Raw genomic sequence first — 112,784 nt, forward strand, 5'->3', positions numbered from 1 at the left:
CTTCGAGATCAACCTCGGCCTGGAGACTCTGAGCCTGAGGATCGAGCGCCACGTGGAGAACGCCCAGAAGGTCGCCGAGTTCCTGGAGGCGCACCCGGCCGTGAAGCGGGTCTCCTACCCGGGCCTGGCCTCCAGCCCCTGGTACGAGCAGGCCCAGCGGTACCTGCCGAAGGGCGTGGGAGCGGTGCTCGCCTTCGAGGTCGACGGCGGTGCGCCCGCCGGCCAGGCCGTGGTGGACTCCCTCGAGCTCCACTCGTTGGTGGCCAACGTGGGCGACGTCCGCTCCCTGGCCATCCATCCGGCCTCCACCACCCACCGCCAGCTCACCGAAGACGAGCAGCGCGCCGCCGGCGTCGTGCCCGGCCTGGTGCGCCTGTCGGTGGGCCTGGAGCACATCGACGACATCCTCGCCGACCTCGAGCAGGGGCTGGAGAAAGCGATCACGACCGCGGCTACCGGTCCGCAGAGTGAGAAGGCGGCGGCTCCCGAGCCGCAGCCGGTGGCCTGAGGCTAGCCTGAGAGGCCGATGAGGCCCGTACGAATCCGCCGGTTCATCCCGTCCCGGCAGGCCTGTCCACACCATGAACGACGCAGGAGCTCCGACCCCGATGACCGCCCAGGTGCTGACCTCGACCCTCCGTCCCGACGGCGCGCTCGCCGTCGTCGACGTCGGGGCCTACACCTTCGAGGCCGGAGGTGAGCTGCCGGACGTGCAGCTGGCCTACGAGACCTGGGGCACGCTCAACGCGGCGGGCGACAACGCGATCCTGGTCGCGCACGCCCTGACCGGAGACACCCACGTCGCCGCCACCGAGGCCGACCCGGCCCCGGGCTGGTGGGAGGGCCTGGTGGGGCCGGGACGACCGATCGACACCGACGAGTGGTTCGTGGTCGCCCCGGCCATGGTCGGCGGGTGCTACGGCTCCACCGGGCCCGCCTCTCCGGATCCGGAGGGGCGGCCCTGGGGCTCCCGGTTCCCCTTCACCACCGTCCGCGACGCCGTCCGCCTGGAGGCACGGCTGGCCGATCAGCTGGGGATCCGGCGGTTCCACACGGTGATCGGCGGCTCCATGGGCGGTGCCCGGGCGCTGGAGTGGGCGGCCACCTTCCCGGACCGAGTGGACTCAGTGGCGGTCTTCGCCTGCGGCGCGGCCGCCACCGCCGAGCAGATCGCCTTCGGGCAGGCACAGATCAAGGCCATCGAGAACGACCCGCACTTCGCCGGCGGGGACTACTACGGCGGACCCGTCCCGGAGGAGGGGCTGGGTCTGGCCCGCCGGATCGCACACATCACCTATCGCACCGAGCACGAACTTGAGGTGCGGTTCGGTCGTCAGCCCCAGGGGGAGGAGGACCCCTTCGGCTGGAGCGCCCGACGCCGGGGCCGTTACCAGGTGGAGTCCTACTTGGACCATCAGGCCCGCAAACTGGTGGACCGCTTCGACCCGAACGCCTACATCGTGCTGACCGAGGCTCTGATGAGCCACGACGTCGGCCGCGGGCGCGGGAGCGTCGCCGAGGCGCTGTCCCGCGTCACCGCCACGCCGTTCATCGCCGCCGTGGAGTCAGACCGGCTGTACCTGCCCGAACAGTCCCATGAGCTGGCGGCGCTGCTGCCCGGCGAGCACGAGGTCCACATGATCTCCTCACCCATCGGGCACGACGGCTTCCTCACCAGCCCGGAGCAGCTCTCGGACCAGATGCGAGACACCCTGAGGCTGTGATGGCGCAGAGCGCCGTGCCCGCGCGGAGCGTTCTTCGCATGACAGCAACCATGGAGTAACACCACGGTGACATGGCCTGCTTAGCGTGAACGTCATGAGCGCAGAGACCGTGTGGCAGACGGAAGCACCTCAGAGAGACGACGCGGTCCATGAGATGCCTCCTCTTCGGCGGGCTGTACCGCTGGCGGTTCAGCACTTTCTAGCGATGTTCGTGGGGAACGCCGCACCGCCCCTGATCGTCGCCACCGCGATCGGTATGGCAGCAGGCGAAGTCACTCTGTTGGTCCAGCTGGCGATGATCGTCTCGGGTGCGACGACGCTTCTGCAGACCCTCGGGGTTGGGCCCGTGGGGTCCCGGCTGCCAGTGATGCAGGGGACGAGCTTTGCGTTCTTGGTCGTGGCCATCCCCATAGCTGAGCAGTTCGGGATCGCGGCGGTCTTCGGCGGGGCGTTCATCGCCGGGTTGGTCCAGGTGGTCTTCGGCATGTCCTTACGCTGGCTCACCCCTCTTTTTCCGCCTCTGGTGTGTGGGATCATCATCCTGATCATCGGGCTCAAGCTGATGCCCACGGCCATCGACTATTCCGCTGGGGGTGCGGCCGCACGTGCCGCCGGGGACTTCGGGGCGCTGCACCACTTCGGTGTCGCCGCACTCGTGATCGTGGTGAGCGTGGTCTGTCACCAATTCGGCAGAGGCCTGGTCTCGGTCGCCGCCGTCCTGATCGGACTCCTCAGCGGCTATGCCGCAGCTGCAGTGTTCGGCATGGTGAGCCTGGCCCCCGTGACAGAGGCCAGGTGGTTATTCGCCCCTGCCCCTATGCACTTCGGGCTCGACTTCACCGGTGCCGCGATCATCGCGATTACTGTGCTGGCGCTGGCCAGCTCCGTCGAGTCGATCGGGGACCTGACCGCTGTGGCACGTACCGGGCTGGGACGTTCCCCACGAGCCAGGGAGCTGAGCGGTGGGGTGATGGCTGACGGCGTCGGCACATCTCTCGGCGCAGTCCTCGGAGCGATGCCGAACACCACGTTCAGTCAGAACACCGGGATCATCGCACTGAGCGGCGTCGTCAGCCGGTACGTCGTGGCCTTGGCAGGCGGGCTGCTCGTGCTGGCGGGCTTCGTGCCCAAAGTCGCGGCAGTGTTCAACACCGTGCCGTATGCGGTTCTCGGAGGATCGGTGCTCGTGATGTTCTCGATGGTGGCCTCGGCAGGGATTCAGGTGATGGCCCCCGAGATGATCGATCGGCGATCTCTGCTGATCGTCGCGCTATCGCTCGGGCTCGGGGTCGGGCTCTCCTTCGCCCCGGAGGAGGCTGTTGCAGCGTTCCCAGCAGACGTGGCGTTGCTGCTGACCTCGGGCATCGTCCCCGCGATGCTTGCCGCCGTCATTCTCAACGCTGTGCTGCCCGGACGCCGTCAGCGCCGAAGCGCGGATCGTGACGATCAGAGTTCGCAGGCGCCGGCGTAATGGTCACTCACTCCTCCTCGGCGGCGCCGCTGCCGGGAGGCATCGAGCCGCCGAACAGCGGCTCGAAGGACGGCCGCTTCGCCGTGACCCCGTCCCCGGAGGAGCGTCCGCGCAGTCGGCGCACCACCCAGGGGAACAGGTGGTGGCGGGCCCAGACGACATCGTCGGCCCGAGCCTCCCGCCAGGTGCGCTCCGGCACCGGCCGCGGTTCCAGGGGTTCGAGGTCGTGTTCCACATTGAGGGTGTCCAGCACCATCGCGGCGATGGTGTGGTGCCCCAGTGGGGAGAAGTGCAGGCGGTCCTCGTCCCACATCTGAGGGTGCGCCAACTGCCGCAGGGACCACATGTCCGCCACCAGGGCGTCGTGCCGGGCGGCGACGGTGCGGATGTTCTCGTTGTAGATGGCGACCTTCCCGCGGATCGACCCCACCACAGGGGTCTCACGCACGTCGGGGCCATTGAACAGCACCACCGTGGCACCCGTGGTGGAGAGGATCTGGACCATCGTGTCGAGGATCCGAGCGGTCTCGTCCGGATCGCCGCCGGGACGGATGACGTCATTGCCACCCGCGCACAGGGTGATCAGATCCGGCTGCAGGTCCAGGGCTGGGGCGATCTGATCGTCACGGATCTGTCCGATCAGCTTCCCCCGGACCGCCAGGTTCGCATAGGCGAAGCGCTTCCCGCCCGGGGAAGGGTCCGCTCCGGCAGCCAGCTCCTCGGCCACCCGGTCGGCCCAGCCGCGGTGGTACCCGGGCCGAGACTCGTCGGGATCGCCGATGCCCTCGGTGAAGGAGTCCCCCAGGGCCACGTAGCGCGTCCAGGGGTGTGTCGGAGTGGTCACCACACCAGCGTCCTGGCCGGGGCCGGGGTGCTGGTGGTCTGGTTGCTCGTCTGGTCTCTCGGCTGATCGGTCCACACGTCTTATTGTGCCTGAGGTTACCGGTCGGTTCCATCCTCCCTGAGGCGGACATCAGCCCGGTTGCACCAGCCGAAGGGACCGGAATGAGAAGATGGTCCGGCCGTCCAGCAGAACAGGCGGTCATCGACGTCGCGTACGAGGAGCAGCCCCGCATGAGTCCCACCCAGCCCGAGCCCGTCGTCGTGTGGTCCCGCGAGCCGCAGGACCGCGAAGGCACCCCGCTGGTGGTGATGCTGCACGGCTACGGATCCCACGAGCATGACCTGTTCGGTCTGGTGCCCAGCCTGCCCGAGGAGTTCACCTACGCCTCCCTGCGCGCCCCGGTGCCCATGGGTCACGGCGGCTACACCTGGTTCGACCTCGACCCTGAACGGCTGGCCTACTCCTCGGCCGCGGCGCGCGACGCCGTCGAGGACCTGTGGTCCTGGATCGCCTCGGTGAAGGACCAGCACACCTCGGTGACGCTGCTCGGCTTCTCCATGGGGATGGCGATGGCCACCTCCTTGCTGCGCGCTCGGCCCGAGGAGTTCGCCGCCGTCGTCGGGCTCTCCGGATTCGCCGTCGACCCCGGGGAGAGCCCGGAGATGCAGGACTGGTTCGACGACGCCGCGCTCGCCACCCGTCGGGTGCCGTTCTTCTGGGGCCGGGACCAGGACGACCCGATCATTCCCGAGGAGCACATCGACTACACCCACCGTTGGGCGAACTCGTCGGTGGACCTGACCAAGGTGCTCTACGCCGGCGCCGGCCACGGTGTGGTGCCCCAGGAGATCGCCCATGTGGGCGAGTTCCTCACCTACATGGTGCTGCGGCCTCGGCGTTCGGCCGGACGCGCCTGAGGATCATCTCGACGGCGCCCGCTCGCCTCACTCCGCTGCGGGAGAGATGACGGCGCTGGGAAGCCCCAGCTCCTCGCCGTCGAGCCGCACCACCTGACCTCGGCGCACCTGCCGACCGCGGCGGGTCTCGACCTCATCGTCCACGGTCACCGCGCCGGCGTCGATCACCTCACGGGCCATCACCCCGTGCTCGACCACGCCGGCGAGCTTCAGCAGCTGCCCCAGGCGGATGGACTCGTCACGGATCGGGACCTGCTGCACGTCATCTGCGTTCATGGTGTCAGTGTCTCCCACGGGATGCGGCCGTGGCGAGCTGACCGGGGCCCGGCACCGAGGCGCAGAAGGAGGCCAGGCGGGTCTACAGTGTTGCCCATGAGCGCAGTCGGTCAGTCGCGGCAGTCCTCCGCCGCATGGTTCGGGTTCCTGCTCACCGCCCTCGTCGCCGGGGCGGCGATCCCCAGCCAGGGCCGCATCAACTCGGAGCTGGCCGCAGAGGTCGACGACCCGTTCCTCGCCGCGCTGCTGTCCTTCGGCACCGGCCTGCTCCTGATGCTGGTGATCGCATATCTCACGCCCACCGGACGCCGCACTCTGGGACAGGTCCGGCCAGCCCTCCGGCGCGGTGAGGTCCGCTGGTGGTACCTGCTGGCCGGCTGCATCGGCGGCTACTTCGTGCTCTCCCAGTCGCTGACCATCGGGCTCATCGGGGTCGCGGTCTTCACCGTGGCCGTGGTGACCGGGCAGACCCTCGGCGGGCTGCTGTGGGACCGCATCGGCCTGGGCCCGGCGGGGCGGAAGCGGCTCAACACCGTCCGGGTGCTGGGCGCGCTCCTCACCGTGCTGGCAGTGCTGTGGACGGTCTCACCGCAGCTGGGAGGCCATTCCGGGTCCTGGTCCTGGCTGCTCCTGGTGATCTTCCCGCTGACCGCCGGCTTCACCAACAGCGCCCAACAGGCTCTCAACGGACGCCAGTCGGCGGCCTACGGCAGCCCGATCCCCGCCACGCTCATCAACTTCGTGGCCGGAACGGCAGTGCTCCTGCTGGCCTACCTGGTGAAGGTGCTGGTCAGCGGGGTGGGGGAGACGCTGCCCACCGCTCCCTGGTACTACCTCGGCGGGCCGCTGGGCTGCGTGTTCATCGGGCTCGGGGCCGTGCTGGTCACCCGGGTGGGTGTGCTGCTGGCCGCCATGGGGATGATCGCCGGTCAGCTGATCGGCTCGTTGCTGCTCGACCTCCTCGTCCCCGCCCCGGGAAGCGTGGTCACCCTCTCCACGGTGCTCGGCACGCTGCTGACCCTGGCCGCCGTCGTGATCGCCTCCCTGCCGGACATCCGCCGCACCCGCTGAGCCGATCCTCTGCCCGGTGCTGTGCCCGGTGCTGGGCCCCGGGGCGGCTGACGGGCGGCGGCCGCTGACCTGGCCCTGACTCCGGACGTAGACTCGCCATTCCGCAGTCATTCCTGCGCCCCTGGTCAGACGGGCCCGAGGGGTCGCATCGGACGACGGGCAGCGCAGAGCACCGGGGGAGGTCACGATGGAGCAGGGCATCCACATCATCACCGTCGCCACGCGGGATCTGGGGGCCGCGCGCCGCTTCTACGTGGGCGGGCTGGGCTGGCGGCCGATCTTCGAGGCAGCCGGGGAGATCCAGTTCTACCAGGTGGCGCCCGGGCAGGTCCTCGGGCTCTTCGACGCCGACAGCCTCAGCGAGGACATCGGAGACGGCCGGGACCACAGCACCCCCGGCGGCTTCACCCTGGCCCACAACGTCCACGACGCCGATGCGGTCCACCGCACGGTCGAACGCCTGGAACGTGCCGGGGGCACGGTGCTGAAGCATCCACAGCCGGCGGCGGTGCCAGGCATGCTGCACGCCTATGTGGAGGACCCGGTCGGGGTGGTCTGGGAGATCGCCTACAACCCCGGCTGGCGGGTGGCCGACGACGGCGCCGTCGTCTTCGACTGAGGCCCCCGCGAGCGGACCAGCCCGCACCGTCCGCCCCACCGTCGTCCGTCCCCGTCGTCTGCGTCTTTCCCCTTGGGACTCCGAGGGGACAGACGCAGACGACGGGGACGGACGTGTTGCCGGGTGAATCGGCGGCGCGCGCTCCGGCGCGGTAAGCTTTCCCCCGTCTGTCCCGTCCCCTCCCGACCTGAGGTGTACCGCCCTATGGCCCCCAAGACTGCCCTCGACCATGTGATCACCCTGGCGAAGCGTCGCGGCTTCGTCTTCCAGTCCGGTGAGATCTACGGGGGATCACGGTCGGCCTGGGACTACGGTCCCCTGGGCACGGAGCTGAAGGAGAACATCAAGGCCGAGTGGTGGCAGACCTTCGTGCGTGGCCGCGGCGACATGGTCGGCCTGGACTCCGCCATCATCCTCCCGCAGGCCGTCTGGCACGCCTCCGGGCACGTGAAGACCTTCACCGACCCGCTGGTGGAGTCCCTGCACACCCATAAGCGGTACCGAGCCGACCACCTGCTGGAGGCCTACGAGGCCAAGCACGGTCACCCGCCGGCGAACGGCCTTGCCGACATCAAGGACCCGGAGACCGGCCAGCCCGGCAAGTGGACCGAGCCGCAGCAGTTCTCCGGCCTGATGAAGACCTTCCTGGGTCCGGTCGACAACGAGGAGGGCCTGCACTACATGCGGCCCGAGACCGCCCAGGGCATCTTCGTGAACTTCTCCAACGTGATGACCTCCGCCCGGAAGAAGCCGCCCTTCGGCATCGGCCAGGTCGGCAAGGCCTTCCGCAACGAGATCACCCCCGGCAACTTCATCTTCCGGACTCGCGAGTTCGAGCAGATGGAGATCGAGTACTTCACGCACCCGGACGAGGCCGGCCAGTGGTTCGACCACTGGGTGGAGGCCTGCTACGACTGGTTCGTGGACCTGGGGCTGAACCCGGAGAACCTGCGCAAGTTCGACGTCCCCGAGGACGAGCGGGCCCACTACTCCGCGGCCACCATCGACCTGGAGTACCGCTTCGGCTTCCAGGGCTCCGAGTGGGGCGAGCTGATGGGCATCGCCAACCGCACCGACTACGACCTCAGCTCCCACATCGAGGCCTCCGGCGAGAAGCTGCAGTACTTCGACCCGAAGACCGAGGAGCACTACACCCCGTACGTGATCGAGCCGTCCTTCGGCCTGACCCGCGCGATGATGGCCTTCCTGGTGGACTCCTACCATGAGGAGGAGGCCCCCAACGCGAAGGGCGGCGTGGACACCCGCACCGTGCTGAAGCTCCACCCGCGGCTCGCCCCGGTGAAGGCGGCAGTGCTGCCCCTGTCCAAGAAGCCGGAGCTGGCCGAGCCCGCCCAGCGGCTGGCCGATGAGCTGCGCCGGAACTGGAACGTCGACTACGACGAGGCCGGTGCGATCGGTCGCCGGTACCGCCGTCAGGACGAGATCGGCACCCCGTTCTGCATCACCTTCGACTTCGACAGCCTCGAGGACCAGGCAGTCACCATCCGTGACCGGGACGAGATGACCCAGGAGCGCGTCAGCCTGGACCAGGTGCAGACCTACCTGGCCGGCCGCCTCCTCGGCTGAGCACCACGACGTCGAGCGCGACGACGTCGAGCGCGACGCCCGGCACAGATGCCCGGGACAGACGCCCGGCACCGGCCCAGGGTCCCTGACCCTGCGGCACGGGGCCGGGCGTCGCTCGTTTGCCGTGCCACGGCGGCAGGACTAGACTCGCGTGGCTGATCAACCCTGCGCCACCGCGCAGACGGACGCTTCCGAAGGACAGGCGATGAGCACCACCGAAGACACAGACCGGCTCGCCCTCGAGTCCGGCCTGACCGTCCGGCCCTGGGCCGAGGGCGACGACCTCGCCCTGCTTGAGGTCTGGGGCGACCCGGAGAACGCGATGCACCACCAGGACCGCGCGCTGCTGCGGCCCTCCTCCAACGATCCCTGGTCACGGTGCATCGTCGCCGAGGACCAGGGGGTGCCCGTGGCCGCGGCCACCATCCTGCGCTCCTCGCTGCACCCGGATCGGCTGTCCTTCTACGCGGAGGTCGCCCCGGACCACCGCCGCCGCGGGGTGGCCGCAGAGATGCTGGCGATCCTGGAGGCCGAGGCCAGCAACTGCAGCGCCACCGGTCTGAAGGCCCGCTGCGCCAAGCGTTCCGCCGCCCAGTGCTTCCTCAAGGACAACGGCTTCACCAAGATCCAGACCACCCGCCGAGTGATCGTCCAGCCGGGCGCCCTTCGGCTTCCGGACCTGGAGGGAACCGGCCTGGATCTCCAGGAGATCGCCACCGGGTCGGTGGAGCTGAGCCGTGTGGTGGCCGACCACTACAACGCCGTCCACGACTGGGACCGCGCGGAGATGACCGTGGGCAAGGCCCAGCAGCTGCTCCTCGGCGACGCCACCGGCGCCACGGGCGCAGTGGCCCTGCGGGACGTCTCCGAGGGCGGCGACGGCGCCGTCCTCGCCTTCGCCGTCAGCTACACCCCGGCCCGCACTGAGGACCCCGCCGACGTCCTGGTCGGCTGGAACCCGGAGCTCGACGCCGCCGAGGCGGAGCAGCACATCCGGTCCCTGCTGGCCCTGCTGGCCGCCCGCCACCCGGTGGAGCTGGAGGTGGACGACTCCATGGCCCCGCTGAAGACCGTCACCGACGAGCTCATCGCCTCCGGCGACGCCGAGATCGACTTCGAAGCCTTCATCTACGCCCGCTGACCGCCCGGAGGCCCCGCCTCCGCCGAGCACACCCGGATGCCATGACCGCACAGACCCTTCCCGAGGAGCAGCCGCTCCCTGACGGCCCGACCCCGGCTGGGTCGGGCGACCGACGTGCCCTCCTGCCCCCGCTGCACCTGGGCCCCATCACCGTGGAGACCCCGGTGGTGCTGGCCCCCATGGCAGGGATCACCAACACCGCCTTCCGTCGGCTCTGCCGTGAACATGGCGGCGGGCTCTACGTCAATGAGATGGTCACCGCACGTGCGCTGGTCGAACGGCGGCCCGAGTCGATGCGGATCATCAAGCACGAGCCGGACGAGATCCCCCGCTCGATGCAGCTCTACTCCGTGGACCCAGTGACCACCGGACATGCGGTGCGCATGCTGGTCGAGGAGGACCGCGCCGACCACATCGACCTCAACTTCGGCTGCCCGGTGCCCAAGGTCACCCGCAAGGGCGGCGGCTCGGCCCTGCCCTGGAAGATCCGGCTCTTCGAGTCGATCGTCGCCACTGCCGTGCGGGAGGCCGGGCGGCGCGGCATCCCCGTGACGGTGAAGATGCGCAAGGGCATCGACGAGGACCACCTCACCTTCATCGAAGCTGGCAAGGTCGCGCGCGACTCGGGCGTCGCCGCCGTCGCGCTCCACGGTCGCACCGCGCGCCAGCACTACTCAGGCCAGGCCGACTGGTCCGCGATCGCCGCCCTGCGCGAGTCCCTGCCGGACATCCCGGTGCTGGGCAACGGCGACATCTGGTCCGCCGAGGACGCGGTGCGCATGGTCGAGCAGACCGGCGTCGACGGCGTCGTCGTCGGCCGGGGCTGCCAGGGCAGGCCCTGGCTCTTCGGCGACCTGCAGGCCGCCTTCGAGGGCCGGCCGGACCGGCACCGTCCGGATCTGCCCATGGTGATCTCCACCCTGCTGCGGCACGCCCAGATGCTCATCCCGTACTTCGACGGTGACGAGCGCAAGGCCATGCAGGACATCCGCAAACACGTGGCCTGGTACTTCAAGGGCTATCCGATCGGCGGGGCGCTGCGCTCCCAGCTGGTCACCGTCGAATCCCTGACCCAGCTGGAGGACCTGCTCGGCCAGCTCGACCAGAGCATCGAGTACCCCGGTGCCGACGCCGAGGGGCCCCGCGGCCGGGCCGGTTCGCCGAAGAAGGTCCATCTGCCGGAGGACTGGCTGGCCTCCCAGGAGCTCAACGAGGCCCAGCGTGAGATGATCGCTGCCGCGGAGGTCGACACCTCCGGCGGATGAGTCGTCCGTGCGGGCCACTAGGATGTCGCAGGTGCCCGTTCTGCGTCCTGTCCCACCCTCGCGCCGGATCTCCTGGAGGAGGCTCGCCAGCCCGCTCAGCGTGCTGGCGGTGGCCGTGCTCGCCGTCGCGATGGTCGCACAGTCCCTCGCCACAGTCGTCTCCGGCCGGCTCGCCGAGAATCCCACATTCGACGGGGTGGTGCTGCTCGGCGCCCTGATCGTCGGGGCGGCGGCCGTGCAGGTCAGCGCGCAGGTCGCCTGGGCCCAGGTCATCGACCGCGCGGCCGGGAAGCTGCGTCGGGACCTGCTCGCGGCCGCCTTCGCCCAGCCGCTCAGCGTGCTCAGCGAGCAGGCTGTGGGGGAGGTGCTCGACCGCATCGACGACGACACCAACGCCATCAACACCCTCATGCGGGAGCAGTGGTGGGGCATGATGGCCACCGTCCTCGGCGCCGTTCCGCTGTGGGTCGTCGCGGGGGTGATGTGGTGGCCGGCCTGGATCATCATGCCGGTGCTCGTGGCCGCCACCCTGCTGATGGTCCGCCCGCTCTTCGCGATCATCGCGCAGCGCAAAGTCATCAACGAAAGGGCCTGGACCGACCACGCCGCCGCCTTCGAGGAGGTCGTGGCGGCCCGTGACGACCTGCGCACCAGCGGCGGTCAGGCCTTCGGCATGCGGCGCGTCGCCGGCCTGGCCGCGGGGATCCACCGCACCTTCCGGCACATGGTCGTCAAGGAGGCCGACCTGATCCTGCGCTCGCAGACGGTCCTGCAGGCGATGTTCGCCGGTCTGCTCGTGACAGGCGTCGCGCTGGTCATCACCGGCGGGATGGCGCTGCCCCAGCTGATCACCCTGGTGATGGCCACCACGCTGCTGATCGGACGTGTCGGCGAGCTCATCAATCAGCTGCCCCAGCTGCAGGAGGGGCTCGGCGCGATCACCCGCGTGAAGCAGATGATGCAGGTCGAGCCCGAGCCCGACGGCGGCGCCGCGCTCCCGGCGACCCACGCCCTGGAGTTCCGCGGCCTGCACTTCTCCTACACGGAGGGGTCCTTCGCCCTGCAGGACGTCTCGCTGAGCGTCGACGACGGAGAGACCTTGGTGCTGGTGGGACGCACCGGCTCGGGGAAGTCCACGCTGGCCTCGCTCGTCACCCGCGCCACCGAGCCCCCGCAGGGGACGGTGTTCCTCGGCGGCACCGACGTCAGAGACATCGATCTTCAGCAGCTGCGCCGCGGGATCGGCGTGGTCACGCAGCGCACCGAGCTGCTCTCCGGCACGCTGGCGGAGAACATCACCCTCTTCGCCCCGATCCCCCGGGAGCGGGTCCAGGCAGCCGTGGAGGAGCTGGGCCTCACGGATTGGGTGGCGCGACTGCCTGATGGGCTGGACACCCGCATGGGTGCGGGCGGGGTCACGCTCTCCGCCGGGGAGGAGCAGCTGGTGGCCTTCGCTCGGCTGTTGGTCCGCGAGGTGTCCGTGGTGATCCTCGACGAGGCCACGGCCCGGATGGACCCACTCACCGAGCGCCGAGTCATCCGCGCCTCGGACCGGCTGCTGGCCGGGCGCACCGGGCTGCTCATCGCGCACCGGCTCACCACTGTCGCCCGGGCGGACCGTGTGGCCGTCCTCGATCACGGTCGAGTCATCCAGCAGGGAGCCTACGGTGAGCTCGCTGCCGCGCGGGGACCGTTCCGAGGGCTGCTGGCGGCCTCGAGGGAACACCAGGGCTACATGGATGACGATCCCGGTGATGTCCTCACCGACACCTCGTCCGGAGCCTCCGACGAGGCCACCGGTCCGGTGGCCATCGGGGGCACGCGTCGGAGGACCGATGTGCCGACGACGTCTGACATCGGGGACGGGCCGAGCCTGACCCGTGCCGTGCTCGCCGCCTTCGGCCACCTGCCGCGGTGGGGACTGGTCGGCCTGTCCATGTTCCTGCTCATCGCCCTGTTCTCCCCGCAGGGGCTGGTCACCAACTGGCTGTGGGGGCGCATCGCGGACTCCTTGGCCTCGGGTCATCACGAGGTGTGGGGACTGGTGATCCTTCTGGCGGGAGCCTCCGTGCTGATCATGCCGGGAGTCTTCGCCCTGGGCGTGAATCTCTACCCCCGCTGGTGGGTCTCCTGTCTGTCCCGGCATCGGACGCGGGTCCTGGACGGTCAGCTCGGTGAGCCCCGGCTGGAGACCACGCCGCCGGGTGAGGTCGTGGCCCGCGCCATGGACGGCGACCGCATCCAGGACTACGCGGACCGTTGGGCGGATCTCTGCAATGCGGTGCTGATCGTGCTGCTCTCCGTCCTGCTCTCGGGGAGCTGGGTGGTCGGAGCGGTGCTCGCCAGTGTGCTGATCCTCTCCGCGGCGGCCTCGTGGGCCGGCAGACCTGCGGCGGGGCGCTCTGCCACGCGTGCCGCCGACGCGCGCGTGGAGTTCGGCCGGGTGCTGGTCTCGGCGCTGGACGCCGCACGGACCGTGAAGCTCTCCGCGGCCACCGGGCCGGTGCACCAGCACCTGAACACCGTGGACCGCCGGCGTGTGGACGCCCAGATCAGGGAGCATCGCATCCAGGCCCTCCTGGACGGCGTGCCCGGGCTGGTGATTGCCGTCGGGGTGACCTTCTCCTGGGCCATGTACTTCATCGGCGCCTGGGGGCTGGCCACCACGGTGCTCGCCTCAGGCAGCGTGATGGGTTTCACCTGGTACGGCCTCTGCGCAGGATCAGTCGTGACCAAGGCGCCGGGGGCTCGTGCCTGGCAGGTGGCCACCCAGCGACTGGCCGGCGGGGAGAGCATCTTCCGCCGGGTGGACGGGGTCGACGAACTGACCGGAGACTCCCCTGCCCCTGGGCCCGAGGAGCGGGACGAGCTCCGCAGCCTCAGCCTCGAAGGCTTCTCCGCGGTCCACTCGGACGGCATCATCGGGGTGGAGCAGGTGGACCTCACCGTCGCCCGCGGCGAGCTGATCCTCATCCTCGGGGGCATCGGTTCGGGCAAGTCCAGCCTGCTGCGGAGCCTGGCGGGCCTGGTGCCGCACCGCGGGAGAATCCTCTGGAACGGAGCAGAGGTCACCTCGGACACCTTCCTGAGGCCCCGCCGCGTGGCCTACGTCGCCCAGCTGCCCCGGGTGCTCTCCGGGACGTTCGAGGAGAACATCCGGCTCGATCGTGAGCGGGAGGCTGGCGAGGCCATCCGCATTGCGCAGATGGAGCAGGACATCGCCGAGGCCGGAGGCCTGCACGCCGCCGTCGGGCACCGCGGCGTGCGCCTGTCCGGCGGTCAGGTGCAGCGCCTGGCGACCGCGCGTGCCCTGGCCACCGGCTCCGAGCTGCTGCTCGCGGACGATGTCTCCAGCGCCCTCGACGCGTCCACGGAGATCGAGTTGTGGCAGGCGCTGCGGGACAAGGGCGTTACGGTGATCGGTTCCACCTCCAAGCGCGCGGCGCTGGCTCGGGCGGATCGCGTGGTGATCATCGAGGCCGGTCGGGTCGCTGCCGTCGGCCCGTGGCGTCAGCTCAGCGGCAGGTGGGCTCACCTGGCCGGCTGAGGCGCGCCGGTTCAGGCGTTGGGCGCGACATCGGTGCCGGCGCCACGGCGGCGGATCGCGGGTGTCGCAGCGGGTGCCGGAGCAGGTGCCGTTGCGGAGTCGGTCCGGGCTGCTGACGGGGTCGGCGGCGGTGAGGCGGCAGGACGCGCCGTGTCGGCTCGCGGAGCAGGTGCCGTCGAGCGGTCAGCGGCAGGGGAGGCCGGGGATGCTGTGGAGGCCGGGGAGCCGTCGGCGCCGAGCACGGTGAACCCGGCGTCGCGGATCATCGTCAGGTCGTCGGCGGCGCCCTGGCCCTCGGAGGTGAGATAGTCGCCCAGGAACAGGGAGTTCGCCACCTCCAGGGCGAGGGGCTGCAGGCTGCGCAGGTGCATCTCGCGGCCGGCGGCGATCCGGATCTCCTTGTCCGGGCACATCATGCGGGCGACGGCGAGGATCCGCAGGCAGGCCAGCGGGGTGAGGTTCCACGTTCCTTCCAGCGGGGTGCCGTCGAAGGGCATCAGGAAGTTCACCGGGACGGAGTCCGCGTCGAGATCCCGCAGCGCGGCCAGGGCCTCCACGAGCTGCTCGTCGCTCTCGCCCATGCCCACGATCAGACCGGAACAGGGGGAGAGTCCGGCGTCGACGGCGCGGCCGACGGTGTCCACCCGGTCGTCGTAGGTGTGGGTGCTGCAGATCTCCGGGTAGTGTGAGCGGGCGGTGTTCAGATTGTGGTTGTAGGCGTCGACGCCGCAGCTGCCCAGTCGTTCCGCCTGCCCCTCCTTCAGCAGTCCCAGGCAGGCGCACACCTCGACGTCGGGGTGATCGGACTTCAGCCGGGTGACGATCCGGCCCACCCTGTCGACGTCCCGATCGGTGGGCCCGGTGCCGGAGGCCACCAGACAGACCCGGCGCGCGCCGGCGGCGATCCCGTGCGAGGCCTGGGCCACGGCCTCCTCGGGCTTGAGCCACGTGTACTTGAGGATCTCCGCACCGGTGCCGAGCCGCTGGGAGCAGTAGGTGCAGTCCTCGGGGCACAGGCCCGTCTTGAGGCTGACCAGGTAGTTGACCTTCACCGTGGCGCCGAAGTGCTGCCGGCGGAGTCGAGAGGCGGCGGCCACCAGGCGGAAGGTGGCGTCGTCGGGGGTGTGGAGCAGCTCCAGGCACTCGTGGTCGGTGAGGCGGCCTCCGCCGAGGAGGCGATCAGTCAGGAGCTCCGGTTCTGTCATATGCGGTGCGATGGGAGCTTCAGGGGTCACGTCGTCTCCGTCCTCGATGCGGGCGGGGGCTCCGTCCACAGAGCCCCAGGGGATGCCACCCGGCCCTCCCCAGAGAGATTTGAACACTGTTCAACACGGGTGCAGTAGGAGGCTACCTCATCCGAGGCCGCACGCGTCGGCGGAGCGCCTGAGCCTGGCCCTACCCATGCTGCCCCTGCTCTAAGCTGGAAGGCATGTCTGTGCAGAACGTCGAACGGGTCGAGGCGGGCTATGCCGCCCTGCGTCCGGGCTACCTCCCCGCCGATGAGGCACGGTGGGTTCCGGAGCACGGCAAGTCCGTCTATCGGTCCTCCTTCGAGCGGGATCGGGCCCGCCTGCTGCACTCCTCGGCGCTGCGTCGGCTCGGCGCCAAGACCCAGGTGGTCTCACCCGATGCCGACGACTTCGCACGCACCCGGCTGACCCACTCCCTGGAGGTCGCCCAGGTGGGGCGTGACCTGGGCCGGATGCTGGGCTGCGATCCCGACGTCGTCGATGCCGCCTGCCTGTCGCACGACTTGGGCCACCCACCGTTCGGCCACAACGGGGAGAACGTGCTCAACGAGCTCATGGGGGACGCCGGCGGCTTCGAGGGCAACGCTCAGACGTTGCGGCTGCTGACCCGGCTGGAGACCAAACGGTTCCACCCGGACGGCCGCTCCGCGGGGCTCAACCTGACCCGCGCCTCCCTGGACGCGGCGGTGAAGTACCCGTGGCGTCAGCACGAGGCGCCCCTGAAGCCGGATGGGACGCGCAGCCAGAAGTTCGGCGCCTATGAGGACGACGTCGACGTCTTCCGATGGATCCGCCAGGGGGTGGAGGGGCGACGACAGTCCATGGAGGCCCAGGTGATGGACGCCGCCGATGACATCGCCTACTCCGTCCATGATGTGGAGGACGGCATCTTCTCCGGTCAGTTCCAGCTGCGCTTCCTGGAGGTGCCGCTGCAGCGCAAACGTGTGGTGCAGGTGACCAAGGAGTGGTACCTCCCGCAGATCGAGGAGGATCGGATCGAGGAGGCCTTCGACCGCCTCGCCGCCACCGACGGATGGGTGCGGGAGTCGGACGGCTCACGGCGTTCCCTGGCCGCGCTGAAGAACATGACCAGTGAGCTGATCGGGCGGTTCTGCGGAGCCATCTACTCCGCCACTCGTGCGGCCCACGGGGACCACCCGCTGGTCCGCCACGAGGCGGATCTGGTGGTGCCCGAGGAGACCCTGGTGGAGATCTCCGCCATGAAGGGCCTGGCGGCGGCCTACATCATGACCTCCGAGCAGCAGAAGCCGGTCTACCTGCGGCAGCGCGAGGTGCTCGAAGGGCTGGTGGGCCTGCTCTCCGAGACGGAGGACCGCTACCTGGAGCCCATGTTCAAGCAGGACTGGCGGGATGCCGCCGACGACACGGCCCGCCGACGCGTGATCGTCGACCAGATCGCCTCCCTGACCGACGGGGCCGCCCTGGAGTGGTACTACGCCCTGGTGCAGGGCAAGCCGTTCACCAACCGGCTCTTCGGCTGAGCGGGTCGGTTCAGCGGGCCGCGACCTCCTCCTCGGAGCGCAGCACGCAGAACTGGTTGCCCTGCGGATCGGCGAAGACCACCCAGCCGGACCCCGGCCCGTGGATCCCGCGGTGGTCGGCCACCTCCACCGCGCCCAATGCGCGGACCCTCTCGACCTCCGCGTCGCGTCCGCCGGTCCGCGGACGCAGGTCCAGATGGGCCCGCGGGGTTCGGGAAGCGTCGACCTCGTCGACCTCGAGGAACAGCAGACGGTGCCCGGTGACGGGGTCGACGATCATGCAGTGGTCGTGGCCCGGCTTGTTGGGGTCCCCGGGGATGTCGGTGTAGTCCAGCAGTCGTTTCCACCATTCGGAGAGCGCGTAGGCGTCTGTGCAGGAGAACGTGGTGTGGGAGACGAAACAGGTCATGGAGGCAGGCTAGGGCCCGCACGCGAGCGGGGGAAGGTCGGTAGACTCGGAAGCTGCGCGGGGTGCCGCACATGGCGCCCGCCTATGATGCCCGCACGTCCCCGATACGTCATGGTGGAGACCCGATGGCCGACCAGAACACCCTGACCCTGCTCAGCGCCGAGGAGCTGCGCCGCATGATCCACGACGGCGCCGACCCTGTGCTGATCGACGTGCGCACGCCGGCGGAGCATCGCAGCGCACACCTCCTTGGGTCCCTGCTGGTGCCTGACGAGCTGGTGAGCCGCGAGGCCCAGCGGTTGGCCGACGCGCTCGCCGCCGTCGACCGCCCCGTGGTGCTGCTCTGTCAGGCCGGGCCTCGGTCCCAGCAGGCGCAGCAGGCGCTGAGCGCGGCCGGGCTGACGGACTCTCGGGTTCTCTCCGGCGGACTGAACGCCTACCGGGCAACGGTCGGAGACGACGCCGTCGAGGTCGGCGAGGGCCCCTGGGCGATGGAGCGGCAGGTGCGGATGGCGGCCGGTTCGCTGGTGCTGGCGGGCCTGCTCGGCGGCCGTCTGCTGAGCCCCAAGGCTCGGGTGGTCTCCGGCGCCATCGCCTCAGGGCTCGTCTTCTCGGCGGCCACCAACACCTGCGGGATGGCGAAGGCGCTCGCCCGGATGCCCTGGAACCAGAGTCCGCAGGGGCCGGTCCGGATCGAGGACGTGCTGCAGGAGATCGAGGCGGTCGGCGCTCCTGCCTGACCCGCCTGATCCGCCTGATCGATCGGACCTGGCGGCACTCTTCAGGTGCGCTGGGGAGACCGAGTGATGTCTGCTGTGACGACGTCGTAGGCGGCGAACAGCGTCGCGGAGTCCACGAAGAGGCTCAGCCCCGGTGCACCCGCGCCCATGGCGATGCGCCCGCTGATGGATTCGTCGGCATAGATCGGCCAGCGCGTGCCGTCTGCGGCCGCCGCTCCGAAGGGCGTGATGGTGCCCGGGCGGTACCCCGTGGCCTCCACCGCCTCCTCGGGGGCGGTCATGGACATCTTCTTCATCCCGGCGAGCCGACGCAGCGTCGCCCAGTCCACCTGGCGGTCTCCGGGGATCAGCGCCAGCACATAGGTGTGGTCGCGGGCAGTCTGGGTGACCTTGGCCCTGGCCACCAGGGTCTTGACGATCTGACGTGGTTCGACCCCGATGGTCGCCGCGGCCTCCTCCAGGGACTGTGCCGGTCCGCGGGACACGAGCTCGACGTCCACCCCGTGGGCCTCGGCGTCGGCGAGCAGCCTGTCCACGGAGGTACGCTCGGCTGCGGAGAGCCCGACGGCGGCGTCGAGGGCCGGCAGGCGGGGGCCGGGCTGATCGGTGGTCTTCTCCATGGTCTGATCAACCCGGCCGGACGCGAGGGGATTCCCGGGGTCGAGGGATCAGGCGGCGGCCAGCACCAGAGTTGCGAAGCCCATGTGGCCGTGGTGCCCGCGAAGCCAGGCACGTCGGCCGGCGTCGAGCCTGTCGCGCAGCTCACCGGCCTGCGGGTGGTCCGGGTTCTCCAGCAGCCACAGCTCCTGGTTGCGCGTCATGCCGCATTCGAAGTGGTTCCACTCGTCGTCGGTGGCCTCATGCAGGTCCAGCAGGCGCCAGCCCGCTTCGGCAGCGGCTTCGACGACGTCGGGCAGCAGCTGGCTGTCAGCCGCAGAGGCGCCCTCCCACATGAGGTCGAAGCGGTCCTGGCTGGGCACCTGGGTCCAGTGGTCTACGCCGAAGAGCAGACGGCCGCCGTGGACGGTCAGCGCCCGCAGCCGCTGGAGCGCCTCCGCCGGTGAACCGCCCAGCGCATGCCAGGCCCCGAGGCAGATCACGGCCTCGGTCGGGTCGGTGAGCTCCTCCGTGAGCTCGCCGGCGTCCTGGACGCGCAGCTCCACGCGGCCCTGCACGCCCAGCTGCCGGGCACGTTCCTGCCCGCGGACGATGTCCATCTCCTCAAGGTCCACGCCGATGCCGTGGCTGCCTGGCAGCGCCATCACGGTGCGGAGCAGCTGCTCGGCCCAGCCGCAGCCGACGTCGAGCACGGTGCGCGGCGATACCTCGGTGAGCTCAGCGATGAGCTGCTCGGATCGGGCCACGCTCATGGGGGAGCCGAAGGTCAGGTCCAGCCCGTTGACGGGAGGCGGGGAGGCCCCGACGGCGGGGTCCTGCGGGCTCTGCGTGTCAGTACCAGTCATGAGCGCCGACCCTAGCCTGGCCTGGGGCGACAGGGAACCCTCGGTCTGTCGTGGGATCTGGGCTGCTCGCGCGAGCTGCGCGCCGCCGGGTCCCCGCAGTCCGCCTGTGGAAGGCCCGATCCAGGATTTGCTCGAACTGGCTAGAGTTGACGTGTGGCCGGATTGATCAAGCGTGAAGACATCGACGCCGTGCGCGAGCGTGTCGACCTGCGTGAGGTCGTCGAGCAGTACGTGACCCTCAAGGGAGCCGGCATCGGCTCCTGGAAGGGCCTGTGTCCGTTCCACGACGAGCGCACGCCGAGCTTCCACATCCGCCCGCACGTGGGCACCTACCACTGCTTCGGCTGCGGGGAGTCCGGCGACGTCATCGCCTTCCTGATGGCCATGGAGCACACCTCCTTCCAGGAGACGGTGGAGCGGCTCGCCCATAAGGCCGGCATCACGCTGCGCTATGAGGACGGCGGGACGGGCCCCACCAAGCAGGAGATCGGCCGGCGGCAGCGGCTGCTGGACGCCCACAAGATCGCCGACGAGTTCTTCCAGGCCCAGCTGCAGAGCCCGGAGGCGCAGATCGGGCGTGACTTCCTCACCGGGCGTGGCTTCACCCGGGAGCATGCTGAGCAGTTCAGCGTGGGATTCGCGCCGAAGAGCTGGGACGCGCTGCTGAAGCATCTGCGCTCCAAGGGCTTCCGCGATGACGAGGAGCTGCGCCTCACCGGCTTGTTCTCCGAAGGCAACCGGGGCCTCTACGACCGTTTCCGGGGCCGACTGATCTGGCCCATCCGGGACATGACCGGTAACACCGTGGGGTTCGGCGGGCGTCGGCTCTTCGAGGACGACAAGGGGCCCAAGTACCTGAACTCCCCGGAGACCCAGATCTACAAGAAGTCCCAGGTGCTCTACGGCATCGAGATGGCCAAGCGGAACATCGCCAAGAAGCGCGAGCTGGTCGTCGTGGAGGGCTATACGGATGTCATGGCCTGCCATGTGGCCGGAGTGGACACGGCGGTGGCCACCTGCGGCACCGCCTTCGGGGAGGGGCACGTGAAGATCTCCCGGCGGCTGCTCTCCGACGACGGCGGTGGCGGAGAGGTCATCTTCACCTTCGACGGCGACGAGGCCGGGCAGGCGGCGGCGCTGAAGGCCTTCAAAGAGGACCACATGTTCCTGGCGCGCACCTTCATCGCCGTCGGGCCCGAGGGCATGGACCCCTGCGACGTGCGCCAGCATCGCGGCGACGAAGCGGTGGAGGAGCTCATCCGCTCCCGCCGGCCGCTGTTCGAGTTCGCCATCCGCGCGGGCATGAAGGACTACGACCTCTCCACGGTGGAGGGGCGGGTGGGGGCGCTGCGCTATGCGGCCCCCGTGGTGGCCAGCATCAAAGACTCGGCCCTGCGTCCCGCCTACACCCGCGAGCTGGCGGGGTGGCTCGGCATGGACATGGACGAGGTCTCCCGGGCGGTGAGCCGGTCCCACGGCCAGGCGCCCCAGATGGGCGGGGGACCACGGCGTCGGCAGCAGAGACCCGACGACGGCGGTGGCGAGCGAGAGCGCCGGCCGGATGCGCGTCGGCCGGGCGCGAGTCGGGCCGAGCCGCATCGTACGGCATCCCGACAGCAGGGCCCCCCGGAGGGCGGGCCCGAGACCTCGTGGGACGTACCTGAGGACGTCTACGTGGATGGCCCCCCGCCCGAAGCCTTCGGTCCCGAGGGCCACGGTGGCGCCGTGGCCGGGCAGGGCTCTGAGCCGCAGGGCCAGCACTTCCCCCGCCCGGACACCCGAGACCCGGCGGTCATGATGGAGCGGCAGGCTCTCGAAGTGATCCTGCAGCACCCCACGCGTCTGACCGCGGAGCAGTGGGAGGAGATCTTCACCGTCCGGTTCACCGCGCCGGCCCACGCGGCCGTCCATGCGGGGATCCGCAGTGCGGCCGCCTCCGCCACCGACCCCCGCAACTGGGTCAGCGCGGTCAGCGACGAGGTGCCGCAGCCGCTGCGCTCGCTGGTGGGGGAACTGGCCGTGGCCCAGCTCCCGGCTCGCACCGAGGATGATGTGGAGGTCTACTGCCAGTCGATCCTCAACCGTCTGGTGGAGCTGCAGATCACGCACCAGAAGGCCGACCTGCTGGGCCGGCTCCAGCGGATGGACCCGACGGACGACCCCGAGGAGTACCAGCGGCTGAACCGGGAGGTCATGGAGCTGGAGCGGCGTCGTCGTGCTCTGCGCGCTGAGGAGTGAGGGCTCTGCGCGCTGAGGAGTGAGGGCTCTCGAGGTCGATGTGAGCGAGATGTGAGGGCGGTCTGGCAGAGTCGGATCCGTCCGAGGCAGAGCGGACAGGCGATCGGACTCCCGACTCCGGACGGCGTCTCTGCGGTGGCGCCGACTCTGGGCCCTTCGGGGGAGCCTCCGGTCTCCGCCTCCGCGTCCGGTCGGCGATCACTCCTGTGCGCTGGCCCGACGCCGACGGGCGCTCGGCCGCCACAGGGGTGCGGCGGTCGGGCGCCCGATGAGGGGCCTGGAGGCGTCGTCGACGTCTCGGCATGTGACCAATCCCGTGCTCCAGATCTCATCGAGTCATGCCCTCTTGGTAACGTGGAGGACGTTTCTGCGTGACGACGGGGTCGCGCGGACCTCCACCATGTACCCTTCGCGGAGCCTCTCCGCGGCCAGACAGAGGAGATTCGCATGCCCCATCAGTCCATCGCGCCTGCGCACGCCCGCATCGCCGCCACGCATGAGATCCCCGAGGCCATGCGCCGGGACGTCGGCCTGCTCGGCGAGTTGCTGGGGCAGGTCCTCACCGAGTACGGCTCCGCAGGACTTCTGGAGGACGTCGAGGCGCTGCGCGAGCTGACCATCGCCGCCCTGGAGGACCCCGACGGCGCCGTCCTCGCCCAGGCCGAGGAACTCGTGGCGTCCTTCTCCGCGGACCGCGCCAAGGAGGTCGCCCGGGCCTTCACCTGCTACTTCCTGCTGGCGAACCTCGCCGAGGAGCAGCACCGGATCCGCACGCTGCGTGCTCGCGACGGTGAGATCCCCCTGCAGGACCAGCAGCCGGCGGACTCCGTCGCCGCGGCCTTCGCCCACCTCCGGGACGAGGTCGGCCAGGAGGAGGCGGAGCGGCGCCTGAAGGAGCTGCGCTTCCACCCGGTGCTGACCGCGCACCCCACGGAGGCGCGGCGCAATGCCATCGCCGCCTCCGTGCGCCGCGTCGGCCAGCTGCTGGACGACCGGGACGACCCCCGCATGGGCACCGGCGCTCTGGCCCAGAACCGCCGCGAGCTGCTCGAGGAGATCGACAACATGTGGCGCACCGCCCAGCTGCGGGTCTCCAGCCCGTCTCCGCTGGACGAAGTCCGCACCGCCCTGTCCGTCTTCGACACCTCGTTCTCGAAGGTCTTCACCCAGGCCTACCGCCGGATGGACGACTGGCTGCAGGGTGAGGCCGGCGGCACGGAGGCGCCGAAGGCTCCTGCGTTCATCCGCCTGGGCTCCTGGATCGGCGGGGATCGGGACGGCAACCCCAATGTGACTGCCTCGATCACCCGCGCCGCCGTCGCCCAGGCCGCCGACCGTGTCCTGGGCGACCTGGAGGCCCGGGCCCGCACCGTCGGGCTCGCCCTGACCCTCGACGACCGCTACACCCCGCCCAGCGACGGTCTGACCGCCCTGTGGGGTCGCCAGCGGCAGCTCTCCGAGGAGCTCACCGACCAGGCCGTCCAGCACTCCCCGCGAGAGCCGCACCGTCAGGTGCTGCTCGCGGTCGCCGGGCGGCTGGCCGCCACCCGAGCCCGCGATGCCGACCTGTCCTATGAGTCGCCGCAGGAGCTGGTCGCCGACCTGAAGGTGGTGCAGGATTCTCTGGCAGCCGGTGGGGCCAAGCGTGCGGCCTACGGCGATCTGCAGGAGCTGATCTGGCAGGTGGAGACCTTCGGCTTCCACCTGGCCGAGCTGGAGGTGCGCCAGCACTCCAAGGTGCATTCGCAGACGCTGGCCTGGCTTCAGGACCCGGAGGGAGTCGAGAAGACGGCGGTGCCCGGGGAGGAGGTCATCGAGACCTTCCGGGCGATCGCCTCGGTGCAGCAGCGCTTCGGCGTCGACGCCTGCCGCCGGTACATCGTCTCCTTCACCCAGTCCGCGCAGAACCTCGCCGACGTGTACACCTTGGCGGAGAAGGCCCTGGGTGGAGCGGAGCACGCACCGGTGCTGGACGTCATCCCGCTGTTCGAGACCTACGAGGACCTGCAGAACGCGCCGAGGATCCTTCAGGAGATGCTGCAGAACCCGGCCGTGCAGCGCCGCCTGGAGCAGACCGGGCGTCGCCTGGAGGTCATGCTCGGCTATTCCGACTCCGCCAAGGACGTGGGGCCGGTCGCGGCCACCCTGGCGCTGTACGAGGCGCAGGAGAAGATCGCGGCCTGGGCGGTGGAGAACGGCATCACGCTGACCCAGTTCCACGGCCGCGGTGGGGCGCTGGGCCGCGGCGGTGGCCCTGCCAATCGTGCGATCCTCGCCCAGCCGCCGCATTCGGTGGACCTGCGCTTCAAGGTCACCGAGCAGGGCGAGGTGATCTCCGCCCGCTACGGCAACCCGGAGATCGCGCTGCGCCACATCGAGCAGGTCGCCGCCGCCACGCTGATGGCCTCCGCGCCGTCCACGGAGCGGCGCAACGCGGAGGCCGCCCGTCGCTTCGCGCCGCTGGCCCAGCAGATGGACGCGGTCTCCCGGGAGCGGTTCCACGGCCTGGTCGACGCCGAGGGCTTCGCCCCGTGGTTCGCGCAGGTGACCCCGCAGGACGAGGTCGGCCTGCTGGCCATCGGCTCGCGTCCGGCCAAGCGGGGGCTCTCGGTGGAGTCTCTGGAGGACCTGCGGGCCATCCCGTGGAACTTCGCCTGGGCGCAGGCGCGCATCAACCTCACCGGCTGGTACGGGCTGGGCTCGGCCCTGGAGGCGGTGGGCGACCTGGATCAGCTGCGCTCCGCCTATGCCGACTGGCCGCTGTTCCGGGCGCTGATCGACAACATCGAGATGTCGCTGGCCAAGACGGACCGGCGCATCGCTGAGCGGTACCTGCGGCTCGGCGACCGTCAGGATCTCGCGGAGCTCGTCCTCGAGGAGCTGGATCTGACCACCAAGTGGGTGCTGGCCATCACCGACCAGTCCCGCCTGCTGGAGGACCACCGCGTGCTCGGGCGTGCCGTGGAGCTGCGGAACCCGTATGTGGATGCGCTCTCCCTGCTGCAGCTGCGCGCGCTGCAGGCGCTGCGCACCCAGGACCACGACGGCGTCGACGTCGATGACCCCCGGAACCTTCTGCTCATCACGCTCAAGGGTGTGGCCGCCGGCCTGCAGAACACCGGCTGATCCGCCGGGTCCGTCCGGCCTTCGCCGCCTCGAGCTGCCCCGTGAGCCGCCGTCGAGGGGAGCAGTGCGCGAACCCCCTGTGGCAGACTCGTGCCATCGGCCGCTGCGGTCCGCTCCGGAGCGGCTGGGGAGCGGAGGAGGGGTCGGATGGGACGGATCGGGGCAACGGCTCTCAGGGCATCGGCCCTCGGTGCGGGGGCGGTGCTGGTGCTGAGCGGCTGCGGGATCTCCGACGGCACCGACATCGCCGCGGTGCTGACCGACGAGGACTTCATCGACGGTGAGGTGAACTGCGGGGACGCGTCAGTGGACGTCACCACGGAGTTCACCTGCTTCGTGGACGGCCTGTCGGTCGGGCAGCCGTCCGGCAGCTCGGTGCTGGAGGTGACCTACCTCAGCGATGACGAGATCCTCGTGGAGGGCGTGTCCATCGACCCTGCCGGTCCGGGGGACTCTCTGTACCGCCGTCTGGAGCCCGGCCTGGTGCAGCTGACTGAACCCCCTGGGCCGTCGGCTGAAGCCGACCACCCGGGTGAGGAGGGGACCCTCTTCACCCCAGGGGCACGACTGGTGGTCGAGAGGGTCGGAGAGCTCACCGCCGCGTCGGCGCAGATGCTGGACCAGGGAGATGACGAGGATCGTGCCGTGGCCTCCTTCCCCGCCGTGGGGGAGGAGCTGCTCCTGCTGGAGCTCTTCGCACAGGAGTGGGAGTGGCCGGGAGGTGAGGGTCTGGACGAGCCTGCGGTCCTCTGGCTGGAGGTCGACGGCCGACGCACCCAGGTGCTGACCCTGGACGATGCCGTCGCGACGGTGGGCGGACAGGGCCTGCTGATCTCTGTGCCGGAGGAGGCCCCGGCGGCCCTGGTCCTCGAGTTCGAGGGCCATGATCAGCGCGTCGATGCCCGCACCGGGCGGCGTCAGCTGCCGGAGGACGATCCTGCAGCGGGCTGGTACAGCCTGGACCCGGTGCATCCGCACCAGAGCCTCATCTGGAACCCCGAGGCCATCGCAGGAGAGCAGGATGTGGACGGCCTCGAGGACCGGCTGGTGGTCGATCCGTGGATCACGGAGGCAGGTCTGCACGGCTGGACCCCGGAGCACGGCTGGGCGGACCCGGGGGAGGCCTGGCTGAGCATCGAGATGGGCCTGGGCCTGTACCCGGAGGGCACCGAGTGGGCATTGCGCGCATTCGAGGCCGCCGCCGTCGACCTCGAGCTGCTCCTCACCGTGGACGGCGAGGAGCGCGTCATGCCCCTGGCCGAGGACGTCGAGGACCCGGGGCGTGATGCCTGGACCTCCGAGGTCGTCGTGGCGATCCCTCCGGCCACGGATGAGATCCTGCTCCGCCTCGAGGGTGAGGTGGAGGTCTTCGACCTCGACCGCGACGAGACCGTCGGCTCGGTGGAGGTTCTGACCGAGGACGAGGTGCTCCTGCCGTCACGTGCCGCGGAGAACGGGTGAGTCAGGGACTGCTGGGTGTGGTCGGGAGTAAGATGGGCCCCATGACAGTTACCTCTGGCAACCGTTCCGTGCAGCCGCTCATCGCCCCTGACGCCGACCCGCATCTGTGGTTGGAGGAGGTCACCGGCGACGACGCACTGGCCTGGGTGCGGGCGCGCAACGCCCGCGCCGAGGAGGAGCTGGTCGACGACACCTTCGAGGCTCTGCAGTCCGACATCCGCGAGATCCTCGACGCGAGCGACCGCATCCCCGTGGTGTCCCGCCGCGGAGCGCACCTCTACAACTTCTGGACCGACGCCGAGCACCCGCAGGGTATCTGGCGCCGCACCACCGAAGAGTCCTACCGCACGGACGAGCCCGAGTGGGACGTGTTGATCGACCTCGACGAGCTCTCCGCCGCCGAAGGCGTGACCTGGGTGTGGCACGGCGCCACCGTGCTGCGGCCCCGGCAGGACGGCGAGCCGTGGCGGCACGCTCTGGTCTCGCTGTCCCGGGGCGGCTCGGACGCCGACGTCACCCGAGAGTTCGACCTTGTTGAGCGCCGATTCGTGGATCCCGAGGAGGGCGGATTCGCCAAGCCCGAGGGCAAAGGCTCCGTGAGCTGGATCGACGCGGACACCGTCTACATCAGCACCGATCACGGTGAGGACGCCGTCACCACCTCCGGGTATCCGCGCGCCTGCCGCCGGTGGCGTCGCGGCACGCCCCTTCAGGAGGCTGAGACGGTGGTCTCCGTGGAGCCCGACCATATGGTGGCCGCTGCCGGACACCTCGGCACCCCAGGGTTCGAACGCGACATCGCGGTGCGCGTGCTGGGCTTCTATGACCGGGAGACCCTGCTGATCGACGACGGCGGCCTGCGTCGTGTGGAGGTCCCCACCGATGTGCGGGTCAGCATCCATCGCGATCTCTTCCTGTTCATGCCCCGCACCGAGACGACCCTGCAGGGGCAGACCTTCCCCGGCGGTTCGCTGGTGGTCGCCGACATCGACGACTTCATGGCCGGCCGAGCCGAGCTGACCGCGCTGTTCACCCCGGACGCCTCCACCTCGCTGCAGGACGTCACCGCCACACCGCAGTGCCTGGTGCTGACCGTCATGCAGGACGTGGTGCACCGGCTGGAGGCCCATGTCCGCACCTCGCAGAGCCCCACCGACTGGCGCCGGTCGCCGGTCTTCGAGGACCTGACCGGCACCCTGTCCGTGGCGGCGGTGGACCCGGAGGAGTCCGAGCAGGTCTGGATCACCTCCGAGGACCACCTCAAGCCCACCACTCTGCACCTGGGGGACCTCTCCGGGCTGCTCGACGGCGGGCAGGAGACGCACGAGGCGCTGAAGTCCGCTCCGGAACGCTTCGACGCCTCCGGCCTGACCTCGGTGCAGCGTTTCGCCACCAGCGATGACGGCATGCGGGTGCCCTACTTCCTGATCGGCCCGCAGGAGCTGCTGGCCGAAGGCTCCGGCGCGGCGCCGCGGCCCACGATGCTCTACGGCTACGGCGGCTTCGAGATCTCGATGACCCCGGGCTATCTGGGGGTGGTCGGCAAGACCTGGCTGGAGTCGGGCGGAGTCTACGCGGTGGCCAACATCCGCGGCGGCGGCGAGTACGGCCCGGACTGGCACCGTGCTGCGCTGCGGGAGAACAGGCATCTCGCCTATGAGGACTTCGCCGCCGTCGCGAAGGACCTGGTGGCCACCGGCGTCACCACGGTGCCGCAGCTGGCCTGCCGCGGAGGCTCCAACGGCGGCCTGCTCACCGGGAATATGCTCACGCAGTATCCCGAGCTGTTCGGAGCGGTGGTCATCCAGGTGCCGCTGCTGGACATGAAGCGATTCTCCCATCTGCTGGCCGGAGCCTCCTGGCGCGCCGAGTATGGGGATCCGGACACTGAGGACTGGGAGTTCATCCGGGGCTTCTCTCCCTATCACCTGCTGCAGGAGGGGCGTCGATATCCGGCGGTCCTGCTGACCACCTCCACGCGGGACGACCGGGTCCACCCGGGGCATGCCCGCAAGATGACGGCAGCTCTGGAATCCCTGGGGGCCGATGTGAGGTACTGGGAGAACACTGAGGGAGGACACGGCGGCGCCGCCAGCCCTGAGCAGCAGGCCCGGCTCAACAGCTTCATCTACCGGTTCCTCCAGCAGCAGCTCAGCTGATCCCGCGCCGGAAGCTCTCTCCAGGGCTGCGGGCGGTGCGCCGGGGACGCCGGACGTCCTGGGAATCTGAGTACGGCGTACGGTATGCTGTCCGGGTCCTCCTCACCACCCTGCTGGAGAAAGGAGCACGCATGAGCGTGCCGACAGCGGATCCGGCCGTCGAGACCCGCGGCCTGGTCAAGAGATTCGGCGACAACACCGCCGTGGACGGCGTCGATCTCTCCATCCCCCGTGGGGGCATCTACGGAGTGCTGGGGCCCAACGGCGCCGGCAAGACCACCGTGATCCGGATGCTCGCCACCCTGCTGCGTCCCGACGGCGGCGAAGCCCGCGTGCTGGGTCATGACGTCTTCGCTGAACCCGCGACCATCCGCGAGAAGATCGCCCTGACGGGTCAGTTCGCCTCGCTGGACGAAGACCTCACCGGCATCGAGAACCTCGTGCTGCTGGGCCGTCTGCTCGGGTTCCCCGGCCGGACCGCGCGGCGCCGGGGCCACGAGCTCCTGGAGGCCTTCGGGCTCGCCGAGGCGGCGGGTCGCCAGGTGAAGAAGTACTCCGGCGGCATGCGCCGTCGCCTGGACATCGCGGGCTCCCTGCTGGTCACCCCGGAGCTGATCTTCCTGGACGAGCCCACCACCGGGATCGATCCACGGTCCCGGAACCAGGTCTGGGACATCATCCGGACCCTGGTGGGGGCCGGCACCACTGTGCTGCTGACCACCCAGTACCTGGAGGAGGCGGACCAGCTGGCGGACCGGCTGGCCGTCATCGACCACGGTCAGGTGATCGCCGAAGGCACGCCCGGCCAGCTCAAGGCGCAGGTCGGTTCCGGTGCGCTGACCGTCCGGGTGGTCGAGCCCGCAGACCGGGAGCAGGCGGCGGAGCTGCTGGCTCGCACGATCGAGGCCGAGGTCACCAGGGAGCCTGATCCGACGGCGCTGACCGCGCGGCTCAACGAGCGATCCCGGGCCGCAGCGGCCCTGAGCGCCCTGGAGGAGGCGCACATTGAAGTCGAGACCTTCGCCCTGGGCCAGCCCAGCCTGGACGAGGTCTTCCTGGCGCTGACTGGGCATCGCGCCGAGCACGAAGGCGAAGAGGACGGGGCGGCCGCCGACGAGACCGACGGCGGCCGAGACGACCAGGCGGAGGCGACCATCCGATGAGCATCAACGGGACCACCACGCTGCACGAGTCCGAGCGGATCCGCCACATCCTGGTCAGCCCGGAGGACCGCCCCGCGCGGGCCGGTGCCTTCAGCGCCTCGATGACCTATGGCTGGCGCGCGCTGCTGAAGATCAAGCACGTCCCCGAGCAGCTCTTCGACGTCACGATCTTCCCGATCATGATGACGGTGATGATGACCTACGTGTTCGGCGGGGCCATCGGTGAGGCGATGGCGGGAGGCGACTCGCAGTCCGCCGTCGACGCCTACGTGCAGTTCCTGATCCCCGGGGTCTTCGTGCAGACGTTGGTGATGATCACCATGTACACGGGGCTGACCCTGAATCGGGACATCTCCAAGGGCGTCTTCGACCGCTTCCGCTCCCTGCCCACCTGGCGGCCCGCGCAGCTGGTGGGCGCGCTGCTCGGCGACCAGGTGCGCTACACCATCGCGGGGGTGATCATCCTGGTGGTGGGCGTCATCATGGGCTTCCGCCCCGGCGGTGGGCTGACCGGTGCGGTCGCGGCCTTCGCGCTGCTGCTGGTCTTCAGCTTCTGCCTGTCCTGGGTGTGGACCACGGTGGCGCTGCTGATGCGCACCGAGCAGGCCGCCATGGGGGTGTCCATGTTCATCCTGATGCCGCTGACCTTCGTGTCGAACATCTTTGCGGATCCGCAGACCATGCCGGGCCCCGTGCGGGCCTTCGCGGAGATCAACCCGGTCTCCACCGTGGTCGCCGCGGTCCGGGATCTCATGGACGGCACCTACGACGTCGGCGGCCTGACCATGGTGCTGGTCTACTGTGCGGTGCTGGTGGTGGTCTTCGGGCCGCTGTCCATGCTCATCTACAACCGGAAGAGCTGAGCGGCCCGGGTGTGCCCGGCGCGGCTCATTTGATGAAGCGGATGCTGATCGGATACCGGTAGGGACGCCTGTTGTAGGCGGCGATGGCCGCCATGATCCCGAAGACGATCGCGCAGACCCAGGCGATGAAGATGATCAGCGCGCCGATGAGGATGACGGTCAGGATGCCGCCGACCACATAGGCGATGAACAGCGTGATCTGGAAGTTCAGGGCCTCCTTGCCGTGGTCGTCGATCATCCGGCTGCGCTCGCGGAAGACGAGCCACACCACCAGCGGCACCAGCCAGGACAGGAACACGCCGCCGAGGTGGACGGCCACGCCCCAACCCTGCTCCTCACCGGGGGTGAGCGGCCGCACAGGACCGGCCGGCACCCCGCCGTAGGCGGACTGCTGCGGCTGTCCGGGCCCGGGCTGTCCGGGGTCTGCCGGGTGGGGCTGTCCCGGGGCGTTGTGGGCATCCTGCGGGTCCACGGGCTCAGGGCCCTGCCCAGTCGGGGGCTGTGTCATGGCTCCTCCTCGCATCGTGATGAGCGTCCAGGTGATGCTCAGCTTAGTGCGCGGGCGGCTCAGTGGATACGGTGGTCAGCATGCGAGAGCTGTCTGTGACCGAATCGGTGCCGGAGGACGTCGTCACCCTGGTCCGTGAGGCGCGCCAGGTGGTGGCGCTCAGCGGAGCCGGAATGTCCGCCGAATCCGGGGTGCCCACCTTTCGGGAGGTCCAGCGCGGTCTCTGGGAGCGGTTCTCCGCCGAGGAGCTGGCCACCCCGGACGCCTTCGAGGCGGATCCGGCCCTGGTGTGGACCTGGTACCGCTGGCGGCAGGCACTCATCGCCGCGGTCGAGCCGAACCCCGGGCATCGCGCGCTGGCGGCCTGGCAGCGCCACCTCGCCGACCAGGGCGGTTGGCTGGCGGCGGTCACGCAGAACGTCGACGACCTCCAGGAACGTGCCGGCACGGACGTCCTGGCCCACCTGCATGGCAGCATCACCACCCATCGCTGCGCCGACTGCCAAGAGCCCGTCGAAGTTCCCGCCCCGGCCTACGACGGGTTCACAGTCCCGCCCGAGCCTGAGCAGCCTCCCCGCTGTCCGGCCTGCCAGGAGGGGCTCGCGCGCCCCGACGTCGTCTGGTTCTCGGAGATGCTCCCGGCGGAGGCCTTCGACGCCGCCACCGCCGCCATCCGCGCCAGCGACCTGGTGATCGTGGTAGGCACCTCCGGCATCGTGCAGCCGGCGGCGTCGCTGCCCCTGCTGGGCCTGGAGCGTGGCGTCCCGCTGATCGAGATCAACCCGGAGGAGACCGGGCTGACGGAGGTCATGGACTTCGCGATCCGCGGCCGCTCCGGCGAGGTCCTGCCCCGGCTGCTGGCCGCCGCCGGCATCCCTCTCGACAGAAGGTGACGCGTTGACGCTGTGGGAATCCGTGCTCCTGGGCGTGATCCAGGGGCTGTTCATGTTCATCCCGGTGAGCTCCTCCTCCCACCTGGTGCTGACCCAGCACTGGATGGCGGCGACCGGCTCGCCGCTGCCGTCTCCGGAGACCCCGGAGATGCTCCTGTTCAACCTGGTGGTCCACCTGGGGACGATGGTCTCCGTGGTGGTGGTGATGCATCGTCCTCTGGGGCGCCTGCTCTCCGGAACCCTCCGGGAGCTGCGGTGGTGGGCGCGACGTCGCACCCTGCGCCACATGATCCACCTGAAGCTCATGCTCTTCGGCGTGGTCACCACCGGGGTGACCGGCGTGCTGGGACTGCTGGTCCGCGAATACGGCACCGGAGTGTTCGCCACGCCGTGGGCGGTGTCGCTGATGCTGCTGGTCACCGGGGCGATCCTGTGGTGGACGGATTCGGTGCGTCAGACCTGGCGCGGCGCGGCGCAGATGACCATATGGGTCGCGCTGCTGATCGGCCTGGCCCAGGCCGCCGCACTGTTCCCCGGGCTGAGCCGCTCCGGGCTGACCATCGCCATGGCGCTCGCCCTGGGCATGCACCGCAAGATCGCCGCACAGTACAGCTTCTTCGTGGCCATCCCGACCATCGTCGCCGCCACGGGCGTCCAGTCGCTCAGCCTGCTCGACCATCGGGGCCCGCTCGGGGTGGGCGTCGATGCCTATGTCGTTGCCTTCGTGGTCTCCGCCGTCGTCGGGGCCGGAGCCCTGTGGTTGGTGCTGCGCATGCTCTATCGGGGTCACTTCCGGGTCTTCGCGGTGTACGTGATCCTCCTGGCGATCGTGACCCTCATCCTCCAGCCGGACGATGACGCGCTCGAGCTCGCGGCTGCAGACGACGCGCCGACCGCCGTCGACGAGGAGGTGTCCCCGTGATCTGGCTCTACCTGCTCGCGATCGCGCTGCTGGGCGCCGTCGTCGTGCTGCTGACAGGCCGTGTCGAAGGAGCGGAGCCGCCTGCCGATCTGCCGCCCGGTGACGACGTCACGTCTCTCCTCGCCGCGAGAGAGGGCCGTCCGCTCACCGCCGACGACCTGCGCGGTCTCCGCCTGGACCCGGCGTTGCGCGGATATCGGATGGACCAGGTGGAGGCCCTGCTGGACGCTCTCACCGCCCAGCTGGAGCAGGACTCCAGGGAGAGGGGCGAAGACACACCCGGGTGACAGGCGAAGATGTCGCGCTGATCAGGACGTTCACCGGCCGTCCGGGTGACATTCCTCCCATGTGGGGGATAATGGAGACGGATGTGTCACACATCCGCACAGAGGAACACCAGAAGGGAAGCACTCGATGGCTGCAATGAAACCGCGTACCGGCGACGGTCCTATGGAGGTAGCTCAGGAAGGACGCAGCCTCATCATGCGGGTGCCCATCGACGGTGGTGGTCGCCTGGTGCTGGAGATCAACGAGGAGGAGGCACAGGCCCTCAAGGAGTGCCTGGTCGACGCCGTGGGGGAGTGAACCCCCTGTCCAGGGCCTTCCGGCTCAGCGCTTGACGGCGACGAGCAGCCCGGTCCCGGTGCCGAGCATCGTGGTGACCAGGCGCTCGTCGTCGCGCACTGAGCGTTCCACCGCGCGCCTCCGGCGGGTGGACTCTTCCCGGACCGCGGGACGTGGCAGCCGGTCGTGGTCGAGGGCGTCGTTGACGGCCAGCAGCCCGCCCGGGCGCAGCAGGCGCACCCCCTGCTCCACGAACTCGTCGAGCTCCGGGCTGTCCGCATCCAGGTGCACGAGGCAGTAGCCGCCGCTGGTCAGGCGGGTAAGCACCTCCTCTGCGCGGCCGGTGATCAGGCGGGTGCGGGCCGAGGGCACCCCTGATTCCTTGAACGTGGTCCGCGCCGCCTGCAGATGATCGGCGTCGGGATCGATGCTGGTGAGCACCGCGTCCGGCGCGGCTCCGCGCAGCAGCGACAGTCCGGAGACTCCGACGCCGGTGCCGACCTCCACGAGCCCTCGGGCGCCCATGGCGGCGGCGAGCACCGTCAGGGTGGCGGCCACGCCCTCGCTCACAGGAGTGACGCCGAGGTCCTCTCCCCGACGTCGGGCCGCCTCGAGGATGTGATCCTCAGCATGATGCTGTTCGGCGTACTCCCAGCTGGCGTGCTTGGCCGTCTGGGGACTGTTGAGGGCTTTCATAGATCCTTCCTGCGCTGACCTCGGGCTCTGCGGGAAGCGCCGAAGCGGGCCCGGACTCGGGGCCGGAGCGAGAGTCGCCGCCGGGCTCGTCCCCATCCTATAGAGCCGCGAGCCTTCTCAGGATATTCACAGCGCGCACCCAGACTCTGCTCTCACAATGGTCCCCGATGTCCCCGTCCGCCACGCGCCGTCACCTCAGCGACGACCGGTCAGCCAGGCCCCGAGCCGGCTGGCTGGTGGTGATGTGCCTCATGGTCGCCGTCATGGGGGCCGTCGTGGTGTTCGCCGCGGCATGGGTCCTCGGCGGCCGCGCCGTCTCCGCGCCGGCCTCCGTGGAGGCGCTGGCGCCCGCCGACGGCGGCGTCGGCTCCCCGGCCACGTCGGCCCCGGCCGGCGCCTCCGAGCCGCTGGTCCAGGCCGACGGGACCGCGCAGCTGCCCGGCGCCCTGACCACGACCACCGTCCACGAGCTGCGACTGGAGCACCTGGACGACCTCAAGCCGCTCGGCTGGACCGTGGGGCACCTGGTGGACTTCGGCTTCGGCTTCGAGCCGCAGCGGCTGGAGACCGGGGTGGTCGACGGCGTCCGCACGGTGGAGCTGCAGCTGGCCGACGGAGCGGACCGCATCAGCGTGGCGGAGACCCGCTCGGAGTCAGAGGACGTCGGTCTCACCTCGCTGCGGGAGAAGCTGGCCCCCATCCTGGACGAGGATCTGGTGGAGCACCATCGGGTCACCCTGGGCACGGGGGAGGGCTGCGACCTCTTCGTCTCCCGGGCCGGGGACCGCTGGACTGCGGCGGTGGAGACGGACGACGCGCAGTATGTGATCACCTCGAATCTGGCCGAGTCCTCGGCGGAGCAGGTGGCGGACTGGGTGATGGCCTCCGACCGGGCTCGGGTGCAGATGCTGCCCACCGACCCTTCCGCCAGGGACCGTCTGGCCCGGGGCCTGGACGAGCTGTTCCGATGGAACGACTGAGTTCACGGTAGATTTGGTCTGTGCTTGGTATCAACGGTTACGAGCTCATCATCCTGGTGGTGCTCGCTCTGGTCATCCTCGGCCCGGAACGGCTGCCGCAGTATGCCCAGACGCTCGCTGAATGGGTCCGCAAGGCCCGGGGCATGGCTGAGGATGCCAAGAAGCAGTTCAAGGAGGAGACCGGGACCGACTTCGACGACGTCGACTGGAAGAAGTACGACCCCCGGCAGTACGACCCCCGGCGGATCATCCGCGAGGCGCTGGCTGAGGAGGTCGACACCACCCGGCGCGCCGTGGGGGAGGTGCGGGACGCGGCCCGTCTGGAGCCGCCTCGGCGCCCCCGGAACGGTGCAAGCGGGTCCCGCAGCAGCGGGTCCGGGGGCAGCGGCGCAGGAGCCCGCGGCGCGACGCCAGGAGCCCGCAGCACGACCGGGTCTGGCCGCGACGGCGGAGCCGCCCGCCGTGCCGGCACCGCTGGGGCCGCCCACCACCAGAAGTCCGCAGACCCCCGGGAGGTCTTCGGGGCCGGGAAGGACGCCAAGAGCTCGGGCGCACTGGCGGCCGGGCTGGCCGGTGCCTCCGTCGCCGGAATCACCGGCTCGGCCTCGCTCGACGACGGCGACGGTGCGGGATCGGCCGACACGCCCCCGACGCCGGCGCCCTTCGACGTCGACGCCACCTGAGCCGGGTCCGTCAGCTCACGGTCCGTCACACGGTGGTCCCTCCGCCGGTGCCGGGTCCGCCGGCGCTCCCTCAGGTCGGACTCGAAACCTCTGAGGACACGTCCCTCTGACGCGCCTATCGTGTGGTCCACACCTTCAGCGGAGGGCGTCACACCGCTGGACGAGGCGAGGCCGGGAGGACCACATGGGTGAGGCGACGACGGAACGACGATTCATCAAGTCCCTGGGAAGTCTGGAGACGTTCTTCCTCGGATTCGGTGCGATGATCGGCTTCGGCTGGATCGTGCTGACCGGAGACTGGCTGAACAGCGCCGGCACGTTCGGCGCTGTGACCGCCTTCGTCATCGGCGCGATCATCATGGCACTGGTCGGGCTGGTCTATTCCGAGCTGGTCTCGGCGATGCCCCTGGCCGGCGGGGAGCACAACTACCTGCTGCGAGGCTTCGACCCGCGGTTGGCGCTGCTCGGCTCCTGGGGCATCGTGGGTGGCTACATCACCGTCGTCGCCTTCGAGGCGGTGGCCATCCCTCGTACGGTGGCCTACATCTTCCCGCAGGTGCATCAGATCCCGCTGTGGACGATCGCCGATTCCCAGGTGCACCTGACCTGGGCGCTCATCGGATCCGGCACCGCGGTGCTGCTGACCTGGCTGAACATCCGCGGCATCAAGCCGGCCAGCCTCTTCCAGACCTCGGTGATCATCTTCGTGGTGGTGGTGGCCGTGGTCATGCTGGCCGCCGCGATCTTCGGCGGGGAGCCCTCCCATGCGGAGCCTCTGTTCACCGGGGGCGGGGCCGGCATCATCGCCGTGCTGGTGATGGTGCCCTTCCTCTTCGTCGGCTTCGACGTCATCCCGCAGTCCGCGGAGGAGGTCAACCTTCCGGCCCGGAAGATCGGCCGCCTGGTGGTCGTCTCGGTGCTCGCCGCGGCCGCGTTCTACATCCTGATCGTGCTGACCACCTCGGTGGCGCTGCCGGCCACTGAGATGGGCGATTTCGATCTCGCGACCGCCGACGCCATGGCGGTGCTCATGGGCTCCCAGTTCTGGGGGAACCTGGTGGTGGCCGGAGGCCTCGCGGGTCTGCTGACCTCCTGGAACGCGTTCCTCATCGGCGCCTCCCGGCTCATCTGGGCCATGGCGAACTCGGGCATGCTGCCTGCATGGTTCGCCGTGCTGCACCGCCGCAACGGCACCCCGGTCAACGCGCTGCTGTTCATCGGCGGGATCTCGGTGATCGCCCCGTTCTTCGGTGAGGTGATGCTCGTCTGGCTGGTGGACTCCGGGTCGCCGAGCATCGTGATCACCTACCTGCTGGTCGCCCTGGTGTTCCTGGTGCTGCGCCGCCGCGAGCCGGACATGCCTCGGCCCATGAAGGTCGGCAGCGGCTCGCAGGCCGCAGGGACGGCCGTCGGCGTGGCCGCCGTCGCGTCCTCCGCGCTGATGCTGATCCTCTACCTGCCGGGCATGCCGGCGTTCCTGGAGCCCCAGCCCTGGATCATGTTCGGGCTGTGGTGGCTGCTGGGCATCACCTTCATGCTCCGCCTGCCCGGCGGGGTGACGCCCGGGCCCCGGGCGGAGGAGGACCTGCTGGCCGCCCTCGCCGCCCGGCGTCGTCGCCGCTCCGGCTGAGCGCCGGACGGATCAGATGGCCTTCAGGCTCAGCTTGCCGGCGCTGCGGGCCCTGAGCAGCTGCACCCCCAGCACGGCGATCACCAGGGCCACGCCGATCACGTCGTAGAGGACGTCGGCGGAGAGCATCATCACCGCGCCGACGGCCAGCACGAGGCGCAGATACCAGGCCATGACCACCATGAAGTGGCCCTCCAGCGCGACACCCAGCAGCAGCACCGCCACCAGGGCGGAGGCGACCACCGTCACTCCGGTGAGCAGGTCGACGTCGCGCAGCAGCAGGTCCGGGTTGTAGACGAACATGTAGGGGATCACGAAGCCGGCAGAGGCCAGCTTGAAGGCCGCCCCGCCGGTGGCCATGGGCTTGCCCCCGCTGATGCCCGAGGCGGCGAAGGCCGCCAGCGCCACCGGTGGGGTGATGTTCGCGAACAGGCCGAAGTAGAAGACGAACAGGTGGGCCACCAGGGGCTCCACCCCGAGCGTCGTCAGCGCAGGGGCTGCCATGGTGGCGGTGACGATGTAGGCCGGGATCGAGGGCAGTCCCATGCCGAGGACCAGGCAGGCCAGCATCGTCATCACCAACGTCCAGAACAGCACCCCGCCGGAGAGCTGCACGATCGCCGAGGCCAGCGTCACCCCGAATCCGGAGATCGTCACCACGCCTACGATCACGCCCACCGAGGCGCAGGCCACCGCGACGCCGAGGGCCGACCGGGTGCCGTCCTCCAACGCCTGGAGGACGTCCCGCAGACTCATCCGGCTGGTGCGCCGCAGCATGGCCACGGCGATGGTCACCAGGATGGTCAGGAACGCCGAGTACAGGATGGTGCGCCCGGAGAAGAACAGCATGTAGAGCAGGAACGCCAGCGGGATCAGCAGGTGGCCGCGGTCCTTGAGGACGCCCAGCACATCCGGCAGGTTCTCCTTGGCGATGCCCTGCAGCCCCATCCGGGTGGCCCGCAGGTGGATCTGTGCGATCAGGCTGACGTAGTACAGCAGGGCCGGGACGATGGCCGCCAGGGCCACGGTGGTGTAGGGGACGCCGATGGTCTCGGCCATGATGAAGGCCGCCGCACCCATGATCGGTGGGAGCACCTGGCCGCCGACGGAGGCGCTGGACTCCACAGCCCCGGCGAAGTTGCGGCTGTAGCCGATCTTCTTCATCAGCGGGATGGTGAACGCCCCGGTGGAGACCACGTTGGCGATGGCCGAGCCGTTGATCGAGCCCATGAACCCGGAGGCCAGGGTGGCGACCTTCGCGGGGCCGCCACGGCCCTGTCCGGCGATCGCCAGCGCGAGGTCGTTGAACATCTGGCTCATCCCGGACTTCGCCAGGAAGGCGCCGAAGAGGATGAAGAGGAAGATGTAGGTCGAGGAGACGCCGATGGCGGTGCCGAAGATCCCCTCGGTGGTGGTGTAGAACTGGTCGGCCAGGGTGTTCCAGTCGTAGCCGCGGTGCCGCAGGAGTCCGGGCAGCTCGCGCCCGTAGAGTCCGAAGAGCACGAACAGCAGCGCCAGGATGGGCAGTGCCCAGCCGGTCACGCGGCGGGCGGCCTCCAGCACCAGCACCACCAGCAGGGTGGCCACCACGATGTCACTGGTGGTGAACCGTCCTGCCTGGAGCACGATCTGCTCGTAGTTGCTCCACATGTACCAGGCGGGCACCAGCGAGAGCAGCGCCAGGGCGGCATCCGGGATCCGCCACCACGCGGCCTGGGCCTTCCGGGAGGGCGGGTAGAGCATGAAGACCAGGAACAGGATCAGGCTGACGTGCAGCGACCGGTGGATCAAGGTGGGCGGCGCGCCGAAGTAGGCCGTGTAGAGGTGGTAGACGGCGGTGAAGATCGCCACCGCGCTGATCAGCAGCGCCAGGGGACGCCAGCGGATCTGTCGGACTCGGGACTCGGCGTCGTACTTCGCGGCGGCCTCCGCGGCCTCCTGCTCGCGGGCGCGGCGCTCCTCCTCCGAGTCGGGGATGACCTCCAGGGTGCCGTCCGCGCTGATCGGCAGCTCTGTCGCGTCGGCGGAGGAGTCGTGCCGGACACCGCCCGGTGGACGCTCCGGGCCTGTCGCGCCGTCGTCGGAGGTCTTCTTCTCCCTGATCATGCTGGCCTCAGTTCTACGGGTTCATTGTCGGGAAGCTGCAGGGGGTCGAGGAGGTCGGTGTCCTCCTCGATGCCGATGCGGTAGTCCACCCGGTGCGAGTGGATCCAGCGGATCGCCTCGAAGGGGCGGTCGATCTCGGTGATGACCACCCTGCCGTCCTCCAGGGTGACCACGCCTTCGTCCAGGGGCATGCCGGCGCCGTACTCCTGGAACTCGGTGCGCACCAGCAGCAGCCCGTCGGCCTCGACGCGATAGCTGTCGGTCCACCGGGAGCGCTCGATGGAATGGACCCAGGAGTGGGTGACGACCGCTCCGGTCTCCACCGGCCAGGAGGCGTAGACCTCCTGCGTGCGCTGGTGACGGCAGATGAGCCGACGCTCCGAGCCGCAGGCGGTCAGCGCCGCCAGCACGCTCGGTGCGGCGATGACGACGGCGGCCGCCCCACCGACTCCGGTGAGCAGCCGCCGTCGAGTCATGGCCGGGGCGCGGACGGAGCCCGGTGCGGACCGAGCTCCTCGCGCCGAGCCGAGGTCACTCGTCGTCGCCCTCGTCCTCAGCGTCGTCCTCAGCTGCGTCGTCAGCGTCATCAGCGTCGCCGTCCTCCGCGTCCTCGGCGCCGGTGTCCACACCCTGCTCCTCGAAGTACTGGGCGGCTCCGGGGTGCAGCGGGACGACCAGGCCGTCGGTGGCGGTCTCGAGCGTGATGTTCTCCGCCTCGGCGTGGGAGGCGTGGATGCGGTCGATGTTGTCGAACAGGGCGGCGGTGATGTCGTAGACCGCCTCCTCGCTCAGCTCCGAGGACGCCAGCAGGTGGTTGGTGACGCTGACGGTCTCCACGTCCTCCTCGTCCTGGTAGGTGCCCGCCGGGATGACGCTCTCGCCGAAGAACTCGTACTCGCTGAGCAGGTTCTCCCGGCCTTCCCCGTCGATCGGGACGGTGATGAAGTCCGTGTTGGTGGCGAGCTCGGTCAGCGACGGGTTCGGCAGACCCGAGGTGGCGAAGAGGGCGTCGATGTGTCCGTTGGCCATCTGGTCGGTGGCCTCCGCGTAGGACAGGTAGTCCTCGTTGATGTCGTCATAGGACATGTCGTAGGCGCCCAGGACCATCTGCGCGTTCAGCTCCACGCCCGAGCCGACGTCACCGACGGCCACATTGGCGCCGGCGAGGTCCTCCACCGACTCGATGCCCGCGCCGTCCCGCGCGATGAGCTGCACGGTGTTCGGGTACATCGTCATGATCGCGAGCAGACCATCGCGGGGGTCGTCCTCGAACGGACCGGTGCCCTCGAGGGCCTGCACGGTGGCATCCCCCATGGTGAAGGCGATCTCGGCGTTGCCGTCGGTGAGCAGGTTGATGTTCTCCGCCGAGGCGCCGGTGGCCTGCACAGAGGTGTCGGCGCCGAGCTCGTCCCCGAGCAGGTCCGCCATCGTGGCGCCGATCTGGTAGTACACCCCGGAGGAGCCTCCGGTGGCGATCGTCAGGAAGTCGGCGTCCTGGCTGCCGACGTCCTCGCCGCCCTCGGCCGCGGAGTCGCCGTCGTCGCCGCAGGCGGTGAGCAGCAGGGCGGAGGCCGCCAGGACGGCGCCGGCCGTCCGGGCTCGAGGATAGGTGCGGGTCATGGTGTTCTCCCTCGTGGATCTACGGTGCTGGTGCAGGTGCGCAGCACGACGTCCTGTGATGCACAGCACCATCCTAGGCGAGAGGGGTCACCGGAGCAGGGATGACGAGCCGACGCTGTCGGCGCGGAAGGAGGCGGCGGCTCAGGCCGGGCCGAATGGCAGTCGACGTTCCGTCAGGCTCCGGGGCCGCTGGGCGAGCGCGGAGGCGATGCTGCGCAGCGCCGTGCCGGCGGGGGAGTCGGGTGCGGAGAGGACGGCGGGGGCGCCGTCGTCGCCGGCCTGGCGCAGGCCCGTGTCCAGGGGGACGCTGCCCAGCAGCGGAATCTCTCGCCCCAGCTGGTCGGAGAGCCGGTCGGCGACGATCTGCCCGCCGCCGCTGCCGAACAGGTCCAGGGTGCTGCCGTCCGGCAGCGTCATGGGTCCCATGTTCTCCACGACGCCGGCGACCTTCTGCTCGGTCTGGGTGCTGAGCGCCCCCGCCCGCTCGGCGATGGAGGAGGCGGCGGCCTGCGGGGTGGTCACCACCAGCAGCTCGGAGCCGGGCAGCAGCTGCGCCACAGAGATCGCGATGTCCCCGGTGCCCGGCGGGAGGTCCAGCAGCAGGACGTCCAGGTCGCCGAAGTGCACGTCGGTGAGGAACTGCTCCACGGCGCGGTGGAGCATGGGGCCCCGCCAGGCCACCGCCTGGTTGCCGTCCAGGAACATGCCGATGGAGATGGTCTTCACCCCGTGCGCCACCGGTGGCAGGATCATCTCGTCCAGGCGGGTGGGCCTGTCCGTGATGCCCATCAGGTCCGGCACCGAGAAGCCGTGGATGTCGGCGTCGATCAGCCCGACCTTCAGACCCTGGGCGGCCAGGGCGCAGGCCAGGTTCACCGTCACCGTGGACTTGCCGACCCCGCCTTTGCCCGACGCCACCGCGTAGACCCGGGTGAGGCTCTCCGGTTGGGCGAACCGGTTGATGCGTCCGGACTCGCCGCCGCGCAGCTGCTCCTTGAGCTCGGCGCGCTCCTGCGGGGTCATCACGTCCAGCTCGACGGAGGCCGTGGTCACACCCTCGGCGCGCACCGCGGCGGCGGTGACGTCGTCCACGATGCGGCTGCGCATCGGGCAGCCCTCGATGGTCAGCTTGATGTGGATCCGCGCGGCACCTTCGCCGTCCACGGAGATGTCGCCGACCATGCCCAGCTGGGTGATCGGCAGCCGGATCTCCGGGTCCAGGACCTCGGACAGTCGGGTGCGGATGCGCTCGATGACGGGGGAATCAGACACCCGCCCAGTCTAGGGGCGCGGGCCGGGTCGCGTCAGGCGCGCCCATGGTCCCGGCGGCTCGGGGCGGGCATACTGGGCGACTATGGAGGAGAGCAGGGCGCATCCGTTGCGCGGTGACCAGGAGCAGGCCTTCGAAGAGTCCTGCCGCTCGGCGATCGAGCGCCTCTCCGAGGCGGTGGACCTGGTGCTGATCCACAATGAGCGTGAGGTCCGCGGAGATCAGCCTCGCCGCGTGCTCAACCCCATGATCGTCCTGCTGGCCTTCTCCGCGCTGGAACGTCAGCTCGTGGATCTGCACCACCTGGGCCGGGGCCGGCAGTGGCACGGGCCCGGCACTGCGCGGACCCCGCACGGCCGATCGGTGTTCGCAGCGGAGGGCGACGATGGCTGGCGCGCGATCCTGGCGGGTCTGACACGGTCGAGGCTGCCGGAGGAGCTGCGGGTGAAGGTCTTCTCCGGGTGGCGAGGTCGGTCACCGCAGGGCCCGAGGCTTGTCACGGGTGCTCTGGGTGCCGACGGTTCGCCCGGTGACCTGGATGAGGAGCTGCGGCGGTGGCGCACCACGCGCAACGGGATCGCCCACCATTGCCTGCCGCAGCAGATGGCCCACGACGACCACCTGGTGCCCCTCTCGGATGCGGCCACGGAGCGCACGACCACGATCCAGGCCGGTGCCGCGCGGGCATGCCTGGCCACGATGGTCCAACTGGTGGACCAGATCACCGTCCATGTGGCCGCGGCGGCGGACTTCCCTGCCGACGCCGTGCCGAGACCGCCCGGCTGGTGGTTTGCCGACGATCCGCCGCAGCGCGTCCGCGGAGTGAGGGATCCGGGACGGCTGTGGGGTCCGCATGACCTCCCGCGCGGGCTCGTCCACCAGCTGGGGCGCTGAGCGCCGCACAGGTGCGCCCTGTGCGAACTCACAGCCGGACGAGGACCGACCGCGTCCGGGACGGGGCAGAATGGTGGCATGGCGACCAATGCTCCGATGACATCCCCCCAGAACAGCGGGCTGCCCCGCGGTGAGCTCCTGGGCCGTTACCGGTCCTATGAGGATGCCCAGAAGGTGGTGGACCACCTGGCCGCCGCCGACGGCTTCGACATCAAGGCGCTCTCCATCGTGGGCAACGACCTGCGGACCGTCGAGCACATCCGCACCCGGCTGTCCTATCCGCGGGTGGCCGGCGCCGGTGCGGCGCAGGGCGCCATGTTCGGGGCGTTCATCGGACTGCTCATCGTACTGTTCAGCCCGGAGTCCGGTCTTCCGGACCTGCTGCTGGCGGTCCTGCTGGGCATGGCGATCTGGATGATCGTCGGGGTGATCAGCTACGCGATCCGCAAGGGGCGGCGGGACTTCGCCTCGTCGTCGCAGCTGGTGGCGACCACCTTCGACGTCGTCTGTGACTTCTCCGTGGCCCACCGGGCGCGGCAGCTCGTCCCCGGCGCGGGAGTGCGCGGCGTGACAGCCTATGACGACCCCACATCCCAGCCCTTGGCACCGAACCAGCAGTCGCCGAACCAGCAGTCGCCGAACCAGCAGCCGGTGAGCCAGCAGCCGTCGGCGGGTGTCGACGTCGCGTCCCCGGCCGCGGGTGCTCCGGAGGGCACCAGCGATCCTGCTCAGCAGGGCGGCGCCTCGGCGGCGCAGCCTCGCGCGGGCTACGACGACCTTCCTGACGGCAGGCCCCGGTTCGGCGTCCGTGTGGACCAGCAGCCCGTGCAGGAGCAGCCGGCGCAGGAGCAGCCGGCGCAGGACCAGGCTGCGCAGGCGCAGCTGGGCGACGACCGCCCTGCAGCTGACGGGGCACAGGAGGGCCGGCCCCAGGAGTCAGACCGTCAGTGATCGGCGGACAGTGCCTCAGGCCTCAGCGCCGCGCCGCCCGGTGATGGCCTGCCAGAGGAACGCCACGATCACGCCGCCGCCGATGGCGAACAGCCAGGTGCCGAGGTCGAAGAAGGCATCGTTGACGTTGACGCCGAAGATGGCGGAGGCGATGAATCCGCCGACCAGTGCGCCCAGCACACCGGTGATGAGTGCGGCGATCCACCCTCCGGGCTGCTTGCCGGGCAGGATGGCACGAGCGATGGCACCCGCGATGAGACCGAGGACGAGCCAGCCGATGATGCTCATGGGAGCCTCCTAGGGAAGTCGACGGGACCTGTCTGGTCCGTGCCGTCAGGATAGGACCGGCCGACGGCGTCTGAACAGCCATGGCGAGCTCGTGTCCTCGATCGATGAGTCACTTTCCGGCGACTCGGGCCCTGGGTGACGCGCGTCAGTGCCGCGGTGCGTGCCGGAGAATGACCCCCGGATCAGTCAGGCAGCCCGGATCGGTCGGACGGGCCATGTCGGACCGCGCCGACACCGCCCCTGCGTAGACGGTCCCGGGCGAAGAAGAGCCCCGGGTGCCGATTCATCATGGCACCCGGGGCTCCGTTCCCGTGACAGGGGCCGGGGGGGGGGTCCGCCGCCGGTGTCCGCCGGAGGGCGGGCCTCAGCGCTCCCAGATCCCGCGCATCCACGCCTCCACGTCCTCGGCGGTCCGGGGGAGCGCGGCCGAGAGGTTCTCGGCACCGTCGGCGGTGACCAGCACGTCGTCCTCGATCCGTACCCCGATGCCGCGGTACTCCTCGGGCACCGCGAGGTCCTCGGCCTTGAAGTACAGGCCGGGCTCGATGGTGAACACCATGCCCTCTTCGAGGACGCCGTCCAGGTAGAGCTCCCGCTTGGCCTGGGCGCAGTCGTGCACGTCCAGTCCCAGATGGTGGGAGGTGCCGTGCGGCATCCACCGGCGGTGGTGCTGACCCTCCTCGGACAGGGCCTCCTCGAGACTCACCGGCAGCAGTCCCCAGGAGTCCAGGTGCTCGGCGAGCACGCGCACGGCGGTCTGGTGGATCTCGCGGAAGCGGATGCCCGGCCGGACCACCTCGAAGGCGGCGTCGGCGGCGGCCAGCACGGCCTCGTAGACCCGCCGCTGCACCTCGCTGAAGCTGCCGCTCACCGGCAGGGTGCGGGTGATGTCTGCGGTGTAGAGGGAGTCGGCCTCCACGCCGGCGTCCAGCAGCAGAAGGTCGCCCTCGCGCACCTCGCCGGTGTTGCGGATCCAGTGCAGCACGGTCGCGTTGTTGCCGGAGGCCGCGATCGTGTCATAGCCGAGGTCGTTGCCCTCCAGGCGGGCCCGGGCGAAGAACGCCCCCTCCACCACGCGCTCGCCGCGGCTGTGGCCCACCGCGCGGGGCAGTGCGGCGACGACGTCGTGGAAGCCGGCGATCGTGGAGGCCACCGAAGTGCGCAGCTGCTCCACCTCCCAGTCGTCCTTGACCAGCCGCAGTGCGGAGAGGTGCTCGGCCAGCTCGGCGTCCAGCGAGTCGGAGGCCTCCAGGTCCACGCCGGTGTTGATGCGGGAGGTGTCCACCAGGGCGTCGACGTTGAGGTCCACCTCCCGCAGCAGCCGGATCCGGGTGCCGCCGATCTCCACGGCGCCGGCGTTCTTGGTCACGGCCACCTCCAGTTCGGAGAGGTCGGCGGTGCGCAGGCCCAGGCGCTGGCGGAACTCGTCGAGCCCCGGGCGCGGGCCGATCCAGAACTCGCCGTGGCGGGCGTCGGCGTAGAACTCCTCGGAGTCCCGGCCGGCCATGGGCTTGAAGTACAGCGTGCACTCGTGGTGGCCGCCGTCGTCGCCGGCACCCTCGTCCACGGGTTCGAACACCAGGACCGCATCCGGCTCGTGGTCGACCCCCAGCCCGGTGAGGTGGGCGAAGGCCGAATGCGGGCGGAAGCGGTAGTCGGTGTCGTTGGAGCGGACCTTCAGCGGTCCCGCCGGAAGGACCAGCCGTTCCCCGGCGAAGGCTTCGGAGACCCGACGTCGGCGCTGTGCCGCGTGATCGGCCACGGCGTCACGGTCGTGGCGGACGTCCTCGGCCGGCGCCCAGGAGGACGCCATGAACTCGCGGAACGCGTCGGAGGTGGGGCGCTGGGACCGGTTGGAGCCCCGGTCCTCGAGCGGCTGGTCGGCGGACTCGTCCGCCGTCGTCGACGGCGCCTCGCCGGGCGCCCGAGTGGAAGAAGCATGATTCTGCGAACTGAGCATGGACACCAGTGTTCCACTTAACGGCGGCCGCTCCCACCGTGGTCGAGGCCGCTGACCCTCTGTGGCGGATACAGTGAGTCCATGGGCGTCGACCTCCACACGCATTCGTACTGCTCTGACGGCACACAGTCCCCGGCAGACGTCGTGGCCACCGCGGCGCGGGCAGGCCTCGACGGGCTGGCGCTGACCGACCATGACACCACGGTCGGCTGGGCCGAGGCGATGCGTGCCGCCCAGGAGCACGGGATCCTGTTGATCCCCGGCATGGAGATCACCACGCTGACTGATGATCGCATCAGCGTCCACATGCTCAGCTATCTGCACGATCCGCACCACGAAGGCCTCGCCCGGGCCATCCGCGACGCCCGGACCGGACGGGTGACGCGGGCCCAACGCATGGCCGAGCGCCTCAGCGTCGACTTCCCCTTGAGCTGGGATGATGTGCTGGAGCAGGTCGCCGACGGCGCCACGGTGGGGCGGCCTCATCTGGCGGACGCTCTCGTGGCCATCGGTGCGGTGGCCGACCGGCAGGAGGCCTTCGATCGGCTCCTGTTCCGCGGATCCCCGTACTACGTCAGCCAGGAGAACATGCACCCGACCACGGCGATCCGGCTGGTCCGGGAGGCCGGGGGAGTCCCGGTGATCGCCCACTCGATGGCCTCGACGCGGGGGCGGACGGTGTCGATGGATCAGCTGGAGGAGATGATCGAGGTCGGACTGGCCGGCGTGGAGGTCTGGCACCGGGACAATCCGCCCGACGGCCGACGCATCCTGCTGGACCTGGCGCGGCGGCACGACCTGCTGACCACCGGCTCCTCGGACTATCACGGCGCGGGAAAACCGAACCTCATCGGAGAGAACACCACCGACCTGGACACGGTCGCGGAACTGCTGGACCTGGCCACCGGCTCTCCGGCGTACGGACGCCTTCCCGGCGTGTGAGTCCCGGCCCTCAGCTCGGCGCCGTCGCCGGGCGGGCGGCGCGTCCGCGTCGACGGGCACAGGTGTCACGCGGGGAGGGCGCGGTTCCGTACACTGGGTGTCCATGACACAGGACGCGACCACCTCCGAGCCGAGCACTCCGCAGCGCGCCAAGCGGATGCCGCGCGAGCAGCGTCGACGCCAGCTGCTGGACTGTGCGCTGCAGGTCTTCGTGGCCAAGGGGTACCACGCGGCGTCGATGGATGACATCGCCGACGTCGCCCAGGTCTCCAAGCCGGTGCTCTATCAGCACTTCCCGGGCAAGCACGAGCTCTTCCTGGACCTGCTGGACACGCACCTGGCGCAGCTGGAGCGGATGATCACGGAGGCGCTGGGGTCCACCGAGGACAACAAGGAGCGCGTCTCGGCCACCATGACGGCCTTCTACGAGTTCATCTCGCGGGAGGACGAGGCCTATCGGCTGCTGTTCACCTCCGGGATGGACAACGATGAGGCCGTCGAGACCCGCATGGAACGCTTCCATGACAATGTGGCCGCCGCCATCGCGGAGGTCATCGCGGACGACACGGGCCAGCCCATGGCGGAGGCCACCCTGCTGGGGCACGGGCTCATCGGCATGATCACCTCGGCGGCCCGTCACTGGAGCCGGCTCTCGGAGCGTCCGGACCTGGACGTCTCCTCGCAGCTGACGTCCCGTTTGGCTTGGCGCGGAATCTCGGGCTTCCCCAAGGAGCCCGACGCCGGCACGCCGGCACAGTAGGTAGTATCGGAGCGGCACAGATCGCGCCGAGCCGAAGGAGTGGCATGGAAGTTCGTATCGGAGTCCAGAACGTCTCCCGCGAGATCGTCATCGAGACCGACGCCTCAGCGGAGGACGTCGAGAAGACGGTGGCTGACGCGGTGGAGAACGCCAAGCCGCTGCTGACCCTCACCGACCGCCGTGAGAAGAAGATCGTGGTGCCGGTCGCCAGCATCGGGTATGTGGAGATCGGCTCCGACACCAAGCAGACTGTCGGCTTCGCCGCAGTCGCCGAATGAAAGAATCTATGACTGAACAGACAGCTGAATCGGCCGAAGGCACCGTGCAGGTCGACGGCGGCGAGACCGCCGAGCCCACGGTGACCTTCGCCGACTTCAACGTCCGCCCCGAGATCGTCGAGGCGCTCGCTGAGAAGGGGATCATCACACCGTTCCCCATCCAGGCGGAGACGCTGCCGATCGCCCTGGGCGGCTATGACATCATCGGGCAGGCCAAGACCGGAACGGGCAAGACCCTCGGCTTCGGCATACCCGCAATCCAGCGCGTGACTGCGCCCCACGACCCCGGCTTCGACGAGATGCCCTCCCCGGGCGCCCCGCAGGCGCTGGTGGTCGCCCCCACCCGTGAGCTCGCCGTCCAGGTGGCCGAAGACATCAAGGTCGCCGGCGCCAAGCGCGGCGTGCGGGTCGCCACCATCTACGGCGGACGGGCCTATGAGCCGCAGATCGAGGAGCTGCAGCGCGGCGTCGAGATCGTCGTCGGCACCCCCGGGCGGCTCATCGACCTGCACCGGCAGCGCCACCTGAAGCTGAAGAGCGTCAACATCGTGGTCCTGGACGAGGCCGACGAGATGCTCGACCTGGGCTTCCTGCCCGACGTGGAGACGATCCTCGGCGCGCTGCCGGCCGTGCGCCAGACGATGCTGTTCTCGGCGACCATGCCGGGTCCGGTCGTCGCCATGGCGCGGCGCTACATGACCAAGCCGACGCACATCAGCGCCGCCGACCCCGCCGACGAGGGGGTCACCAAGAAGGACATCCGTCAGGTCGTCTACCGGGCCCACCACCTGGACAAGGACGAGGTCGTGGCCCGCATCCTGCAGGCCGAGGGCCGAGGACGCACGATCATCTTCACCCGCACCAAGCGGCAGGCCGACAAGCTCTCCACCGAGCTCATCGCCCGCGGCTTCGCAGCCGGCGCCATCCACGGGGACCTGGGCCAGGGTGCGCGGGAGCAGGCGCTGCGGGCGTTCCGCAACGAGAAGATCGACGTGCTCGTCGCCACCGATGTCGCCGCCCGCGGCATCGACGTCACCGACGTCACCCATGTCATCAACCTCAACGCTCCCGACGACGAGAAGACCTACCTCCACCGGATCGGTCGGACCGGCCGCGCCGGGCAGAAGGGCACCGCGGTGACCTTCGTGGACTGGGAGGACGTCCCGCGCTGGAAGCTGATCAACCGCGCGCTGGACCTCGGCATCGACGAGCCGGTGGAGACCTACTCCTCCTCGCCGCACCTGTTCACCGACCTCGACATCCCGAAGGGGACCAAGGGGCGGCTGCCGCGGCACAAGCGATCGAAGACGGGCCTGGGCGACGAGCGTCTCGAGGACCTCGGAGGTCCCTCGGCGAAGAAGGAGCGGGGTGGCTCCCGCGAGGGTCGCGGCTCCCGCTCCGGCTCTCGGGGCGAGGGCGGTTCGCGGGGCGAGGGCGGCTCTCGGGGCGGTCGGTCCCGGTCGCGTCGCCGATCGGACTCCGCGGGCGGGCAGGACCAGCAGCGCCAGGAGAGCCAGCAGAGCTCCGGCGGTGCCGCTTCGTCGGAGGGCGGCTCGGGCGGCCAGCGTCGCCGTCGTCGTCGCCGCCGCTCCGGGTCGGGCTCCGGCTCGACGGCAGGCTCCGCGGACTGAGCTCCCGCGGGCCGGTGCGGACCTGGAGATGACGACCTTCGCCGTGGACGGTCCGTCGCTCGTGCTCGAGGGCGAGAACCTCGAGCACCTGCGGCGGCTCCCCGACGGGGCCTTCGCGATGATCTACCTGGACCCGCCCTTCAACACGGGGCGGGCCCAGCGGTCGGTCCGCACGACCTCCGTCCGGCGGCACGACGGCGGCGGACGGGTGGGGTTCGCCGGTCGCAGCTACGACACCTTCCGTGAGCTGCTGGCCGCCTACGACGACTCCTTCCCGGACTACTGGGACTTTCTGGAGCCTCGACTGCTCGAAGCCTGGCGTCTGCTGGATGACACCGGGACCCTGTACCTGCACCTGGACTATCGCGAGGTGCACTACGCGAAGGTCATGTGCGATGCGATCTTCGGCCGCGACTGCTTCCTCAATGAGATCGTCTGGGCCTATGACTATGGTGCCCGGACGAAGAAGCGCTGGCCGACCAAGCACGAGACGATCCTGGTCTATGTCAAGGATCCTCAGCGCTACCACTTCGACTCCGCCGAGGTCGATCGCGAACCGTACATGGCTCCGGGCCTGGTGACCCCGGAGAAGGCCGCCCGGGGCAAGCTGCCCACCGACGTCTGGTGGCACACCATCGTCTCGCCCACGGGTCGGGAGAAGACCGGCTATCCCACGCAGAAGCCCGTGGGGCTCGTACGCCGCATGGTGCAGGCCTCCTCCCGACCGGGCGACTGGGTGCTGGACTTCTTTGCGGGCTCGGGCACGCTGGGGGCCGCCGCTGCGGAGACCGGCCGCCGGTTCGTCTGCATCGACTCCTCACCGCAGGCGGTCGACGTCATGGCCCGGCGTCTGGGCGACCACGCCGAGGTCCACCGGGCGGATCCTCCGTCTGCTGCGTCGGCTGACATCGAGGGCCAGCGTGAGGGTGCTGCGTCATGATCGAGTTCGACCATGTCACCAAGACCTACCCGGACGGCACGACGGCGGTCCGGGACTTCAGCCTGACGGTCCCCTCCCACACCACCACGGTGCTGCTGGGGTCCTCCGGATGCGGCAAGACCACCCTGCTGCGAATGGTCAATCGGATGGTGGAGCCGACCTCAGGTGAGGTCCGCATCGATGGGGAGACGGTGTCCTCGCGACCGCCGGTGCAGCTGAGGCGCAGCATCGGCTATGTCATGCAGCACTCCGGGCTCATGCCGCACCGCCGGGTGGTGGACAACATCGCCACCGTTCCGCGTCTCAATGGTGTCTCCCGGGGTGCCGCGCAGGAGCGGGCTCGTGACCTGATGGAGTTGGTGGACCTGGCCCCCGAGCTGGCACGTCGATACCCGGCCCAGCTCTCCGGAGGGCAGCAGCAGCGGGTCGGCGTGGCGCGCGCCCTGGCCGACGACCCCAACATCCTGCTCATGGACGAGCCCTTCGGCGCGGTGGACCCGCTGATCCGGGTGGAGCTGCAGTCCCAGTTGGGTCGCCTGCAGGTTCAGCTGCGCAAGACCATCATCTTCGTCACCCATGACATCGACGAGGCACTCGCCCTGGGGGATCAGATCGTCGTGCTGCGCAGCGGCGGGGAGGTGGCCCAGATCGGCACGCCCCGGGAGCTGGTGGAGGAGCCCGCCGACGCCTTCGTCTCCCGATTCCTGGGGCTGCAGGACGGACGGCGGCGGCTGCATGCCTCCCCGCGGGTCGGCGGCGGCTGGACGGTCGTCGACGACACCGGGAGACCGGTCGGGCTGATCGAGGGAGAGGACGGCACGGAGCCTGCGGCCCCGTCGCCAGAAGGTTGCTGATGGACTGGGCCCTGGCGAACCTGCCGCGCATCCTGAGCCTGACGGTCGACCATCTGCTGCTCAGCCTTCCCGCCGTCGCGGCGGCGTTCCTGCTGGCCCTTCCGCTGGGGCGTGTCGCCGATCGGCTCGGACGCCTGCGTGAGCCTCTCCTGGGCTCGGTGGGTCTGCTCTATGCGATTCCGTCGCTGCCGCTGTTCATCGTCCTGCCGATCCTCATCGGGACCGGGGTGCGGGACGCTCTCAATGTGATCGTCGCGCTCACGCTGTTCGGTCTGGCGCTGATGGTCCGTTCCGCCGCGGATGCCTTCGGCGCGGTCTCCCAGGACGTCCGGCTGGCCGCGGTCGCGGTCGGGCAGTCCCGCTGGGGCGCCTTCCTCACAGTGGAGCTGCCTCTGGCCGGGCCTGCGCTGCTGGCGGGGCTGCGGGTGGTCTCCGTGAGCACCATCAGTCTGGTCAGCGTCTCCGCGGTCCTGGGTGTGGCGAGCCTCGGCTCCCTGTTCACCGACGGGTTCCAGCGTGGCATCGTGCCGTCCATCGCCGCCGGCATCATCATGACCGTGCTGCTCGCCGTCGTCGTGGACCTGCTGCTGGTGGGCCTGGGCCGGCTGGCGATGCCCTGGCAGCGTACCCAGGCGAGGCGGGCCGGCTCATGACCCATCTGATGGAGGCGCTGCAGTGGGTCCTCAGCGCCGAGTCCTGGGCGGGTCCGGGCGGTCTCGGAGTCCGCACGGCCGAGCACCTCTGGTACACCCTGCTGGCGCTGGTGCTGTCCACGGCGATCGCCCTTCCTGCCGGGCTGGTCATCGGCCACACCGGGCGGGGCCGGGCGCTGGCCGTGCTCTCCACCGGGGCCGCCCGTGCTCTGCCGACCCTGGGGATCATCACCTTGGCCGGCCTCGCGGTGGGGATCGGGCTGAAGGCCCCGATGATCGCCTTCGTGGTCCTGGCGGTGCCCTCGATCATCGCCGGCGCCTATTCGGGGGTGGAGGCGGTGGACCGCCGCGTGGTCGACGCCGCGCGCGCCCAGGGGCTCAGCCCGTGGCAGGTGCTGGTGACCGTGGAGGTGCCGCTGGGGCTGCGGCTGATCCTGGGCGGGGTGCGTCTGGCAACCCTGCAGGTCATCGCCACCGCCACCCTGGCCGCCTACGTGGGGGCCGGGGGACTGGGGCGGCCGCTGTTCCTGGGCCTGCGCAACCATGACTATGCCATGATGCTGGGAGCGTCCTTCGTGGTCATCGCCGTGGCGATCCTCGTCGACGCCCTGTTCATCGCAGCCCTACGGATTCTCAGGAGGATCCCCGGGATCCACTGAGCTCCAGGAGAGGATGGTCCCCGTGTCCTGCTCGAGCCCCGCCCCCGGCCGTCTCGGCCGTCCTGCCCTCGTCTCCGCCGCCCTGCTGGGACTCGCCGCGCTGGCTCTCAGCGCCTGCGGGGCCGAGGATCCCTTGGCTGACGGGGGAGACGACGACGCCGGCGCCGAGGGCGGCGCGCTGGTGGTCGGCTCCCAGCAGTACTACTCGAACACCATCATCGCGGAGCTCTACGCCCAGCGGCTCGAGGCGGGCGGCCACGAGGTGGACCGGCAGTTCGACATCGGCCAGCGCGAGGTCTACATGCCGGAGCTGGAGGCCGGGGACATCGACGTGTTCCCCGAATATGCCGGGAACCTGCTGCAGTACGTGGACGCGGAGGCTGAGGCCTCCGACCTGGAGGAGATCCTCGCCGGACTGGAGCAGAGCCTCCCGGAGGGGATCAGCGCCCTGGAGCCGGCGGAGGCCACCGATCAGGACAGCTTCGTGGTGACCGCGGAGTTCGCACAGGAGCATCAGCTGCGCAGCGTCGGTGACCTTGCGAACGTGGATGAGGATCTGCGGATCGCGGCGAACTCGGAGTTTGAGACTCGTCCCTACGGCCCTGAGGGTCTGCAGGAGGTCTACGGGGTGGAGGTCACCCTGGTCCCGGTGGAGGACTCCGGTGGGCCGCTGACCGTGCAGGCGCTGCTCGACGGGGACGTTCAGGTGGCCGACATCTATTCCGCCGATCCAGCCATCGAGGAGAACGGCCTCGTCATGCTGGAGGACCCGGAGGATCTGGTGCTGCCGCAGAACATCCTCCCGCTGGTCTCCGACTCTGTGGGGGACGACGCCGCGGCGCTCATCGAGGAGGTCACGGCCGAACTGACGCAGGAGGAGCTCAACGGGCTCAACGCCGTCAGTGTGGACGACCAGGCGTCGGCCGCCGACGTCGCCGCCGACTGGCTGGCGGAGAAGGGCCTCGACGAGGCCTGAGCCGCGGAGCAGGGCCCGGCCTCGCCGGGGAGTCGATGGCGCGTGTCTGCGGGAGGTCTCACCCCGTCGCGCAACTCATATGAACACATGAACATAGATGACGACATATGACGTGGAATCTTCGTTTTCCGTCTGGCGTCCAGTAGCGTGGTGCTCACACCAGCAACCATCCAGAGCGGCTGAGAGATCTGGCTCGACGACGCCGCAGCAACCCGGGAGAGCCGGGTGCTAACGCCAGGAGCGATGGAGGAGCATGAGCACTGACGTGTCCGCCGTGTCCGCCCGCCGGCCGAAGAAGCGCCCGAACGGGCAGTGGAAGGTCGACGGCACCGAGCCGCTGAACCACAATGAAGAGTTCAAGCAGGCCGACAACGGGCTGAACGTCCGGGAGCGCATCGAGACGATCTACTCGAAGCAGGGCTTCGACTCGATCGACCCGGACGACCTCCGCGGCCGCTTTCGCTGGTGGGGCCTCTACACCCAGCGTCGCCCCGGCGTGCCGGCCGGGGCCCACAACTCGCTGCCGCCCGAAGAGGTGGACGACAAGTTCTTCATGCTGCGGGTCCGCATCGACGGCGGCGCCCTCACCACCGAGCAGCTGCGTGTCATCGGGGAGATCTCCCGAGACTTCGCCCGGGACACCGCCGATGTGACCGACCGGCAGAACATCCAGCTGCACTGGGTGGCCGTGGAGGACGTCCCGGAGATCTGGCGCCGCCTCGAAGCGGTCGGCCTGGGCACCACCGAGGCCTGCGGAGACACCCCCCGAGTGATCCTGGGCTCCCCGGTGGCCGGCATCGCCGCCGATGAGATCATCGACCCCACCCCTGTCATCCAGGAGATCGCTCGGCTCTACATCGGCGATCCCGAGCTCGCGAACCTGCCGCGGAAGTACAAGTCGGCGATCACCGGACACCCCAGCCAGGACGTGGTCCACGAGATCAACGACTTCGCCCTGGTGGGCGTCGTGCACCCGGAGCATGGCCCCGGCTACGACCTGTGGGTCGGCGGCGGGCTCTCCACCAACGCCCGGCTGGCCGAGCGACTGGGAGTCTTCGTCCGCCAGGAGGAGGCCGCCGAGGTCTGGCATGCCGTCACCCAGACCTTCCGCGACTACGGGTTCCGTCGCCTGCGCAACAAGGCCCGGCTGAAGTTCCTGCTGGCCGAATGGGGGCCGGAGAGGTTCCGCCAGGTCATCGAGGACGAGTACCTGGGCCGTACGCTCACCGACGGGCCGGCCCCGTCCGCCCCGGACACTCCCGGGGACCACGTCGGCGTGCACCGGCAGAAGGACGGCCGGTGCTACATCGGCGTCACCCCCACCGTGGGTCGGGTCTCCGGGACGCTGCTGATCGAGCTGGCGGACCTGCTGGAGCGTCACGGCTCCCACCGTCTGCGCACCACGCCGCACCAGAAGCTCGTGGTCCTCGACATCGCCGAAGACGACGTCGAGACGGTCTGTGCCGCCTTGGCCGAGCTGGGGCTGGATCCCCGGCCCAGCGTCTTCCGGCGCTCCACCATCGCGTGCACCGGCATCGAATTCTGCAAGCTGGCCATCGTGGAGACCAAGACCACGGCGGCCCGGACCATCGATGCCTTGGAGGAGCGGCTGGCCGACGTCGCCGAGCAGATGCCGGAGCGGCTCACCCTGCACATCAACGGCTGCCCCAACTCCTGCGCCCGCATCCAGACCGCGGACATCGGGCTGAAGGGGCAGCTGCTGCCCGACGCCGACGGGGAGAAGACCCCCGGCTTCCAGGTCCACCTGGGCGGCGGGCTCACCTTCGTGGACCGCGATGAGGCCGGTCTCGGCCGGACTGTGCGAGGGCTGAAGGTCACGGCGGAGGAGCTCGTGGACTACGTGGAGCTGCTGGTCCGCCGGTACCTGGACGGCCGACAGACGGGAGAGACCTTCGCCCAGTGGAGCCACCGGGTGGACGATTCCGAGCTGCAGAAGAGAGAGGTCGAGCTGGTATGAGCGCCGCGACCGACATCGCCCTCACCCAGGAGCTGCGCGCCCTGGCCGCCGCCGGCGCCGAGGAGCTCGGCTGGGACGCCCCCGCCGAGGAGGTGATCGGCTGGGCGGCACGGCATGTGGACACCGCCGACGTCGCCGTCGCCTGCTCCATGGCCGATGCCGTCCTGCCGGCGCTGGTCGCGGAGCAGCTGCCCGGTGTGGACGTGCTGTTCCTGGAGACCGGCTATCACTTCACCGAGACGCTGGCCGCCCGAGATGAGGTCGCCCGTCGTCTCGACGTCACCGTCGTCGACGTCACTCCGAAGCTGACCGTGGCGGAGCAGGACGCCGAGTACGGCAAGGACCTGTTCGGCAGGGACCCGGCCGCCTGCTGCCGGATGCGCAAGATGGAGCCTCTCGGGGAGGCGCTGAGCGGCTACAAGCTCTGGTTCACCGGAGTGCGCCGGGATGAGGCGCCCACCCGCGTGGACACGCCGCTGGTCACCTTCGACGAGCTCCACGGACTCATCAAGGTCAACCCGGTCGCCCCCTGGACCTTCGACGACCTGGTCGACCACTCGAACCGCCATGACCTCCCGGTCAACCTGCTGCTGCAGAACGGCTATCCGTCCATCGGGTGCCGACCCTGCACCCAGAAGGTCGCCCCGGGGGAGGACCCCCGCTCCGGACGCTGGGCCGGCAGCGGCAAGGTCGAATGCGGCATCCACACCACCACCGCCACAGGAGCCTGAGATGACCACCGCCACCGCCGCGGCCCCACGGGCCGCCGACGTCGTCGACCTCGCCGGCCAGTCCGCGCTGGCCCGCCTGGAGGCCGAGTCCATCCACATCATCCGGGAGGTCGTCGCCGAGTTCGATCGGCCGGCCATGCTGTTCTCCGGCGGCAAGGACTCCGTGGTCATGCTGCACCTGGCCGCCAAGGCGTTCTGGCCCGGGAGGATCCCCTTCCCGGTGGTGCACATCGACACCGGTCACAACTTCGAGGAGGTCCTGGACTTCCGTGACCGCACCGTGGAGCGCCTCGGCCTGGAGCTGGTGGTCGGCAGCGTCCAAGAGCTCATCGACGCCGGCGAGCTCACCGAACGCGCCGACGGCACCCGCAACCCGCTGCAGACGGTGCCGCTGCTGCGCACCATCGCGCAGCGCCGCTTCGACGCCGTCTTCGGCGGCGCCCGGCGGGACGAGGACCGGGCCCGGGCCAAGGAACGCATCCTCTCGCTGCGCGACGAGTTCGGCCAGTGGGATCCGCGCAGCCAGCGCCCCGAGCTGTGGAACCTCTACAACGGACGCCACCGGCCGGGCCAGCACGTGCGGGCCTTTCCGATCAGCAACTGGACCGAGCTGGACGTGTGGCGCTACATCGCCGCCGAGGACATCGAGTTGCCTCCGCTGTACTATGCCCACGACCGCGAGGTCTTCCACCGTGACGGCATGATCCGGGCCGTGGGTCCGCACAGCCGCCCCACCGCGGCGGAGCCCACCGAGGTGCTGCGCGTGCGCTACCGCACCGTCGGTGACATGTCCTGCACCGGGGCGGTGCTCTCTGAGGCCGCGGACAACACCGCGGTGCTCCACGAGGTGGCCGCCGCCACCATCACCGAACGCGGTGCGACCCGCGCCGACGACAGGCTCTCCGAGGCCGCCATGGAGGACCGCAAGAAGGACGGATACTTCTGATGACCGCCACACTGTTCCGGCTGGCCACCGCCGGCAGCGTCGACGACGGCAAGTCCACTCTGGTGGGCCGCCTCCTCCACGACGCCCAGGCCATCCTGTCCGACCAGCTCGACGCCGTCGCCCGCTCCTCCAAGGAACGGGGCTTCGGCGACGACGGCGCGGAGCTCGACCTCGCCCTGCTGACCGACGGCCTGCGCGCCGAACGGGAGCAGGGGATCACCATCGATGTGGCCTACCGCTACTTCGCCACCGATCGGCGCAGCTTCGTGCTGGCCGACTGCCCCGGGCACGTCCAGTACACCCGCAACACCGTCACCGGCACCTCCACCGCGGATGCCGTGGTGCTGCTGGTGGACGTCCGACACGGCGTGGTGGAGCAGACCCGCCGCCATCTGGCGGTCGCCCACCTGCTGCGGGTGGAGCACGTGATCATCGCGGTCAACAAGATCGACGCGGTGGACTACCGGGAGGACGCCTTCCGGACCGTGGAGGCCGACGTCGCCCGCATCGCGGCCGAGCTGCAGGCCGACGACGGGGGAGCCTCCGGCGCCACCGCACCGATCGTGGTGCCGGTCTCCGCCCTGCGCGGAGACAACGTGGTCGCCCCGTCCGCCCACACCCCGTGGTACGACGGCGAGGCGCTGCTGCCCATCCTGGAGCAGCTGCCGGACGCCGACCACGCCCGCCGCCGCACCGAACCGCTGCGGCTGCCCGTGCAGACCGTCATCCGGCCGCACTCGGAGTTCCGCGGCTACGCCGGGCAGATCGTCTCCGGGTCGCTGGCGGCCGGAGATGAGGTGCTCATCCAGCCCGGCGGCCACCGCACCACGGTGAGCGCAGTCCACCGCACGGCTCTGCAGGCGCGTGCCGCCGGTGAGGAGGCCGCCGCCGAGGGAACGGGCCCCGTGGACGCTGCTGACCGGGCCGCCGCGCCCGAGTCCGTGGTGGTGGAGCTCCAGGACCAGTTCGACGTCGCCCGCGGCCACCTGCTGGCCGCGCCGGAGGCGCCCGCCGTCGAGCGCGACGAGCTGACCCTGTCCCTGGCCTGGCTGGGCGACGGGGCGCTGACCGACGGTGCCCGGGTGCTGGTCAAGCACGGCACCGAGACGGTCAAGGCACTGGTCAGCGAGGTCACCGACCGGCTCGACCTGGCCAGCCTGACGTCCCGGCCCACGGACCAGCTGGTGCTCAACGACATCGGCACCGTGACCGTGCGGCTGGCCCGTGCCCTGCCTGTGGACGACTACGCCGTGGCCAAGCGCACCGGCGCGGTGCTGCTGATCCACCCGGAGAGCGGAGACACTCTCGCCGCGGGCATGGTGCGCCTGCCCGCCGCTGCGGACACCGAGGCCCAGGACGACGACGCCTGGTTGGCGGAGTGAGCCATGGGCCGCGTCCGCATCACCGCTGAGCAGACCACGGCCCCTGACGGCCGGGTGCTCACCCGGGCCCCCGGCCCGCGTCGGCTGCTCGCCGTCGTCGTCGGGGCCGGCACGGCCCTGCTGGTGGGCAGCACGGCCGTGCTGGCCACCACCTGGCCGCAGGAGGACGATGAGCCCGAGGCAGTCTCGGCCGAGGAGCTCTACGCCGGTGACCAGCGGGCTGAGGAGCTGCGGCTGGGCTACTTCCCCAACGTCACCCACGCACCGGCCCTGGTGGGGCTGCAGGAGGACCTGTTCGCCGAGCACCTGCACGGCACGGCGTTCCATGCAGAGACCTTCACCGCCGGTCCGGCCGCGCTGGAGGCGCTCACCGCGGGGGCGGTGGACGCCGCCTTCATCGGTCCGAACCCGGCCATCCACTCCTACGCGCAGTCCGGCGGGGAGAGTGTGGTCGTGGTCTCCGGTGCCGCCAGCGGGGGAGTGCAGCTGATCGTCCGGGAGGGCATCGACTCTCCGGAGGACCTGGCGGGACGCGAGCTGGCGACGCCGCAGCTGGGCGGCACCCAGGATGTGGCCGCCCGTGTGTGGCTTCACGAGCAGGGCCTCACCGATGAGGTGGACATCACCCCCACGGACAACCCGCAGGTGCTGCGGCTCTTCGAGCAGGGTCGCGTCGACGCCGCCTGGGTGCCCGAGCCCTGGGCCTCCCGGCTGGTGGAGCAGGCCGGCGGTCAGGTGCTGGTGGACGAGCGCGAGCTCTGGCCCGAAGGAGAGTTCCCCACCACGGTGCTGGCGGTCAACCGCGAGTACGCCGAGGCCCACCCGCAGACGGTCAAGGACCTCGCCGCGGCCACCGACGCGGCGGTGGCCTGGCTGCAGACCTCCGAGGAGGCGGAGGTCCACAGCACGCTCAATGCGCAGCTGAGTGAGGACGTGGGCCTGGAGCTGCCTGAACCGGTGCTCACCCGGGCACTGGCCCACGTGACGTTCACGACCGACCCGGTGGCCTCGGCCTTCCCCCAGCTGGTGGAGGACTCCGTGACTGCCGGGACCGGGCACGACGTCGCCCTCGACGGGCTCGTGGTCCCGGCGCCGGTGGAGCCCGGCTCACCTGAGCCGACTGATGATTCTGAGCCGAGTGATGACTCCGCGCAGACCGATGATGACGGCGTCCCGAGCGCCGGACAGGAGGACCGATGAACGAGGCCGTGGTGTTCGACACCGTGGACAAGTCCTTCGCTGAGGGCCCCGAGGTGCTCTCGGAGGTCAGCTTCGACATCGCTGAGGGCGAGTTCGTCTGCCTGCTGGGCGCCTCCGGGTGCGGCAAGTCCACTCTGCTGAGCATGATCGCTCAGCTGGAGCGGCCCACCGGCGGCGCCATCGAGGTCACGGAGGGCGGGGCGGCCTTCATGTTCCAGGACGCCTCCCTGTTCCCGTGGCTGACCGCTGAGCAGAACATCATGCTCGCCCTGCGACTGGCCGAGGGGCGCTGCCAGATCCGCCAGCGCAAGGTCCGCCGCCAGCGGGCCGCCGAGCTGCTGGATCTGGTGCGGCTCTCCGAGCACGCCCACCGCCGCCCGCACGAGCTCTCCGGGGGCATGCGGCAGCGCGTGGCGCTCGCCCGAGCCCTGGCCCAGGAGCGGCCCGTGCTGCTCATGGACGAGCCCTTCGGCGCCCTGGACGCCATCACCCGGTCGCTGCTCCATGAGGAGCTGCTGCGCATCTGGCGGACCACCGGGCGCACCATCGTCTTCGTCACCCACTCGGTGGACGAGGCCGTGCACCTGGGCCAGCGCGTGCTGCTGCTGTCCTCCCGCCCCGGGCGGATCATCGGGGAATGGGAGGTCGCCGAGGAGGACCGTGAGGGAGCCCGTCGCGCCGTGCTGGTCGACGAGATCACCGAGCGGCTGCGGAACGAGGTGGGACGCCATGGTGGCGACACCCACTGAGGAGCACACGCGCCCCGACCCGGATCGCCAAGCTCCTGAGCAGGTCGAGCTGCTCCGACACGCGTCCTCGACCGGCTCAGGCCGTGGCCGGGGAGACGACGTCGCCGACCTCTCCCGCGGGCTCGACGCACTGGAGACAGCCGGGGGAGCGCCCCGACGGCGACTCGATCCTCAGTCGGTGCTGCTGCCGGTGGCCGCGCTCGCCGTCGTCGTCATCGCCTGGCAGCTCTATGTGATGACGGGGCACCGGCGCACGGACATGGTGCCCGGGCCGATCGACGTCGCCGGGACCGCCTGGGAGCTGTGGCGGACCGGTGCGTTCTGGGAGGCCGTCAGCACGTCCCTGGGCCGCGGTCTGGCGGGGTTCGCGCTGAGCATCCTCATCGCGACTCCCATCGGGCTGATCATCGCCCAGGTGCGGATGCTGCGCCAGGCCTTCGGACCGCTGATCTCCGGGCTGCAGGTGCTGCCCTCGGTGGCCTGGGTGCCCGCGGCGGTCATCTGGTTCGGCCTGACCGACGCGACGGTGTACTTCGTGATCTTCATGGGCGCCATCCCTTCGGTGGTCAACGGCCTCATCGCCGGTGTCCGGCAGGTCCCGCCGCAGCACCACCGGGTGGGACGGGTGCTGGGGGCGAACCGCTGGCAGATGACCACCCGCATCCTGCTGCCGGCCATCCTGCCCTCCTATGTGGGCGGACTTCGCCAGGGGTGGGCGTTCTCCTGGCGCTCGCTGATGGCCGCCGAGATCATCGCCACCGGAGGCTCCATGGGCTTCGGGCTGGGCACGCTGCTGGACCAGGGGAGGGCGCTGGCCGACATGTCGGTGGTGCTGACCGCGGTGCTGATCATCCTGCTGGTGGGGGTGGTCGTGGAGCTGCTGGTCTTCGCCCCCATCGAACGCCGGCTGCTGACGACGAGAGGACTGTTGGAATCATGACTGAGCACACCACCCCGCGCACCGGGCACGTCGCCCTCATCGGCGGAGGACCCGCGCAGCCGGATCTGATCACCCACCGGGGTCACGAGCTGCTCATGGCCGCCGACGTCGTGGTGGCCGACCGGCTCGGCCCCCGTGGGCTGCTCGACGAGCTGCGCGACGACGTCGAGGTGATCGACGTCGGCAAGACGCCCGGGCGGCACACCGCCACCCAGGACGAGATCAACGCCCTGCTCGTGGACCGGGCGAGCCGCGGACTGCGCGTGGCCCGGCTCAAGGGCGGCGACCCCTATGTGCTCGGCCGCGGCTCCGAGGAGCGCGAGCACTGCCGACGCCACGGCATCACCGTGGAGGTGGTCCCCGGGATCACCTCGGCGGTGGGGGTGCCGGCGGAGGCCGGGATCCCGTTGACGCACCGGGGTCTGTCCCGCGGCTTCACCGTGATCACCGGACACGACGACCTCGACGTCGTCCCGCGCTCCGAGCAGCACACCCTGGTCATCCTCATGGGCGTCTCCACCTTGCGGCGCACCGCCACGCAGCTGATGGTCAACGGGCACGACGCCTCCACACCGGTGGCGATCATCGAATCCGGGGGCATGGAGGACCAGCGGGTGACCCTGTCCCGGCTGCACGCCGTCGCCGACGTGGCGGCCCGGCGCCAGGTCGCCAACCCGGCGGTGATCGTCGTCGGCGCCGTGGTGACGCTGGCCGACGACTGGCCGCAGCAGCTCGACACCGCCACACCCGCCGCCCCCGCCGCGGCGGCCCTGACCTCCCTCTGACGAATCGAAGGACTGACACCACTATGAGCACTGACATCACGCATCGCATCGCCGTGGTCGGCGCCGGCCCCGCCGGGGTCTACGCCGCCGACATCATCGCCCGCTCCGAGCAGGGCGAGCACATCGCGATCGACCTCTTCGACCGGTACCCGGCGCCCTTCGGGCTGATCCGCTACGGCGTGGCCCCGGACCACCCGCGCATCAAGGGCATCATCAAGGCCCTGCACAAGGTCATGGACCGCGGCGGGATCCGCTTCATCGGCAACGTGGACTACGGCACGGACATCACCCTGGCCGAGCTGCAGCAGCACTACGACGCCGTCATCTTCTCCACCGGCGCGATCGATGACGCCGCCCTGAACATCGAGGGCATCGACCTCAAGGGCTCCTTCGGGGCCGCGGACTTCGTCTCCTGGTACGACGGGCACCCGGACTACCCCCGCGAGTGGCCGTTGGAGGCGAAGGAGATCGCCGTCATCGGCAACGGCAACGTGGCCCTGGACGTGGCCCGGGTGCTGTCCAAGCACGCCGATGACCTGCTGACCACCGAGATCCCGGACAACGTCTACCAGGGGCTGGCGGCCTCGCCGGTGACCGATGTGCACGTCTTCGGACGTCGTGGGCCCGCCCAGGTGAAGTTCACCCCGCTGGAGCTGCGCGAGCTGGCCCACAGCCGTGACGTCGACATCGTCCTGGACGAGCAGGACTTCGAGTTCGACGAGGCCTCGGACGAGGCGATCAAGTCCAACAACCAGGTCAAGACCATGGTCAACACGCTCACCAACTGGCTGGTGGAGCAGGAGGAGCGCGACGAGGACCCGCAGCGGCAGTCGGCCTCCCGTCGGCTGCACCTGCACTTCCTGCATTCCCCCGTGGAGATCGTCTCCGGTGAGGGGGAGCGTGAGGGGCACGTGGACGCGATCCGGTTGGAGCGTCAGGAGCTGGACGGCACCGGCAACGTCCGCGGCACCGGCGAGATCCTGGAGTACCGGGTCCAGGCGGTCTACCGCGCGGTGGGCTACTTCGGCTCCCCGCTGGCGGACATCCCCTTCGACGCCGACCGCGGCGTGATCCCGCATGAGGCCGGGCGTGTGCTCGGCGAGGACGGGACGCCGCTGCCGGGGGTCTACACCACCGGCTGGATCAAGCGAGGGCCGGTCGGGCTGATCGGCCACACCAAGGGTGACGCCCTCGAGACGGTGGGCTGCCTGCTGGAGGATCTGCCCTCTCTGCCGGGGCGCGGAGCTGCCGACGGCGCGGCCGAGGCGGGTGACATCGTCGAACTCCTGGAGTCCCGCGGGGTGCAGACCACCTCCTGGGAGGGCTGGCTGCAGCTCGACGAGCACGAGCGTGCCCTGGGCGAGCAGTTCGGGGAGCTGCCGGACGGCACGACTCGTGAGCGGGTGAAGGTCGTGGAGCGCGACGAGATGGTCGGCGTCTCCCGGCAGGGCAGCGCCGTGCGCGTCTGAGCCGGTCCTGCCTCCTGGCGTTGAGCTGGTGCGTTCGGGCGGAAACGTCAGTGGGTGATCGTGGTCTGCTGGTACAGCGCCAGGCGGGGGTGGTCGCCGATGAGGCAGTATGTGCTGGACATCAGGGCGATGAACGGGGGCTCGCCGGGGCGGGTGGCACGGGCTCGGTACACCAGAGCCGCACAGTCTGCGCCCAGCCGGATCAGCTCCGCATCTGAGATCTCGAAGGTGTCCCAGGCGAGCGCCGCATCGAGGGAGCGCACGACGTCGTCACGGCCCAGCACCATGCCGTTGACCAGCACCATCCGCCCCTCGGGGGTCATCAGCTCGCCGTAGAACGCGCCGCCTCGGTTCTCGCACAGGGCGGTCCAGCCGTCGTGCTCCAGGGTCAGCAGGGTTGACAGATCGAGCATGAGGGCACGGTAGCAACTGCGGCGATGCTGAGAACACCCTGCGCCACCGAGGGTGTCTGCGCCGGCACCCGCGCTGAGTTGGTCTGGAGTTGTGGGGGGGGGGGGGGGGGGGGGGGGGGGGGGGCCGCCCCCCCCCCCCCCCCCCCCCCCCCCCCCCCACAACTCCGGACCAACTCACGTCGGGAGGTGGGACCAGGCCGAGGGCGCAATTTGTGCATATGTCCTGACATCCTATTGACATTGTGATGCGAGTCACTCAGGATGGAGCCTACGACGGCCACGGCGGCAGCGACCCCGTGGCCGCAGGCTCGAAGGAGAGATCATGCCTCGCATCACTCGCAGCACCCTCGAATCCCCCTCCACCTCCGCTGAACCCGCGCCTCCCGGCCCTGCCTCCCCGGCCGTCTCCACATCTCGTCGCACCCGTCGTCGAGCCTCGGCCCGATTCGCCGCCGTGCTGGGCATCGCCGCTCTGCTCGTCTCGGCCTGCTCCTCCGAAGGGGGCCGGGCCGACGCCGGAGGCGACGACGCCGAGCGCGCCGGCGGCGTGGACACCGAGGAGCGCACCGTCTACCTCATCACCCACGCGGTGGAAGGCGACACCTTCTGGGACTACGTGCGCAGCGGCGCCGAGGAGGCCGCCGCCAAGGACAACATCAACCTGGTCTACAACTCTCACCGCGAAGGCGCCCAGCAGGCGGAGCTCATCCAGTCCGCCATCGACGCCGGCGCTGACGGCATCGCGGTCACCATGGCCAAGCCGGACGCGATGACTCCCGCTGTCCAGCGCGCCATCGACGCCGGTGTCCCGGTCGTCTCGCTCAACGCCGGAGAGGAGGAGGCCTTCGACGCCGGAGCCTTCGCCCACTTCGGGCAGAACGAGTCGGTGGCCGGCGAGGCCGTCGGCGACTACCTCGACGAACAGGGCATCGAGCACCCCATCTGCGTGATCCAGGAACAGGGACACGTGGGCCTCGAATCTCGCTGCGACGGCATCCGGGAGGTCCTGCCCGACACCGAGAACCTCTATGTGGAGGGCTCGGACATGACGCAGGTGGCCTCCACGGTCCGGGCGAAGGTCGACTCCGCCGGCGACGCCGACGCGATCATCGGGCTCGGAGGTCCGTTCACCATGACCATCCTCGACGAGGTCCAGTCCTCCGGCTCGGAGATCAGCGTCGGCTCCTTCGACCTCAACGCCGACATCGCTCAGGCCATCGTCGACGAGGAGATCCTCTTCGCCGTCGACCAGCAGCCCTGGCTGCAGGGCTACCTCGCGGTCGACTCGCTGTGGCTGCACTTCCACGGCGCCTTCGAGCCGGGCGGCGGGCTGCCCGTGCTGACCGGACCCAACATCGTCGACGCCGAGAACGCCGAGGCCGTGCTCGAGTTCGCCGGCGCCGGACTGCGCTGAGACCGGAAGGGACAAGACCCATGACCACGACATCCACCGCCCCCGCCGGGGCGGCACCCGCGGCACCCGACGACGGCGCCGACGAGCGGGTCAGCAAGCGGAGCCTGATCGGCACCCTGATGGCGCGCCCCGAGGTCGGGGCGGCGGTGGGCGCCATGGTGGTGTTCATCTTCTTCGCCGTCGTCGCGCCGCCCTTCACCACCCCCGGAGGCATCTCCACGGTGCTCTACGGGGCCTCCACCATCGGGATCATGGTCGTCGGCGTCTCGCTGCTGATGATCGGTGGAGAGTTCGACCTCTCCACCGGAGTGGCCGTGATCTCCTCAGCGCTGATGGCCTCCCTGTTCAGCTGGTACTTCGCCACGAACATCTGGGTCGGCGTGGCCCTGGCGCTGGTCGTCTCGCTGGCCATCGGAGCGATCAACGGGCTGATCTTCATCAAGACCAAGCTGCCCAGCTTCATCGTCACGCTGGCCATGTTCCTGATGCTCACCGGACTCAACCTGGCGCTGACCCGGCTCATCGGCGGCTCGGTCTCCTCCCCGCCGATCTCCACCATGGACGGATTCGCCTCCGCCCAGGCGATCTTCGCCTCCTCCGTGACGATCTTCGGGGTGAACTTCCGCATCACGATCTTCTACTGGATCCTGCTGGTGGCCGTGGCCTCCTTCATTCTGCTGCGCACCAGGATCGGCAACTGGATCTTCGCCGTCGGCGGGGATCAGAACGCCGCCCGCGCGGTCGGTGTGCCCGTCACCGCCACCAAGATCGGTCTGTTCATGGGCGTGGGGTTCTGCGCCTGGGTGCTGGGCATGCACCAGCTCTTCGCGTTCAGCACCGTCCAGTCCGGTGAGGGCATCGGCAACGAGTTCCTCTACATCATCGGCGCCGTCATCGGCGGCTGCCTGCTGACCGGCGGCTACGGCTCGGCCATCGGCGGGGCGCTGGGTGCCCTGATCTTCGGCATGGCCTCCCGCGGCATCATCTACGCCGAATGGAACCCGGACTGGTTCCGCTTCTTCCTGGGTGTGATGCTCCTGCTGGCCACGATCGTGAACCTGATGGTCCGCCGTCGGGTCGAGAAGAAATAGGAGGGGCCATGAGTGAGACGACATCGCAGTCACCCCACGACGACGTCGCCGACGGCGTCGAGGCGACCCCGCTGGTCCGGCTCGAAGGAGCGGGGAAGCGTTACGGCAACATCATCGCCCTGCGGGACGTCACCATGGACGTCCACGCCGGGCAGGTCACCTGCGTGCTGGGCGACAACGGCGCCGGGAAGTCCACGCTGATCAAGATCATCGCCGGGCTGCACCAGCACACCGACGGCGTCATGCGGATCAACGGGGAGGAGACCGTCTTCGACTCGCCACGAGACGCACTGGAGGTGGGCATCGCCACCGTGTACCAGGATCTGGCGGTGGTGCCGCTGATGCCGGTGTGGAGGAACTTCTTCCTCGGCTCGGAGCTGACCGTGGGCTGGGGGCCGTTGAAGCGGCTGGACGTGCCGGCCATGAAGCGCATCGCCAAGGAGGAGCTCTTCGAGATGGGCATCGACCTGCGCGACGTCGACCAGCCCATCGGCACGCTCTCCGGCGGTGAGCGGCAGTGCGTGGCCATCGCCCGGGCGGTGTACTTCGGCGCGAAGGTGCTGATCCTCGATGAGCCGACCGCCGCGCTGGGGGTCAAGCAGTCCGGCGTCGTGCTGCGCTACATCATGCAGGCCAAGAACCGGGGTCTGGGGGTCGTGTTCATCACCCACAACCCGCACCATGCCTTCCCCGTGGGGGACCGGTTCATGGTCCTCAAGCGTGGCCGTTCCATCGGCTATCACGTCAAGGACGAGATCAGCATCGATGATCTCACCGCACAGATGGCCGGGGGTGCGGAGCTGCAGGAGCTCAGCCACGAGCTGGCCCAGCTGGGCGGCCATACCGCCGAGCTGAAGCAGGTCGAGGCGGACCTGGAGCAGACCCTGGGCGGGCGCCCCGCCCAGTGAGGCGCCCCGTCCGAGCCCTCGGCGAGTTGGTCTGGAGTTGTCGATGCTCGAGTCGATCGAGTCGAGTACCGACAACTACAGACCAACTCGCGCGAAGACGAGAACATGAGCAACCCCTGGGGAGGACCTGATGCACCTGGGCCTGTACACCGCGCCGCTGCACGACCGTCCGCTGGCCGACGTACTGCCGATCGTCGCAGAAGCCGGACTGGACGCCGTCGAGCTCAACACCGGCGGGTTCCTTCCCGCCGCGCACATCCCGGTGGAGGAGCTCGACGGCGACCCCGCCGCCGCCCGCGAATGGCTGCGGATCTTCGAGGGCACCGAGGTGTCTCCGCAGGGCCTGAACTGCAACGGCAATCCGCTCCATCCGGACCCGCGCACCGGTGAACGGCACGCCGAGGACCTGCGGCGCAGCATCCGAGTGGCCGGGGCGCTGGGACAGACCCGAGTGGTGTGCATGTCCGGGCTGCCCGGTGCGGAGCCCGGTGCTGGCCAGCCCACCTGGGTGGTCAACGCCTGGTCCTCCCGCGCGCTGGACGTCCTGGAGCACCAGTGGGAGGTGGCCGTCCCGTTCTGGACGGAGATCGACGCGCTCGCCGCCGAGCATGGCGTCACGGTGGCCCTGGAGCTGAACCCCCAGAACCTGGTGTTCAACCCGCCGAGCTTCCTGGAGCTGCTCGAGCGCACCGGAGCGCGCCGACTGGGGGTGGAGCTGGACGCCAGCCACCTGTTCTGGCAGCAGATGGACCCCGTCCACGTGGTGCGCCGGCTGGGCAGGCGTGTGGTGCACGCGGCGGTCAAGGACGTGCGGATCAATCCCGAGGCCGCCTGGTGCGGAGTGCTGGACAACAGCTTCCGCCGACTGAGTCCCGACGAGCCCCGCACGCAGATCGGTGCGGAGGAGTACGCCAACGAGTGGCCCTCCGCCTCCGCCTGGGACTTCGTGGCGCTGGGGCGCGGGCACGACGCCGCCTACTGGGCCGATTTCCTCACTGCGCTCGCGGAGGTGGACCCCGACATGGCTGTGCACATCGAGCACGAAGACACCTCATTGGGTGCTGTGGAGGGTGTGCAGGAGGCGGCGGCGGTGCTCATGGAGGCGGCACGTGTGGCCGGGCTGCGGTGAGGCGCAGGCTCTTTCGCTCCTGCGGGCAGGGCACGTAGGGTCCTGGGCACGACCAGTTCTACGACCCACGCAGGAGGCATCATGCCGGACATCCCCGAACCGGTGGGCAGCTTCGTCGCCGCCGTGAACCGCCACGATGAGGAGGCGTTTCTCGCCGCGTTCGGCGAGGAGGGGTTCGTCGACGACTTCGGCCGCATCTTCACCGGCCGGGACGAGATCAAGGCCTGGAGCGACGTCGAGTTCATCGGCGCCCGCGGCACCATGGATGTCGAATCCGTGGAGGCCGACGGCGAAGCCGTCACCGTGATCGCCGACTGGCGCAGCAACCACGCCAACGGGCGTTCGGAGTTCACCTTCGCCGTCGACGGCGAGCGACTGCGGTCCATGCGCATCCGCGGCGCTCACTGACACACCAGCTCGACCCGACGTGTGCGGGTCTTGCGGCGGGGGCGTCAGGTGCGGAGGTCAGGGAACCCTGACCTCGGACCCGCCGGCGGCAGCCGAGGCGGCGATCGCCTCGATCAGCTCCATATTGTGCACGCCGTCCTCGAAGCTGGCGTTCCGCGGCCAGGAGTCCTCCGCGGCCAGCCCGGCCACCTCTTCCAGGAACGCGCGGGCCTGGAACACGAAGCCGTCGTTCTGGCCGAAGCCGATGCCCGGGGCGGCCATCGCGAAACCTTCACCCACATAGGGGTGTCCGGGTCCGAGGTTCACGGTGCGGAAGCCGTTGTCGGTCTGGCGGTTGCCGCCGATGTCCCGGGTGTGGACCTGGATCTCCGCAGGACGCTCCTGGTCCCACACGGCGGCTCCGTCGCGGCAGGAGATCTCCAGGCGCAGACCGTTGGGGTGCCCGGGGGACACCCGGGAGGCCTCAAAGGTGCCGGCGGCGACGTCGAACTGCGCCGTGAAACCAGCCCAGTCGTCATTGGTCACCGGTTCTGTCTCCTCGCTGACCTCCGCCTTCCCATGTCCCACCGTGGACCCCACCGGCAGCGGACGCTCCTGGATCACGGTGCGGAACTGTGCCCCGGCCACGGAGCGCATCGGCCCGGCCAGGAACTCCGCGGCATAGAGCAGGTGGCTGCCGACGTCGGCCAGGGCCCCAGAGCCCGGGCCGCCCCGGTAGCGCCACGTCATCGGGACCTGCGGGTCGCAGCCGTAGTCGGCCAGGTACCGGCCGTGAAGATGCACCACCTCGCCCAATGCTCCCGAGGTCACCAGCTCACGCAGAGCGGCAAGTCCCGGGGCTCGGCGGAAGGTGAAGCCGATGCGGACCACCTGGCCGGCGTCCTCGGCTCGCCGCGCGGTCTCCGCCATGGCACGGGCGTCGTCGAGGGTGTCGGCCAGCGGCTTCTCACACAGCACGTGCTTGCCGGCGGCCACCAGAGCCTCGACGATCTCCCGGTGCAGCCGGTTGGCCACCACCACGGAGACGACGTCGACGTCTTCGGCCTCCAGCAGTGCGCGCCAATCGGTCTCCACCCGTTCATACCCGTAGCGTCCGGCGACATCACGGGCCAGCGGCTCAGCGAGGTCGGCGATCGCCGCGAGCTTCACCGGGCGGGGGAAAGGGCTGCGCACCGTGGTGGCGGCTCGCCAGGCCGCCCCGTGGGCCGCCCCTGCCATCCCGGCGCCGATGACGGCGACGCCGATTCTCTGCTCACTCATCACTGGTCTCCTTCATGAGAGGTCCTGCAACCACTCAGCGCATGCGCTTCGGGTTCGGCACCACCGGCATGCCGGCGGTGTTGCGGAAGGTGGACTCGATCTCCTCCAGCGACCTTCCCTTGGTCTCCGGCACTCGCCGGTAGGTGAACACCAGGGCGGCGCAGCAGATCACGGAGAACCCGGCGAACAGCCAGCCCACGCCGACCGCTTCCAGCACCGGAGGGAACCCCAGGGCGACGACGCCGTTGGCGAACCACAGGGCGGTGGTGGCCAGGCCCATGGCCGCAGCACGGACGCCCAGCGGGAAGATCTCCCCGAGCATCACCCAGACCATGGAGCCCCAGCTGGCCTGGAACATGAAGATGTAGACGGCCATGCAGGTCAGGGTGACGATCCCGACGACGCCGAAGCCGTCCGGCTCGGGCAGCAGCAGGTTGGTCAGCGCCAGCACCGCCAGGCTCAGGCAGGTGCCTGCGGCCCCTGCGAGCAGCAGCGGCCGGCGCCCCCAGCGGTCCGCGTAGGTCAGGGCCAGCCAGATGGCCAGCACGTTCATGACGCCGATGATCAGGTTGGCGGCGATGGCCGCCTGGTCGGTGAAGCCGACGTTCTGCAGCGTGGTGGGCGCGTAGTAGATGATCGTGTTGATGCCCATGATCTGCTGCAGGATCGCCAGTCCGAGGCCGACGAAGAGGATCGGCTTCACCCAGGGCTGCAGCAGTGCCTTGAGGTTCTGGGCGCCGGCTGCCTTCTCCGCCTCATTGATGATGTGGATCTCCTGCAGCTCCCGCTCGGCCTCCTGGGGGGTGCGGTCGTAGTGCAGAATGGTCAGGGCCTCGGCCTCTCGGCCCTTCTTGACCAGCCAGCGGGGCGTCTCCCAGATGAACGCCAGACCGACGGCGAACAGCAGCGACGGGACCACTGAGAGCCCGAGCATCCATCGCCAGGACTCCAGCGGCGCGAAGGCCAGTCCGATGATGAAGCCGATGAACTGGCCGGTGACGATCGCCAGGGCGTAGAAGGCGGTGACCTTTCCGCGGATCCGCGCCGGGGAGATCTCCGAGAGGTAGACCGGCAGCGTCACCGCAGCCAGTCCGGAGCCCAGGCCGACGATGAAACGGAAGACGAACAGCGTGTTGGGGTCCGGGGCCAGCGCCATGCCGATGGGCGCGACGATGAACGTCACTGCGGTGGCCATGAGGATCTTCCATCGGCCGTACGTGTCCGAGAGTCGTCCGCCGACGGCAGCGCCGAAGACGGCACCGATGATCAGGCCGGTGACGATCCAGCCCTCGGCCCAGCTGCTGAGCTCGAACTCGGGGCGCAGGTACACGAGGGCCGCTGAGATGACTCCGGTGTCATAGCCCCAGTTGAGCCCTCCGAGAGCCCCGAAGAGGTAGATGAGGACGGTGCTCTTCTTCCGCCCGGAGCCGACGCTCCCGTCAGGGGCCGGGCGTGTGCGGTGTGTGTCCATGATCTGGCGATCCTGTCTGTGCCGGGTGGTGGGTGCGCCTCACGGACGCCCGACGCGACGTCGGGCGCCTGGAGGGGAATCCGGGCGCGGGGCCCGGTCGGGGCGGGAAGGGGGGCGGGTCAGCCCCGAGCCGCCGCCATGCGCTCGCGCATCTGACGCAGCTGATAGGCGGAGACCTCCATGGCGTCCTCGTTCTCGCCGAAGACGCTGGTGACCATGACCGTGTCCTCACGCTGGTCGAAGCCGTTGCGGGCGAGCTCTGCGAAGAAGTGGTCCCAGTCGACGTCGCCGACGCCGATCTTGTTGTGCTGGTGCACCCGGGCTGCGTTGCCCGGGGGGTTGGTGATGTACCGGAGTCCATCCGAGCGGTGGTGATCATAGGTGTCGGCCACGTGGACCACTCGCAGCCGGTCGCCGACCTCGTCGAGGATGGCGGCCATCGGATCCTCGTAGTGGAAGGTGTGCGGGGCGACGTAGACGAAGCTCAGGTTCTTCGAGTTGGCTCCGCGGATCACCCGCCAGGCGGCCAGCCCCTGCTCCACGAAGTCATCAGGGTGGGGGTCGATGGCCACGTTGAGCCCCTCGGCTTCGATGATCGGCAGCAGCTCCTCCAGGGAGCGGTAGAAGGCGCGCTCCGACTCTTCCGCGAGCTCGGGCCGGCCGGAGAACTCCGTGTTGATCTGCTCCACTCCCAGGTCCACGGTGATCTGGATGACCCGCTTCCAGTACCGGACGGCGGCCTCGCGGGCGTCCGGGTCGGGGGAGGACCAGCGCAGCACCGGCAGCACGGAGGCGACGCCGACGCCGGCATCCGCGCAGGCTGCGCGGAAGCGGGCGACGAGGTCGTCGTCGGCCTTGGGGTGGTTGAAGAACGGGATGAAGTCCGGGTGCGGGGTCATCTGCAGCCAGTCGAATCCCAGGTCGGCGGCGAGCCGCGGGAACTCCAGCAGCGAGTGAGTCCGGTGGAAGGGGGTGGGGTCCAGGGCGTACTTCATGGAGGGGTCCTCGGGGCAGGTGGGGGCAGGGTCTGCGAGTGGTCGGGCTCAGGCCAGGGCGGGGGAGCCTGTGGCGGCGGCGTAGAAGCTGGGCTTGGGCGCCACCACATGCTCGACCGTGCGGCTCTGCTGGGCGGCGACGCCGGCGGCGCAGCAGGCGGCGGTGGCGTATCCGTCCCAGGCGCTGGGCCCGGCGATCTCGCCGCGCAGGGTGGCGTCCACCCACTGCTGGACCTCGAGGTCGTAGGCGTCGCGGAACCGGGTGACGAATCCGGCGTCGACCTCGACGCCGGTGCGGCCGGCGGTGGTGACCTCGACCTCGGAGCCCTCGCCGATCTTCACCAGACCGTTCTCGAAGGTGGCCTGAGTGTGCACCTGGTAGCCGATCTGGGCGTTGACGAAGATCTCCACGGTGGCCAGCAGTCCGGACTCGGTCTGCACAGTGACCAGCTGGGGGTCCCGCACGTTGCCGGTCCGGGAGGTGGTCCGTCCGATCCGCACGGAGACGTCGGTGATCTCCTCGCCGGTGAAGTACCGGACGGCGTCGAACTCGTGGACCACGGAGTCATGGATGACCATCTCGTCCGTGAACTCGGCCGGCGCCTCCGGGTTGCGGTGCTGGTGATGGAGCATCAGCAGCTCGCCCAGTTCGCCGGAGGCGATCGCGTCCTTCAGCCGGCGGTAGCCGGCGTCGAAGCGGCGCATGAAGCCCACCTGGATGAGCTGGCGGCCAGCGGCGACTTCGGCCTCCACCACGCGCAGGGCGGAGTCGGGGTCCGGGGTCAGCGGCTTCTCGCACAGCACGGGGATCCCGGCGTCGAGGAGCTTCAGGAGGGCCTCCTCGTGGAGGAATCCCGGGGTGGCCAGCACGACGGCGTCGGCCGCCTCGGCGGTCAGCAGCTCGTCCACGCTGGAGAACACCTGTGGCTCTCCGGCGGCGGCGGCGACGGCGGCGGCCCGCTCGCGGTCGACGTCCACGACGGCGCTGACCCGGGCGCGCAGGGTGTGGTGGGCGAGGCGGTCCACGTGGTCCGAGCCCATGCGCCCGGCGCCGACGACGGCGACGCGGAGTTCGGACTGCTGCGGTGTCGACATTGGTCTCAGCTCTCCTCGATCGTGCGATGTTCCGTGATGTCACTCACTGTAGGACGCATCACATTACTTTGTCCAGACATTCGGACGAAATGGATTTCAGTGCGGTGCCCCGCCACACAGATCGTCCCTCCGTGAGAGATCGTCTGTGGATTCAGGCACGATCTCTCACGGAGGGACGATCTTCGGGCGGGGAGGGTCTCAGCCGTTGGACGGGAAGTTCAGCGACGCGGTCGACTCGTCGTGCTGATGCGGCCAGCGCTGGGTGATGACCTTCCCGCGCGTGTAGAAATGCACGCCGTCGGGGCCATAGATGTGGTGATCCCCGAACAGCGAGTCCTTCCACCCGCCGAAGGAGTGCTGGGCCGCCGGCACCGGGATCGGCACGTTCACCCCGATCATGCCGACAGTGACCTGCCGCTGGAACGTGCGGGCCGCATTGCCGGAGCCGGTGAAGATCGCGGTGCCGTTGCCATACGGGTTGGCGTTGATCACCCGGATCGCGTCCTCCAGGGTGTCCACGCGGACCACCGCGAGCACCGGCCCGAAGATCTCCTGCTCATAGGCAGACATGTGCTCCTGGACCCGGTCCAGCACGGTCGGGCCCACGAAGAAGCCCTCCTCCCGGCCGTCCACCACCAGATCACGCCCGTCGACGACGACGGCGGCGCCGTCGGCCTCCGCCTCGCCCACGAGGCGCTGCACGCGCTCCTTGGAGGCCGGAGTGATCAGCGGGCCCATCTCCGCCTCGGCCTGGGTGCCGTCACCGACGGTGATGTCCCGGGCGCGCTGGCCCACCTTCTCCACCAGGGCGTCGGCCGCGTCGCCCACCGCCACGGCCACGGAGATCGCCATGCAGCGCTCGCCGGCGGAGCCGAAGGCCGCGGCCGAGAGGTGATCGGCGGCGAGGTCGAGGTCGGCGTCGGGCAGGACCACCGCGTGGTTCTTCGCCCCGCCGAGGGCCTGGACGCGCTTGCCGTGCCGGGTGCCGGTCTCATAGACGTACTGCGCGATCGGAGTGGACCCCACGAAGGAGACGCCGTCGACCAGCTCATGGGTCAGCAGGCCGTCCACGATCTCCTTGTCGCCGTGCAGCACCTGGAAGACGCCGTCGGGCAGCCCGGACTCCTTCCACAGCTGGGCCAGCAGCAGGGAGGCCGAGGGGTCCCGCTCCGAGGGCTTGAGCACGAACGCGTTGCCGGTCACGATCGCCACCGGAGCCATCCACAGCGGCACCATGACGGGGAAGTTGAACGGAGTGATTCCGGCGACCACACCCAGGGGCTGCCGGAAGGAGAAGACGTCGATCCCTGTGGAGACCTGGTCCGAGTAGTCGCCCTTCAGCGTCTGCGGGGCCGCGCAGGCGAACTCCACGACCTCCAGGCCGCGAGCGACCTCCCCGGCGGCATCGGAGAGCACCTTGCCGTGCTCGGCGGTGATCAGCGCGGCCAGCTCCTGGGTGTGGGAGGCCACCAGCTCGCGGAATCGGAACAGCACGGCCATGCGCTTGGACAGCGAGGTCTCCGCCCAGAGGTCGGCGGCGCGCCGCGCGGCCAGCAGGGTCTTCTCCAGGTCCTCGCCGTCGCCCAGGTGCAGGGTGCCGCTGACCTGACCGGTGGCAGGGTTGAACACGTCCTGGCGGCGGGTGCCGTGGCCGGCGTCGGCGGTGCCGTCGATCCAGTGGGTGATCTCGGCGACGCCGGCGCTCTGGCCGTCAGTGGTCTGGCCGTCAGCGGTCTGGGAAGTCGTTTCGGTGGTGGTCATCAGTGGTTCCTCTCGTCGGTGTCGCGACCGTCGCCGAGCAGCTGCCGCTGCCGGGACTTGTGGTCGCGGTAGGTCTGGTAGGCGTTCTGTGTGGTGTCCAGCTCGGAGACGCCCGTGACCGGCACGTCCCACCAGGACTCGGAGCCGGGGGCGTCGAGGTAGAGATCGGAGGTGATGTGGATCAGCACCGGGCCCGAGTCCTCCGGGCGGGCCTTGGCCTCGGCGACGGCGGCGTTCAGCCGGTCGATCGCGTCCTCGCCCGGTTCCACGCGGATGACGTCGACGCCGAGCGACTCAGCGTTGGTGGCGATGTCGATGGGCAGCTCATGGGCGCCGTCGAACCGTCGCTGGTCCTCCAGGTAGCGGTACTTCGTGCCGAAGCGCTGGGAGCCCAGGGATTCGGACAGCGAGCCGATCGAAGCGTAGCCGTGGTTCTGCAGCAGCACCACGATGAGCTTGATGCGTTCGGCCACGGCGGTGACCAGCTCGGTGTGCATCATCAGGTAGGAGCCGTCACCGACCATGACGACGACGTCGCGGCCGTCCTCCGGGGCCTTCCCTTGGGCCTGGGCTTCGGCCAGGGCGGCGCGCTTGACCCCGAGGCCGCCGGCGATCTCGTAGCCCATGCAGGAGAACGCGTACTCCACGTGGTAGCCGTAGGGGTCCTCGGCCCGCCAGAGCTTGTGCAGGTCTCCGGGGAGGGATCCGGCCGCGCAGATGACGACGTCGCGCGCGTCCATGGCCTCGTTGACGGCCCCGATGATCTCGGTCTGCGCCGGCAGCGGCTGGTTCCTTACGGTGAAGGCCTCGTCGACGGTGGCGTCCCAGCGGGCCTTCTCCCGGCGCACCAGCTCAGCGACCTCTGCGGAGGTGTGGTGGCCCACCGACTCCAGGCGCTCACGCAGAAGGGGCAGCGTGGTGCCGGCGTCGGCGACGATCTGCACGCCGGCACCCATCTTGTAGGCGTCCAGGGAGGCGACGTTGATGTTGACGAATCGTACGCCTGGGTGTTGGAAGGCCGTCATGGAGGCGGTGGTGAAGTCCTCGTAGCGAGTGCCGATGCCGATGATGACGTCGGCGTCCCGCGCGTAGGTGTTGGAGGCGGTGGATCCGGTGGAGCCGATCGCCCCCAGGCAGAGCGGATGATCCCACTGCAGCGTGCCGACCCCGGCCTGGGTGTAGGAGACCGGGATGCCCGTGGATTCGGCGAGCGTGCGCAGCGCGTCGGTGGCGAAGCCGTAGTGCACACCCCCGCCGGCGATGATCAGCGGCTGCCGGGCCCCGCGGATGGCCTCCACTGCGGCGGCGAGGTCCACCTCCTCGGGCGCGGGACGGCGGATCCGCCATTCGCGAGGTGCCAGGAACTCCTCGGGCACCAGGATGCGTTCGGCCTGCACGTCCTGCGGCAGCGAGATGGTCACCGCACCGGTCTCCGCCGGGTCCATCAGCACCCGCATGCCGTTCAGCAGGGCGGAGAAGAGCTGCTCGGGGCGCTGCACGCGGTCGAAGTACCGGCTGATCGGGCGGAACAGGTCCGCGCAGGTGACGTCATAGGCATGGGGGAGCTCCAGCTGCTGCAGCACCGGATCCGGGGCGCGGGTGGCGAACTCGTCAGACGGCAGCAGCAGGGCCGGAAGGCGGTTGGTCGTCGCCAGGGCGGCGCCGGTGGCCATATTGGTGGAGCCGGGTCCGATGGAGGCGGTGACCGCGTAGGTCTGTCGGCGGCGGGTGTGCCGGGCATAACCCACGGCCTGGTGGACCAGGGCCTGCTCGTTGCGGCCCTGGTGGTAGGGCATCAGCCCCGGCGCCAGAGTCTGCGCCTGCTTCAGCGCCTGCCCGACGCCGGCGACATTGCCGTGACCGAAGATCCCGTGCATGCCGGGGATCGTGCGGACCTCGGTCCGGACGCCGTCGACGACGTCCACGGTGCGCTGGTTGGCGAGGAACTCCACGGTGGCCTGGGCCACGGACATCTCACGGGTGGTCATCGGTCCTCCTTCGTGGCGCCGGCCGGGGCGAGTCCTCCGGTCGGTGCAGGATCTGTGGCGTCGGGTGAGCCGCCGGGTGTGCTGTCGTTGAGCAGCGAGGCGGCGGCGTCGACGGCGGCGGCGACGTCACCGCCGTCAGGGTAGAGCAGGGTCCGGCCCACCGTGAGTCCCTGCACGCCCGGAAGCGCCAGGGCGCGGCGCCAGGTCTCCAGGACCTCGTCGGTGCGCCCGGAGGGGTCTCCGCCGAGCAGGACCGTGGGCAGCGTGGTGGCGGCCATGACGCGCTCCATGTCCTCGACCACCGGCAGCTTCATCCACGTGCGCGCTGAGCTGGCACCGAGCCCCTGGGCGATGGCCACCGACTGGATGACCGCCTCGGTGGAGAGGTCGTTGACCACGCGGCCGGCCTCGGTGCGGGAGATGAACGGCTCCACCATGGCGATCAGTCCGTCGGCGTGCAGCTGGTCCACCGCCTGGGCGGTGCTCTCCAGCACCGAGGTGGTGGCGGCGTCGTCGAAGGCGATCCGGGTGAGCATCTTCCCGCCGTCTGCCCCGAGGGCACGCAGGGCTGAGGCGGTGTGCCCGGTGAAGCGGTCATCGATCTCATTGACCAGGCCCGGCAGGCCGGCTCGGTTCATGGAGCCGAAGATCAGCTTGCCGTCCAGGGCGCCCAGCAGCAGCAGGTCGTCGAGCACGTCGGGGGAGGCCAGCACGCCGTCCACCTTCGGGTGGGCCAGGGCGACGCGGAGGCGGTCGAGCAGCCGGCGCCGGTCCGCCATGGCCTGCGGATCGGACTTCACCGCCAAGGCGCCGCGGGCGGCATGGTCTGCGGCGATGATGAAGCTCTGTCGTCCGTGCACCGGGCCTGGGTGACGTCGTCGGGACTGCGCGGCGGCCGCCACGGACTCCGGGTGCTCCAGTCGGAGGCGGGTGAGCGGCTCATAGCGGCGCGGATCCTCGTCGTCGGGCGATGTGCTCTGCGGAGGGGAGATCTCGCGGCGCAGCTGGTGGACCGGGGTCAGCGCCTCGGAGGTGCGGGGCGGGTCGGTGCGGCTCATGCCCGGACCTCCTGGGGGACGGGGCGGCCGCGTTCGGCCAGCAACGCGGTGACCTCGTCGGGGGTGGGCATCGCATCGGAGCAGGCGATCCGGGTGGCGACCAGGGCGCCGGCGGCGTTGGCGTAGTCCAGGACCTGCTCCAGCGGCCATCCGGCGAGCAGGCCGTGGACCAGCGCGCCGCCGAAGGAGTCACCGGCGCCGAGCCCGTTGACGGTCTCCACCGGCAGCGGCTTGGAGACCACCCGCTCCTCGGCGGTGGCGGCCATGACGCCGTCGGAGCCTCGTTTGACGACGGCGAGCTTCACTCCGGCCTCCAGCAGGCGGTCCGCCTGGTCGTCCGGGGTGCCCTCGCCCACGGCCACCGCACACTCCTCGGAGTTGCCCACCGCCACGGTGACATGCGGCAGGATCCGGGCGACCTGCTCTCGAGCCTGCTCCACCGAGTCCCAGAACATGGGACGGTAGTCGAGGTCCAGGACCGTGTGCTGGCCAGGCGTCAGCGAGGCCTGCGGGCGGGCCTCGTGGGCGGTGACCTGCGCCTGGCGGGAACGTGGGCGGGAGAGCCCGGTGACGGTCGACCAGAAGATCCGGGCCGCGGCGATGGCATCGGTGTCGAGCTCGTTCGCCTCGATCTCCCAATCCGGGGCGCTGGGGGAGCGTCCATAGAAGTAGAGCGGGAAGTCCTCGGGCGGCCGGATGGCGCAGAAGGTGACCGGGGTCTGCAGCTCCGGCACCGCTGTGACCCACTGGTCGTCGACGCCGTAGCGCCGCAGCTCCTGGTGGAGGAACTCGCCGAAGGGGTCGTCCCCGGTGCGGGTGATCACCGCGGTGCGTCGTCCGTGCCGGGCGGCGGCCACGGCCACGTTCGCCGGCGAACCGCCCAGGTACTTGCCGAAGCGGGTGACGTCGGCCAGGCCGACGCCGATGTCGTCAGGGTAGATGTCGACGCTGATGCGTCCCATCGTGATGAGCTCGTGGGTCATGGGTGCTCCTTCGGGTGTGCCAGGAGTGATGTGGGGTCTGCTGTGAGGAGATTCGGTGCGCTGCGTCTGCGGCTTCGTCTGCGGCTTCGTCTGCGGCTCCGGCCCCGTCAGCGGATGCGCGTGCGGGAGCCGCAGCCGCAGAGGTGCTTCCGGGTGCGAGCGGCGATCGGCAGGGGGTCGTCGAAGGACGTCACCGGGTACATGTCCTGTTCGACGATGCCGAAGAAGGAGCGGCCGAGCTGCTCGAGCTCATCGATGACCTCGGAGAGGTCCGGAAGGCCGCCGGGCGGTTCGACCATGACACCGGCTTTGTTGGCGGCGGCCCAGGTGAGGTCGTCGCGGCGGACGACCTCCATGACCTCCGGGTCGATCTGCTTCAGGTGCAGGTAGCCGATGCGGTCCGGATGGCGCCGGATGAGCTCGGCGGAGGAGGCACCGCCGTACTCGGCATGCCCGGTGTCCAGGCACAGGCTGACCCGCTGTGGGTCGGTCTCCTCCAAGAAACGGAGGATCTCGTCCATGGAGCACACATGGGAGTCCGCGTGGGAGTGGAACTGCTGGGCCAGGCCGTACTTCTCTTCGAGCACCGCGCCCAGCTCGTCGTGGCCCTCGGCCAGGCGTCGCCAGCCGTCGGCGTCGAGGGTTCCGGGCTCCACCGCCTCGCCGGTGACGTCGTCGCGCCACATGGCCGGAATGACCACGATGTGTTCCCCGCCCACAGCGGAGGTCAGCTCGGCGACGCGGTGGATCTGATCCCAGGTGGCCTGGCGCTCGTCGGCCCCGGCGCGGTGGAAGGCGGTGAAGACCGTTCCGGCGGAGACCTTCAGATCCCGGGCGGAGAGCTCATCGGCCAGGCGGGAAGCGTCGGTGGGCAGGTATCCGTAGGGGCCGAGCTCGATCCAGTGATAGCCCGCCTCCACCACCTCGTCGAGGAACCGCTCCCAGGGGGTCTGCTGCGGGTCGTCCGGGAACCAGACGCCCCACGAGTCCGGGGCGGTGCCGATGAGGATGGGAGAGCGGGTGCCGTCCTCGGCGGTGCTGGGGGTGCGGGCGGGAGTGGTGGTCACTGCGGCCTCCTCGACGTCGTCGGCCGGTGGCGGCGACGAGCTGGTGATGACGTGGTGTGCACCACTCTGTCGCGTGGATGTTCTAATGTCAAGACATATTGCGTCAGTGGTCACTGAGGAGCGGTGAGTTGGTCTGGAGTTGTGGGTACTCGGCTCGTTCGACTCGAGTTTCCACAACTCCGGACCAACTCAGTGTGAGGGGAGGGCGGGGGAAGGGAGGGCGCGGGGGGGCAAGTGGCGACGTCAGCCGCCCGGGTGCCGCGGAGGAGGACGGTCAGCCGGCGAAGCCGACGTGCGCCAGGGCCTGGCGGACCAGCTGACCGCGTCCGCCGACGAACTCTCCCTGGACCTCGTCGCTGAGCACCTGCTCCGGAGAGAGCCAGGACAGCTCGAGGGCATCCTGGCGGGGCTGGCACTCGCCGGAGACCGGGACCACGTAGGCCAGGGAGACGGCATGCTGCCGGTCGTCCACCAGCCCGGTCTCGCTCGGGTAGGGGAAGTACTCCGCCACGGTGAAGGGTGTCGGCGACGGCGGGATCTGCGGCAGACACAGGGAGCCGAGGTCCTTCTCGATGTGCCGCAGCAGGGCTGCCCGGATCGTCTCCCGGTACATCACGCGACCGGAGACCACCGTGCGGTAGAAGCGGCCGTCGTCATCGGCCGTGTAGAGCAGCCCGACCTCGGTGACATAGCCCAGGGAGTCCTGGCGGACTGGGATGGCCTCCACGTAGACCATGGGGAGTCGACGGCGAGCCTCGTAGAGGTCTGCCTCGTTCAGCCATCCCGGGTTGGGATCGGGGGTGCGCACGCTCATAGTCCATTCATACCGCACCCCGGGCCTCTCCGCCCATGGGCGCACCCTGGGCACGCCGGATGAGTATGCCGGACGGTGTCAGATGATGTCGTCCACCGGGCGGCCCATGGCCGCGCGGCGTTCCGCGTGATTGATCCGGTGCCGTCGGGACTCGGTGGCCAGGATGACCACGAAGGCGCCCATGGCCGCCCCGATCGCCACCCACACCGAGGGCGTCTCGGAGAGCAGACGGGGGAACACGAGCCAGAACATGCCCCAGCCGAGGCCGAGCGCGATGGTCATCCGGCCGCGCTCCGTCATGGCGTAGAACGCGGCGATCCAGATGCATACCACCAGGCCGATCATGGCCCAAAGGATCGCCGGGAAGCCGGGGATCCGAACGCCCATGGCGGTCAGGGCGGCCGAGACGGAGGACATCGCCCCGACCAGGGCCCAGCCGGTGAACAGCCCCACCGTGGAGTCGGTGAAGCGGCGCTCGATGGTGTTCCGCGCGGTATGGAGCGTGAACTGACGGACGGCGTCCACCAGGGCCAGGGCCGCGGCCAGTGCGGCCAGCACAGCGACGGCGAGCATGCCCGCGTGCACGGCGGCCGTCCAGACCAGCATCATCACCGAGGCGATGCCGACCAGCCAGCCCGAGCGACGCTGCCGGGGAGTCGAGATCTGTGTGGTGGTCCACTGATGGACCGCATGTCCCAGCAGTCCCAGCGCGATGACCGGCCAGAGCCAGTAGTGACCGGCGTCGGGGGTCAGCAGCGCGGCGTCGCCCGAATACCAGCCGTCCACCAGGGTCTCGAGTCCGTTGCCCCCGATGATGGCCGGACCGCCGAAGGCTCCCAGCATCCACAGTGCGGAGGCCAGCGCGGCCACCGCACTGACGCTGACGAAGATCTGGCGAGCCAGGTCGACGGCTCCCGGCCGCGGGTCGGGGTCCCGGGAGGGGAGGTTGTACGGCGGGATGTAGGTGTACAGGTCCTCCTCGTCATCCGCGTACTCGTCCGCGTCGTCGTCCTCATGGTCGGTGGCGGCCTCAATGGCGGCGGCCTTCTCCATGATCACGGCGCGCCGACGGGCGGCGCTGGCATCCTGCAGGCGCGTCTCCTCGGCCTCCTGCTCCCGAGCCTCCCAGGGGAGCGGGCGGCCGTCATGCTTGGGCGGTCGCGGCAGGGGGATCCGGCTGGTGCGCGGGTCGCCGGTCTGGGCGTCGATCGGCGGCAGCGTGACCATGGTGGCATCCTCGTCCGGCAGGATGTCTGACGTCGGCAGCGGGGGATGCTCCTGCGCCCGCTGCGTGTAGGAGTCCAGCTCGGAGGCCGTCTGCTCGTCGGGGAGGTCGACGTCGTCGGCCTCGTCCTCCTCCAGGTGCGGTGGCAGGTCCTGGGCCGTGGCCTCCGGCTCTGCGGCCCCCTGGGAGGCATCAGTCGCGGCATCCGGTGCTGGGCGGTCGGTGTCCTCGGCGACGGCGGTCGGCGGCGCAGCCACCGACGGCTCGTGCTGGTCGGCGTGGGGCTGGTCGGCGTGGGGCTGGTCGGCGTCAGGGTCGGCCTCTGCCTGGGGGTTCCAGCTCTGGTGCGTCCAGTCCTGGGCGGGCCAGTCGTCGTGGGTCCAGTCCTGGTGGGTCCAGTCCTGCCCGGTCCAGGCGTCATCGACGTCCTGGGGGAGTGCCTGCTCCTCCAGGGCGCCCTCCCCGTCGGAATCGGGGTCCACCACATGGCCCTGGGCTCGGCGCGGGTCCAGGGGAGCGGCGATCTGCTCCCCGGGCTCGGGCCGGCGGAAGGCGTGCGCGAGCTTCTCCGTGGCCGCGGCGAAACGCGCGTCCAGGGTGTCGAAGAACTCGCTGAGCCCGGCCTCCTTCTCTTCCGGGCGGGCCTCGGGAGGAAGCACAGGAGTCGGGCGGCTCATCCGCACCTCACCGGTGTCCGAGGACACTGCCGGCTGCGTGTCAGTGCCGGGGCCCGCCTCGGAGTCACGAGCAGCGCCGTCGTCGTCGGGCTGTGCGCTCTCGGGCCCGGTCACGTCCGACTCTGACGTCGGATCCGCGGGCTCGGACGGGGCGGGCTCGTGCTGGGCGGGCTCAGTGATCTCGTGGGCGGCGGCCTCCGCGCCGATCACTCCGGACTCGGCGGGAGCCTCCAGGTCATCGGCTTCGGCGCCGGACTCGCTGTCCTGTCCAGGATCCGCTGCGGCGTCGTCGGCGGTCGCCTCGTCGCCAGGTTCGTCGACTGGCTCGTCGGCGCCCTGTTCGTCGTCGATCTGCTCGTCGGTTCCCTGCTCGTCGGCGCCCTGGAGCTCATCAGGATGCGGCTCGGGGTGCTCTTCTGCAGGGGCGGTGACCGACGGTGAATACTCTGAGGACCGGTCAGTCACGGTGCGTTCTCCCCTCGTGAGGAACAGGATGTGCGGGACAGCGGAGGTCCAGCTGTGTCAGGCGTGCGGAACCGGCCAGCAGCCCTCTGCCGAGGCTCAGGCCGAACTCGCACGTGATCGTCGCCGTCGCGCGGAGACCACGGCGATGATCAACCCCACCAGAGTACCTACTGCGACGGCGGCGACCGTGCTCGCCCACGGGGGGAGTCCCGTAGTTGTTCCCGTAATGTAACCTAGCCCGACCAGCCACAACGACCAGGTCACGGCCCCGGCGAGGGCGAGCGGCACGAGGAACGGCCAGGTCAGCCGCATCATGCCGGCGGTGGCCATGGAGGCGCAGCGGCCGCCGGGGATCGCTCGGATCAGCAGCAGCCCCACCCAGGTGGAGGCCCCGCCGGCTCTGATGGACAGGCGCAGCAGCTTGCGGTGGATGAGCCGTCCCCATTTCCACCGGTGCAGCACCCGGATCAGCTGGTACCGAAACAGCAGGTAGACGCCGATGTCGCCCAGCAGACAGCCCAGCGTGGTCACGGCGAGCACGAGGCCCAGGGGCATCAGCCCCTCGGCTGCCATGGACCCGGAGGCGATCACCATCAGTTCGGAGGGGAAGGGCGGCACGAAGGCGGTGAACGCCACGGCCATCAGCTGCGCGGCGAAGTACCACCAGCCCCACTCCTCGAGCAGCTGAGGGTCGTCCAGGGCCTGGGCTGCAGCGATCAGTCCGTCCACGGGGCTGCCTCCAGGGGGTTCGTCGTCGGTGCTTCCACCAGCGACCGGCGGGAGGTGAACGTCCTGGGCTCCCCGCTGAGGGGATCGATGAAGCTCAGGGTGCGGGCCAGCAGCTGCAGCGGGCGGTCGAAATCGTCGGGAGCGTCGTCGAGCAGCTCCGGGTAGAAGCGGTCGTGCAGGATGCCCAGTCCCAGCAGGGCCATGTGGATGCGCAGCTGGTGGGTCTTGCCGGTGTGCGGGATCAGCCGGAAGTGCCCGACGGCGTCCCCGGCTCGGTTCCGGCCGGTGCTCAGCAGCTCGATGCGCGAGGAGGCGTTGGGCCCGGGCACCGGAGTGGTGCGCCGGCGCCCGCGCCTCGGGGCGCGACGATCCTGCGGGCGTCTGCCGGAGTCGGCGACCTCATAGGGCTGCAGCTCGGAGACCACGACGCCCTTGGTCTTGGTGATGCGGTTGCGCACGGTCAGCGGGAACCGGGAGGCGAACGACGGGGGACCACCATCCTTGGACCTCAGCTGGTGCTGCGGCTCGGTGGGCAGGGCGCTGACGCACTCATAGGTCTTGTCCGCCTGCCGGTTCTCGAACAGCAGCTGGTAGGCCCCACGGGTGCTGGGTTCCTTGGAGAAGATCACGACGCCGGCGGTGCCCCGGTCCAGTCTGTGGATCGGAACGAGGTCGGGAAGGTCGAGGCGGCGGCGCAGGCGCACCAGCAGGGACTCCTGGACGTATCGGCCCGCCGGGGTGGTGGGCAGGAAGTGCGGCTTGTCGACCGCCACCAGGTGCTCGTCCTCGTGGAGGATCTCCTCGGTCACGGGCAGCGGACGCTCGTCGCTGACGGATCGGTAGTACCAGAGGAACTCGCAGGCGCCCAGCGGGGTGGAGGTCGTCAACGGCCGGCCTGCGGCATCGACGACCTCGCCGTCGTCGAACCTGCGGGTGATGCCGCCGTGGTCGATGTGGCCGAAGGTCTCCAGCACGTAGTCGTGGATGGTCTCCCAGGGGCCGGTGCGAGGGAGCCGTAGGCGGGTGGCATTGACCCCGTCGCGAACGGGGAGGGGAGACGTCTGAGCCACCTGACCAGCGTACCGTCTGAGCTGAGCACGCCGAACCCGGCCGCTCGGCCGTCGCCGAGCCGCCTGCGACTGCGGGCTCAGCCCCAGTCGGGGGCCTGGGCCTGGGCGATGTTCTCGTCGGGTGCGGTCAGCGGGTGGTTGACCTGCCAGGACATGCCGAAGCGGTCCTGCACCCAGGCGAAGTTCTTCGCGAAGTCGTAGTCGCCGGGCTCCATGAGGAAGCTGCCGCCCTCGCTGAGCTTCTCCACGATCTCGTCGAACTCGGTGGTGGTGTCCACCACCACGGCCACCGAGACCGACGGTGTGAAGCTGAACTCGTGCCGCACCAGGCTGTCCTGGATCATCAGCACCTGTCCACCCACGAGCACCTGGGCGGTGGCGACCAGCCGGGTGGGGGCCGCGGGCGTCGCCTCGGCATCCACCGTGGTCAGGTCCGTGCCGGTGGCCGGCGAGGGGTCTTCGTCGGTGGGCGTCCCAGCGCCGTCGCCCGCTGAGGTGTCGCCCTCGTCCGGGGCCGTCCCTTCGGCGTCGTCATGCTCGACGCCGCCCTCGTCATCGGTGTCGTCATCGGCATCGAGGTCTGTCTCGTCGGCCGGGGCGCCCTCGTGCTCCTCACTCGCCGTGTCCTCCTCGACCTCGGCGACCTCGTCCTCGTCGCCGTTGCCTGCGTCGAAGATCTCGGTCCCCTCGGGGTGGTGCTGGATCTCGATGAGCTCGGCGTCCGGGAACGTCTCCAGGTAGAGGTCGATGGCCTCTTGGGCCTGACCTTGGAACATCAGGAACGGAAGGCAGAGAGTCATGGCATCAGCCTAACCGGAAAACCTCAGCCCCGACGGTGAGGAGTGGAAACCTGCACGGCGCAGGGCGTCCCCGAGCCGGGTGCCGAGCACCGGCTGCCCGTTGACACGTTCCACGGCCACGCGGCCGGTGCGGGCCTGGCGCAGGCGCTCGACCAGCGCCTGCGCGGCGGCCTCCAGCAGGTGCTCCTCCTCGGTGAACACCAGCAGAGTCCGGCCGCCCCGCTCCATGTACAGCAGGAGCTCGCCGCGGTGGAGCACGACGACGGCGCCGGCCTTGCGTCCCGGACGGTGTCGGCTGTCCTCCAGGGCGGGCCAATCCAGGGCGGCGCCGTAGGCGTTGGCCGGGTCGGTGGCCGCCAGGACCAGCACCTCTCGGGCGGTCTCCGGGTCCACCGGGTTGGGGGAGGAGTGCTCCCAGGCGGAACGCGGCCCGCCGCCAGGGTGGTCAGCGGAGCGGGTGCCGTGCGTGGTCCCGGAGGGTCCCGGGGAGGCCTCAGAGGCCGCCCGGTCCTCGAGGGCGTCGGCGGTGGCACGCAGAGAATCGATGGTGGCGGAGGTGGTGAACTGGGCGGCACCGAGCTGCTCGATGAAATAGCCGCGACGCACCTGCCCGGCGTCCTCCGCGGCGGCGAGCACCTTGTAGACGGCGGCGAAGCCTCCGGACAGCGGCGAGACGGCGCGCACCCTCTCGGATGACAGGCCGGACGCCGTCCCGGATGACGCGCCGGGCGCGGTCCCTGTCCCAGGGGAACCGGTCTGCTGCTCGGCGAGCACCGAGCCGCGGGTCACCACGCCGTAGCGGTCCAGCAGGATCTCCGCCCGGGCGTAGGCCAGGGTGGTCTGCTGCTCGGCCGCGGACCCGTCCGCGGCCCCGGGCGCGGAGGACCACCGCACGCCCGCGGGCTGGCCGGGTGCGCCCCGGCCCCCCGGAGTCCGGGCACCGGCGGAGACGCCGCGCAGCGACCGGCGCGCCTCCACCGCCTGACGCAGCGCCATGCGACGCGAGGTGTGCCGACTCCGCGTGGGCCGGGCGGTGGCCTTGTGCGCCGTCCGCCCGCCGGTGAGCATCCCGCGGATCGCGGAGAAGCTGTCCGGGACCACGCGTCCTGCCCAGAACAGCTCCCAGAGCGCCTCCGAGACCTTCTCAGCCGATGTGCTCACGGGCTCGCCGTCACTGGCGGCGCTGGCCTCGCCCGCAGCATCGATTCCACCCTCACCACGGGCGTCCGCGGTCTCGGCGGGGCGTCTCCGAGCCAGCTGATCGGCCAGCGCCTCGGGGAACCAGGCGCCGCCGCCGTCGAGGATCTCCAGGATCCAGCGCTGCAGCGCCGTGGGCGTGTGGTCGGCCCGCACGAGCAGGCCCGCCTCGGCGTCTTCGCGTGGGTGCAGGGCGACCCACCCGTCGTGCCCGGACAGGGCCCCCCGACCGGCCACCACCACCTCCCCGGCGCTGACCAGCTCGTCGAGCATCGACGGGCGATAGTCCCGGATCCGGGCAGGGAGTATGAACGCCTCCCAGGCGCTGGCCGGCGCGGCGACGCCGGAGAGCTGGGCGAGGACCTCCGTCAGGGCTCCCTGCCCCTCCATGCGTGTCTGCGGGGTGACCGACTGCCACTCCGCAAGGAACTGGGCGAAGGCCCGCGGCGGGACCGGCTCCACCTCGGCCCGCAGAGCGGCCAGGGAACGACGGCGGATGCGGCGCAGCATCTCCACCTCACACCACTCGGACTGGCCCGGTGCCATGCGGTCCGGCTCCACATCGGGGCGGAACAGCCCTCGCACCAGCCTGGCCTGATCGGCCAGCCGTTCCAGCACCCCGGCGACGACGGCGGCCCCCAGTCCCAGCTCCGCAGCGGCCTCCTCCGTGGTGAAGGGGCCATGGGTCCGGGCGTAGCGGGAGACCAGGTCCTCCAGCGGGTCCTCGACCGGATCCAGGAAGACCTGAGGGATGCCCGGAGGCAGAGGGACGCCGAGCCCGTCACGCAGCCGTGAGGCGTCCTCCACCGCGGCATAGCGCTCCGTTCCGCGCCACCGCACGCGGAACGCCCGCTGCGCCCCCACCAGCGACTCGGCATGGTCCCGGGCGGCGGCCACGTCCAAGGCGGGCATCTCCGGGCCCTCCGCGAGTCCTTCGTCATCCACTGCCGGCGCCTCGGCCTCGGACCCGCGCAGGCGCGCCGCCAGCTCCTCGGCGCTCAGCGGTCCCAACAGGCGCAGCAGATCCGCGGCCCCCTCCTTGCCGCGCAGTCGCCGTGACGGTGCCAGACGCTGCGCGTGGGCCACCGCGTCGGCGATGATGCCGGCGTCCAGGAAGTCCCGCAGCTCCACCCGGCCCAGCAGCTCGCCGAGCAGCTCCGGGTCCACCGACAGGGCGGCCGCCCGCCGTTCCGCCAGCGGGGAATCACCCTCATAGAGGTACTGGGCGATGTAGCCGAAGAGGATCGACTGGGCGAACGGCGAAGGCCGCTGGGTGGTGGCCTCCACCATCCGGATGCGCCGTCGGCCGATCCGGCCCATCACCTCCAGCAGTGCGGGCATGTCATAGACGTCCTGCAGGACCTCCCGCATGGCCTCCATGATCATCGGGAAGTCCGGGTGCCCGGAGGCGACCTCCAACAGTTGGGAGGACCGCTGGCGCTGCTGCCACAACGGGGTGCGCTGGCCCGGGTTCTGCCGCGGCAGCAGCAGCGCGCGCGCAGCGGCCTCCCGGAAACGTCCGGCGAACAGCGCCGAGGAGCTGACCTGAGCGGTCACGACCTCCTCCAGCTCCTCAGGCTCGAACCGGAACAGCTCCGCCCCTGGGGGATCGTCGTCCATCATCGGCACCCGCAGCACGATGCCGTCGTCGGAGGCCAGCGCCGAGCCGTCCAGCCCGTAGCGCTCGTGCAGGCGTTCGCCCACCGCCAGCGCCCATGGCGCATGGACCTGCATGCCATAGGGAGAGTGGAGGATGATCCGCCAATCGCCCAGCTCATCGCGGGTCTGCTCCACCACCAGGGCGGTGTCCGAGGGCAGGGTGCCGGTGGCCTCCTGCTGCTCGGCCAGGTACCGGATCAGGTTCTCCCGGGCCCAGAGATCCATGCCCAGTGCGCGCAGGCGGGCGCCGACGGCGTCGTCGTCCTCGGTGTGGACCTCCCGGTGGAACCGCCCCAGCGCCTCACCCAGCTCCGCGGGACGTCCCAGCCCGTCGCCGCGCCAGAACGGCAGGGAGGCCGGCTGCCCGAAGGCTGGGGTGACCAGCACTCGGTCGAAGGTGATCTCCTCGATCCTCCAGCTGGTGGCCCCCAGGGCGAAGACGTCGCCCACCCGGGACTCATAGACCATCTCCTCGTCCAGCTCTCCGACCCGACGGCCTCCGGTCCGCGCGGAGCCGGACTCCTCGCCGCCGGCGAGATACACGCCGAACAGGCCCCGGTCCGGGATGGTGCCGCCAGAGGTCACTGCGAGCCGCTGGGCGCCGGGGCGGCCTGTCAGGGTGCCGGCGTCGCGGTCCCAGACGATGCGCGGCCGCAGCTCCGCGAACCGGTCGGAGGGGTACTTCCCGGCCAGCAGGTCCAACGTGGCCTCATAGGCGGAGCGCGGCAGGGAGGAGAACGGTGCGCTGCGCCGCAGCGTCTCGAACCAGTGCTCCACGTCCAGCGAGTCCAGTGCGACGGCGGCCACCGTCTGCTGAGCCAGGACGTCCAGCGGATTGCGGGGGATGTGCAGCGCCTCGATCTGCCCGGCCAGCATGCGCTCCACGACGACGGCGGTGGACACCAGATCCCCGCGGTGCTTGGGGAAGAACCAGCCCATCGAGACCTCACCCACCTGGTGACCGGCGCGGCCGATGCGCTGCAGTCCCGAGGAGACGGCGTGCGGGGCCTCCACCTGGATGACCAGGTCCACCGCGCCCATGTCGATGCCCAGCTCCAGGGAGGATGTGGCCACCACACAGCGCAGCCGACCGGCCTTGAGGTCTTCCTCCACGATCTTGCGCTGCTCCTTGGAGACCGAGCCGTGGTGGGAACGGGCCAGATCCGGAGGCGGCGCGTCGTCGCCCTCAGCGCCGCCGGCGACTTCACCGCCCCCACCGCCGCCATCGCTCGCCGCGTCGTGTGGCTGCTGCCGTTCGTGCCAGATCTCGTTGAGCCGGCCGGTGAGCTTCTCGGCCAGCCGTCGGGAGTTCACGAACACGATTGTGGAGCGGCGCGAGGCGACCAGGTCCACGATCCTGTGTTCCACATGCGGCCAGACGGAGGGCTGCAGCGGCTGGGTGCCCCCGCCGTCGGTGAGCCTGCCGTCGGGGAGCTCAGCGAGCCCGGCCCAGTCCGCGCCGTCGGAGTCCTGACCGGGGAGCGGGCCGTGCGGATTGGCCAGATCCTCCACCGGAACCGACACGGTGATGTCCCACTGCTTCTCCGCCGGCGGCGCGACGATCTCCACCGGCTGCCGGCCTCCCAGGAAGCGTGCGACCTCCTCGCGGGGCTCCACCGTGGCGGAGAGGCCGATGCGTTGGGCGGGGGAGTCCAGCAGGTCGTCGAGCCGCTCCAGGGACACCGCCAGGTGGGCTCCCCGCTTGGTACCGGCCAGGGCATGCACCTCGTCCACGATGACCGTGGAGATCCCCGTCAGCGTCTGTCGCGCCTGAGAGGTCAGCATCAGGTACAGCGACTCAGGGGTGGTGATCAGGATGTTCGGAGGGCGGCGCACCAGATCTCGGCGCTGTTTGGAGGTGGAGTCTCCGGTGCGCACCCCTACTGTGATCTCGGCGGGCTCTTCGCCCAGGCGGCGCGCCGTGTGCGCGATGCCCACCAGCGGGCTGCGCAGATTCCGTTCGATGTCCACCCCGAGGGCCTTCAACGGGGAGATGTAGAGCACCGTGGTGCCCTCGGCAGGCTCTGCGAAGAGCCTGTCCACAGACCAGAGGAACGCGGAGAGGGTCTTTCCGGAACCTGTGGGCGCGACCACCAGGGCATGGCGACCTTGGGAGACCGCGTCCCAAGCGCCGGCCTGCGCGGCGGTCGGCGCGCCGAAGGAGGCGGTGAACCACTCCCGGGTCGGCGCGGTGAAGGGCGCGAGCGCGTCCTTCAGATCGGGTGAGGCATCCATGGACGTCACTGTATCGAGGAGAGCTGACGCGTCCGCGCGGCCTGCTGGGCCCCTACCTCGGGACGGGGAAGGGCTCAGGCCTCGAGCGATTCCCAGACGAAGCCGTCCGGGTCCGTGAGCGGGCCGATGCCGCCGACGATCGCCATCCGGTGGGCGCCCGAGCTCGTCGGATCCACGCCGGCCACCTTGGCCACCGTCTTCCTCCTCACCGCGGTGAGGGTCACGGATCCGGTCTCGAACTCCACGTACCGCTTGCCGTAGCTGGTCCCCACGCTCAGCCCCTGTGCGGTGTAGAACGTCCGGGTAGCGGCCACATCGTCGACGCCGAGCTGCAGGATCAGCCGCTCCAGCACACCGGTGGCAGCGCCGGAGTCCTTCTTGGACGAGGAGGCGAATGTGACCGAGGTGCCGTCGGCGCTGCGGACCGCACCGCCATACCCCCACAGGGATCTCGACGCCGGATCCGTGACCGTGGCGCCGGCGGCCTGGGCGGTGTCCATCAGGGCGTCGACGTCGGAGGGGCCGGGGACCACCAGGGACACGGTGAATCCCCGGAAGCCGTCGGGCTCCGCCTCAGAGGTCCGGACCTGGACTCGGTCGCTGATGCCGAGGGCCTCCCAGAGGCGCTCTGAGGGCGCGGGGTCGGCGGCTTCGATGAGGATATGGGAGATGGTGCTCATGGAGGCCGATGCTACTGCGGGGCAGCGGCCGGAGCGGAGAGCTGCAGGCCGGTCGGGAGTTCGGCGACGCTCCGCCGTCGTCACCCAGGGGTTGCTGCCTGGAGATTCCTGGAGCAGGATCGGTCCATGACTGGTGACGTGATCCAGGATGCCCCCTCTCCTGCCTTGCCGACTGATGTCCTCCGCCAGGCGCTGGCCGACAGCCTGCTGGGCAATGCCGCGGCCCTCCGTTCACGCCTGACTCCTGTGGTGGGTTTGAACGTGGTGTTCCCCGTGCAGGGGAGCGTTCAGCGTCAGGAGGCACTGACTGAGCTCGTCGACGATGTCCTGCCATCAGACCAGCCTGGGGTCGGTCACGACATGGAGGACAGACTGTTTCTGGCCGTGCTCGCAGCGGGAGCCGCTGGTTCCTCAACCATCGTGGTCCAGGTCGTGGGACAGGAGGATCGTACCGAGGTCAGCTGCCATGCCCTCGACGCCCCCGGTGCCAGAGAGACGTTGCGGGAGGCCCTGGGCCGCATCGAGGCTGTGTTGAGGTGACGGCGGGCGCCGGCGCACCGGCCTCCGTGGGATCTGGGCGCGACTCCAGCGGCGGTCGCACCCTCGCCCCGCAGCATCTCATCGGGCGTAGGGCAGCAGGTCCGCTCGGCGCACGGGCCGGTTGAACACCGGGCCCTCCGGCTCCAGCACCCGTCCGGCGGCCAGCGGTCCGAGGGACACCGGGTCGAAGCCCATGGCGGAGATGAGCGCCATGACCAAGCCCCGGGCGGCGTCGTCATCTCCGGCCACACCCAGGGCGCGACGCTGGTCGAGGGGCATGTCGCGAGCGGCGGCGGCGTCGAATTCGGTGTGAGCGACGTGGTTGAGCGCCTTGACCACCCGCGCGCCGGAGAAACGTCCGGCGATGGCCAGAGAGGTGGGCAGCTGCTCGTCCACGGCGGCCTGCAGCCAGGGCGGCAGCAGCTCGTCCTGCCATGTGTTGGTCGCATCGATCAGCACGCAGCCGTCCACCAGCGCGGGGTCAAGCTCATCGAGCTCCTCCTGCGGCACCGCGAGGATGACGATGCCGCGCGGATGCTGCCGGGTACGCGCGGGCACCTCCTCAGCATCGACGGCGGTGGCCCCGGGTGCGTAGATCTTCAGGTGGTGGCGCAGCGCCTTCGGCGGCCGGGTGGAACAGATGTCCACCGCGAAGCCTGCGGCGAGCAGCGCCCGGGCGAAGGCGGTGCCCGCCCGGCCCGCGCCGAGGATCCCCACCACCGGGGGAAGCAGGGACTCACCGTCGGGCCCGCGGGCGACGTCGTAGTCCTGGCTGGCATCTGAGGGCCGCTCGGGGTTGTGCTCAGGCGGGGTGGGTTCAGACATGGTGGTACGGCCTTCCTCCGGAGATCTCCTGGGCCCGATAGACCTGCTCGGCGAGGACCATCCGAACCAGCTGGTGTGGGAAGACCAGCTTGGAGAGCGACCAGACGAAATCTGCGCGCGCATGCAGTTCATGGTCGACCCCGTAGGCGCCACCGATCACCAGGACCACCGGGTGGCCCAGGTCGAACTGGCTCTGCAGATGCTTCGCCAGGGCAGGCGAGTCGATGTTCTTGCCGCGTTCGTCCAGCAGCACCACGTGGTCCTGCGGCTTGATGGTGCCCAGGATGCGCCCGGACTCCTCGGCGCGGGCGGCCTCACCGTCGCGGGAGGAGTGGGGAAGCAGCTTCCAGCTGAGGTCATAGGGCTTGCGCAGGCGCTGGGTGTACCGCTCAATGCCGTCCACAGCCCACTTCTCATGCTTCTTGCCGATGGCGACCACGCTGATGCTCATGAGCCATGAGCCTATGCGGGGCGCTGGAGGGGCGTCCAGAAGACGACGGATGAGGGGATCCCGCACAGAGAGGACCCCCGGGCTGACCAGCGCTGAGGGGGGACGCTGCAGAAGGCCAACCCGGGGGTCCGAATCACTCGCACCTCCATGAGGTGATCCCTACGCTACGGCCCGTTCTTGAGTACGAGCCTGAGCTGAGCTGGGGATCGTCTGGACGTCGGACCTCGTCCCGGCGGTGAGCATGTGCCGTCCCGGGACCGAGGGTTCTGGAAGACTGGCTCACACTGGTCGACTCAACCCACGGAGAGGTCCCCACCGCATGCACTTCGCACCCCTGCCTGACGGCCTCGGGCGCCCGACGAGGCCTCTCCTGGATCGGCCGGCCCTGTCCGGCGATGAGGTCGTCGTGGGCCTCGGGGCGGTGTGCGATCTGGAGCGGGTGCCGCGTGTGGGAGATCCTTCGGTCCGTTTCGACGTCGCCGAGTTCGTGGAGCTGGACGATGGGCGACCTGTACTGCTGCGGGACCTCGAATTCACGCTCTCGTCCATCAGGTACACCGACGGAAGGGCGCCGGAGGAGGACCCGACGACAGGGCTGAGCCTCGAGGACGTGATCGACGAAGTACGCGTCACCACGGGCCCCGAGGTGCGAGCCGACGGGACGGTGTCCGACGAGGAACACGACTGGGACGAGCTGGCGCTGTTCGTCCGCGACATCGGACTGACGGTCACGGCAGACCGCCTCAAGGCCGTCGGCTATGCGATCACCGTGACAGATCGCGTCCGTGAGCTGCTGTCACGGCGAGACGACTGAAGGCGGCCGTGCGCAGAGAAGACCCCCGGGCTGACCAGCGCTGAGGGGGGACGCTGCAGAAGGTCAGCCCGGGGGTCCGAATCACTCGCACCTCCATGAGGCGTTCCCTACGCTACGACCCGTTCTTGAGCGCGAGCCTGAGCTGAGCCGAAGATTCTCTGAACGCGGTCGTCGGAACGTCCAGCGGCGGACGACGCGCGCGGTGCAGACGACGATGCCCCGCTCGGATCAGTCCGAGCGGGGCATCTCACATCTGGCGGAGGCGGGGGGATTTGAACCCCCGGTCCGGGTTTAACCGGACCCTTCATTAGCAGTGAAGTCCGTTCGGCCGCTCCGGCACGCCTCCTGTGCGCCTGAGACCCCACGGGGATCGCCCATGCCTCGTCCAGGCGCTGTACCAGGGTAGCGGCAATCCTTGCCGGAGCACAAAAGCGGCATGACGCTCCTGGCTGGGCGGCGCAGTACCCTGGTCAGAGCAGCCGTGGGCATCAGCAGACAGGAGGCGGCCGCCGATGAGTGAGGTCCAGGGACAGGCGGCGGCCACCACGGAGCTCGTCATCGCCGTCGTCGGGGCCGGCCCGCGCGGCACCTCGTTCCTGGAGCGCCTGCTGGCCCACCTTGACCACATCCCCGACCCCGTACCGGAACTGCGCATCGTGGTCCTGGACCCCGCTGCGCACGGGCCGGGTCGCGTCTGGGACCCGGACCAGTCGCCTCTCTACCTGATGAACACCCCGGCCAGCTACCCGACCGTGGCACCGGCGGGGGAGACCCAGCAGGGGCTCGCCCCCTCTGAGGTCTCCCAGAGCTTCGCCCAATGGCGCCGAGAACGCTCCGGGGAGACCGGTGACGCCGACTATCCCACCCGCGCCGATTACGGGCAGTACCTCGCCGACCTCCATGAACGGACCATGGGACTGCTGTCTGCCCGCGACGGCGTCACCGTGGAGTCTCGGCGCTCCCAGGTCATAGGGCTTCGCCAGGTGGGCGGGAGCCAGCACGGTGGCGACGACGTCGTCGACCAGCGCTACTGCCTCAGCTGCGACGACGGCACCGAGCTGACGGCGGACGCCGTCGTACTGGCGCTCGGGCATGTGCCGGCGAGACTCTCCGATTCCGCCCAGCACCTCGCCGACGTCGCCGTAGACCTGGGCCTGCACTATTCGCCGCCGGCCATCCCCACCGATGTCGACGTCGACGCGATCCCGGCCGGGGAGGCCGTGCTGGTCCGGGGGATGGGCCTGAACTTCTTCGACCTGATGATCCAGGCCACCGCCGGGCGCGGCGGCCGGTTCCGCCATCTGCCGGACAACCCGCCGGGGCGCCGTCTGGAGTACCACCCCAGCGGGGAGGAGCCCCACCTGATAGCCGGTTCCCGCCGGGGCGCACCCTACCGGGCGAAGACCACCGCCGCCGGGTTCGTCCCGGCAGGCATCCGGCTGGTCCACTTCACGGAGCAGGCCGTCGAGGAGGCGGAACGGCGGCACGATGTGCTGGACTTCGCCGCGCACCTGTTGCCGCTCATCCACCGGGACGTGCTGCGGACCTACTATCGGACGCTGGCCGCCGTGTCCCCGGAGCTGTTCCCGGCGCGGCCGGAGGCGTTCCTGGACGAGTTCGACCGGCTGCTGGAAGACCCCGGAGTCGGCGAACAGGTGCTGGCGGTGCAGGGGCAGCACCTGCTGCACGAGCACGCGCCGGATGTGCTGTGGTTCGACATCAGATCGCTGGGCAGACCTTTCGACGACGTCGTCTTCGACTCCGCCGACCATCACCGAGACCACATGCTCGCCTACCTGGAGGATGACGCGGCGTCCTCTGCCGCCGGCGCGGCGAGCCCGGTGAAGATGGCGATCGGGGCGCTGCACGCGGCCCGGATGGAGCTCAAGGCGCTGATCAGCGACGGGCGTGTGTCCACGGCCAGTCAGGTCGGTGACATCGAGGGCTGGTTCGAGTCTCTGGTGGAGGGCCTGGCCAGTGGCCCGCCGCTGCAGCGCATCGAGGAGCTCGCCGCCCTGACCCGCGCCGGTGTGATCGACTTCCTGGGTCCGGACCCCGTCTACGACGTCGACCGTGAGAGCCGGACCTTCACGGCCGAGTCCCCTTGGGTCGCCGCCGAGTCGTTCCGCGCCCGCTGGCTGATCGAGGCGATGATGCCGGCGAACCGGGTGCAGCTATCCCGCTCGCCCCTGGTGGCCGGGCTGCTGAAGGACGGTCTTGCCCGTGCCAAGGAGCTGGTCGACGTCTCCGGGACCGCTCGGGCCGGCAAGGGCTTCGACGTCACCGAGACGCCCCACCGCCTCATCGACGCCGCCGGACACCCCCTGGACGGCGTCTACGTGCTGGGGCTGCAGTTGAGCTCCGTGCAATGGGGCACCGCCATCGCCGCCGAATCCGGTGGGGATCCGCGCTCAGGGGCGCGTACCCTGGCCGACGCCGACGCCGCAGCTGGCAGCATCCTGCAGACCGTGCTGGGGCGCTGACGCTCGGGGCTGAGACCCGCCACTGCAGTTGCCTCCGCGGTTCGGGCCCTTATGACGCGATGTTCGTCTTCATAAGGGCCCGAACCGCAGAGCCACTGGGGAAGGCGCCCCTCAGGCGCGTACCCGCGTCCGCGCGTCCAGGGTGTTCTGCGCGAAGAACGCCGCCAGCCCCGCGGTGTCCGTCAGCGGCAGCACATGGGCCACGTACTGGTCGGGACGGACCACGACGACGGCGCCGTCCCGGGAGATGCCGCGGGCCTCGAAGATGTCCTCGTCGTCCAGCACGGAGAAGACCTTCTCGTACTGCAGCAGCCGGTACGGCCCCACCTCGGGAAGGAAGACCGGCGGGGCGTCGGTGACCTCGAACTCGGTGTGCCGCTGCTGGTAGACGACCTTCACGTCGAACAGCGCATCCAGGTCCGCCCCCTCAGGAGTGCAGCGCACCACCGGGGAGTCCGGCGACTCGGCCAGCCACCGGGCCCAGTCGGTCAGCGCGGAGGGCTGTCCGGCGGCAGGGCGGTCGGCGAAGGCGTAGATCCGCCACCGGCCGTCCGCCTCGGCCTGGTGGCCCAGGTGCAGCGGGTTGGTGTCGCAGACCCGCACCACACGGGCGGACTTGAACCGCTTGCCCACCGGGAAGCCGGAGGCCAGCTGCTGGTGCTCCTCGGCGCCCACGATCATCGAGGGCTCATACTGCGTCATGAACCCGGCCGGGAACTCCGCGGTCTTGACGTAGAAGTCCTCCAGCTCGGAGGGATCGTCGAACTCCTCCGGCTTCTTGGCCATCATCGTGGACCACTCGCGGTCGAAGTCGATGAGGTTCTGCGCGATGACCTGACGCTCCGCGGAGTAGGTGCTCAGCAGCTGCTCCGGGCTGCGCCCGGTGAGCACATGCCCCAGCTTCCACCCGATGTTGAACCCGTCCTGCATGGAGACGTTCATGCCCTGGCCTGCCTTCGCCGAATGCGTGTGGCAGGCGTCGCCGGCGATGAACACCCGCGGGCTGCGGGAGGCGTCGTCGACGTCGTCGAACTTCTCCGTGAGCCGGTGGCCCACCTCGTAGACGCTGTGCCAGGCGACATGCCGGACCTCGAGGGTGTAGGGGTGCAGGATCTCGTTGGCCTTCTGCTCGATCTCCTCCACGGTGGTCCCCCGGATGCGGGCCTTGCGCTCCGGGGTGACCTCTCCGAGGTCCACGTACATGCGGAACAGGTGCCCGCCCTCGCGAGGGATCAGCAGGATGCTGCCCCCGGAGTGGGATTGGATCGCGCATTTGAGGCGGATGTCGGGGAAGTCGGTGCGGGCCAGCACGTCCATCACACCCCAGGCGTGGTTCGCCTGGTCGCCGTCGAGGCTGCGGCCGATGGAGGCGCGCACGCGGCTGCGGGCGCCGTCGGCGCCGAGCACGTACTTGGCGCGCACCACCCGCTCCTCGCCCTCGCGGGGGCCGGCCGTGTGCCGGACCCGCACCGCCACCGGGTGAGTCCCGGAGTCCTCCACGGTGAGGTCCAGGAACTCGATCCCGTAGTCGGGCCGCATCCGGGAGGGGGAGCGCTCCATGAACTCGGCGAAGCGGTCCAGGATGCGCGCCTGGTTGACGATCAGGTGCGGGAACTCGCTGACGTCCTGGGGGTCGTCCACCGGCTGGGCGGTGCGCACGATGTGCTCCGGGGTCGCGGTGTCCGGCTTCCAGAACGCCATCTCGGTGATGTGGTACGCCTCGCAGGAGAGCTCCTCGGCGAAGCCGAAGGCCTGGAAGGTCTCCACGCTGCGGGCCTGGATGCCGTCGGCCTGGCCGACCTCCAGCCGCTGCGGCCGGCGTTCGATGATCCGGGTGTGGACGTCGGGGAACCGCGAGAGCTGGGCGGCGGCGATCATGCCGGCCGGTCCGGTGCCCACGATGAGCACGTCCATCTCGTCAGGCAGCTCGTCGGGACGGTCCAGGCCGATCCCCTCCGCGGGGAGGACGCGCGGATCCGTGGACACGTAGCCATGGTGGTGAAACTGCATCGTCATGCTCCTGCGGGTGAGGACGGGATGAACTCGGCGGCGAGACGCTCGACGCCGCGGGCGGCCAGGGAGACGTCGGCGCCCACCAGGATCCAGTCGGCGCCCGCGGCCACGTAGCCCCTGGCGACGTCCGGGTCGAAGGCGTTGACGCCCACCGGCACTCCGGCGGCGCGTCCGGCGGCGAAGGACCGCTCGACGGCGGCGACGACGTCCGGGTGGGTCTGCTGGCCGAGCAGCCCCAGGGAGGCGGACAGATCGGAGGGTCCCAGGAAGATGCCGTCGATGCCGTCCACGCCGGCGATCGTCTCGGCGTTCTCCACGCCCTCGACGGTCTCGATCTGGACGAACACCGAGACATGCTCGGAGCCGCGGGCCAGATACCCGGGAACCCGGCTCCACCGGCCGGAGCGGGCCAGGGCGCTGCCGATCCCGCGGCGGCCCGCCGGCGGGTACTGCGCGGCCGCTGCCACGTCGCGGGCCTCCTGCGCGGTGGAGACCATCGGCACCAGGATGTTCTGCGCTCCCAGGTCCAGCACCTGCTTGATGATCACCGGGTCCGCGGAGGGCACCCGGACGATCGGGGTGACCTCATAGCCGGAGGCGGCATGCAGCTGGGCCAGCACGGACTCCAGCCCGTTGGGGGCGTGCTCCATGTCGATCAGCAGCACGTCGAGCCCGCCGCCGGCCATGACCTCGGCCATCACCGGGGATCCGGAGCAGACCCACCCGCCCACCAGGGGCCGGTCGGCCGCGGCGAGGCGCTCGCGGAAGGTGGGGGTCAGATGAATCGGCATGTCACGGCTCCCAGGTCTCCGTAGTCGCAGTGGACGGTGTCGCCGGGGTGGACCCACATGGGCCGGGTGAAGGACCCGGCCAGGATGATCTCTCCGGCCTCGAGCCGGTCCCCGTGTCCGGCGAGCCGGTCGGCCAGCCAGGCGACCCCGCGGGCGGGGTGGCCCAGCACGGCGGCGGCCACCCCGGACTCCTCGATGGTCTCGTTGCGGTACAGCAGCGCGGAGACCCAGCGGAGGTCGACGTCGTGGGGCCGCACGGGCCGTCCGCCGTGGACCATGGCACCCATCGCGGCGTTGTCGCTGATGGTGTCCACGATGGTGCGCCCCTCCATCTCGATGCGGCTGGAGAGGATCTCGACAGCGGGGACCACGTAGTCGGTGGCGTCCAGGACGTCGAAGATCGTGGTCTCACGGCCGGTCAGCCCTGCACCGGCGAGGTCGCGGCCGAGCACGAAGGCGAGCTCCACCTCCACCCTGACCCCGGTGAAGTCCCCGTGCTGAAGCACCGCACCGGTCTCATGGACCATGTCGGCGAAGATCGTGCCGTAGTCGGGTTCGGTGATGCCGGTGGCGGCCTGCATGACCTTGGAGGTCAGGCCGATCTTGCGTCCTGTGGGGCGTCGCCCGGCGGCGATGCCGCGACGCCGCCACTCGTTCTGGACCGCGTAGGAGTCCTCCACGGTCATCTCCGGGTGACGGGCGGTCAGCAGCGGCACCATGGTGCGGTCCCGCTCGGCGTCGGCGAGCTCGTCGGCGATCTGGCCGATCTGTGTCTCGGTGAGCATGGGTTCCTCCCTCAGAGCTGGTGGCCCAGCTTGTACTCGCCCTGTTTCCAGCTGGGCATGGACTCCTCGCCCTCTTCGGCGCGGGTGTAGGAGAACCCGTCGGCGCCGATGGTGACCTCCATCTCGGAGTCGCCGGTGCGCTCGGTGGTGGGCACCGGACGGCCCTCGAGGTCGAGGACGGTGGAGGCATCGGTGTACCAGGAGGGGACCACCGGGTTGCCCCACCAGTCGCGGCGCTGGTTGTCGTGGACGTCCCAGGTCACGCGCGGGTTGTCCGGGTCGCCGGTGTAATAGTCCTGGGTGTAGACCTCGATGCGGTGCCCATCGGGGTCGCGCAGATAGAGGTAGAACGCGTTGGAGACGCCGTGCCGGCCGGGGCCGCGCTCGATGTGGTCGGAGAGCCGCAGCGCACCGAGCTTGTCGCAGATGGCCAGGATGTTGTGCTTCTCATGGGTGGCGAAGGCGACGTGGTGCATCCGCGGGCCCGCCCCGCCGGTCATGGCGGTGTCGTGCACCGTGGGCTTGCGGCGCATCCAAGCGGCGTAGGTGGTGCCGGCGTCGTCCTGGATGTCCTCCGTGACGCGGAAGCCCAGGGTCTCCATGTAGCCCACGGCCCGCGGCACATCCGGGGTGACCTGGTTGAAATGGTCGATGCGGACCAGCGCTCCGGGGGAGTAGAGGTCGTAGCGCCAGGCGAGCCGCTCCACATGTTCCACCTCGTGGAAGAACTCGTAGGGGAAGCCCAGCGGGTCCTGCACCCTGACCGAGTCGCCCAGCCCCTTCACGAAGCCCTCGGGGTTCCTCTTCACCGGGCAGCCCAGCTCCCGGTAGAAGGCTTCGGCGCGGTCCAGGTCCTCCGGGCTGCGCACCCGGTAGGAGAAGGCGGCGACGGCGGCCTCGTCTCCCTTCCGGAGGATCAGGTTGTGGTGGATGAACTCCTCCATGGAGCGCAGGTAGATGGCGTCCTCGTCCTCCTCGGTGACCACCAGGTCCAGCACGTCCACGTAGAAGTCACGGGAGCGCTGCAGATCGGTGACCACCAGCTCCATGAAGGCGCACCGCAGGATGTCCGGCGGCGGAGTGGAGGGCGTCGGGAGGGGGTTCGGGTTCGTGTCTGTCATGCTGAGCGTCCTTGCTGCTGATGAGGGTGAGAGGGGATGGGCAGGGTGGGGTCAGTCGGCCTTGCCGAAGACCGGGTTGTGGACCTCACCGAGGTTGATGTGGACCGCCTGCTGGTCCGTGTAGAAGTCCAGGGAGCGGTACCCGCCCTCGTGGCCGAGCCCGGAGGCCTTGACCCCGCCGAAGGGGGTGCGCAGGTCTCGGACGTTGTTGGAGTTCAGCCACACCATGCCGGCCTCCACGGCCTGGGCGATGTTGTGGGACCGCTTGAGGTCGTTGGTCCAGATGTAGGCGGCCAGCCCGTAGCGGGTGTCATTGGCCAGAGCGAGCGCCTCCTCCTCCGAGTCGAAGGGGGTGATGGCGACGACGGGCCCGAAGATCTCCTCCTGGAAGATCCGGGCAGTGGGCGGCACGTCGGCGAAGACGGTGGGGGCGACGAAGTTCCCGGTCTCGAAGCCCTCGGGGCGACCGCCGCCGGCCACCAGGCGTCCCTCGGTCTTGCCCAGCTCCACGTAGCTCATGACCTTCTCGTAGTGCTCCGGGTGCACCAGGGCGCCCACCTCGGTGGTCTTCTGGTGCGGCAGCCCGACCTTCACCCGCTTCGCCTGGGCGGCGTAGCGCTCCACGAACTCGTCGTAGACCTCCCGCTGGACGAGGATCCGCGAGCCGGCGGTGCAGCGCTCCCCGTTGAGGGAGAACACCCCGAAGATGGTGGCGTTGACAGCGGCCTCCAGGTCGGCGTCGTCGAAGACGATCGCCGGGGACTTCCCTCCCAGCTCCATGGACAGGCCCTTCAGGTACGGGGCCGCGTTGGCGAAGATCAGCTGACCGGTGGCGGACTCGCCGGTGAAGGAGATCAGCGGGACCTCCGGGTGCTTGACCAGGGCGTCGCCGGCCTGCTCACCGAAGCCGTTGACCAGGTTGAACACGCCCTGCGGCAGCCCGGCCTCCTCGAAGATGCCGGCCCACAGGCCGGCGGAGAGCGGGGTGAACTCCGCCGGCTTGAGCACCACCGTGTTGCCGGCCGCGATGGCCGGGGCGAGCTTCCAGCTCTCCAGCATGAACGGGGTGTTCCAGGGGGTGATGAGACCGGCGACGCCGATGGGCTTGCGGTTCACATAGTTCACCTGCCGGCCGGGCACCTTGTAGACGTCGTCGGCCTGCGCGACGATCAGGTCCGCGAAGAACCGGAAGTTCTCGGCGGCCCGGCGGGCCTGACCGAGAGCCTGGGTGATCGGCAGGCCGGAGTCGAAGGACTCCAGCTCGGCGAGCCGATCCCCGCGAGTCTCCACCAGGTCCGCGATGCGGTGCAGCACCCGGGAGCGCTCGCGGGGGAGCATGCGCGGCCAGGGCCCTTCGGTGAAGGCGCGCCGTGCGGCGGCCACGGCATGGTCGACGTCGGCGGCCTTGCCGGAGGCGGCCTGGATGTAGGTCTCGTTGGTGACCGGGTCGAGCACGTCGAAGGTGTCGCCGTCGGCGGAGTCCACGAACTGGCCGTCGATGTAGTGCTGGATGCTCTGCGGCAGATCCTCCGGCAGGCGGTGGGCGTCGGCGTCGGTGCCGGGGGTCGAGGTCTGGGTCTCGAGGGAGTTCATCGGGCGTCCTCTCACTGCGGGGTGTCAGGGGTCAGGTTCTGCTCGTGGCTGCGGTAGGCCTCCACGGTGCGCCATTTGTGGCGGCGGACCGCCATCTCGATCTCCACCGGGTCTGCCTGGGCCCGGATCAGCGCGAGGATCTCCTCGTGCTCGGCCACGGAGAGCGGGGCCCGTTCCGGCACGAAGCTGAAGGTGGAGCTGCGCAGCCCGGAGAGTCGGTTCCAGCCGCGGTCCACCAGATCGGCGATGTGCGGGTTCGGGCAGCGGTGCACCAGGGCGCGGTGGAACTTCTCGTTCAGCGCGGTGAACACGGTGGGCTCGAAGTGGTCCAGCAGCGCGCGCATCTGCTCGTTGATGGACTCGGCCCGGGCGATGTCAGCCTCGGTCAGGCGTCCGAGGGACAGCGAGGTGGCCGCGCCCTCGAGCACGCCGAGGGTCTGCATGGTGTCGATGTACTCGCTCTGGTCCACCATGGCCACCCGGGCGCCGATGTTGCGTTCGAACTCGACGAGTCCCTCGGCCTCCAGGCGCCGCACAGCCTCCCGGACCGGGACCGTGCTGACGCCGAGCTCCTTGGCGATGGTGCCCAGCACCAGGCGGTAGCCCGGGTTGAAGTCCCGGGCGATGATGCGCTCCCGGATCCAGCGGTAGGTCTTCTCCGACTTGGAGGCCTGCTCGTCGATGCGCAGGGTGCTCATGCCTGGTCCTGCGTCACGGTCGCCCCGCCGGCCGTCTCGGCCTCGTAGCGGGCCCGCCACTGCGCGTTCATGGGGAACAGGCCGTCCACCGGGTGGCCGGAGGTGACCTGCTCGGCGACCCAAGCGTCTTCGGCCTCCTTGGCCAGGGCGGCGTCGGCGACCTCCTCGGCGATCTCCGGGGGCAGGACGACGACGCCGTCGTCGTCGCCGACGATGACATCACCGGGCTGGACGGCGGCCCCGCCGCAGGCGATGGTGACGTCCACGTCCCAGGGGACATGTCGGCGCCCGAGCACGGCGGGGTGGGGCCCCTGGCAGAACACGGGGAGGTCGATCTCGGCGACGGTCGCGTGGTCCCGGACCCCGCCGTCGGTGACGACACCGGCGGCACCGCGGGCCTGGGCGCGTAGAGCGAGGATGTCGCCCAGGGTGCCTGAGCCGGTCTCCCCGCGGGCCTCGATGACGATCACCTCACCGGCGCCGACGTCGTCGAAGACGCGTTTCTGCGCGTTGTAGCCGCCGCCGTGGCTGCGGAACAGGTCTTCGCGTGCCGGGATGAAGCGCAGAGTGCGTGCAGTGCCGACCATCTTCCGTCCCGCACGGGTGGGGCGCAGACCGTCGATGGTGACGGTGTTGTAGCCGCGGCGGCGCATCTCCTGGGTCAGGCCCGCCACCGGAGCAGACTCCAGCTTCTCCCGCAGGGCCTCAGCGACTCCGGTGGTGTGCTCCGGCAGCCCGGCAGCCTGGCGCGATCCCCAGGCCTCCTCGCGCTGGAGGTCGTCCACGCGCGGCAGGCTCCCGAGGTCGGGATCGAAGTCTCCGGGCCCTTCGACGATCGGGGTGCGCAGTCGGCCGCTGGAGCGCGGGGCCTGCTCGGGGTCTCCCACGACGTCGACCTCCACCTCGACGACGTCGCCGGGCTGAGCCACCGAGGCGCCGGCGGGGGTGCCGGTGAGGATGATGTCTCCGGGCTCCAAGGTCAGATGCTGGGAGAGGTCCGCCACGAGCTGGGGGAGGGGGAAGATCATGCCGGCCGACGTGTCCTCTTGGACGAGGTGGCCGTTCTTCCAGGTGCGGATGCGCAGGGCGGAGGGGTCGACGTCGGCGGCGGGGATCAGCTGCGGGGCGAGCGGGGTGTAGCCGTCCCGCCCCTTGTTGCGGACGTTGGAGCCTTTGTCGTTGCCGCGCAGGTCATACAGGCCGAGGTCGTCGGCGGCGGTGATCCAACCGACATGCGCCCACGCCTCATCCCGGGCGAGGCGGCGGGCGCGGCGCCCGATGACCAGGGCGATCTCCCCCTCGAAGCCCAGCAGCTCCGTACCGGCCGGGCGCTCGACGGCGGCCTCGGTCGGCGCCAGTGAGCTGGCCGGCTTGAAGAAGTAGGACGGGGCCGCGGGGCGGCGTCCGCGCTGCTCGGCCCGAGAGGCGTAGCTGATGTGGACGGCGATGACCTTGCCCGCGTGGACCCTCATGAGGTCCTGCGAGGTGCTGGGGGTGTCCAGGTCGCTGGAGGTGTCCAAAGAAGCTCCTTCGCTCCGTACATGGGCCGTGCGTGGCGGCGTCGTCGGGTCTGCGCCGGGCACTGAATGCCGACATCAGATCATATCGAGGATCGTATATTATCCGTGTCCTGCGACACAAGAGGTCTGTGCTGGCGGTCAGGGCGGGGCGGGAGGAGGCGTCAGCCGATGTTCGCCTGCCGCGCATGCTCGTAGATCTCCGGCCGGCGTCGCTGCAGATACGAGGCCCAGGCGAGGCCGATCGCCCCGGAGGCGACGATGGTGCCCGGGATGACGATCACCAGGGCGGAGAAGCCGTCGGCCTCGATCATGGTGTCGAAGTTGGCCATGATGAGCAGCGCGATGATGCCGAAACCGATCGCGGCGACCAGCGGCGCCACCCTGCGCACGAAGAACGGGTGCTGGTCGGGGTCCTCGCCGAGGCGACGCATGATCGCCACGGAGGTCACGCACAGCAGGATCACCATGCCGAACCCTGCGGCGTTGGTCAGCCAGGGGAACATCGTCAGCACCGGGTACAGGACGCCGAGATCCGAGCCGACGCCGGCCACGGCGAAGAGGAGGATGAAGATCAGGCCCAGCGTCGACTGCGCCAGCGAGCCGGCCACGGGAGCGCCGTTGCGGGGTCCGGTCCTCCCCAGCGCCTGGGGGAGGACTCGGGCTCGGCCCATGGAGAAGAAGTATCGGGCCGCGGCGTTGTGGAAGGCGATCATGGCGGCCAGGATGCTGGTCAGGAAGAGCAGGGCCGCCATGTTCGAGGCCATCGCCGGCACATGCTGGCCCAGGAAGACGAACATCAGGTCCGGCCCCCACTGTTGTGACTGCTCCACCATCTGCGAGGTTCCGACGCCCAGTGAGAACGCCCAGGCCGAGAAGGCGTAGAACGCCGCGATGATGCCGACGGCGATGTAGGTCGCCGTGGCGACGGAGCGCCGAGGGTCCTTGGCCTCCTCGGAGTAGATGGCGCCAGACTCGAAGCCCATGAAGGCGGCGATGCCGAAGGCCAGCAGCGCCCCGAAGCTCCCGGTCAGCCAGTGCTCCGGGAGGAAAGCCTCCGCGCTGATGCCTTCAGGTGCCACGGAGAAGGAGAGTGCGCTGACGGCGATGACGATGACGAATTCGAGCGCCACGATCACGGCGAGCACCTTGGCGTTGAGGTCCACCGTGTTGACTCCCAGCGCGCCGACGATCAGCCATCCCGCCAGGGCGCACAGCCACCAGGGGGCCTCGAGTCCGGTGAGCTCTCCCAGGACGGAGGATGCAGTGAATCCGAAGACCCCGTAGAGGCCGATCTGCATGGCGTTGTAGGTCACCAGTGCGAGGAAGGAGGTGCCGATGCCCGCCCGGATGCCGAGCCCCGCGGCCACATAGGCGTAGAAGGCTCCCGCATTCTGGATCAGCGCGCTCATCCTGCCGTAGCCGATGGCGAAGAAGATCAGGACGAGGCCCAGCAGGAGATAGCCGACCGGCACGCCGAGCTCTCCGGTGACCGCGAAGCTGGTGGTGGCTCCGCCGGCCAGGACGGTCAGCGGTGCGGAAGCGGCGATGATCAGGAAGACCAGGGCTGGGACGCCGAGCGTCCGCCGGGCGAGGGCTGTCTCCTCAGGGGTGCGGACGTCGTCGGGGGTGGGCGTCGGGGCGGTGGGGGAGTGTCTGCTCATGATGTGCTCCGTGCGGTCTTGGGGTGGATGGCCTCAGTCTCCGCCTCATGGTGGGGCGCGTCTTGTGTCAGCGTGCACACACGTTGTCCTGGTCCGTGCGGTGGGCGGTGCCGGGAGCGGTGCGGTGAACCTTGCCATCGGATATGAGCGGTGTCACACTTCTGGAGACGTCGTCGTCATGACGTGGGCACCTTCTGCCATCGTTATTGAGCAATCGCTCAAGAATCAGAGGTGTCCCGCAGATGTCCCAGGAGGGGCCATGAATCAGCAGTGTGACAACGGAGCAGTCCTGGACCTGCCCCGGTCCGGCCTCGATCTGCCTTCCTGGCGGGCCGCCATCGGATCCTCGGTGGTGCCCCTGGACATCCAGGCCGAAGGCGGCATTCCCTTCCGTGGCCACCTGCGCAGCTCCACCGTGGACGACGTCGGGCTCTTCCAGCTGGTCACCACGCCGCACCGCGTGACCCGAACCCCCGGGCTGATCTCCGCCGACGACGCCCGGTTCTACAAGATCAGCCTGCAGCTGGCCGGGCGCGGCATCCTGGAGCAGGACGGGCGTCGGGCGAGCCTCGGGCCGGGCGACCTCGCCATCTATGACACGCACAGGCCCTACCGGCTGCATTTCGCGGAGCCGAGCCAGGCGATGGTGATGATCTTCCCCCAGGAGATGGTCGACCTCGCGCCGGAGGAGGTCGCCCAGGTCACGGCGAGCTGCTTTCCCCAGGATCGCGGGTTCGGGCGCATGATCAACCCGTTCTTCATGGAGCTGGGGCGGGATCTCGACCAGCTCTCCAGCACCTACTCGGCGCGTCTGGTGCATCTGGCGCTGGACCTGATGGTCACCATGCTCTCCCAGGAGCTGGATGAGCGTCACGCCGCTGAGGCGTCCTCGTCCCGGCATCTGGGCCGTGAGATCAGGGAGCACATCCTGCGGCATCTGGGCGACGAGGACCTGTCACCGGCCTCGATCGCCGCAGCCCATTACATCTCGGTGCGTCACCTGTACACCATCTTCTCCGCGGAGGGTCAGACCGTCTCCGCCTGGATCCGCTCACGGCGACTGGAGCACATCCGGCGGGATCTCGCCGACCCGCTGCTGGCTGATCGCCCGATCTCAGCCGTGGCCGGGCGATGGGGGCTCCATGACGCTGCCCACTTCTCCCGAGTGTTCAAGGCAGAGTTCGGCGAGTCGCCCAGCGCCTACCGCCGGCGGCATCAGGCGCCCGCCCTGTCTCTGGCGGGATGATCGCCCGGCCCGACGCGGCGGCCGGCGCGGTGCACGCTCAGCAGTGCGTGACCTGCGTCATCGGGCGCGCGTGCCGATGGAACAGCATGCTCATCAGCTCGCCGCGTGAGGTGGTGCAGGTCTTGGCCAGGGTCGACTTGATGTGGTCGCGCACCGTGTGCTCGGAGATGAAGAGTCGGGTCGCGATGTCCGCGGTGCGCCGCCCCTGGGAGAGTTCGGCGAGCACCTCCTGCTCCCGCGCCGTGAGCCCATAGGCGGAGACCACCATCGGCATGACATCCGTGGGGCGAGACGGCTCGATGACCAGGACGATTCCGGAGAGGCTCCCGTCGCTGGCCAGCGTGCAGTCTCCCGTGATCGTCAGCCAGCGTCCGGACCGACCATGCAGCCGCGTCATCGGGGCCAGGCCGCCGTCCGCGTCCTCCGCCCGGGCCCGGGCCCGGGTGGCGACCATATAGGCCTCGCCCGGCAGCACCGTGTGCTGACCCGCACGGATGGGATGAGCCCACAGGTCACCGAGCCACTGCGCGGCAGACTCCGTCATGGACACGACCTGCCCGAGCGGATCGAGGGAGACGACGCCTGCGACCCAGCCCTCGGCCTCGGCACGCACCGACGAGACCGTGCACCGCTGGAATCCGGCGGCGATCAGCGGACGGACCTGGTCCAGCCACGCCAGGGCTCCGTCGTCGAAATCCTCCTCACGGTCTTCTCGGAGGAAACTGCCCATGCCCCAGCATGCCCCGTTGATCGAGAAGGTCGTCCGCAGTTCGGGGCCGAATCCCGAGGGCCGGTACAGGCGTTCGTGCCGAGGGCTCAGCTGCGGATGGCCCTGGGTGACGCGGTGCAACGTCGAGGCGGCTGCCCCGGTGCGATGCAGATCGGCGAACTTGTTGAAGTCCTGCTCGAGGAACTCGTTGTGCATCCACGGTGCGCACATCTCCTCCGGGAGGTCCTCGATCACGGCAGCAGTGGAGAACAGGAGCGTGTCAGGGTCAGTGGCGCTGAGCACCATCCCGGACATCCCCAGGGCGTCGTGGAGCGGTTCGCGCAGCCCCTCCACGAGCTCGGCAGTGCTCCCGGCATCGGTGCAGACCTCGGCGACGCGTCCGGCGGCGCCGCTCCTGCTCCGTCGGCGCCGGATCACCGGAGGCGAGCCTGAAGGCACCATGACCCTGATGCTCGTCCCACCCGGGGACAGAGTCAACGGTTGCGGGTCCCCCCCTGTCCAAGATCCCCCAGTTGAGGGGGAGTCGGACCGGAAGATGCCCCGGCCGGGGGATGGTGAGCGGAGCCTCCGCGCAGGACGCTGGAGACCCGCGGAGGACTGCCGAAGGACCCAGGCGCCCGATGAACGGCCTCGGCGGAGATCCTCAAGGAGACGATCATGTCCATCCAGACCTCCCTCCCGGGCGTCGACGCCCTCCGCACGGCATGCACCGGGGCCGTTCTCCTCCCTCACGACCCGCCATACTCCGGCGCCTGTGCCGGATGGAACCTGGCATGGACCCAGCGTCCGGGGATCGCCGTGGCGGCCTCCACCGTCAGCGACGTCGCCCACGCCGTCCGTTTCGCCGAGACCCACGGGTTGGCCGTCTCGGTGCAGAACACCGGCCACGGTGTGACGATCCCGGCCGATGACGAGACGCTGCTCATCCTGACGCGCGGGCTGGACGGCGTGGCCATCGATGTCGAGTCCCAGCAGGCCACACTCGGTGGAGGCACGACGTGGACGCCCGTTCTGGAGGCCGCACAGCAGTACGGCCTCGCGCCGCTGCTCGGCTCGGCTCCGCATGTCGGCACCGTCGGATTCAGCCTCGGGGGAGGCTTCGGCTGGCTCGCGCGGAATTACGGGCTCGCCGTCGACGCCGTCCGCTCCCTGACCGTCGTGGTCGCCGGGGGACGGATCGTGACGACCTCGCCCTCTGCCGAGCCTGACCTGTTCTGGGCGCTGTGCGGCACCGCAGGCAGCGGGCTCGGCGTCGTCGTGGAGATGACGGTGGACCTGGTCCCGGTCGACATGGTCTACGCCGGGAACCTGTTCTACCCCGTGGAGGATGCGGAGCAGGTCTTCGACCGCTATGTGGACTGGTCCGAGGGCTGCCCGGAGGAGCTCACCAGCGCGTTCAACATCACGGCGTTCCCGCCGCTGGAGATCGTCCCGGAGCCCCTGCGAGGGAAGACCTTCGTGCTCGTCCGCGGCTGCTTCGCCGGCACGGAGGAAGCGGGGCCCAGCGAGGGACGACGGCTCGTCGACCGATGGCGCGCCTGGCGCAGACCCCTGATGGACACGTGGGCCAGCATCCCGTTCTCCCGGGCGGCCGAGATCTCCATGGATCCGGTGGATCCCCTGCCGGCGGCCAGCAGCGGCCGGTGGCTCGACCGACTGGACCGGGGGGGTCTTCGAGGCGATGCGTGACGCCGTCGTCGCGGGCGGCGCGGCGTCCCCCGTCCTGTTCGCCGAGACCCGTCACGCAGGAGGTGCCATCAGCCGGCGTCGTCCGGAGGTCAGCTTCGCCGCACGAGAGGGTGGTCGGATGCTCGAACTCGTCGGACTGATCACCAGCCCGGAGTCTGACACCGAGCTCGCACGGCGCTTCTCCGAGACCTGGCGGCGGGTGGACTCCCGGCTTGCGGCGCTGCCGGGCTATCTGAACTTCGTCGAGGGCCATGAGAAGATCCAGATCGCTCGGCAGGCCTTCGACGCCGGCACAGTGGAGCGGCTCCGCGCGGTCAAAGACCGGTACGACCCGCAGGACGTGTTCCGCCGGGGGATTCCGCTCGGCGGGCCGCCCCTCGCCTGAGGGCCGGAGGAGGTGTGGGGTCGACGCGTGACGGGTGGTCCGGGCGTCGTCCCCGTCCCGGATGGTCCGATGCGGCAGAATCAGCCCCATGCCGAAGAAGGTCGACCGCCGCGCACGCCGAGAAGAGATCGTCCGCACCTACCTGAAGATCGCCGCCCGGGACGGCATGGAGG

The 112,784-nt window shown here is 70.1% G+C and carries 99 protein-coding genes, 1 tRNA gene and 1 riboswitch (1 of these 101 running past the window's edge); of the genes, 57 read left to right on the top strand and 43 right to left on the bottom strand.

The window, feature by feature from the left end; translation table 11 throughout:
• The 3 genes from Q7C18_RS12575 to Q7C18_RS12585 all read left to right on the top strand — a co-directional run.
• Positions 1–508 (top strand): PLP-dependent transferase (locus tag Q7C18_RS12575; RefSeq protein WP_311025677.1); only part of this gene is annotated, 508 nt, incomplete at its 5' end.
• 100 nt (positions 509–608) lie between these two features.
• Positions 609–1,724, top strand: a complete 1,116-nt coding sequence (locus Q7C18_RS12580; protein ID WP_311025678.1) for a homoserine O-acetyltransferase — start codon at positions 609–611, stop codon at positions 1,722–1,724.
• 154 nt (positions 1,725–1,878) lie between these two features.
• Positions 1,879–3,195: a solute carrier family 23 protein gene (locus tag Q7C18_RS12585; protein ID WP_311025782.1), complete on the top strand. Its 1,317-nt coding sequence runs from the start codon at positions 1,879–1,881 to the stop codon at positions 3,193–3,195.
• Between the two features lie 7 nt (positions 3,196–3,202).
• On the opposite strand, the gene Q7C18_RS12590 is transcribed toward Q7C18_RS12585, so the two are convergent.
• On the bottom strand, positions 3,203–4,039 hold the full coding sequence (locus Q7C18_RS12590; protein ID WP_237090162.1) for an SGNH/GDSL hydrolase family protein: 837 nt from the start codon (positions 4,037–4,039) through the stop codon (positions 3,203–3,205).
• Positions 4,040–4,269: 230 nt separating this feature from the next.
• On the opposite strand from Q7C18_RS12590, the gene Q7C18_RS12595 reads away from it, so the two are divergent.
• Positions 4,270–4,956, top strand: a complete 687-nt coding sequence (locus Q7C18_RS12595) for an alpha/beta hydrolase-fold protein (RefSeq protein ID WP_070160698.1) — start codon at positions 4,270–4,272, stop codon at positions 4,954–4,956.
• Positions 4,957–4,983: 27 nt separating this feature from the next.
• Here the strand turns inward: Q7C18_RS12595 and Q7C18_RS12600 are convergent, their stop codons facing one another.
• Entirely contained in the window at positions 4,984–5,232 is a 249-nt protein-coding gene (locus tag Q7C18_RS12600) for an RNA-binding S4 domain-containing protein (protein WP_070160709.1), read from the bottom strand.
• A 96-nt stretch (positions 5,233–5,328) separates the two neighbouring features.
• Between Q7C18_RS12600 and Q7C18_RS12605 the strand changes: the two genes are divergently transcribed.
• From Q7C18_RS12605 to Q7C18_RS12630, 6 genes are all read left to right on the top strand, one after another.
• Positions 5,329–6,303, top strand: coding sequence for a DMT family transporter (locus tag Q7C18_RS12605; protein WP_311025679.1), 975 nt, complete (start codon positions 5,329–5,331; stop codon positions 6,301–6,303).
• Positions 6,304–6,490: 187 nt separating this feature from the next.
• A complete protein-coding gene (locus Q7C18_RS12610) occupies positions 6,491–6,922 on the top strand; it encodes a VOC family protein (RefSeq protein WP_311025680.1) in 432 nt (143 codons plus the stop codon).
• Between the two features lie 204 nt (positions 6,923–7,126).
• Positions 7,127–8,509: a glycine--tRNA ligase gene (locus Q7C18_RS12615; RefSeq protein WP_085437808.1), complete on the top strand. Its 1,383-nt coding sequence runs from the start codon at positions 7,127–7,129 to the stop codon at positions 8,507–8,509.
• 205 nt (positions 8,510–8,714) lie between these two features.
• Entirely contained in the window at positions 8,715–9,650 is a 936-nt protein-coding gene (locus Q7C18_RS12620; protein ID WP_311025681.1) for a GNAT family N-acetyltransferase, read from the top strand.
• 41 nt (positions 9,651–9,691) lie between these two features.
• The gene (gene dusB / locus Q7C18_RS12625; protein ID WP_311025682.1) at positions 9,692–10,915 is read left to right on the top strand and encodes a tRNA dihydrouridine synthase DusB; all 1,224 of its coding nucleotides are present in this window, start codon (positions 9,692–9,694) and stop codon (positions 10,913–10,915) included.
• A 22-nt stretch (positions 10,916–10,937) separates the two neighbouring features.
• Positions 10,938–14,462: an ATP-binding cassette domain-containing protein gene (locus Q7C18_RS12630; RefSeq protein ID WP_396954368.1), complete on the top strand. Its 3,525-nt coding sequence runs from the start codon at positions 10,938–10,940 to the stop codon at positions 14,460–14,462.
• Positions 14,463–14,473: 11 nt separating this feature from the next.
• Here Q7C18_RS12630 and bioB read toward each other — a convergent pair whose 3' ends face one another.
• The gene (bioB, locus tag Q7C18_RS12635) at positions 14,474–15,667 is read right to left on the bottom strand and encodes a biotin synthase BioB (protein ID WP_311025783.1); all 1,194 of its coding nucleotides are present in this window, start codon (positions 15,665–15,667) and stop codon (positions 14,474–14,476) included.
• 224 nt (positions 15,668–15,891) lie between these two features.
• Between bioB and Q7C18_RS12640 the strand changes: the two genes are divergently transcribed.
• Positions 15,892–17,214, top strand: coding sequence for a deoxyguanosinetriphosphate triphosphohydrolase (locus Q7C18_RS12640; RefSeq protein WP_311025684.1), 1,323 nt, complete (start codon positions 15,892–15,894; stop codon positions 17,212–17,214).
• 10 nt (positions 17,215–17,224) lie between these two features.
• On the opposite strand, the gene Q7C18_RS12645 is transcribed toward Q7C18_RS12640, so the two are convergent.
• Complete coding sequence (locus Q7C18_RS12645; protein ID WP_311025685.1) at positions 17,225–17,623, bottom strand: VOC family protein; 399 nt, start codon at positions 17,621–17,623, stop codon at positions 17,225–17,227.
• A 125-nt stretch (positions 17,624–17,748) separates the two neighbouring features.
• On the opposite strand from Q7C18_RS12645, the gene Q7C18_RS12650 reads away from it, so the two are divergent.
• The gene (locus tag Q7C18_RS12650) at positions 17,749–18,363 is read left to right on the top strand and encodes a rhodanese-like domain-containing protein (RefSeq protein WP_311025686.1); all 615 of its coding nucleotides are present in this window, start codon (positions 17,749–17,751) and stop codon (positions 18,361–18,363) included.
• A 41-nt stretch (positions 18,364–18,404) separates the two neighbouring features.
• On the opposite strand, the gene Q7C18_RS12655 is transcribed toward Q7C18_RS12650, so the two are convergent.
• Together Q7C18_RS12655 and Q7C18_RS12660 are read right to left on the bottom strand one after the other, a co-directional pair.
• Positions 18,405–18,983 (bottom strand): YbaK/EbsC family protein, encoded by a 579-nt coding sequence (locus Q7C18_RS12655; RefSeq protein ID WP_311025687.1) that lies wholly within the window; start codon positions 18,981–18,983, stop codon positions 18,405–18,407.
• Positions 18,984–19,031: 48 nt separating this feature from the next.
• Positions 19,032–19,826 (bottom strand): class I SAM-dependent methyltransferase, encoded by a 795-nt coding sequence (locus Q7C18_RS12660; RefSeq protein ID WP_311025688.1) that lies wholly within the window; start codon positions 19,824–19,826, stop codon positions 19,032–19,034.
• Positions 19,827–19,979: 153 nt separating this feature from the next.
• On the opposite strand from Q7C18_RS12660, the gene dnaG reads away from it, so the two are divergent.
• From dnaG to Q7C18_RS12690, 6 genes are all read left to right on the top strand, one after another.
• Positions 19,980–22,064, top strand: a complete 2,085-nt coding sequence (gene dnaG, locus Q7C18_RS12665) for a DNA primase (RefSeq protein ID WP_311025689.1) — start codon at positions 19,980–19,982, stop codon at positions 22,062–22,064.
• Positions 22,065–22,511: 447 nt separating this feature from the next.
• Entirely contained in the window at positions 22,512–25,190 is a 2,679-nt protein-coding gene (locus Q7C18_RS12670) for a phosphoenolpyruvate carboxylase (protein ID WP_311025690.1), read from the top strand.
• Positions 25,191–25,337: 147 nt separating this feature from the next.
• Positions 25,338–26,651, top strand: coding sequence for a hypothetical protein (locus tag Q7C18_RS12675; protein ID WP_311025691.1), 1,314 nt, complete (start codon positions 25,338–25,340; stop codon positions 26,649–26,651).
• Between the two features lie 41 nt (positions 26,652–26,692).
• Complete coding sequence (locus Q7C18_RS12680; protein WP_311025692.1) at positions 26,693–28,810, top strand: prolyl oligopeptidase family serine peptidase; 2,118 nt, start codon at positions 26,693–26,695, stop codon at positions 28,808–28,810.
• A 131-nt stretch (positions 28,811–28,941) separates the two neighbouring features.
• Positions 28,942–29,973 carry an ATP-binding cassette domain-containing protein gene (locus Q7C18_RS12685; protein WP_311025693.1) on the top strand — a complete coding sequence of 344 codons (1,032 nt, stop codon included), beginning with the start codon at positions 28,942–28,944 and terminating at the stop codon, positions 29,971–29,973.
• Positions 29,970–30,836: an ABC transporter permease gene (locus Q7C18_RS12690; RefSeq protein WP_070161667.1), complete on the top strand. Its 867-nt coding sequence runs from the start codon at positions 29,970–29,972 to the stop codon at positions 30,834–30,836. Before Q7C18_RS12685 ends, Q7C18_RS12690 begins: the two co-directional genes overlap by 4 nt.
• 25 nt (positions 30,837–30,861) lie before the next feature.
• Here the strand turns inward: Q7C18_RS12690 and Q7C18_RS12695 are convergent, their stop codons facing one another.
• Entirely contained in the window at positions 30,862–31,344 is a 483-nt protein-coding gene (locus tag Q7C18_RS12695) for a DUF4870 domain-containing protein (protein ID WP_311025694.1), read from the bottom strand.
• An 80-nt stretch (positions 31,345–31,424) separates the two neighbouring features.
• Between Q7C18_RS12695 and Q7C18_RS12700 the strand changes: the two genes are divergently transcribed.
• The 4 genes from Q7C18_RS12700 to Q7C18_RS12715 all read left to right on the top strand — a co-directional run bounded on the left by Q7C18_RS12700 (position 31,425) and on the right by Q7C18_RS12715 (position 33,744).
• Positions 31,425–32,237, top strand: a complete 813-nt coding sequence (locus tag Q7C18_RS12700) for an NAD-dependent deacylase (protein WP_311025695.1) — start codon at positions 31,425–31,427, stop codon at positions 32,235–32,237.
• A gap of 4 nt (positions 32,238–32,241) precedes the next feature.
• A complete protein-coding gene (locus Q7C18_RS12705; RefSeq protein ID WP_311025696.1) occupies positions 32,242–33,159 on the top strand; it encodes an undecaprenyl-diphosphate phosphatase in 918 nt (305 codons plus the stop codon).
• Entirely contained in the window at positions 33,156–33,446 is a 291-nt protein-coding gene (locus Q7C18_RS12710) for a DivIVA domain-containing protein (RefSeq protein WP_083277700.1), read from the top strand. Before Q7C18_RS12705 ends, Q7C18_RS12710 begins: the two co-directional genes overlap by 4 nt.
• Before the next feature lie 127 nt (positions 33,447–33,573).
• Complete coding sequence (locus Q7C18_RS12715) at positions 33,574–33,744, top strand: DUF3117 domain-containing protein (protein ID WP_070161663.1); 171 nt, start codon at positions 33,574–33,576, stop codon at positions 33,742–33,744.
• Positions 33,745–33,768: 24 nt separating this feature from the next.
• Here Q7C18_RS12715 and Q7C18_RS12720 read toward each other — a convergent pair whose 3' ends face one another.
• Positions 33,769–34,419, bottom strand: a complete 651-nt coding sequence (locus tag Q7C18_RS12720; RefSeq protein ID WP_311025697.1) for a class I SAM-dependent methyltransferase — start codon at positions 34,417–34,419, stop codon at positions 33,769–33,771.
• 167 nt (positions 34,420–34,586) lie between these two features.
• Here Q7C18_RS12720 and Q7C18_RS12725 point away from each other — a divergent pair, with 167 nt between their 5' ends.
• From Q7C18_RS12725 to Q7C18_RS12735, 3 genes are all read left to right on the top strand, one after another.
• The gene (locus tag Q7C18_RS12725) at positions 34,587–35,399 is read left to right on the top strand and encodes a hypothetical protein (protein WP_311025698.1); all 813 of its coding nucleotides are present in this window, start codon (positions 34,587–34,589) and stop codon (positions 35,397–35,399) included.
• 20 nt (positions 35,400–35,419) lie between these two features.
• Positions 35,420–36,082 carry a Sec-independent protein translocase TatB gene (locus Q7C18_RS12730; protein WP_311025699.1) on the top strand — a complete coding sequence of 221 codons (663 nt, stop codon included), beginning with the start codon at positions 35,420–35,422 and terminating at the stop codon, positions 36,080–36,082.
• 184 nt (positions 36,083–36,266) lie between these two features.
• Entirely contained in the window at positions 36,267–37,712 is a 1,446-nt protein-coding gene (locus tag Q7C18_RS12735) for an APC family permease (protein WP_311025700.1), read from the top strand.
• A gap of 12 nt (positions 37,713–37,724) precedes the next feature.
• On the opposite strand, the gene Q7C18_RS12740 is transcribed toward Q7C18_RS12735, so the two are convergent.
• The 4 genes from Q7C18_RS12740 to Q7C18_RS12755 all read right to left on the bottom strand — a co-directional run bounded on the left by Q7C18_RS12740 (position 37,725) and on the right by Q7C18_RS12755 (position 42,710).
• Entirely contained in the window at positions 37,725–39,818 is a 2,094-nt protein-coding gene (locus Q7C18_RS12740; protein WP_311025701.1) for a TRAP transporter permease, read from the bottom strand.
• Entirely contained in the window at positions 39,815–40,405 is a 591-nt protein-coding gene (locus Q7C18_RS12745; protein ID WP_311025702.1) for a DUF1850 domain-containing protein, read from the bottom strand. Before Q7C18_RS12745 ends, Q7C18_RS12740 begins: the two co-directional genes overlap by 4 nt.
• Positions 40,350–41,438, bottom strand: coding sequence for a TAXI family TRAP transporter solute-binding subunit (locus Q7C18_RS12750; protein ID WP_311025703.1), 1,089 nt, complete (start codon positions 41,436–41,438; stop codon positions 40,350–40,352). Before Q7C18_RS12750 ends, Q7C18_RS12745 begins: the two co-directional genes overlap by 56 nt.
• Positions 41,439–41,579: 141 nt before the next feature.
• Positions 41,580–42,710 carry a P-loop NTPase gene (locus Q7C18_RS12755; RefSeq protein ID WP_311025704.1) on the bottom strand — a complete coding sequence of 377 codons (1,131 nt, stop codon included), beginning with the start codon at positions 42,708–42,710 and terminating at the stop codon, positions 41,580–41,582.
• A gap of 82 nt (positions 42,711–42,792) precedes the next feature.
• On the opposite strand from Q7C18_RS12755, the gene Q7C18_RS12760 reads away from it, so the two are divergent.
• Both Q7C18_RS12760 and Q7C18_RS12765 read left to right on the top strand, forming a co-directional pair.
• Positions 42,793–43,602 carry a hypothetical protein gene (locus Q7C18_RS12760; RefSeq protein ID WP_311025705.1) on the top strand — a complete coding sequence of 270 codons (810 nt, stop codon included), beginning with the start codon at positions 42,793–42,795 and terminating at the stop codon, positions 43,600–43,602.
• Positions 43,603–43,698: 96 nt separating this feature from the next.
• Positions 43,699–44,553 carry a general stress protein gene (locus Q7C18_RS12765; RefSeq protein ID WP_311025706.1) on the top strand — a complete coding sequence of 285 codons (855 nt, stop codon included), beginning with the start codon at positions 43,699–43,701 and terminating at the stop codon, positions 44,551–44,553.
• Positions 44,554–44,568: 15 nt separating this feature from the next.
• On the opposite strand, the gene Q7C18_RS12770 is transcribed toward Q7C18_RS12765, so the two are convergent.
• Complete coding sequence (locus Q7C18_RS12770) at positions 44,569–44,841, bottom strand: GlsB/YeaQ/YmgE family stress response membrane protein (protein WP_311025707.1); 273 nt, start codon at positions 44,839–44,841, stop codon at positions 44,569–44,571.
• 364 nt (positions 44,842–45,205) lie between these two features.
• On the bottom strand, positions 45,206–46,801 hold the full coding sequence (locus tag Q7C18_RS12775) for an aminopeptidase P family protein (protein WP_085437702.1): 1,596 nt from the start codon (positions 46,799–46,801) through the stop codon (positions 45,206–45,208).
• A gap of 81 nt (positions 46,802–46,882) precedes the next feature.
• Here Q7C18_RS12775 and Q7C18_RS12780 point away from each other — a divergent pair, with 81 nt between their 5' ends.
• From Q7C18_RS12780 to Q7C18_RS12865, 18 genes are all read left to right on the top strand, one after another.
• Complete coding sequence (locus tag Q7C18_RS12780) at positions 46,883–47,743, top strand: PHP domain-containing protein (protein ID WP_311025708.1); 861 nt, start codon at positions 46,883–46,885, stop codon at positions 47,741–47,743.
• 103 nt (positions 47,744–47,846) lie between these two features.
• Positions 47,847–48,503 carry a TetR/AcrR family transcriptional regulator gene (locus Q7C18_RS12785; RefSeq protein WP_070160779.1) on the top strand — a complete coding sequence of 219 codons (657 nt, stop codon included), beginning with the start codon at positions 47,847–47,849 and terminating at the stop codon, positions 48,501–48,503.
• A gap of 44 nt (positions 48,504–48,547) precedes the next feature.
• Positions 48,548–48,781 carry a DUF3107 domain-containing protein gene (locus Q7C18_RS12790; protein WP_070160761.1) on the top strand — a complete coding sequence of 78 codons (234 nt, stop codon included), beginning with the start codon at positions 48,548–48,550 and terminating at the stop codon, positions 48,779–48,781.
• A gap of 8 nt (positions 48,782–48,789) precedes the next feature.
• Positions 48,790–50,412, top strand: coding sequence for a DEAD/DEAH box helicase (locus Q7C18_RS12795; protein WP_311025709.1), 1,623 nt, complete (start codon positions 48,790–48,792; stop codon positions 50,410–50,412).
• A 28-nt stretch (positions 50,413–50,440) separates the two neighbouring features.
• Entirely contained in the window at positions 50,441–51,352 is a 912-nt protein-coding gene (locus Q7C18_RS12800; protein ID WP_070160776.1) for a site-specific DNA-methyltransferase, read from the top strand.
• Entirely contained in the window at positions 51,349–52,206 is an 858-nt protein-coding gene (locus Q7C18_RS12805) for an ATP-binding cassette domain-containing protein (RefSeq protein WP_311025710.1), read from the top strand. Before Q7C18_RS12800 ends, Q7C18_RS12805 begins: the two co-directional genes overlap by 4 nt.
• Complete coding sequence (locus tag Q7C18_RS12810) at positions 52,206–52,859, top strand: ABC transporter permease subunit (RefSeq protein WP_311025711.1); 654 nt, start codon at positions 52,206–52,208, stop codon at positions 52,857–52,859. Before Q7C18_RS12805 ends, Q7C18_RS12810 begins: the two co-directional genes overlap by 1 nt.
• A complete protein-coding gene (locus Q7C18_RS12815; protein WP_311025712.1) occupies positions 52,856–53,518 on the top strand; it encodes an ABC transporter permease in 663 nt (220 codons plus the stop codon). The genes Q7C18_RS12810 and Q7C18_RS12815 overlap by 4 nt, the downstream gene beginning before the upstream one ends.
• Positions 53,519–53,531: 13 nt before the next feature.
• Entirely contained in the window at positions 53,532–54,494 is a 963-nt protein-coding gene (locus Q7C18_RS12820) for an ABC transporter substrate-binding protein (RefSeq protein ID WP_070160753.1), read from the top strand.
• 163 nt (positions 54,495–54,657) lie between these two features.
• Positions 54,658–54,744, top strand: a riboswitch (SAM riboswitch).
• Positions 54,745–54,747: 3 nt separating this feature from the next.
• A complete protein-coding gene (locus Q7C18_RS12825) occupies positions 54,748–56,472 on the top strand; it encodes a nitrite/sulfite reductase (RefSeq protein ID WP_070160751.1) in 1,725 nt (574 codons plus the stop codon).
• Positions 56,469–57,203 (top strand): phosphoadenylyl-sulfate reductase, encoded by a 735-nt coding sequence (locus Q7C18_RS12830; RefSeq protein WP_311025714.1) that lies wholly within the window; start codon positions 56,469–56,471, stop codon positions 57,201–57,203. The genes Q7C18_RS12825 and Q7C18_RS12830 overlap by 4 nt, the downstream gene beginning before the upstream one ends.
• A 1-nt stretch (position 57,204) precedes the next feature.
• Positions 57,205–58,149 carry a sulfate adenylyltransferase subunit CysD gene (gene cysD, locus Q7C18_RS12835; protein WP_311025715.1) on the top strand — a complete coding sequence of 315 codons (945 nt, stop codon included), beginning with the start codon at positions 57,205–57,207 and terminating at the stop codon, positions 58,147–58,149.
• The gene (locus Q7C18_RS12840) at positions 58,149–59,531 is read left to right on the top strand and encodes a GTP-binding protein (protein WP_311025716.1); all 1,383 of its coding nucleotides are present in this window, start codon (positions 58,149–58,151) and stop codon (positions 59,529–59,531) included. The genes cysD and Q7C18_RS12840 overlap by 1 nt, the downstream gene beginning before the upstream one ends.
• A gap of 3 nt (positions 59,532–59,534) precedes the next feature.
• The gene (locus tag Q7C18_RS12845) at positions 59,535–60,731 is read left to right on the top strand and encodes an ABC transporter substrate-binding protein (protein ID WP_311025717.1); all 1,197 of its coding nucleotides are present in this window, start codon (positions 59,535–59,537) and stop codon (positions 60,729–60,731) included.
• On the top strand, positions 60,728–61,480 hold the full coding sequence (locus tag Q7C18_RS12850) for an ABC transporter ATP-binding protein (RefSeq protein WP_085437697.1): 753 nt from the start codon (positions 60,728–60,730) through the stop codon (positions 61,478–61,480). Before Q7C18_RS12845 ends, Q7C18_RS12850 begins: the two co-directional genes overlap by 4 nt.
• A complete protein-coding gene (locus Q7C18_RS12855; protein WP_311025718.1) occupies positions 61,461–62,420 on the top strand; it encodes an ABC transporter permease in 960 nt (319 codons plus the stop codon). The genes Q7C18_RS12850 and Q7C18_RS12855 overlap by 20 nt, the downstream gene beginning before the upstream one ends.
• Positions 62,417–63,205 carry a uroporphyrinogen-III C-methyltransferase gene (gene cobA / locus Q7C18_RS12860; RefSeq protein WP_311025719.1) on the top strand — a complete coding sequence of 263 codons (789 nt, stop codon included), beginning with the start codon at positions 62,417–62,419 and terminating at the stop codon, positions 63,203–63,205. Before Q7C18_RS12855 ends, cobA begins: the two co-directional genes overlap by 4 nt.
• 23 nt (positions 63,206–63,228) lie before the next feature.
• On the top strand, positions 63,229–64,674 hold the full coding sequence (locus tag Q7C18_RS12865) for an FAD-dependent oxidoreductase (RefSeq protein ID WP_311025720.1): 1,446 nt from the start codon (positions 63,229–63,231) through the stop codon (positions 64,672–64,674).
• A 47-nt stretch (positions 64,675–64,721) separates the two neighbouring features.
• Here the strand turns inward: Q7C18_RS12865 and Q7C18_RS12870 are convergent, their stop codons facing one another.
• Complete coding sequence (locus tag Q7C18_RS12870; protein ID WP_311025721.1) at positions 64,722–65,087, bottom strand: nuclear transport factor 2 family protein; 366 nt, start codon at positions 65,085–65,087, stop codon at positions 64,722–64,724.
• 322 nt (positions 65,088–65,409) lie between these two features.
• On the opposite strand from Q7C18_RS12870, the gene Q7C18_RS12875 reads away from it, so the two are divergent.
• From Q7C18_RS12875 to Q7C18_RS12895, 5 genes are all read left to right on the top strand, one after another.
• The gene (locus Q7C18_RS12875; protein ID WP_311025722.1) at positions 65,410–66,501 is read left to right on the top strand and encodes a substrate-binding domain-containing protein; all 1,092 of its coding nucleotides are present in this window, start codon (positions 65,410–65,412) and stop codon (positions 66,499–66,501) included.
• 20 nt (positions 66,502–66,521) lie between these two features.
• The gene (locus tag Q7C18_RS12880) at positions 66,522–67,592 is read left to right on the top strand and encodes an ABC transporter permease (RefSeq protein ID WP_070158608.1); all 1,071 of its coding nucleotides are present in this window, start codon (positions 66,522–66,524) and stop codon (positions 67,590–67,592) included.
• An 8-nt stretch (positions 67,593–67,600) separates the two neighbouring features.
• The gene (locus Q7C18_RS12885; protein WP_070158609.1) at positions 67,601–68,500 is read left to right on the top strand and encodes an ATP-binding cassette domain-containing protein; all 900 of its coding nucleotides are present in this window, start codon (positions 67,601–67,603) and stop codon (positions 68,498–68,500) included.
• Positions 68,501–68,630: 130 nt separating this feature from the next.
• Positions 68,631–69,629, top strand: a complete 999-nt coding sequence (locus tag Q7C18_RS12890; RefSeq protein WP_311025723.1) for a sugar phosphate isomerase/epimerase — start codon at positions 68,631–68,633, stop codon at positions 69,627–69,629.
• Between the two features lie 81 nt (positions 69,630–69,710).
• Positions 69,711–70,037 (top strand): nuclear transport factor 2 family protein, encoded by a 327-nt coding sequence (locus tag Q7C18_RS12895; RefSeq protein WP_070158611.1) that lies wholly within the window; start codon positions 69,711–69,713, stop codon positions 70,035–70,037.
• Positions 70,038–70,094: 57 nt separating this feature from the next.
• Here the strand turns inward: Q7C18_RS12895 and Q7C18_RS12900 are convergent, their stop codons facing one another.
• The 16 genes from Q7C18_RS12900 to Q7C18_RS12975 all read right to left on the bottom strand — a co-directional run bounded on the left by Q7C18_RS12900 (position 70,095) and on the right by Q7C18_RS12975 (position 93,266).
• Positions 70,095–71,297 carry a Gfo/Idh/MocA family oxidoreductase gene (locus Q7C18_RS12900; RefSeq protein ID WP_311025724.1) on the bottom strand — a complete coding sequence of 401 codons (1,203 nt, stop codon included), beginning with the start codon at positions 71,295–71,297 and terminating at the stop codon, positions 70,095–70,097.
• Between the two features lie 34 nt (positions 71,298–71,331).
• Positions 71,332–72,768, bottom strand: coding sequence for a sugar porter family MFS transporter (locus tag Q7C18_RS12905; protein WP_311025725.1), 1,437 nt, complete (start codon positions 72,766–72,768; stop codon positions 71,332–71,334).
• A gap of 119 nt (positions 72,769–72,887) precedes the next feature.
• Positions 72,888–73,763, bottom strand: coding sequence for a sugar phosphate isomerase/epimerase family protein (locus tag Q7C18_RS12910; protein WP_311025726.1), 876 nt, complete (start codon positions 73,761–73,763; stop codon positions 72,888–72,890).
• 48 nt (positions 73,764–73,811) lie between these two features.
• Positions 73,812–74,858 carry a Gfo/Idh/MocA family oxidoreductase gene (locus Q7C18_RS12915; RefSeq protein WP_311025727.1) on the bottom strand — a complete coding sequence of 349 codons (1,047 nt, stop codon included), beginning with the start codon at positions 74,856–74,858 and terminating at the stop codon, positions 73,812–73,814.
• Positions 74,859–75,056: 198 nt separating this feature from the next.
• Entirely contained in the window at positions 75,057–76,619 is a 1,563-nt protein-coding gene (locus Q7C18_RS12920; RefSeq protein WP_311025728.1) for a CoA-acylating methylmalonate-semialdehyde dehydrogenase, read from the bottom strand.
• On the bottom strand, positions 76,619–78,607 hold the full coding sequence (gene iolD / locus Q7C18_RS12925) for a 3D-(3,5/4)-trihydroxycyclohexane-1,2-dione acylhydrolase (decyclizing) (RefSeq protein WP_311025729.1): 1,989 nt from the start codon (positions 78,605–78,607) through the stop codon (positions 76,619–76,621). The genes Q7C18_RS12920 and iolD overlap by 1 nt, the downstream gene beginning before the upstream one ends.
• On the bottom strand, positions 78,604–79,665 hold the full coding sequence (locus Q7C18_RS12930) for a deoxyribose-phosphate aldolase (RefSeq protein ID WP_311025730.1): 1,062 nt from the start codon (positions 79,663–79,665) through the stop codon (positions 78,604–78,606). Before Q7C18_RS12930 ends, iolD begins: the two co-directional genes overlap by 4 nt.
• A complete protein-coding gene (gene iolC / locus Q7C18_RS12935; protein WP_311025731.1) occupies positions 79,662–80,648 on the bottom strand; it encodes a 5-dehydro-2-deoxygluconokinase in 987 nt (328 codons plus the stop codon). The genes Q7C18_RS12930 and iolC overlap by 4 nt, the downstream gene beginning before the upstream one ends.
• A gap of 107 nt (positions 80,649–80,755) precedes the next feature.
• Entirely contained in the window at positions 80,756–81,715 is a 960-nt protein-coding gene (locus tag Q7C18_RS12940; protein ID WP_311025732.1) for a sugar phosphate isomerase/epimerase, read from the bottom strand.
• Positions 81,716–81,989: 274 nt separating this feature from the next.
• Entirely contained in the window at positions 81,990–82,529 is a 540-nt protein-coding gene (locus Q7C18_RS12945) for an NUDIX hydrolase family protein (protein ID WP_070162639.1), read from the bottom strand.
• Between the two features lie 78 nt (positions 82,530–82,607).
• Positions 82,608–84,896 (bottom strand): hypothetical protein, encoded by a 2,289-nt coding sequence (locus tag Q7C18_RS12950; protein ID WP_311025733.1) that lies wholly within the window; start codon positions 84,894–84,896, stop codon positions 82,608–82,610.
• Between the two features lie 96 nt (positions 84,897–84,992).
• Positions 84,993–85,625, bottom strand: a complete 633-nt coding sequence (locus Q7C18_RS12955; RefSeq protein ID WP_139827731.1) for a DedA family protein — start codon at positions 85,623–85,625, stop codon at positions 84,993–84,995.
• The gene (locus Q7C18_RS12960; RefSeq protein ID WP_311025734.1) at positions 85,613–86,695 is read right to left on the bottom strand and encodes a pseudouridine synthase; all 1,083 of its coding nucleotides are present in this window, start codon (positions 86,693–86,695) and stop codon (positions 85,613–85,615) included. The genes Q7C18_RS12955 and Q7C18_RS12960 overlap by 13 nt, the downstream gene beginning before the upstream one ends.
• 77 nt (positions 86,696–86,772) lie before the next feature.
• Entirely contained in the window at positions 86,773–87,495 is a 723-nt protein-coding gene (locus Q7C18_RS12965) for a VOC family protein (RefSeq protein ID WP_311025735.1), read from the bottom strand.
• Positions 87,496–87,504: 9 nt separating this feature from the next.
• A complete protein-coding gene (locus Q7C18_RS12970; protein ID WP_311025736.1) occupies positions 87,505–92,586 on the bottom strand; it encodes an ATP-dependent helicase in 5,082 nt (1,693 codons plus the stop codon).
• A 74-nt stretch (positions 92,587–92,660) separates the two neighbouring features.
• Entirely contained in the window at positions 92,661–93,266 is a 606-nt protein-coding gene (locus tag Q7C18_RS12975) for a glyoxalase (protein ID WP_311025737.1), read from the bottom strand.
• A 126-nt stretch (positions 93,267–93,392) separates the two neighbouring features.
• Between Q7C18_RS12975 and Q7C18_RS12980 the strand changes: the two genes are divergently transcribed.
• The gene (locus Q7C18_RS12980) at positions 93,393–93,806 is read left to right on the top strand and encodes a hypothetical protein (RefSeq protein ID WP_311025738.1); all 414 of its coding nucleotides are present in this window, start codon (positions 93,393–93,395) and stop codon (positions 93,804–93,806) included.
• Positions 93,807–93,884: 78 nt separating this feature from the next.
• Here Q7C18_RS12980 and Q7C18_RS12985 read toward each other — a convergent pair whose 3' ends face one another.
• Both Q7C18_RS12985 and Q7C18_RS12990 read right to left on the bottom strand, forming a co-directional pair.
• On the bottom strand, positions 93,885–94,631 hold the full coding sequence (locus tag Q7C18_RS12985; protein WP_311025739.1) for an NAD(P)-binding domain-containing protein: 747 nt from the start codon (positions 94,629–94,631) through the stop codon (positions 93,885–93,887).
• Entirely contained in the window at positions 94,624–95,082 is a 459-nt protein-coding gene (locus tag Q7C18_RS12990; RefSeq protein WP_170922616.1) for a 23S rRNA (pseudouridine(1915)-N(3))-methyltransferase RlmH, read from the bottom strand. Before Q7C18_RS12990 ends, Q7C18_RS12985 begins: the two co-directional genes overlap by 8 nt.
• Before the next feature lie 319 nt (positions 95,083–95,401).
• Here Q7C18_RS12990 and Q7C18_RS12995 point away from each other — a divergent pair, with 319 nt between their 5' ends.
• A complete protein-coding gene (locus tag Q7C18_RS12995) occupies positions 95,402–95,896 on the top strand; it encodes a hypothetical protein (RefSeq protein WP_311025740.1) in 495 nt (164 codons plus the stop codon).
• Between the two features lie 254 nt (positions 95,897–96,150).
• Here the strand turns inward: Q7C18_RS12995 and Q7C18_RS13000 are convergent.
• A tRNA-Ser gene (locus Q7C18_RS13000) sits at positions 96,151–96,242 on the bottom strand.
• Positions 96,243–96,408: 166 nt separating this feature from the next.
• Between Q7C18_RS13000 and Q7C18_RS13005 the strand changes: the two genes are divergently transcribed.
• Positions 96,409–98,379: an FAD/NAD(P)-binding protein gene (locus Q7C18_RS13005; RefSeq protein ID WP_311025741.1), complete on the top strand. Its 1,971-nt coding sequence runs from the start codon at positions 96,409–96,411 to the stop codon at positions 98,377–98,379.
• A 111-nt stretch (positions 98,380–98,490) separates the two neighbouring features.
• Here Q7C18_RS13005 and Q7C18_RS13010 read toward each other — a convergent pair whose 3' ends face one another.
• From Q7C18_RS13010 to Q7C18_RS13045, 8 genes are all read right to left on the bottom strand, one after another.
• Positions 98,491–100,389: an FAD-binding monooxygenase gene (locus Q7C18_RS13010; protein ID WP_311025742.1), complete on the bottom strand. Its 1,899-nt coding sequence runs from the start codon at positions 100,387–100,389 to the stop codon at positions 98,491–98,493.
• A gap of 2 nt (positions 100,390–100,391) precedes the next feature.
• Positions 100,392–101,183, bottom strand: coding sequence for an HpcH/HpaI aldolase/citrate lyase family protein (locus tag Q7C18_RS13015; protein ID WP_311025743.1), 792 nt, complete (start codon positions 101,181–101,183; stop codon positions 100,392–100,394).
• Positions 101,168–101,968 carry a fumarylacetoacetate hydrolase family protein gene (locus tag Q7C18_RS13020; protein WP_085437393.1) on the bottom strand — a complete coding sequence of 267 codons (801 nt, stop codon included), beginning with the start codon at positions 101,966–101,968 and terminating at the stop codon, positions 101,168–101,170. The genes Q7C18_RS13015 and Q7C18_RS13020 overlap by 16 nt, the downstream gene beginning before the upstream one ends.
• Before the next feature lie 11 nt (positions 101,969–101,979).
• Positions 101,980–103,089 carry a 3,4-dihydroxyphenylacetate 2,3-dioxygenase gene (hpaD, locus tag Q7C18_RS13025; protein ID WP_311025744.1) on the bottom strand — a complete coding sequence of 370 codons (1,110 nt, stop codon included), beginning with the start codon at positions 103,087–103,089 and terminating at the stop codon, positions 101,980–101,982.
• Positions 103,090–103,140: 51 nt separating this feature from the next.
• The gene (hpaE, locus tag Q7C18_RS13030; RefSeq protein WP_311025745.1) at positions 103,141–104,682 is read right to left on the bottom strand and encodes a 5-carboxymethyl-2-hydroxymuconate semialdehyde dehydrogenase; all 1,542 of its coding nucleotides are present in this window, start codon (positions 104,680–104,682) and stop codon (positions 103,141–103,143) included.
• A gap of 11 nt (positions 104,683–104,693) precedes the next feature.
• A complete protein-coding gene (locus tag Q7C18_RS13035) occupies positions 104,694–105,380 on the bottom strand; it encodes a GntR family transcriptional regulator (RefSeq protein WP_070158925.1) in 687 nt (228 codons plus the stop codon).
• Positions 105,377–106,852 carry a fumarylacetoacetate hydrolase family protein gene (locus tag Q7C18_RS13040; protein ID WP_311025784.1) on the bottom strand — a complete coding sequence of 492 codons (1,476 nt, stop codon included), beginning with the start codon at positions 106,850–106,852 and terminating at the stop codon, positions 105,377–105,379. The genes Q7C18_RS13035 and Q7C18_RS13040 overlap by 4 nt, the downstream gene beginning before the upstream one ends.
• Before the next feature lie 209 nt (positions 106,853–107,061).
• Positions 107,062–108,561: an APC family permease gene (locus Q7C18_RS13045; protein ID WP_311025746.1), complete on the bottom strand. Its 1,500-nt coding sequence runs from the start codon at positions 108,559–108,561 to the stop codon at positions 107,062–107,064.
• Positions 108,562–108,820: 259 nt separating this feature from the next.
• Between Q7C18_RS13045 and Q7C18_RS13050 the strand changes: the two genes are divergently transcribed.
• A complete protein-coding gene (locus Q7C18_RS13050; RefSeq protein ID WP_070158926.1) occupies positions 108,821–109,807 on the top strand; it encodes a helix-turn-helix domain-containing protein in 987 nt (328 codons plus the stop codon).
• Between the two features lie 37 nt (positions 109,808–109,844).
• Here Q7C18_RS13050 and Q7C18_RS13055 read toward each other — a convergent pair whose 3' ends face one another.
• Positions 109,845–110,978, bottom strand: coding sequence for a helix-turn-helix transcriptional regulator (locus Q7C18_RS13055; protein ID WP_311025747.1), 1,134 nt, complete (start codon positions 110,976–110,978; stop codon positions 109,845–109,847).
• A 216-nt stretch (positions 110,979–111,194) separates the two neighbouring features.
• Here Q7C18_RS13055 and Q7C18_RS13060 point away from each other — a divergent pair, with 216 nt between their 5' ends.
• From Q7C18_RS13060 to Q7C18_RS13070, 3 genes are all read left to right on the top strand, one after another.
• Positions 111,195–112,226 carry an FAD-binding oxidoreductase gene (locus Q7C18_RS13060; RefSeq protein WP_311025748.1) on the top strand — a complete coding sequence of 344 codons (1,032 nt, stop codon included), beginning with the start codon at positions 111,195–111,197 and terminating at the stop codon, positions 112,224–112,226.
• Positions 112,219–112,611, top strand: coding sequence for a BBE domain-containing protein (locus Q7C18_RS13065; RefSeq protein ID WP_311025749.1), 393 nt, complete (start codon positions 112,219–112,221; stop codon positions 112,609–112,611). Before Q7C18_RS13060 ends, Q7C18_RS13065 begins: the two co-directional genes overlap by 8 nt.
• Before the next feature lie 88 nt (positions 112,612–112,699).
• Positions 112,700–112,784, top strand: the 5' end (the start) of a protein-coding gene (locus Q7C18_RS13070; protein WP_311025750.1) for a TetR family transcriptional regulator C-terminal domain-containing protein. It continues 587 nt past the right edge of the window; only the first 85 of its 672 coding nucleotides appear in the window; the start codon lies at positions 112,700–112,702; its stop codon lies off the right edge, out of view.

The organism is Nesterenkonia sp. CL21 (assembly GCF_031705515.1).
GTDB lineage: Bacteria > Actinomycetota > Actinomycetes > Actinomycetales > Micrococcaceae > Nesterenkonia > Nesterenkonia aethiopica.

Excerpts from the sequence above, each read along its gene's own strand:
- Q7C18_RS13010 (WP_311025742.1), bottom strand. The coding sequence starts at position 100,389 with ATGCAGTTTCACCACCATGGCTACGTGTCCACGGATCCGCGCGTCCTC.
- Q7C18_RS12805 (WP_311025710.1), top strand. The coding sequence starts at position 51,349 with ATGATCGAGTTCGACCATGTCACCAAGACCTACCCGGACGGCACGACG.
- Q7C18_RS12660 (WP_311025688.1), bottom strand. The coding sequence starts at position 19,826 with ATGACTGGTACTGACACGCAGAGCCCGCAGGACCCCGCCGTCGGGGCC.
- Q7C18_RS12855 (WP_311025718.1), top strand. The coding sequence starts at position 61,461 with ATGGTGGCGACACCCACTGAGGAGCACACGCGCCCCGACCCGGATCGC.
- Q7C18_RS12825 (WP_070160751.1), top strand. The coding sequence starts at position 54,748 with ATGAGCACTGACGTGTCCGCCGTGTCCGCCCGCCGGCCGAAGAAGCGC.
- bioB (WP_311025783.1), bottom strand. The coding sequence starts at position 15,667 with ATGACAGAACCGGAGCTCCTGACTGATCGCCTCCTCGGCGGAGGCCGC.
- Q7C18_RS12980 (WP_311025738.1), top strand. The coding sequence starts at position 93,393 with ATGACTGGTGACGTGATCCAGGATGCCCCCTCTCCTGCCTTGCCGACT.
- Q7C18_RS12930 (WP_311025730.1), bottom strand. The coding sequence starts at position 79,665 with ATGAGCCGCACCGACCCGCCCCGCACCTCCGAGGCGCTGACCCCGGTC.
- Q7C18_RS12795 (WP_311025709.1), top strand. The coding sequence starts at position 48,790 with ATGACTGAACAGACAGCTGAATCGGCCGAAGGCACCGTGCAGGTCGAC.
- Q7C18_RS12715 (WP_070161663.1), top strand. The coding sequence starts at position 33,574 with ATGGCTGCAATGAAACCGCGTACCGGCGACGGTCCTATGGAGGTAGCT.
- Q7C18_RS12845 (WP_311025717.1), top strand. The coding sequence starts at position 59,535 with ATGGGCCGCGTCCGCATCACCGCTGAGCAGACCACGGCCCCTGACGGC.
- Q7C18_RS12640 (WP_311025684.1), top strand. The coding sequence starts at position 15,892 with ATGTCTGTGCAGAACGTCGAACGGGTCGAGGCGGGCTATGCCGCCCTG.
- Q7C18_RS12595 (WP_070160698.1), top strand. The coding sequence starts at position 4,270 with ATGAGTCCCACCCAGCCCGAGCCCGTCGTCGTGTGGTCCCGCGAGCCG.
- Q7C18_RS12900 (WP_311025724.1), bottom strand. The coding sequence starts at position 71,297 with ATGAGTGAGCAGAGAATCGGCGTCGCCGTCATCGGCGCCGGGATGGCA.
- Q7C18_RS12880 (WP_070158608.1), top strand. The coding sequence starts at position 66,522 with ATGACCACGACATCCACCGCCCCCGCCGGGGCGGCACCCGCGGCACCC.
- Q7C18_RS12970 (WP_311025736.1), bottom strand. The coding sequence starts at position 92,586 with ATGGATGCCTCACCCGATCTGAAGGACGCGCTCGCGCCCTTCACCGCG.
- Q7C18_RS12870 (WP_311025721.1), bottom strand. The coding sequence starts at position 65,087 with ATGCTCGATCTGTCAACCCTGCTGACCCTGGAGCACGACGGCTGGACC.
- Q7C18_RS13050 (WP_070158926.1), top strand. The coding sequence starts at position 108,821 with ATGAATCAGCAGTGTGACAACGGAGCAGTCCTGGACCTGCCCCGGTCC.
- Q7C18_RS12735 (WP_311025700.1), top strand. The coding sequence starts at position 36,267 with ATGGGTGAGGCGACGACGGAACGACGATTCATCAAGTCCCTGGGAAGT.
- Q7C18_RS12740 (WP_311025701.1), bottom strand. The coding sequence starts at position 39,818 with ATGATCAGGGAGAAGAAGACCTCCGACGACGGCGCGACAGGCCCGGAG.
- Q7C18_RS12680 (WP_311025692.1), top strand. The coding sequence starts at position 26,693 with ATGACAGTTACCTCTGGCAACCGTTCCGTGCAGCCGCTCATCGCCCCT.
- hpaD (WP_311025744.1), bottom strand. The coding sequence starts at position 103,089 with ATGACAGACACGAACCCGAACCCCCTCCCGACGCCCTCCACTCCGCCG.
- Q7C18_RS12620 (WP_311025681.1), top strand. The coding sequence starts at position 8,715 with ATGAGCACCACCGAAGACACAGACCGGCTCGCCCTCGAGTCCGGCCTG.
- Q7C18_RS12615 (WP_085437808.1), top strand. The coding sequence starts at position 7,127 with ATGGCCCCCAAGACTGCCCTCGACCATGTGATCACCCTGGCGAAGCGT.
- Q7C18_RS12885 (WP_070158609.1), top strand. The coding sequence starts at position 67,601 with ATGAGTGAGACGACATCGCAGTCACCCCACGACGACGTCGCCGACGGC.
- Q7C18_RS12890 (WP_311025723.1), top strand. The coding sequence starts at position 68,631 with ATGCACCTGGGCCTGTACACCGCGCCGCTGCACGACCGTCCGCTGGCC.
- Q7C18_RS12985 (WP_311025739.1), bottom strand. The coding sequence starts at position 94,631 with ATGTCTGAACCCACCCCGCCTGAGCACAACCCCGAGCGGCCCTCAGAT.
- Q7C18_RS12905 (WP_311025725.1), bottom strand. The coding sequence starts at position 72,768 with ATGGACACACACCGCACACGCCCGGCCCCTGACGGGAGCGTCGGCTCC.
- Q7C18_RS12815 (WP_311025712.1), top strand. The coding sequence starts at position 52,856 with ATGACCCATCTGATGGAGGCGCTGCAGTGGGTCCTCAGCGCCGAGTCC.
- Q7C18_RS13055 (WP_311025747.1), bottom strand. The coding sequence starts at position 110,978 with ATGGTGCCTTCAGGCTCGCCTCCGGTGATCCGGCGCCGACGGAGCAGG.
- Q7C18_RS12670 (WP_311025690.1), top strand. The coding sequence starts at position 22,512 with ATGCCCCATCAGTCCATCGCGCCTGCGCACGCCCGCATCGCCGCCACG.
- Q7C18_RS12745 (WP_311025702.1), bottom strand. The coding sequence starts at position 40,405 with ATGACGCTGACGACGCAGCTGAGGACGACGCTGAGGACGAGGGCGACG.
- Q7C18_RS13060 (WP_311025748.1), top strand. The coding sequence starts at position 111,195 with ATGTCCATCCAGACCTCCCTCCCGGGCGTCGACGCCCTCCGCACGGCA.
- Q7C18_RS12920 (WP_311025728.1), bottom strand. The coding sequence starts at position 76,619 with ATGACCACCACCGAAACGACTTCCCAGACCGCTGACGGCCAGACCACT.
- Q7C18_RS12725 (WP_311025698.1), top strand. The coding sequence starts at position 34,587 with ATGTCCCCGTCCGCCACGCGCCGTCACCTCAGCGACGACCGGTCAGCC.
- Q7C18_RS12800 (WP_070160776.1), top strand. The coding sequence starts at position 50,441 with ATGACGACCTTCGCCGTGGACGGTCCGTCGCTCGTGCTCGAGGGCGAG.
- Q7C18_RS12990 (WP_170922616.1), bottom strand. The coding sequence starts at position 95,082 with ATGAGCATCAGCGTGGTCGCCATCGGCAAGAAGCATGAGAAGTGGGCT.
- Q7C18_RS12785 (WP_070160779.1), top strand. The coding sequence starts at position 47,847 with ATGACACAGGACGCGACCACCTCCGAGCCGAGCACTCCGCAGCGCGCC.
- dusB (WP_311025682.1), top strand. The coding sequence starts at position 9,692 with ATGACCGCACAGACCCTTCCCGAGGAGCAGCCGCTCCCTGACGGCCCG.
- Q7C18_RS12655 (WP_311025687.1), bottom strand. The coding sequence starts at position 18,983 with ATGGAGAAGACCACCGATCAGCCCGGCCCCCGCCTGCCGGCCCTCGAC.
- Q7C18_RS12700 (WP_311025695.1), top strand. The coding sequence starts at position 31,425 with ATGCGAGAGCTGTCTGTGACCGAATCGGTGCCGGAGGACGTCGTCACC.
- Q7C18_RS13035 (WP_070158925.1), bottom strand. The coding sequence starts at position 105,380 with ATGAGCACCCTGCGCATCGACGAGCAGGCCTCCAAGTCGGAGAAGACC.
- Q7C18_RS12675 (WP_311025691.1), top strand. The coding sequence starts at position 25,338 with ATGGGACGGATCGGGGCAACGGCTCTCAGGGCATCGGCCCTCGGTGCG.
- Q7C18_RS12895 (WP_070158611.1), top strand. The coding sequence starts at position 69,711 with ATGCCGGACATCCCCGAACCGGTGGGCAGCTTCGTCGCCGCCGTGAAC.
- Q7C18_RS12910 (WP_311025726.1), bottom strand. The coding sequence starts at position 73,763 with ATGAAGTACGCCCTGGACCCCACCCCCTTCCACCGGACTCACTCGCTG.
- Q7C18_RS12865 (WP_311025720.1), top strand. The coding sequence starts at position 63,229 with ATGAGCACTGACATCACGCATCGCATCGCCGTGGTCGGCGCCGGCCCC.
- Q7C18_RS12810 (WP_311025711.1), top strand. The coding sequence starts at position 52,206 with ATGGACTGGGCCCTGGCGAACCTGCCGCGCATCCTGAGCCTGACGGTC.
- Q7C18_RS12720 (WP_311025697.1), bottom strand. The coding sequence starts at position 34,419 with ATGAAAGCCCTCAACAGTCCCCAGACGGCCAAGCACGCCAGCTGGGAG.
- Q7C18_RS13015 (WP_311025743.1), bottom strand. The coding sequence starts at position 101,183 with ATGCCGATTCATCTGACCCCCACCTTCCGCGAGCGCCTCGCCGCGGCC.
- Q7C18_RS12945 (WP_070162639.1), bottom strand. The coding sequence starts at position 82,529 with ATGAGCGTGCGCACCCCCGATCCCAACCCGGGATGGCTGAACGAGGCA.
- hpaE (WP_311025745.1), bottom strand. The coding sequence starts at position 104,682 with ATGAACTCCCTCGAGACCCAGACCTCGACCCCCGGCACCGACGCCGAC.
- Q7C18_RS12600 (WP_070160709.1), bottom strand. The coding sequence starts at position 5,232 with ATGAACGCAGATGACGTGCAGCAGGTCCCGATCCGTGACGAGTCCATC.
- Q7C18_RS12820 (WP_070160753.1), top strand. The coding sequence starts at position 53,532 with ATGGTCCCCGTGTCCTGCTCGAGCCCCGCCCCCGGCCGTCTCGGCCGT.
- Q7C18_RS12770 (WP_311025707.1), bottom strand. The coding sequence starts at position 44,841 with ATGAGCATCATCGGCTGGCTCGTCCTCGGTCTCATCGCGGGTGCCATC.
- cysD (WP_311025715.1), top strand. The coding sequence starts at position 57,205 with ATGACCACCGCCACCGCCGCGGCCCCACGGGCCGCCGACGTCGTCGAC.
- Q7C18_RS12840 (WP_311025716.1), top strand. The coding sequence starts at position 58,149 with ATGACCGCCACACTGTTCCGGCTGGCCACCGCCGGCAGCGTCGACGAC.
- Q7C18_RS12750 (WP_311025703.1), bottom strand. The coding sequence starts at position 41,438 with ATGACCCGCACCTATCCTCGAGCCCGGACGGCCGGCGCCGTCCTGGCG.
- Q7C18_RS12765 (WP_311025706.1), top strand. The coding sequence starts at position 43,699 with ATGACATCCCCCCAGAACAGCGGGCTGCCCCGCGGTGAGCTCCTGGGC.
- Q7C18_RS12830 (WP_311025714.1), top strand. The coding sequence starts at position 56,469 with ATGAGCGCCGCGACCGACATCGCCCTCACCCAGGAGCTGCGCGCCCTG.
- Q7C18_RS12790 (WP_070160761.1), top strand. The coding sequence starts at position 48,548 with ATGGAAGTTCGTATCGGAGTCCAGAACGTCTCCCGCGAGATCGTCATC.
- Q7C18_RS12975 (WP_311025737.1), bottom strand. The coding sequence starts at position 93,266 with ATGAGCACCATCTCCCATATCCTCATCGAAGCCGCCGACCCCGCGCCC.
- Q7C18_RS12965 (WP_311025735.1), bottom strand. The coding sequence starts at position 87,495 with ATGACTCTCTGCCTTCCGTTCCTGATGTTCCAAGGTCAGGCCCAAGAG.
- Q7C18_RS13020 (WP_085437393.1), bottom strand. The coding sequence starts at position 101,968 with ATGCTCACCGAGACACAGATCGGCCAGATCGCCGACGAGCTCGCCGAC.
- Q7C18_RS12875 (WP_311025722.1), top strand. The coding sequence starts at position 65,410 with ATGCCTCGCATCACTCGCAGCACCCTCGAATCCCCCTCCACCTCCGCT.
- Q7C18_RS12780 (WP_311025708.1), top strand. The coding sequence starts at position 46,883 with ATGGGCGTCGACCTCCACACGCATTCGTACTGCTCTGACGGCACACAG.
- Q7C18_RS12995 (WP_311025740.1), top strand. The coding sequence starts at position 95,402 with ATGCACTTCGCACCCCTGCCTGACGGCCTCGGGCGCCCGACGAGGCCT.
- Q7C18_RS12775 (WP_085437702.1), bottom strand. The coding sequence starts at position 46,801 with ATGCTCAGTTCGCAGAATCATGCTTCTTCCACTCGGGCGCCCGGCGAG.
- Q7C18_RS12690 (WP_070161667.1), top strand. The coding sequence starts at position 29,970 with ATGAGCATCAACGGGACCACCACGCTGCACGAGTCCGAGCGGATCCGC.
- Q7C18_RS12610 (WP_311025680.1), top strand. The coding sequence starts at position 6,491 with ATGGAGCAGGGCATCCACATCATCACCGTCGCCACGCGGGATCTGGGG.
- Q7C18_RS13005 (WP_311025741.1), top strand. The coding sequence starts at position 96,409 with ATGAGTGAGGTCCAGGGACAGGCGGCGGCCACCACGGAGCTCGTCATC.
- Q7C18_RS13040 (WP_311025784.1), bottom strand. The coding sequence starts at position 106,852 with ATGAGGGTCCACGCGGGCAAGGTCATCGCCGTCCACATCAGCTACGCC.
- Q7C18_RS12760 (WP_311025705.1), top strand. The coding sequence starts at position 42,793 with ATGGAGGAGAGCAGGGCGCATCCGTTGCGCGGTGACCAGGAGCAGGCC.
- Q7C18_RS12915 (WP_311025727.1), bottom strand. The coding sequence starts at position 74,858 with ATGTCGACACCGCAGCAGTCCGAACTCCGCGTCGCCGTCGTCGGCGCC.
- Q7C18_RS13045 (WP_311025746.1), bottom strand. The coding sequence starts at position 108,561 with ATGAGCAGACACTCCCCCACCGCCCCGACGCCCACCCCCGACGACGTC.
- Q7C18_RS12630 (WP_396954368.1), top strand. The coding sequence starts at position 10,938 with ATGTCGCAGGTGCCCGTTCTGCGTCCTGTCCCACCCTCGCGCCGGATC.
- Q7C18_RS12685 (WP_311025693.1), top strand. The coding sequence starts at position 28,942 with ATGAGCGTGCCGACAGCGGATCCGGCCGTCGAGACCCGCGGCCTGGTC.
- Q7C18_RS12605 (WP_311025679.1), top strand. The coding sequence starts at position 5,329 with ATGAGCGCAGTCGGTCAGTCGCGGCAGTCCTCCGCCGCATGGTTCGGG.
- Q7C18_RS12695 (WP_311025694.1), bottom strand. The coding sequence starts at position 31,344 with ATGACACAGCCCCCGACTGGGCAGGGCCCTGAGCCCGTGGACCCGCAG.
- Q7C18_RS12585 (WP_311025782.1), top strand. The coding sequence starts at position 1,879 with ATGCCTCCTCTTCGGCGGGCTGTACCGCTGGCGGTTCAGCACTTTCTA.
- iolC (WP_311025731.1), bottom strand. The coding sequence starts at position 80,648 with ATGACCCACGAGCTCATCACGATGGGACGCATCAGCGTCGACATCTAC.
- Q7C18_RS12850 (WP_085437697.1), top strand. The coding sequence starts at position 60,728 with ATGAACGAGGCCGTGGTGTTCGACACCGTGGACAAGTCCTTCGCTGAG.
- Q7C18_RS12645 (WP_311025685.1), bottom strand. The coding sequence starts at position 17,623 with ATGACCTGTTTCGTCTCCCACACCACGTTCTCCTGCACAGACGCCTAC.
- Q7C18_RS12580 (WP_311025678.1), top strand. The coding sequence starts at position 609 with ATGACCGCCCAGGTGCTGACCTCGACCCTCCGTCCCGACGGCGCGCTC.
- cobA (WP_311025719.1), top strand. The coding sequence starts at position 62,417 with ATGACTGAGCACACCACCCCGCGCACCGGGCACGTCGCCCTCATCGGC.
- Q7C18_RS13065 (WP_311025749.1), top strand. The coding sequence starts at position 112,219 with ATGCGTGACGCCGTCGTCGCGGGCGGCGCGGCGTCCCCCGTCCTGTTC.
- iolD (WP_311025729.1), bottom strand. The coding sequence starts at position 78,607 with ATGACCACCCGTGAGATGTCCGTGGCCCAGGCCACCGTGGAGTTCCTC.
- Q7C18_RS12650 (WP_311025686.1), top strand. The coding sequence starts at position 17,749 with ATGGCCGACCAGAACACCCTGACCCTGCTCAGCGCCGAGGAGCTGCGC.